This is a genomic window from Streptomyces sp. NPDC027663 (assembly GCF_055566415.1).
In genome coordinates this window covers 165,042-248,159 of the sequence record NZ_JBVHSK010000006.1, presented here as the reverse complement: position 1 = coordinate 248,159, position 83,118 = coordinate 165,042, and the positions used below count along the sequence as shown (strand labels likewise).

The following is an 83,118-nucleotide window of genomic DNA, read 5'->3' as shown; positions in this document are numbered from 1 at the left end:
AAGTCCTCCACCGGGTGCACCACCGTCACCAGCTCGTCCAGCATCAGCCGCCCCTGGCGGTACAGCCCGGCGTACAGGGCGATGTCCCGCTGCGGGGCCTGTGGACAACTCCCCGGACACGGCTGACGACAGCTCAGAAGAGCAGCACCGCCCGGGCCACCCGGCCCGCCTCCACCTCCTCCCGGGCCTTCCCGAAGTCCTCCACCGGGTGCACCACCGTCACCAGCTCGTCCAGCATCAGCCGCCCCTGGCGGTACAGCCCGGCGTACAGGGCGATGTCCCGCTGCGGGCGCGAGGAGCCGTAGCGGCAGCCGAGGATCGACTTGTCCAGGTAGAGGGAGGAGACCAGGAAGGAGGCTTCGGCCGTGGCCGGCGGCACGCCGAGCAGGATCGCCTGGCCGTTCCGGTCGAGCAGGTCGACGGCCTGGCGGATCAGCTCCACCCGGCCGACGCACTCGAAGACGTGGTCGGCGCCCGTCGGCAGCAGGTCCCGGACCCCCTCCGCCGAGGTGAGGAAGTCGGTCGCGCCGAACTGCCTGGCCACCGCCTCTTTGGCCGGGTTGGAGTCCACCGCCACGATCGAGAGGGCGCCCGCGAGCCGCGCGCCCTGCAGGACGTTCAGCCCGATGCCTCCGGTGCCGATGACGACCACGCTGTCCCCGCGGTCCACACGCGCCCGGTTCAGGACCGCGCCGACCCCGGTGAGCACCCCGCACCCGATCAGCGCGGCCGACGTCCACGGGATGTCCCTGGGGATCCGTACCGCCTGCACGGCCTTGACGACCGTACGTTCGGCAAAGGCCGAGTTGGCGGCGAACTGGTGCACCAGGCCCCCCGCGCCCCGCGTGAACGGCTTGCCCGGACGCCCGATGGCCTGCCGGCACATGGTCGGCCGTCCCCGGTCGCACTCCGCGCAGGTGCCGCAGTTGGCGAGGGTGGACAGCGCCACATGGTCACCGGGGCCGACATGGGTGACGCCCGCGCCCACCGCCTCCACCACCCCGGCGCCCTCGTGGCCGAGCACCACCGGCACCGGGAACGGAATGGTGCCGTCCACCACCGACAGGTCGCTGTGGCACAGCCCTGCCGCCGCGATCGCGACGAGCACCTCGCCGGGCCCCGGCTCCCGTACGGCCAGGTCGTCGACGACCTGCACCTGCCTGCCGTCGAACACCACACCACGCATCACACGGCCCCCTTCGGGTCTCCCGGAAGTCCGAGCACGCGCTCGGCGATGATCGTGCGCTGAATCTGGTCCGAGCCGCCGTAGATGGTGTCGGCCCGGGAGAACAGGAACAGGTGCTGGTCCGCGTCGAGCGGGTACGGCGCCGCGGCCGACCAGTCCGCGGGCCCCACGGCCGCCTCGGCCCCCCTGACCCGGACGGCCAGCTCGCCCAGGCGCTGGTGCCAGCCGCCCCACAGCAGCTTGGCCACGCTGGGCGCGCCCGGGTCGCCGGAGCCGCCGAGGGTGCGCAGGGCGTTCCAGCGCATGGCGCGCAGCTCGGCCCACTGCCGCACGAGCGCGGCCCGCAGTACCGGATCCCGCACGGCGCCGGTGGCCACGGCCGTGCGCACCACCGCCGCCAGCTCCTCGGCGAAGCCGATCTGCTGGGCCAGGGTGGACACCCCGCGCTCGAAGCCCAGCAGACTCATCGCCACCCGCCAGCCGTGCCCCTCCCCACCGACGACGTGCTCCACGCGCGCGCGTGCCCCGTCGAGGAAGACCTCGTTGAACTCGCTCGTACCGGTCAGCTGCCGGATGGGCCGCACCTCGATGCGCCCGGGCTGGTCCATGGGCACGAGGAGAAAGCTCAGCCCCTGGTGACGGCGCGCCTCCGGATCGGTCCGGGCCAGCACGAAGCACCAGTCGGCCTCGTGGGCGAGCGAGGTCCAGATCTTCTGCCCGGTGATCCGGTAGTACGCCCCGTCCCGCACCGCCGCCGTCCGCACCCCGGCCAGGTCCGACCCCGCGTCCGGTTCGCTGTACCCCTGGCACCACAGCTCCTCACCGGCCGCGACGGGGGGCAGGAAGCGGGCCTTCTGCTCCTGCGTCCCGTGGGCGAGGAGCGTCGGACCGAGCAGGTTCTCGCCGATGTGTCCCGAGCGGGGCGGCGCGGCCGACCGGGCGTACTCCTCGGCCCAGACGACCTGCCGGGTCAGACCGGCGGTCCGATTCCCGTACCCCGCCTCCCCCCACCCGAGCCCGATCCACCCGGCTTTGCCCAGCGTGCGTTCCCAAGTACGCCGGTCCGCACCAGGGTCGACGTGCGCGGCCAGCCACGCCCGAGCCTCGCTCCGGAACGCCTCGTCCTCTTCGGTGAACCCGAACTCCATGTCAGCCGCCTCTGGTTGATGACCGGGTGCTGGTGCTGGGCGGGGCCGGCCTCGCTCACCCACGCCTGCGGGGCGCCTCCCCAAGCTCTCGGCCGCAGCCGCATCGGCACGGAAGCGCCCGCAAGGGGCGCGGGGAACTGCGCGAGCAACCCACCACACACCCGCAGCCGTATCGGCACGGAAGCGCCCGTAAAGGGGCGCGGGGAACTGCGCGAGCGACCACCACACACCCGCAGCCGCCGGACCACACCGCCCCCCGGCCCAGTGGGCGCTCCGCCCCCGAACTAGCGCGTGTTCGGCCGAGCCCCACTCCGCGCCGCCTCTTCCATCGCCGCCACCCGCGCAAGCATCGGCATCGGATCCACCCCCACCGACCCCGGCAGAAACGCCGCGATCGCTTCCGGCGTCCACCCGCCGGAGGCGTACGCGGCGCGCAGTTCCCTCGGCTGGGCCCACACCGCGATCTTCGGCCCGGCGATCGTGTACACCTGCCCGGTGATGTCGTGCGCAGCGGCACCGTCGGACAGCAGGTACACCACCAGCGCGGCGACGTCCTCCGGCTCCCCGATCTCCGCCAGCTCCATGGGAACGTTGGCGGACATCCTCGTCCGGGCCACCGGTGCGACCGCATTCGCGCTCACCCCGTACTTGTGCAGACCGAGCGCCGCGCTGCGCACCAGCGAGATGATCCCGCCCTTGGCCGCGCTGTAGTTGGCCTGCGAGACGGAGCCCTGGTGATTGCCGCTGGTGAAGCCGATGAGGGTGCCGGCCCGCTGCTTGCGCATGACGGCGGAGGCGGCCCGGAACACGGTGAACGTGCCCTTCAGATGCGTGGCGACGACCGGGTCCCACTCCTCCTCGGTCATGTTGAACAGCATCCGCTCCCGCAGGATCCCGGCCACGCACACGACGCCGTCGATGCGGCCGTACGACGCCACGGCGGCGTCCACGACCCGCTGCCCGCCGGCCATCGTGGAGATGTCGTCGGCGACCGCGACCGCCTCGCCGCCCGCCGCCTCGATCTCCTTGACGACGGCCTCGGCGACCTCGCTCGTGGGTGAGGCACCGTCCACCGACACCCCGTAGTCGTTGACGACGACCTTCGCGCCCTCGGCCGCCGCCGCGAGGGCGACCGCACGCCCGATACCGCGCCCGGCACCCGTGACGGCGACGACCTTGCCTGCCAAGAAGTTCCCCACGCCCGGCCCCTTCCCGCGGTTTCTGACGGTCCGTTAGATTTTATGGCCCGTCGGATGCGCGGGCACAAGCCCCGGGGAGGCACCGGATGACACTGCCGGAGGAGTTCCACGAGATCGCCGAGCGCGTGAACAACTGGGGCCGCTGGGGGGCGGAAGACGAGATCGGCACACTGAACCTGATCACCGACGACGTCGTGCGCGAGGCCGCCGCCGAGGTGCGGACCGGTCGCCGCATCCCGCTCGCCCTGCCCTTGGAACAGGACGGCGTGCAGACCGGGATGATCCCGGGCCGGGTCAATCCGCTGCACGCGATGGTGCAGCTCAACCAGGAACTGTTCGGCCCGGGCACGGTGGCGTGCAGCGACGACGCGGTGACCATGGGGCTGCAGGCGGGCACGCATTGGGACGCGCTCACGCACGTGTCGCACTCGGGGAAGCTCTACAACGGCCGTCCGGCGCACACGGTGACCGCGCACGGCGGCGCCGAGTTCAGCGGCATCGACAAGGCCCGGCACATCGTCTCGCGCGGGGTGCTGCTGGACGTGGCCCGCGCGCGGGGCGTGGACCGGCTGGCGGGGGGCCACGCGGTCACCCCGGACGACCTGGAGGCAGCCGAGGAACTGGGCGGTACGCGCGTGCGTGCCGGAGACGTCGTGCTCGTACGGACCGGGCAGGTGCAGGCGTATCTGACCGGGGACAAGCACGGGTACGGCTATCCCTCGCCGGGCCTCTCGGTGCGCTGTCCGGAGTGGTTCCACGCACGCGACGTGGCCGCCGTGGCGAACGACACGCTCACGTTTGAGATCTTTCCTCCCGAGATCGACGGCCTGTGGCTGCCCGTGCATGCCCTGGACCTGGTGGAGATGGGGATGCTGCAGGGCCAGAACTGGAATCTCGAAGAGTTGTCCACAGCCTGTGGAGAAGCGGGGCGGTATGTGTTCCTGCTGTCGGCCATGCCCGAGCCGTTCGTCGGCGCGACCGGGACTCCCGTGGCGCCGGTGGCCGTCCTCTGAACACCGTCACGGAAGGATGCGGCTGGCGGCGCGCCTCCCCCCACGTCACACGCACGCGCCGCCATCCGATGCGACCCACACTCGACAAGGACCGCCGTCAGCCGGGCCCTCGCCGTCCCCTCGCGGCGAATCGACGCCCACCAGCCTGATCAGGCACCCGGAGGACGTCAACGCCGGTACGGGCATGGATTGCTCCATCCCTGCTCGGGGCGCCCGCGCACGGGTGCACCCCCGGCGCACCGGTGATACGGGGGGCTACACAGCCTCGAAGGCGAGGCCCTCGTACGCGGACTGTCCGCCCCCGTACGCCATCGCTGCGCTCCGGCCGGGCTGTGAACACCGGTCCAGCTCGCACCAGATGCTCTTGCCGGCACCCTCGGGGCTCCAGCCCCAGCGGTCGGCGAGACAGTCCACGAGGGCCAGACCGCGGCCGCCGGTGGCGTCATTGCCTGCGCAGCGGGGCACGGGGGCGCGGGAGCTGGTGTCGGTCACCTCCACCCGCACCGTGGCCGACGCGGCGTCCCCGGTCACCGGACCGGGCAGGCAGAGCCGCAGCACGGCCGGACGGCCGGTATGCACCACGGCGTTGGTCACCAGCTCGGAGACGAGCAGGATCAGCGTCTCGGCCAGCGGCTCGTCGGCCGTTATCCCCGACCCGCAGAGCCGCGAGCGGGCCCACCTCCTGGCCCGTCCCACCTCCGCGGGGTCGGGCCGGATCTCCAGCTGCACTTGAAGCACCTGCACCGCTCACACCATCCGAACCGGCGGACTCATGGCCCCGCGCCCGCCACACACCGCGGCGGCAGCCACGGCGGCGATCACGACGAGGGCCACGATCGAAGCCATTTTCTGCATGGCCAGAACAACGGCCAGAGCAAGGGTCACGGTCTGTGACTCGCTTGCGAGACAGCATGGTTGACGTACAGTCACCCCAACAAGCGCTTCGGGCATATTCCCGCGCGAAGGAGTACGCGTGCGGCATACTGTGCGACGCTCGTGCCGGGGAGTCGAACAGGCAGGGGCAACGCGCCCGACCGCCCTGCGAGCAGCGCTGCGCACCGCACGACCCGGCACCACTCCAGGGGTACCGCCGGCTCGGACCGTCCGCGCAGCCACTCGCATCCCACACAAGGTACCGGAGGGTGCCCCCGACTCCAGGCCGTGACGAGTCACATGAAGGACACAACCCGGTATCGACGCGCTGTGATTCCGGTACGCCACGATCCGCGACATCGTGGGCCATGGCTTCCCGGGTGCCCCAGCCCAGGAAGCGCCCGGCGGTTCAGCCCGCCAACGCGGCGGCGAGCAGTTCCTCACTCTGCGTGCTTCCCCCGGCACGCCGGGCCCGCACCCAGGCCCGTTTCAGGTGCAGATGCACGTCCGCCTCCCAGGTGAACCCCATGCCGCCATGCACCTGGAGGCAGTCGCGGGCCCCCTGCACGGCGGCCTCGTCGGCGAGCAGCCGGGCGGCGGCGATGTCGGCGGGGTCGGCGGTGACGGCGGCGGCATAGACGGCGACGCGTGCGGTCTCGGCCCGCACCAGCAGCTCCGCGCACAGGTGCTGTACGGCCTGGAAGGCGCCGACGGGCCGCCCGAACTGCTCACGGGTCCGGGCGTGTTGCACGGCCAGCTCGCACACCCGGGCCGCGGTGCCCAGCTGTTCGGCGGCGGTGAGGAGCACGGACTGCGGGCCCGGCGCGCCGGCGCGGTCCACCCGGTGCAGCGGGGTCAGCGGGTCCACGGACCGCAGCGGTGCGGCACCGGAGGTGTCCCCGCGTACGACGTCGGCCGCGTCCAGCCACTCCACCAGTTCCCCGTCGACCGCCGCCACGACCGTCTCCCCGCCGGCCGCGCCGGGCACGCTGCCGGCCGCGAGATGCGTGGCCACGAGCGGCCCGGGCAGCAGGGCCCGCCCCGCCTCCTCGAAGGCCAGCACCGCCTCGGGCAGTCCGAGTCCGACCCCGCCGTCCGCCTCCGGCAGCCTCAGGCCGAAGAAGCCCGCCTCCCCGAGGGTCCGCCACAGCTCCCGGTCGAGCCCGCCCGGTGCGGCGACGGCCGCGCGCAGCGCCTCGCGTCCGAAGCACCGCGCCAGCAGCTCCCGTACACCCCGGCGCAACGCCTGCTGATCATCGGTGAGCTGGAAGCGCATGATCACCTCCCGGCGGGGCGCTCGCTGGACGCACCCGTCCTTCCGTGAGCCGAGAACTCACGCTCACCTCCCCTTGGGCAGGCCGAGGATCCGCTCGGCCACGATGTTGCGCTGGATCTGCGAGGTGCCGGCGGCGATGGTGTACGACAGCGAGGACAGCCGGTCGAGCACCCAGGGCCGGTCCAGATCGAGGCTCTCGGGGCCGAGCACCTCGGCCGCCGTGTCGTACAGCTGCTGCCGGACGTGCGAGTACCGGAGCTTGAAGACCGAGCCGCCGGCCCCGGGGACTTGGCCGCTCGCCTCCGCCTCGCTCACGTTCCACTGGGTCAGCCGCCACAGGGCGCGGAACTCCGCGTCGAGCCTGCCCAGCCGGCGGCGCAGCGCCGGATCGTCCCAGCGTCCGTTCTCCTGTGCCGTCCGCGCGAGTTGGCAAAGGACACGGCGGCAGGCGACGACCTCGCCGGCGAAGGCGGTGCCGCGCTCGAAGGAGAGGGTCACCATGGTGACCCGCCAGCCGTCGTTCTCCTCCCCCACCCGGTTGGCGGCCGGCACGCGCACCTCGTCGAGGAACACCTCGGCGAATTCCGCCGACCCGGCGAGCGTGCGCAGCGGCCGTACGGTGATGCCGTCGGCGTCCATGGGCATGGCCAGCCAGGTGATGCCCTTGTGCCGGGGCGCCGCCGGATCGGTGCGGACGAGCAGCTCGCACCAGTCGGCCACTTCGGCGTGGGACGTCCAGATCTTGGACCCGGTCACCACGTAGTCGTCGCCGTCCCGCCGCGCGCGCGTGCGCAGTGCCGCGAGGTCGGAGCCGGCGTCCGGTTCGCTGAAGCCCTGGCACCAGACCTCCTCGCCGCGCAGGATCGGCGGCAGCCAGCGCGCCCGCTGCCCGGGCGTGCCCTCGGCGGCGATGGTCGGGCCGGCGTGCAGCAGCCCCACGAAGCCGGCGCCCACATAGGGCGCGCCCGCCCTCTCTGTCTCCTCCAGGAAGATCAGCCGCAGGGTCGGCGAGGCGTCCCAGTGCACGGCGGCGTACCCGGCGTCGTACAGCATCCGCTGCCAGCCGAGGTCGTAGGCGCGGCGGCCGGGCCAGTCGTCGGGGGAGGGCCTGGCCGGCAGGGTGGGCAGCGCCTTGGCGAGCCACTCCCGCAGCCGGGACCGGAACTCCTCCTCCTCGGGCGTGCAGGAGAGGTCCATCAGTGGTCGAAGTCCAGGTCGAGCATGCGGATGGCGTTGCCCCGCATCAGCTTGTACACGGTCTCGTCGTCGAGGCCCTTCACGTGGTCGAGCGCGACCTCTTTCGTGTGCGGGAAGGTCGAGTCGACGTGCGGGTAGTCGGTCTCGAAGGTGGCGTTGTCGCGGCCGACCGCGTCCAGCGAGGCCACGCCGTGCTTGTCGCGGAAGAAGCAGCAGAAGACCTGCCGGTAGTAGTACGTCGAGGGCGGCTCGGGGATCAGGTCCCGCACCCCGCCCCAGGCGCGGTGCTCCTCCCACACGTCGTCGGCGCGTTCCAGGGCGTACGGGATCCAGCCCATCTGGCCTTCGGAGTAGGCCAGCTTGAGCCGCGGGAACCTGACCAGGACCCCGCTGAAGAGGTAGTCCGTCATCGAGGCCATCGCATTGTTGAAGCTGAGCGAGGCCTGCACGGCGGGCGGTGCGTCCGGGGAGGCGGCGGGCATCTGCGAGCTGCTGCCGATGTGCATGTTGACGACCGTGCCCGTCTCCTGGCAGACGGCGAAGAAGGGGTCCCAGTACCCGCAGTGGATGGACGGCAGTCCGAGGTGGGTGGGGATCTCGGAGAAGGTGACGGCCCGTACCCCCCGTGCGGCGTTGCGCCGGATCTCCGCGACGGCCAGTTCCACGTCCCACAGCGGGATCAGGCACAGCGGGATGAGCCGGCCGGCGCTGTCCCCGCACCACTCCTCCACCATCCAGTCGTTGTAGGCGCGCACACAGGCGAGCGCGACCTCCTTGTCGTGCGCCTCGGCGAAGGTCTGTCCGCAGAAGCGGGGGAAGGTCGGGAAGCACAGGCTGGCCTCGACGTGGTTGAGGTCCATGTCCTCCAGGCGCGCCTTCGGGTCCCAGCAGCCGCGCCGCATCTGCTCGCGGGTGATGCCCTCCAGGGTCATCTCGTCCCGGTCGAAGCCGACGGCGGCGATGTTCCGTTTGTACGGGAACTTCAGGTCCTCGTAGATCCACCAGTCGGTCGGCTGGCCCGCCGGATCCATGGTGATCCGGTACTTCCCGCCGACGTACGCCAGCTCCCCGATCCCGGCGGTCAGTGGCCTCGGCCCGCGGTCCCGGTACTTGGCGGGAAGCCAGGTCTCGAAGAGGTGGGCGGGCTCGATCACGTGGTCGTCGACGCTGATGATGCGGGGCAGTTCGGTCGCCATGGTCCCCTCCGCCGGACGGTACTTATCTGATGGTCCGTCAGTTAGCATGACATCTGACGAGCCGTCAGCCAAGCAGGGGGCAGCCATGAACGAGACCCCGCACACCCTGGGTTCCGCCCGCACACTGTGGGAGCTGGTCGCCCGCCGCGCCGCCCTCACCCCCGACCGTCCCGTCCTGCTGCAGGCCGGCCGCCGGCTGACCTTCGGCGAGCTGCACACGCGCGCCGAACGCGTCGCGGCCGGCCTGTACGGCATGGGGGTGCGCCCCGGCACGGTGGTCGCCTGGCAGCTGCCCACCCGCATCGAGACCGCCCTGCTGTCCTTCGCGCTGGCCCGCCTGGGCGCCGTACAGTCCCCGGTCATCCCCTTCTACCGGGACCGTGAGGTCGGCTTCGCGCTGCGCGAGTCGAAGGCGGAGTTCTTCGCCGTACCGGGCGTCTGGCGCGGCCACGACCACACGGAGATGGCGCACCGCCTGGGCGCCAGGGGCGTGTTCGAGGCGTACGGCACCCTCCCCGACGGCGACCCGTCCGCGCTGCCCCCGCCGCCCGCCGAGGGCACCTCGGTGCGCTGGATCTACTGGACCTCGGGCACCACCTCCGACCCCAAGGGCGTGCTGCACACCGACCGCTCCCTGATCGCGGGCGGCTCCTGCCTGGCCCACGCCCTGCGGCTCACCCCGGACGACGTGGGCTCGATGGCCTTCCCCTACGCCCACATAGCCGGACCCGACTACACGGTGATGCTGCTCCTCTACGGTTTCCCGGCGGTGATGTTCGAGCACTTCGCGCTGCCGGACGCACTGGCGGAGTACCGGCGGCACGGGGTGACGGTGGCCGGCGGCTCGACGGCGTTCTACTCCATGTTCCTGGCCGAGCAGCGCAAGCAGCCGGCCGGGAAGGTGATCCCCTCCCTGCGGCTCCTCGCGGGCGGCGGCGCCCCCAAGCCGCCCGGGCTGTACCACTCGGTGGTCCGCGAGATGGGCGTCCAGCTCACCCACGGCTACGGCATGACCGAGGTCCCGATGATCACCATGGGCGATCCGGAGGACACCCCCGAGAACCTCGCCGCGACCGAGGGGCGGCCCCCCGAGGGCATGGAGATCCGGATCGTCCACGGCGAGATACTGCTGCGCGGCGAGGCCGTCTGCCAGGGCTATCTGGACCCCGCCCAGACGGCGGCGGCCTTCGACCCCGACGGCTTCCTGCGCACGGGCGACCTCGGACACCTGACGGACTCCGGCCATCTGGTCCTCACCGGCCGCCTCAAGGACGTGATCATCCGCAAGGGCGAGAACATCTCCGCCAAGGAGATCGAGGACCTGCTGGCCACGCACCCGGCGGTCGCCGACACCGCGGTCGTCGGCCTGCCGGACGCCGAACGCGGGGAACTGGTCTGCGCGGTGCTCGAACGGCGCCCCGGCACGGCTGAACCGACGCTGCCCGGGATCGTGTCCTTCCTGCGCGAGAAGGGACTGTCCGTGCACAAGCTGCCCGAGCGGCTGGAGGTGGTGGACGCCCTCCCGCGGAACGAGACGCTGCGCAAGGTGCTGAAGTACAAGCTGCGGGAGCGGTTCTCCAGCCCGGCACCCTGAATCTGCAAGACGGCATGGAGCCGGTCGCGGTTGTCCGACTCCGGGACCATTCGGCACGCCCGGTGTCCATCGCTGGTCGCAGAAATCGCGTCTTCTCGGTGGATTCGCCCAACTCGCCCACGCGAAAGGGTGGGTGCGTCCCATACGTACCCACCCAAGGACTCTCCCTTCGTGCGAAGCAGTCGAACAGCCCCTCTGCTGGCGGTCGGTGCCGCCGCCGTCCTGGTTCCCGCGCTCGTCCCGGCCACGGCGTCCGCCGCGCAGGACCCCCTCGGCCAGTACCAGCAGCAGAGGCCGGCATGGCACCGCTGCGACAGATCGGCGCCGGCCTCCTTCCAGTGCGCCACGGTCAAGGTGCCGCTCAACTACAGCCGCCCGGACGGCAAGAAGGTCGACCTCGCGATATCGAGGATCAAGGCGACCAGCAAGACGGAGCGCCGTGGTGTGCTCCTGATCAACCCGGGCGGCCCGGGCGGTGCCGGCGTCGACATGCCGCTGTACCTGAAGGACGAGCTGCCGAAGTCCGTGACGGCCAAGTACGACCTCGTCGGCTTCGACCCGCGGGGCGTCGGCCTCAGCTCCCCCGTCAGCTGCGGTCTGAGCGGCAGCGAGCTGAACTGGGACCGGCCCTACAAGCCCGAGACGTTCGCCAAGGACGTGAAGTGGGCCCGCACCTTCGCCGACAAGTGCAACGCCGAACAGGGTGACAAGCTCCGTCACATCACCACCCGCAACACGGCCCGGGACATGGACGTGATCCGTGCCGTGCTCGGCGAGAAGAAGATCTCCTACCTCGGGTACTCGTACGGCACCTACCTCGGCGCTGTCTACACGCAGATGTTCCCCCAGCGCGCCGACCGCTTCGTGCTGGACAGCGCCGTCGACCCCGCCCGTGTCTGGCGCGGCATGATCCAGGTCTGGGCGGAGGGCACGGAGCCCGCGTTCACCCGGTGGACGCAGTGGACGGCCGAGCGGGACGCCAAGTACCGGCTGGGCAGGACTCCCGAGGCGGTCCGCAAGACCTTCTACGACCTGGTCGCCCGGGCCGACCGCAAGCCCCTCGACGTCGACGGCATGCGGATGACCGGAGACGATATCCGCTCCAACAGCCGGGCCGTCTTCTTCAGCGTCCGCGACGCCGCCGAGTGGGTCGTCCAGCTGAAGAAGGCCGCGGCGGGCAGGCCTTCGGCCGTCGGCCGTGCGCCCAAGACGCCGACGCCGGTTCCGCCGTCGTTCGGCCGTGCCACGCCCGAGGACAACGGCGACGCCGCCTTCTGGACCGTCGTGTGCGCCGACACCCGCAACTGGCCGCGCGACCCCGAGCAGTACCGCAGCGACGCGATCCGGGACAAGGCCAGGTACCCGCTCTACGGTGACTTCGCCTCGAACATCAAGCCGTGCGCCTTCTGGAAGCAGACCGGCGGCGAGTCCGCCACCGTGATCGACAACAAGGTCGGCGCACTGATCCTGCAGAACGAGTGGGACTCCCAGACGCCGCTGACCAGCGGCCAGGGCCTGCGCCGTGTCATGAAGGGCGCGAAGATGGTCACCGTCGCCGGGGGTGTCGGGCACGGCGTCTACGGCACCAAGTCGTGCGCCGACAAGACGGCCACGGCCTACCTGACCACCGGCAAGCTGCCGGCGAAGGACACGTCCTGCCAGGCCCCGGCGGAAGCACGGGAGCGCAGCAGCATCAACCCGCTGCCGATCCCGACGCCCCAGGGGCTCCCGGGCCTGAACAGCCGCTCCTGAACCCCGGTACGAGACGGGTCACGTCCGACGTCCGGTCCGGGCCGGTCACATCCGAACCCCGGTCCGGGCCGGTCACATCCGCATCCCGGTCCGGGGCGGTCACGGACGGACCCCGGTCCGGGGTCCGTCACATCCGGCTCAGGCTCGCCGCCGCGAACAGCACGTCTCTGATGGCCTGGCGGTCGCCGTCCTGGCCCGCCGCCGCGTCCTCGGGGGACACATGCCCCGCTGCCAGCCGGCAGAACTCCACGCCGTCCAGCGCCACATGGGCCACCTCGAGGTCCGCGGAGCCCACGGCCGCCGGTGAGTCCAGCGGGATGAGCCACTCGCCGCCGGCCGCGCCCTCGATCTCCAGCCGCAGGCTGCGGCCGGGGGCGCCGGCCGGGACCAGGTGAGGTGTCCGGCCGCCCGGCGCGGACAGGCCCGCGCGGCGGCGCGCGGCGAGTACCGTCGGGAGCAGCCGGGCCGCGAGGTCGATCATCCGGTTGAGGTGACGCGGTGCCGGCGGGTCGTAGGGGTAGTCCACCGCGTCCGCGATGTCCTCGGCGTGCACCCAGCACTCGAAGGCGCGGTCCAGCATCGCGTCGTGCAGCGGCAGCGCAAAGTCGCCGTACGACACCGACAGCCCGCCCGCGTGGCTGCCCGTGAAGGACACCGTGCGCACCAGGCTGTGGCTCTGCTCCCGCCAGGGCCCCCGCACCGAGCGGGTCGGCGGGAAGTGGGAGGCCCGCCAGAACGCCTCCGTGCGCTCGGCCGGGCCCGCGGTGGCCTGGTCCGCCGCGTCGGCGACCTCGGCATGGGGGTCCTCCAGGCCGAGCGCCGCCGCGATCAGCCCGTCCACCGACAGCAGGTGCGCGATCACCCCGGCGACGGTGGTGCGCCGGCTCGTCGGGGCGTCGGCCTCGAACCACCGCAGCCGGACCGGCGCATGCCACTCCGCGTCCCCGAAGTCCTGCAGCAGCGCGTCCAGCCGCGCGGCCTCGGCGTCGTACGGCGCCGCCCAGTCGGGCACCGGGATGCGCGGCGGCCGGCGGTGCAGACAGCTCTGCAGGACGCGGGTGCGCAGTCCGGGGTCCAGGTCGAGACTCTCCGGCTGGTGCAGCAGACCGACCGCCTCGCGCAGCCGGCGGGCCTCGTCGGCGCAGCTGCCGCAACCGCCCAGGTGCAGTTCCACGGCCGCGGTCTCCGCCGGCGAACAGGCGGCCAGCGCCCAGGCGCCGAGGAGCGACTTCAGGACGTCGTGCGACAGGTCGGGCGGCACGGGTGCGAAGTCTCCCGGAACGACGAGGTCGGGCAGCGGGAGCCCGCTGTCCTCGACAGAGGCGCGGGGGGTGGGGATGCGTGGCGGCGGGGCCGGCTCGGGTGCGCCGCCGCCGTGCGCCGCGGCTCCCGAACCGCCACCGGCGCCCTCGGACCCGCCGGGGCCCGTTCCGTCACGCACCGGCTTTCCTCCGCCCGACTCTCCCGTGCCGTAAGGGCGTTTGGCGTTCCCCCCGTTGCCCCCATTGCGCTCGTCGCCCTCGTCGCCCTCGTCGCCCGCGCGGCCGTCGCGCTCGTCACGTGCCCCGAACCCCTCCGCGCCGCTCACACCGCACCTCCCTGCACCGGAGGTGCCCCGGCGTCGTGGGCGGTGGAGAGCAACTGCAGGCCGAGGCGGAGCCGGCGGCGGGCCTCGTCCTCGGTGACGCCGAGGTCGGCCGCGGTCTGGCGGTAGTCGCGGCGCTGGAAGTAGGCCAGATCCAGGGCGGCTCGCAGCGGGGCGGGCATGGAGTGGACGATGTAGTCGGCGCGGGCGGCGACCGAGGCGCGGCGGACCGTGCTCTCCAGTTCCTCGCGCTGCGGCTGTTCCAGTTCCTCCCGGTCGCGCAGCCGTTGCACGGCGACCCGGTGGGTCACGTCGGCGATCCAGGTGCGCAGCGGGCCCTGCCGGGGGTCGTAGGTCTCGGGGTGTTCCCAGACATGGGCGAAGACCTCGCGGGTGACGGCGTCGGCGGCCTGCTCGTCGCCGAGGACGCGGTGGGCGAGGCTGTGCACGAGGGAGGCGAACCGGTCGTACAACTCACCGAGGGCCGCCGCCTCTCCGCGGGCGAGCCGCTGCTGCATCTTGCGGTCCCAGCGGGGCGGTACGTCCCTCCTGGCCATGCGGTCCCCTCCCCTCGCCTCTCCGGCCCGTCCAGCCTGTCGTTCCTGCCTACTCGAATGTAGTCGGCACGTCTGACGGTGCACGCCCCTTTGTGTCACTGTGCGCCCCCGGAGCACCGCAGGTGATAGTGCCCTCTTCACACAACCTTCACGCAAGACGCGCGCATCTCCGATCGAACACGATCGATAGTGACCGAAACAAGCCCCTTGTCGATCGCCCCCCGTTTGCCACACCACGTTTCAGGGAACGGCCGCTGGGCAGCCGCGCGGAAAGAAACGTACGAGCCGCTTCCGTTTCCGGGCGGTTCCGGGAGATCCGGCGAGCGGAGGGGCATGGCCGTGGCATTCAACGTGACCGGCGTCGAACAGGGCGAGTGGGCCGTGCTCCGGGTGTCCGGGGAACTGGACCTGATGACTTCGCCGGTACTGCGGCAACGGGTCCACGACGTCGTCGCCGAGGGGCACCACAGCCTCGTGGTGGACCTCTCCGACGTCTTCTTCTGCGACTCCAGCGGGGTCGGCGTCCTCGTCGCCGCCCGCCGGCTGATCCGCTCCTGTCAGGGCCGGCTGCGGCTGATACTGCCGGACCGGGGCGCCGACGACGGCTCGCACGTCAACCGTGTCCTCGGCGCGCTCGGCGTGCGCCGCCTCTTCGACGTCCGCCCCGACCTCGAGTCCGCGACCACGGACGAGGCCGGACCGCTGTCGGCCTGAACGGCCGTCACGGCTGCGCGACCCGGCCACACTGTTGTCGCAGCATTCCCCCAGTCTTGGCACAATCGTCGGTTTCCCGCCGCCCGACGGTCGCTCGCGTCGTACGCTCCCTGCCAGGTCGACCCGACACACAGCACAAGACCCTCACGTACGACCCTCACGTAAGGCGGCCCTAACAGACATGGTCAGCACCGAGTACGAACACAGGATCGCCGCCCGGTTCGCCACCTTCGACCAGGACGGCAACGGCTGGATCGACCGCGAGGACTTCAGCGCGGCGGCCAAGGCGCTGCTCACCGAGTTCTCCGTGCCCGCGCGCTCCGACAAGGGGCAGGCGCTGTACGCCGGCGCGGAGGCGTTCTGGCAGGGCATGGCCGGCATCGCCGACCGGGACGGCGACCAGCGCATCACCCGCGACGAGTTCGTCACCGGCGCGGTCAAGCGGCTGCGCGACAACCCGGACGGCTTCGCCGAGATCGCCCGCCCCTTCCTGCACGCGGCCCTCGCGGTGGCCGGCGCGGCCGCCGACGGCCGGGTCGGCGTGGACGAGACCGCGCGCGTGCTGCGGGTCTTCCGCGTGCCGGAGGACGTCGCCCGGCAGGTCGCCGCCGCCCTGGACACCGACGGCGACGGCAGCATCGGCGAGACGGAGATCGTGCCGGCGTTCGCGCGCTACTTCACGGTGCCCGAGTAGACCCCCGGGGCGGATTCACGTATGCCCCGGGCGGGTTCGCGTACGGCCCGGGCGGGTTCGCGTACGTCCCCGGGCGGGTTCGTGTGCGCCCCCGCGCCGGTTTGCGTGCGTCCCGGTCGGCGCCGGGCAGACCTCCGGGTCCGGCTCCTCAGGCGAAGACGACGGTGCGCCGGCCGTTCAGCAGGATGCGCCGCTCGGCATGCCACTTGACCGCCCGGGCCAGCGCCTGGCACTCCACGTCCCGCCCGACGGCCACCAGCTGGTCCGGCGAGACACCGTGCCCGACCCGCTCGACCTCCTGCTCGATGATCGGCCCTTCGTCGAGGTCCGCGGTGACGTAGTGCGCCGTCGCGCCGATCAGCTTCACGCCCCGCGCATGCGCCTGGTGGTACGGCTTCGCGCCCTTGAAGCTCGGCAGGAACGAGTGGTGGATGTTGATGATCCGGCCGCTGAGCTGCTTGCACAGGTCGTCGGAGAGGACCTGCATGTACCGGGCGAGGACGACCAGTTCGACGTTCTCCTCGCGGACGATCCCCAGCAGCTTCGCCTCGGCGTCCGACTTGGTGTCCTTCGTGACCGGAATGTGGTGGAAAGGAATGTTGTAGGAGCCCACCAGCTCCTCGAACTCAGTGTGGTTCGAGACGACGCCCACGATCTCCACCGGCAGCGCTCCGATCCGCGCCCGGAACAGCAGGTCGTTCAGGCAGTGCCCGAACTTGCTGACCATCAGCAGGATGCGCATCTTCTGGTCGGCCCGGTTGAGCTGCCAGTCCATGTGGAAGGAGTCGCCGATCGCGGCGAAGCTCGCCCGCAGCTTCTCCACCGTCACCGGAGCCTCGGCCGAGAAGTGGACGCGCATGAAGAACAGACCCGTGTCGTGGTCGCCGAACTGCTGGCTGTCCTCGATGTTGCAGCCGGTCATGAACAGATAGCTGGACACGGCGTGCACGATGCCCTGCTTGTCCGGGCAGGAGAGCGTGAGGACGTACTGGTCGGCCGGAGCCGCGGCGGCGGACTGCTCATTCATGCACTACAGGGTCCCATACCGACCGGCCTCCAGGGGCGGCCGTCCGCTACGCGGACCGGGTCAGGATCCGCAGCACTTCCAGGCTCTTCGGCGGCGTCTGCGGGTCCTCCCCGTCGCTCACCGACATCCGCACGTGCGCGTCACGCGCCGCCCGCACCGCCTCCGGCCAGCCGGGGTGGTCGAGATACGCGGCGACCGGCGCGTCCGGGCCGACCTGGTGCATGATCCGCAGCACCCGCAGCACGGCGGTGTCGACGAGCGCCGCCTCCTGCGAGTCGCGGAATATGGTGCCGACGTATTTCTCCGCCGACCAGCTGTCCAGCCAGGTGTCCTCCACCAGCCGGTACACGGCGTCGGTGACGTCACCGTAACCGTCCGTGCCGGCCAGCCAGACGTCCCGCTGGAACACCGGGTCGGAGAGCATGTGCAGCGCCGAGCGCACGTTGCTGCGCCACCGCCACCACGGCATGTCGTTCAGGGGCATGCCGCCCATGGTGGAGGAGCGGCGGCCGCGACGGGAAGAGTTCTCCGAACCTTGCACGGTCATCGATCGTACGTTCTTCGTCCCACCAGTCACACCGCCCCCTGTAATTCACCTCGTCGTCACCCCGCGTTGACCAAAGGTCACTCCACGGTTAGCAGTGTGAGGGAATCGTGCGTGTCCATGACCGGCAGGCGACGCACCCGCACCACTTCACTTCGCGCACTCCCCCGCCCCGTCCGAGCCACCGCCCTCGCAGCGGGCGCCATGGCTCTCTGTGCGTCGTTCACCGCCGCATGCGGGGCCATCCCCGGTGCCACGGGGGGCTCCGGGGATGGCCCGGTCAAGGTGATGACCTGGGCCCCCGAGAACACGGACGCGACCAACAAGCCCGGCATGCCGGCGATGGCCCGCGCCTACGCGAAGTGGATCAACTCCCACGGCGGCATCAACGGCCGCGAGCTCGAAGTCCTGACCTGCAACGACCACAACGACAGCGTGGGCGCCGCGAAGTGCGCCCGGCGCGCCGCGACCGAGGACGTGGTCGCGGTGGTCGGCTCCTACAGCCAGTTCGGCGACTCCTATCTCGCCCCGCTGGAAGGCGCCGGAATCCCCTACATAGGCGGCTACGGCGTCACCAACGACGAGTTCACCGGCTCCATGTCCTACCCGGTCAACGGCGGCCAGCCCGCCCTTCTGGCCGGCCTCGGCAAGGCACTCGCCGCCACCTGCGGCAACGTCGCCCTGATCCGCCCCGACAGCATCGCCGGCGACGAGCTGCCCGCGATGCTCGACTCGGGGCTGAAGACGGGCGGCCACGAGGACGCCGGCGACCACCTCGCCGCCGAGGACGCCACCGAGTACGGCGTCCAGGCCGAGCAGGCGCTGCGGTACGCCACCAAGGGCGTCACCAAGAAGGGGTGCGTGGTACCCGCGCTCGGGGACCGCACGGACACCTTCATGGACTCCTTCCGCCGGACCCGCGAGAACTTCCCGTCCGTGCGCACGGCGACCGTGCTCGGCAGCGTCGACCAGACCGTGATCAACGCCACCGGCGGGGCGTCCGGGCCGTACGAGGGGTCGTACATCACCGGCTGGTACCCGCCGTCGGGTGACTCCCGCTGGGACCCGATGAAGAAGGCCATCAACGAGACGGCCTTCGGCGACAACCGCATCGACCCCGCGGACGCCGGCGTGCAGACCACGTGGATCGCCTACACCGTGCTCAAGGCCGTCCTGGAGAAGATCGGCGACGGCGAGGTCAGCTCCGACACGGTGCGGCGCACCCTCAACGACGGCCTGCGGGTCTCCACCGGCGGCCTCACCCCCACCCTGCACTGGCCCTACGAGAGCAAGCTCGCCGGGGTCGGCTTCCCGCGGCTGGTCAACGCCAACGTGACCCTGCAGGTGGTCCAGGGCGGCAAGCTGGTCTCGGCCCGCAGGAGCATCGGCGGCAGCAACGGCATCGCCGACATGACCTCGATCCTGGAGACCGCGGACGTGCCGTGACGGGCCCCCGGTGCCGGGGGCCCGTCACCGGCGTCAGAGCTGGGTGGGCTGGCGCTGGGTCAGCCCGTACTTCGTCGCGATCGTGTTCCACAGCGCCGCCGCCTTCACCTTCTGCGCGCTGGCGGTGCCGCTCTCCCGGTTGCCGGCCTGGGTCTCGTTGGTGGTGCGGGCGTGGCCCTTGCGGCAGACCTTGCGGCCCTTGGCCTGGTCGGCCCAGGCCGCGTAGTGGTTGTCGGCCGCGGCGGACGCCTGCCAGGCCTTGGTCAGTGCGGCCGTCAGATCGGCGTTGCCCGGCAGCTTGTCGACGGACAGCTTGCCGAGCCGGGTGACCAGCTGGCTGCGCTGCCTGGCCGCGTCCCGCAGGTCGGTGGCGGCCTGGTCCAGGTTGTCGCACTGCTTGACGTTGCCCACCGCCTGGATCACCGAGGCCCGGCTGCTGCCGCTGTCCGCGAGCAGCTTGTCCAGGTCGACCGCCTGCTGACGGGCGGGGTCGACGGTGGGCGAAGCGGAGTCCTGGGTGGCCGGGGACGCGGCGGCGACCGTCTTGTCGTCGCTGCCCCGGTCCTTGCCGCCGCCGCTGCTGAGCAGCGCACCGGCGCCCACGCCGATCACCACGAGACCGACGCCGATGGCGGCGACCAGCGGCACCCGCGACCGGCCCCGGCGCCGCCCGCCGTCGTCCTCCTCCGGTTCGTACGAGGACTGCGCCGGGCGGTACGACGACGGACCCGAGTCGGGGTGGGCGTCCGCCTGCCGGACGCGCGGCAGCTGCTGCGTGGAACCCGCCGGGGAGTCGCCGCCCGCCGGGCCGCCGCGGAAGAGATTGTCGAACTCGGCCGGCGGCTGCCGGTCGGCGCCCTGGGCCTGGGCACCGTAGGGCGGGATGTACTGGGTGGCCTCCGCGTCGGAGGGCGCGGGCGCCGGCTGCTGGGGCACGCGGCCGAGGTACCTCGTCTCCTCGCCCGCCGACTGGGGCGGCAGCGTGCCGGACGGTACCGGCGGGAGGTACTGGGTCGCCCCCTCGTCGGCGGGGCCGGCCGGGCCGGCCTGGACCGGCGGGAGGAACTGGGTGGCGCCGTCGGCCGGCGCGGCCTGCACCGGCGGCAGGTACTGGGTGGCGCCCTGGTCCGCGGGTCCGGCGGGGACCGGCGGAACGTACTGGGTCGCACCGTCGGCCGTCGGGGGCAGCGGAGCACCCGCGGCGGCATACCCGTCCGGGACGGCCGGCGGCAGCGGAGCCGCGGGGGCGGACTGCGCCGGGTACTGCTGCGCCGGCTGCTGGTAGGGGTCGGTCGCGCCGTACGCGGGCGGCTGCGGGGCGCCGTAGCCGGGTGCCTGGCCACCGTAGGACGGTGCCGCACCTCCGTACGCGGACGCCTGGCCGCCGTACGACGGCGCCGGGGCGCCCTCCGGGGGCAGCGGGCCCGGGTTCCCCGCGGACGGGGCCTGCTCGTGGCCGGCCCACTGCGGAGCCGGCGACGGCGCCCAGTCCTGGCCCGGCTGGGGGCTCTGCTGCTCCGGACCCCAGGACCCGCCCCAGGCCCGGCCGCCGGCCGGAGCCGTGGCGGCCGGTGTTCCGGACATGCCAGGCAGCAGGGGCTCGCCTCCGTCGGAGGGCAGCACGATGCCCTCGCGCGCGGGCCGCGCCGACGGCTCCTCGCCCTGTCCACTCTGCGTCACCGGGACTCCTACCAATGGGGGACCTTGTGAATCGTCGGCTCACGCTACCGGGTCCCCCGAGCCGGGTGCCACGCAGCTCAGGACGCGATCTCCTTCCCTGTGACAGCGGTAACAAAACCGCCCCACATTGCGCTGTACATGGCACCCGGCGCGCCCCCGGGTGCCGTTTCCCGCCCGTTCACGCCCCCGCAGGGACAGAGTTCACGCAGCCTGCTGAAGATCCAGCCGTGCCCCGAACTCCCTTACCACCGCCTCGTCCCCGAAGGGCTCCAGCCGCTGCTGCAGATCCTCCAGATACTCGGCGCCCCGGTTGGAGCGGAGCGTCTCCAGCAACTCCACCGCTTTCAGGCCCGTGTTGCAGGCCTGCTCGATCTCGCGCTGCTGCACCTGGGCCGTGGCGAGCAGCACATAGCCGATCGCCCGCCGGCGCGCCCGGGACGCGGGGTGTCCCGCCAGCGACAGCTCGGCGTACCGCGCCGCCTGCTCGGGCTGCCCGAGGTCGCGGTGGCAGTGCGCCAACTCGTCGGCCAGATAGGCCTCGTCGAAGTGCGCGATCCACACCGGGTCGTTCCCGGAGGAGCCGTCCGCGCCTTCCATCGCGGTGACCGCCCGCCCTGAGGCCGCCTGCGCCGCGCGTGCGTCGCCGAGCAGCGCGTGCCCGCGCGCCTCGGCCGCGTGGAACATCGCCTCCACGCGCGGGGTCACCTGCCCGCGCGCGCCCTCCTGCGCCGCCCGCGCCAACTGGGCGATCTCGCGCGGGTTCCCGAGCTGCGCGGCGAGGTGGCTCATGGACGCGGCCAGGACGTAGCCGCCGTACCCGCGGTCCCCCGCGGCCTGCGCCAGCCGCAGCGCCTGGATGTAGTACCGCTGCGCCAGGCCGGGCTGGCCGGTGTCCACCGCCATGTACCCGGCAAGTTCGGTCAACCGGGCCACGGCGGCGAACAGTTCACGGCCGACCGCCTCCCGGTACGACCCGGCCAGCAGCCCCGAGACCACACTGTTGAGGTAGTGCACGACGACCGGGCGCACATGCCCGCTGCCGTACTGGTGATCGAGATCCACCAGTGCCTGGGTCATCGACCGTACGGCCGCCACGTCGGACTGGCCCACCCGCGGGCCCGCCTGCCGGGCCACCTGGGCGTCCGGTGCCGAGATCAGCCAGTCCCGGCTGGGCTCGACCAGCGCGGAGGCGGCGACGGAGGAGCCGGACAGGAAGTCACGGCGGCCCACGTCGCTGCGCCACAGCTCGCAGACCTGCTCGATGGCCCCCAGTACCGTCGGCGAGAACTGGAGACCGACCCCCGAGGCGAGGTTCTTGCCGTTGGCCATGCCGATCTCGTCGATCGTGACCGTACGGCCGAGCTTGCGCCCGAGCGCCTCGGCGATGATCGCCGGGGCCCGGCCCCGTGGCTGCTGGCCACGCAGCCAGCGGGCCACGGACGTCTTGTCGTAGCGCAGGTCGAGGCCGTGCTCGGCGCCGCACATGTTGACCCGCCGGGCCAGCCCGGCGTTCGAGCACCCCGCTTCCTGGATGAGTGCCTGCAGCCGTTCGTTCGGCTGCCTCGCCACGAGAGGCCTTGCGGCCATGTGCTACCCCCTGCGAACCCCTGGAGCGTGTAGTTCCGGCCGGGTTGATCCGGACGGAAAGATCACTGCCCAGCTGACATACCGTCAATGCGTGACATGTGCGGTTTGCCGGGGTAAAGGCAGATGCCACCCCCATCCCTGACTACCCAGCCCACGCCCCGCTTCCTCCCGCGCGCCCCCACCTGTGCACCCATGCGCCCCGACTGCGGAATCGATGCTCCTCCCCCGCGCGCGCTACAGCCGTAACTCCAGGTGGGTGGGGGAGTTGAGAGGAGCGTGGAAGAGACGATCGCGGGCGCCCAGGACACTCAGATTGCCGGTCACATTCCGCAGCAGCGCGGGGAATCGCTGCTGGAGACCGCCGTACGCTACGCCGAGGAACGGCACTGGGACGTGTTCCCGGGCACCTGGCTGGAACCGGTCGACGGGATGCAGCGCTGTTCGTGCGGCGACTCTTCCTGCCCTGCGCCGGGTGCGCACCCCACGCGCCCCGACTGGGCGACCCAGGCGACCGGCAGTGCGACCGTCGCGCGCCGGATGTGGCAGAGGCAGCCGACGGCGTCGATCCTGCTGCCGGCCGGACGGACCTTCGATGCGCTGTCCGTCCCGGAGAGCGCCGGGTTCCTGGCCCTGGCCCGGATGGAGCGGATGGAGCTGACGCTCGGGCCGGTGACGCTGACCCCGGACCGGCGGATGCACTTCTTCGTACTGCCGGGGGCGTCGGCGAAGGTGCCGGATCTGGTGCGCAAGCTCGGGTGGTCGCTGTCGTCGCTGGATCTGGTGGCCCTGAGCGAGGGCGCGTACGTGGCTGCACCGCCCACGCGGTTCGGGTCCCGTGGCGCGGTGCAGTGGGCGTGCCGGCCGACACCGGCGAACCGGTGGCTGCCCGACGTCGAAGAGCTGATCTCGCCGCTCGCCTATGCCTGCGGCCGGGACCGGTAGCCGTTCGCCCGCTCGTCCGCCCGGCCCGGTGTGCCGGCGACCGCGGGTGACGTCGTGGCGTGTCGCGCGGTTCCCCGCGCCCCTTCGGACCGGCCGGTGCGGCTGCGGCGTCAGTCGGTGAGCAGCAGGTCCAGGAAGGGTTCGACCGCTGCGCGCCAGGCGTCCGGGTGGTCGTAGTGGGCGAGGTGGCCGGCGTCCGAGACCTCGGCGTAGGCGCCATGGGGCAGGACCCGGACCATCTCCTGGGCCTCGGCCCGGCCCAGTTCACCGTCCAGGCCGCGGACGACGAGCGCGGGGCACCGCACCTGGGCCAGTTCCTCCCAGTGGGCGTCGTACACCCATGCCTCGCGGGAGCTGAGCATGTGCGCCGCCTCGAAGACGGGACGCCAGCCGTCCTCGGCCTCGTGCATCACCTCGGCGTAGAAGGCCCCGCGGGCGGGGTTCGGGCGCTCCACCCAGGGGTCGTCCGCGCCGAACCATTTGCGGACGTCGGCGAGACTGGCGAAGGGGACGGGCCAGGACCGGAACCAGTCGGCCCACTCGCGCTGCGAGGCCGCGCCGAGCGCGGAGGCCCGCATGTCGCAGATGATCAGGCCCCGCACCAGATCGGGGCGCTTGGCGGCGAGCTGCCAGGCGGTCAGCGCGCCCATGGCGTGGCCGATGAGGAGCGCGGGGGCGAGGCCGAGCTGTTCGAGGGCGGCCTCGGCGTCCTCGACGTAGGCCTCGCGGGTGTAAGCGGCCTGGGGGGGCTTGTCGCTGCGGCCGTGGCCGCGCTGGTCGAGTGCCACGGCGCGGTGGCGTCCGGCGAGCCAGCGGGCGGTGGCCGCCCAATGGGAGGCGCGGCCCATCAGGCCGTGCAGTAACAGCACGCCCGGAGCCCCGGACTCCGCTTCCGCACCGGGCCCCGGGTCCGGAGGGCCTGACTCCCGGGGGCCCGGCTCCGCCTCCGGTTTCGGAGGTTCGGCGAACTCCCAGGCGGCCAGACGCACCCCGCCCGCTCCCGTCACGTCGATACGCCGCGCCATCGGCCCTGGCACCCCCAGCTCCGCCTGCCTCGTCGTCCAGTTGTTTCAGGCTATCGAATGCGCATTCGAAAATTCTGTCCCTGCGGACAACACCCCTCATTCGAGTGACACCCCACCAGGCATGATCGCCGCAGCCGAGGGGATCACTTCAGGCGGGAGGCGGACCACTCGGGGAAAAGAGGTCCGAGGGGAATGACCCTGAGAGCTCGGGGCTCCGGGTCAGCACAGGGGAGGACAGGCCCCGGCGCCACACGGCGCCGGGGCCCTCTCCCGTCTCAGCGCTTGGCGACGAACACGTGGGAGGCGACGTCCGCCTCCAGCTCGGCCGCCTCGCCACCGCTGCCCACCAGCACCCCACCGGCCGACGCCGTCACGCTCACCACCGAACCGGGCTGCACTCCCGCCCGCCGCAGCGTGTACATCAGCTGCGCGTCCGTCTGGATCGGCTCGCCGATGCGGCGCACGACGACCGTCTTGCCGTCCCCACCCGTGTCCAGGTCGGCCAGCGAGACCATGCCCTCGTCCAGGAACGGGTCCGCCCCGTCCTTCTCGCCCAGCTCCTCCAGGCCCGGGATCGGGTTGCCGTACGGCGACTCGGTCGGGTGACGCAGCAGCTCCAGCACGCGCCGTTCCACGGCCTCGCTCATCACGTGCTCCCAGCGGCAGGCCTCCGCGTGTACCTGCTCCCACTCCAGCCCGATCACGTCCACGAGGAGACACTCGGCCAGCCGGTGCTTGCGCATCACGCGCGTCGCCAGCCGGCGCCCCTCGTCCGTCAGCTCCAGGTGCCGGTCGCTGGCCACGGACACCAGACCGTCGCGCTCCATCCGCGCCACCGTCTGGCTCACCGTCGGCCCACTCTGGTCCAGCCGCTCCGCGATGCGGGCGCGCATGGGGACGACGCCTTCCTCTTCGAGTTCGAGGATGGTGCGGAGATACATCTCCGTGGTGTCGATCAGTCCGGACATACGTGCCCCTCGATTACCTCTGCCGGCAGCCCGGCGCGTGCGCTGGCCCTGGATTCAATTCTGCCGGATCCCACCGACAAGCGGGGGCCACCGTGGAAACGGACGACGCCGGGCGGGGTACGGAGTCCCCGCCGCAGGGCCCCGGACGGCAGGCGCGCCCACCCGGCGGAGCCGCACACCGGTCCCGTCGAACACTCCTCCGGGGTACCGCCCGGCGGCCGTATTGACACCGCACTGGTCCAGACCGCACGGTGATCCGCGACACAGACGCTGCGAAGGGGCACCGCATGAGCGACGGCACGCCTGCCGACCTGTTCTTCGACGCCGCCATCGGCCTGCTGCAACGGGTCCGGGACGAGGAGGCCGGGGCGATCACCGCGGCCGGCACCCTGCTCGCCGACACCGTCGCCGCCGGCGGCCGGCTGTTCGCCTTCGGCGCCGGGCACTCCTCGCTGGCCGCCCAGGACGTCGTCTACCGCGCCGGCGGCCTGGCCCTGATGAACCTGCTCGCCGTCCCGGGCGTCGTCGGCGTCGACGTCACCCCCGCCACCCTCGGCTCCGCCCTCGAACGCGTCGACGGACTCGCCCGTGCCGTCCTCGACACCTCACCGGCGCGCGCCGGCGACGCCCTGGTGATCATCTCCCTCTCCGGCCGCAACGCCCTGCCCGTGGAGATGGCCCTCAACGCCCGCGCCCTCGGCCTGAGGGTCATCGGCGTGACCTCCGCGGCGTACGCCGAGGAGACGAAGTCCCGGCACGCCTCCGGCACCTTCCTCAAGGACCACTGCGACATCGTCCTCGACTCGAAGATCGCCGTCGGCGACGCCGAACTCACCCTCGACACCATCCCGGCCCCCTTCGCGCCCGCCTCCACGGTCGTCACCGCGGCCCTCATGCAGGCCGTCATGGCGACGACCGCCGCCGCGCTCGCCGACCGCGGCATCGAACCCCCGCTGCTGCGCTCCGGCAACGTCGACGGCGGGCACGAGTGGAACAGCCGCGTGATGACGGAATACGGCGACCGGATCTTCTACCGCCGCTGACCCGCGCACCCCGTCCCACACACCCCGCGTCCCCCGCTCACGCGGGGGCCTGCTCCCCCGGAGTACTGCGCACCGCCTCCGCCAGATCGAGCGCCGCGGCGATCCGTACGGCCACGTCCTCCGCGTACGCCGTGTCCAGCCGCTCGAAGCGGCTGCGCCCGGCCCCGCGCAGAAAGGTCACCACGCCCAGCGTCCGCCCCCGGCTGCGCAGGACCGCGCACAGGGCGTGCACCGCGTCGCCGGGCCACTGCCGCTCCAGTGCCCACTCCCGCGCCCGCTCGGCCGCAACCGAGCCCGCGTCGGCCCGCACCGTCCCGGCCCGCTCCACGCACTGCAGCGCCGGATGCCCCTCCGCGTACCGCACGGGCAGCCCGGCCGCCCCCGTGAGCAGGCTCGGTCCCGGCGCACCGGCGGGCGTGGCGGCGAGCCGTACCAGCCGTACCGAACCCGGTGCGGGGCTCTCCTCGCGCGGGCCGGCCGCCATCCGGTCGATGAGCGCATGGTCGGCGAAGCCGGCGAGGGCGAAGTCCAGATGGACCGTGGCCGCCTCCGCCGGGTCCTCGCACTCGGCCGCGGCCCGCGCCGCGCGGTGCAGCTGATTCGTCCGGAACCGCAGCAGAGCCGCCTCCTGCTCACTCTGCTTCGCCTCGGTCACGTCCTGGAACAGCCACCCCACCCCGAGCGGCACCGGCTCCTCCGCCAGCGGCGACGCCAGCCGCACGAACCCGCTCCGCCAGCAGCGCCGGCCCTCACCCTCCGGCGCACGGACGGTCACCCACATCTCGGCCGGCGCCGGCGGCGCACCCTCGGCCAGGACATGCGTCAGCGCGGCCTCCAGCTCCTCCACGCCGTACGTGAGCAGCTCGCCCAGCGGCCGGCCCAGCACCGACGTACGCCGCACACCCAGGGCGCGCGCCGCGTGCGCGTTCACGACGGCGGGCCGCAGATCGGCGTCCACGAGTACGACACCCCAGGACGCGTCCTCGAACAACGCCTCGCTCAGCGCGATCGACCGTTCCAGATCGATCTGCGCATGCACCTCGCTGAACGCGCAGTACACCCCGGCCGGCTTTCCCTCGGGCCCGCGCACGGCGGCGGACTGGGTCCGCACCAGCACCCGCCCGCCGTCCTTGGTCACCAGCGCGAACTCGTGCACCTGACGCCCCGGCGCGTGCATCGCCGACATCAGCCGGGCCTGCACCTCTTCGGCATCGGCACTGCGCACCGCCCACCCGGCGAACCCGTGCCGCCCGACGGCCTCCGCGGCCGTCCAGCCGAGGATCCGCTCGGCCTCCCGGTTCCAGTGCGTCACGACCCCGTCGGCGTCGAAGGCGCACAGGGCCGCGTCCATGCCGTCCAGCAGCGCCGCGAGCAGGTCGGAGCCACCGGGCTCACCGGGATCGTCCGGCCCCAGTTCGTCAGTGGTCCCACTCCGCCGCGAAGCACTCACCTGGACCCCCTGGAGGCTGCGTCCGCGCACGTAGGCGCTCGGTCCGCTCACTGGCCTTCATCTAACTGGAACGTGACGCAGCCCACATCCTGTTCCCGCAACATCGCAGGAATCAATCCCGGGCACCGCCCGGCGAGAGCCGCAGATCCACCCACTCGTCCCGCTCCCCGTCCAGCACGTACCGCTCGGCCTCCACGAACCCGTGCCGCCGCGCGAACCGCAGCCCGTCCTCGTTCACCGCCAGCACGCAGGTCTCGATCACCTTCGCACCGAGCACACGCGCGTGGGCCAGCCCGTTCTCGTAGATCGCCGTCCCGAACCCGCGCCGCCGGAACTCCGGCAGCACCCGCGCGATGACGGTGGCCACCCCGTCCTCCCCCGCGGGCGGCCGCACCGTGGAACACCCGACCAGTTCGTCCCCGACGTACGCGTTCTCCAGCCGGTTGCGCACGACCCGCTCCCGGACATCGGCCAGGGACATGGCCGCGGGCGGCACGATCACGTTGTGGACGTGCCGCCACTGTCCGAGCATCTCGTCGCCCTCGACGACCGCCATTCGAAGATCAGTCATGCGAGCACGTCTACCAGCTGCGCCGTCCGTGCGTTCACCGTTCGGGCCATTGCATGCGAATCCCTTCCGGGCGGGGGCGTCGCGTGACTCGAGGCCGAACCAGGCCTGGGACACGGCCACGCCGATGCACTGATGGCGCACCCCCTGGCCGAAGGCGCCGATCGGCAGCCCTCAGAGAGTTCTTCCGCCCGCGTTCCCGGAAAAACAGTTGAGCCGGCCCCGGCCACTTCTTAGGGTGGCGCTTACACGGTGAAAGGAGGTGATCCGGCAGATGTATGGAAACCGGACGCGTGAGGTGGCTGCGGGCTAGCGGCCCGTCACCACACCATGTGCGGTGCCGGACCAGCACGCCACGGATGCGTGCAGCCGGCCCAAACCCAAGCAGTCACCCGACCCGCGGGCTGCCGGCACGTCCGGCCGGCTCCTCCCTGAGGAACCCAGCCCGCGGGTCGTCTGCGTGTGCGGCGGCCCTCAGGCCCGCACAGCGCCCGGCTCACGCGCCGGCCGAGGCCTCGGCCTCGCCGGCCGCCCCTAGGCGGGGGGCTGGGCCACGGCCGGGGGGCTCAGGGACTGAGCCGCTCCACCTGCCAGGTGCCGTCCGGCTCGGAGACGTACCGCAGGCGGTCGTGGAGACGGTTGTGGCGGCCCTGCCAGAACTCGATCGTCTCGGGGGCGATGCGGAAGCCGCCCCAGTGCGGGGGGACCGGAACCTGTTCGTCCTCGGGGTAGCGGGCTTCGAGGGCGGCGTAGGCCGTGTCCAGTTCCGTGCGGGAGGCGATCACCGTGGACTGGGCGCTGGCCCAGGCGCCGAGCTGCGAGCCGTGCGGGCGGGAGCGGAAGTAGGCGGCGGTCTCGTCGCGGCCGGTGCGGCGGGCGGTGCCGGTGACGATGACCTGGCGGGCCAGCGGATGCCAGGGGAAGAGCAGCGCCACGTGCGGGTTCTCCGCGAGGTCGCGGGCCTTGCGGGAGTCGTAGTTGGTGAAGAAGACGAAGCCGTCGGTGTCGTAGTGCTTCATCAGGACCGTGCGTGAGCTGGGGCGGCCATGGGCGTCCGCCGTGGAGACGACCATCGCGTTGGCCTCGTAGAGCGTGCCGTGGGCGGCTGCGCGGGCGGCGTCCTCGAACCAGCGGGTGAACTGGTCCATGGGGTGGGTGGCGAGGTCCTCCTCGGCGAGGCCGTCGGCCCGGTACTGCTTGCGCATGGCGGCGGGATCGAAGACGGGATCCAGGAGCGGGTCGCGGTCGGTCACGCGGTCATCTTGCCGTATCGAACGGCTATGGCACTCAGTGTCGAGTGGTCTCCCCAAGTCTGGCACCCCGGGTTATCGTGCTGCTTTCCTTGCGGTTGGGTTGACCACGGGTGACCACCGGCTGATCGGGGCATCACCGGGGTGACCGCCGCCCGCACTTCACGAGGAGCCGCCTGATGTCCGATTTCGTACCCGGGCTCGAAGGAGTCGTCGCGTTCGAGACGGAGATCGCCGAACCGGACAAGGAGGGCGGCGCCCTGCGGTACCGGGGCGTCGACATCGAGGACCTGGTCGGGCACGTCTCCTTCGGGAACGTGTGGGGGCTGCTGGTCGACGGTGCCTTCAACCCCGGTCTGCCGCCCGCCGAGCCGTTCCCGATCCCGGTCCACTCCGGCGACATCCGGGTGGACGTGCAGTCGGCGCTGGCCATGCTGGCCCCGGTGTGGGGGCTGCGGCCGCTGCTTGACATCGACGAGGGGCAGGCGCGCGAGGACCTGGCGCGGGCCGCCGTCATGGCGCTGTCGTACGTCGCCCAGTCCGCGCGCGGGCAGGGGCTTCCGATGGTTCCGCAGCGGGAGATCGACAAGGCGAACTCGGTGGTGGAGCGGTTCATGATCCGGTGGCGGGGTGAGCCGGATCCGAAGCATGTGGCGGCCGTCGACGCCTACTGGACGTCGGCCGCCGAGCACGGCATGAACGCCTCCACCTTCACCGCGCGGGTCATCGCCTCCACCGGGGCGGATGTCGCCGCCGCGCTCTCGGGTGCGGTCGGTGCGATGTCCGGGCCGCTGCACGGCGGCGCTCCGTCCCGCGTGCTCGGCATGATCGAGGAGATCGAGCGGACGGGTGACGCGGAGGCCTACGTGAAGAAGGCCCTGGACCGCGGTGAGCGGCTCATGGGCTTCGGGCACCGGGTGTACCGGGCCGAGGACCCCCGCGCGCGTGTGCTGCGCCGCACGGCCCGGGAACTGGGCGCTCCCCGCTTCGAGATCGCGGAGGCGCTGGAGAAGGCGGCGCTGGAGGAGCTGCACAACCGACGGCCGGACCGGGTGCTCGCCACGAACGTGGAGTTCTGGGCCGCGATCATGCTGGACTTCGCGGAGGTTCCGGCGCACATGTTCACGTCGATGTTCACGTGCGCGAGGACCGCCGGGTGGTCGGCGCACATCCTGGAGCAGAAGCGCACGGGACGGCTGGTGCGGCCCTCGGCTCGGTATGTGGGACCCGGGCCGCGTCGGCCGGAGGACATCTCGGGGTATGTGGACATCTCCCGCTGAGAAGGGCCGCGAAGGGCGCACCTGTCGCTCACTGACAGAGGCGCGTACATCGCTCACTGGCAGCAACGCGTGAGGAGCGCGGGCGACCGCGGGCCAGGTGTAGCTGGCCGCGCAGTTCCCCGCGCCCCTGAAAACAGCCCCTGAAACGCCCCTGAAAGCAGCCCTCCGGGCCGGCTTTTCACGCCGTTGCCAGCAGGTTCCCGTGGTGCCGTTCCGCCACCAGCGGGTGGGCCCTCAGCTTGCCCTTCAGTTCGTTGTAGCCGTACTCGGCGTACAGGGGGTTGGACGGGTCCGTCGTGATGCCTGGGGCCTTGGACGCGTGGGGGAAGGGCAGGGGCTCGACCCTGGCGTCCAGGCGGGGGTTGTAGAAGAACGGCACCGAGAAGCGCTCCGTTGCTCCGGGCGGGCTGACGACTCGGTGGTTGGTGGCGATCAGGTAGCCGTTGGTGGCCACCTCCAGGAGTTCGCCGAGGTTGACGACGAACGCGCCGTCCAGGGGCGGCACGTCGTGGAAGCGGCCGTCCTCGCGCTGGACCTGCAGGCCGCCGACCGTGTCCTGCAGGAGCAGGGTCAGGAAGCCGTAGTCCTTGTGGGCGCCGACGCCCTGGTCGGTGCCGTCGCCCGCGCTGCCGGGGTAGCGGACGAGCTTGAGGTGCGGGTGGGCACGGTCGCCGAAGACCGGGTCGTAGAAGTCGGCGGGGGCTCCGATCGCGGTCAGGAGTTCGTGCAGGAGCCGGTCGGCGACCGCGCTGAGCCTGTCGATCCAGGTGAGGGCGGCGGTGCGGAGTCCGGGGAGGGCGGCGGGCCACTGGTTGGGCCCCTGGAGCCACCAGTACGGGGGTTCGCCGGGGCCCGGGACGCGGGCGGGGCGTTCGGCGCCTATGTCGAGCTGGTCGCGCCAGTCGCGGGCGCCCGCGGTGCGTTCGTCGCCGGTGCGGGTGTAGCCGCGGAAGTGCGGGGAGCCCACGTTGTCGAGGGCGAGCCGGTCGGCCTCGGGGAGGGCGAAGAAGGCGCGCATGGCGGTGAGCAGTGCGTCGGTGTCGGCCTGGGGCACGCCGTGCCCGATGAGCTGGAAGAAGCCGACGTCGTGGGCGGCGCTGTGCAGCTGGGCGTGGAGGAGGGCGCGGGCCTGGGGGCCGCGGTCGGCGGCCGACAGGTCGATGACGGGGAGCTGGTCGTACGACGTCACTGTGTGCGTGGTCATGGTGCGTCCGCGGGGTGTACGGGGCACGGGTGCGGCCGCCGAGGGGTGTGGCGGCCCCCGGGTGCCGGAAAAGGGAAAGGCGAAAGAGAGAAAGAGGGGGCTGGTCAGGCGGCGACGTGCTGACAACAGCCCATGCTCGTGACGCGCACGTAGTCCACGTGGCGGCGGCGAACGAGCATCGGAAGCATGCGGCAAGGGTACTGCCAGATCCCGGATACGGATGTGGCCTGCTTCACTGCCTCGGCACTCGTCCCGGGTACGCAGCGTGCGACGGGCGCCCGGGGAAAGGCCCGGGGTGCGGGAGCGGGTGTCCGGTCCGGCGTGGTGAAGGGGGCGTCCGGGACCTGGGTGCGGAAGAGGGCGTCCGGGTCCGGGGTGTTGGAGGGGTCGCCGGACTCGGGCCGGTCATGTGCCCCCCGGCCGGAGCCGTCACGGGCGGCACCCCCGACGGTTCAGTGCATGACCTGGTCCAGGAGGTCCGCCCACTGGGCGACGACCCGGGCGCGGCGGGCGGTGTCGTCGGTGAGGAGGTTGGCGAGGCCGAGACCGCGGGCCATGTCCAGGAAGCCCTGGACGGTCTCGCGGACGCCGGGGCGGGTCTCGTCGGCGCCGAGGAGGTCGACGGCGATGCGGTGGGTCTCGCGGCCGACGCGGGCCTCCAGTTCGGTCACGCGGGAGCGCAACTGGTCCTCGTTGGAGGCGGCCACCCACAGGTGCAGGGCGGCGCGGAAGAGGGGGCCGGTGTAGAGGTCGACGAGGGCGGCGACGACGGCGCGGCGGTCGGCGGGACCGGCCGGGAAGAGCGCGCGCAGTGCGGTGGAGCGCTCTTCGGCGACGTACTCGACCGCGGCCGTGAACAGGTCCTCGCGGGTCGGGAAATGGTGCTGGGCGGCACCGCGCGAGACGCCCGCGCGTTCGGCGACGGCGGCGACCGTGGAGCCCGCCCAGCCGTGTTCGGCGAGGCAGGCCACGGCGGCTTCCAGGAGCCGCTGCCGGGTGGCCCGGCTGCGGTCCTGCTTGGGCACGCGGTCGCGTTCCACCGAGGCAGACGTCGTGGACGTCGTGTTCACACCACCCATGCCGCATCCCGTCTTTCCAGGAAGGCCGTCATCCCCTCCCTGGCCTGGTCGGTGGAGAACAGCCGTGCCGAGAGCGCGGTCAGGGCGGCCGCGTCCCGGTCGAACGTCTCCAGCACCCTAGCCGTGAGCAGCTGTTTCGTCGCGGCCAGGGCCTGCGGGGCGGAACGGCGCAGGCCGTCCAGGACGGGGGCCAGGGCTTCGTCGACGTCGTCCGCCGTCACGGTCAGCAGGCCCATGCGGACGGCCTCGGCGGGGTCGAAGCGTTCGCCGGTGAGGTAGTAGCGGGCGAGGGCGCGGGGGTCGGTGCGCGGGAGCAGCGGCAGGGAGATCACCGCGGGGGCGACTCCGATGCGGACCTCGGTGAAGGCGAAGGTGGCCGTGGCGGAGGCGGCGGCGAGGTCGCAGGCGGCGAGCAGGCCGAGGCCGCCGGCGCGGACGTGGCCGGTGACCCGGGCGACGACCGGCCGGGGCAGCTCGACGAGCTGCCGGAGCAGGGCCACCAGGGCGTCGGGGTCGGGCGGGTCGCGCAGGTCGGCGCCGGCGCAGAACGTCGTACCGGTGTGGGTGAGGACGACGGCCCGTACGTCCGGGTCCTTGCCGCAGTCGGCGAGGGCGTCGGCGAGTTCCGCGACGAGTGCCGCGGACAGGGCGTTGCGGGTCTTGGTGGAGTCGAGGCTGAGGGTTTCGACGGCACGCGCGCGCGTGCGTCCTACGAGTTCCGTCATGCGTGCTCCCTGAGCTGTCGGCGCAGGATCTTGCCGGAGGTGGCGCGGGGGACGGCGTCGATGAAGGTGATCTTGCGGACGCGCTTGTAGGGGGCGACGCGTTCGGCGACGTACAGCATGATCTCGTTCTCGCTCAGGGCGCCGGCAGTGGGCTGGCGGACGACGAAGGCGTGCGGGATCTCGTTGCCGTCCTCGTTGTAGGTGCCGATGACGGCGGCGTCGGCGATGCCGGGGTGGGTGAGCAGGAGGGCCTCGAGGTCGGCGGGGGCCACCTGGAAGCCCTTGTACTTGATCAGTTCCTTCACCCGGTCCACCACGAACAGCCAGCCGTCGCCGTCGACGTGGCCGATGTCCCCGGTGTGCAGCCAGCCGTCGGTGTCGATCATGGCGGCGGTCGCGTCGGGGCGGCCGAGGTAGCCCTTCATCACCTGCGGGCCGCGGATCAGGATCTCGCCGGTCTCGCCGGTGCCGAGGTCCTTGGCGGGGTCGTCCAGGGAGACGATCCGCATCTCGGTGCCGGCGATGAGCCTGCCGACCGTGCCGGCGGGGGCCTCGTGGAGGCGGTCGAGGGGGACGACGTGGGTGCCGGGGGACAGTTCCGTCATGCCGTAGGCCTGGCCGAGCGGTGGCAGGCCGAGGCGTTCGGAGCAGGCGCGGGCGAGCTGGGCGTCCAGGGGGGCGGCGGCGCTGATGACGTACTGCAGGCAGGACAGGTCGTAGCGGGTGACCACCGGGTGTTTGGCGAGGGCGAGAACGATCGGCGGGGCGACGTACAGGCCGGTGATGCGGTGGTTCTCGATCGCGGCGAGGAAGGTCTCGAGGTCGAAGCGCGGGAGGACGACGACGGTGGCGCCCCTTCTCAGGGGCGCGTTCATCAGGGCGGTGAGGCCGTAGATGTGGAAGAACGGCAGGACGGCGAGGATGCGGTCGCCGGGGCCCGTCGGGACGGGCTCGTGCAGCTGGGCGAGGTTGGTGGCGATCTGCCGGTGGGTGAGCATGACGCCCTTGGGGGTACCGGTGGTGCCGGAGGAGTACGGCAGTGCGGCGATGTCCTCGGCCGGGTCGATGCGGGGCTGCGGCTCGGGGGCGGTGGTGGCGAGCAGGTCGATCAGCGAGCGGTGCCCGGGTGCGCTGTCGCACACGAAGATCTCCCGTACGCCGCCGGCGAGTTCGGCGGCCCGGCGGGCGGTCTGAAGCAGGGGGGAGACGGTGACGATCCAGCGGGCCGCGCTGTCGCCGAGCTGGCCCGCGAACTCCTCGGCGGTGGCGAGCGGGTGCACGGTGGTGACGGCGGCACCGGCGCGCGTGGCCGCGTAGAAGGCGGTCGGGAAGGTGATCGTGTTGGGGCTGTGCAGGGCGAGGACGTCGCCCTTGCGGACGCCGGCCTCGGCGAAGGCGGCGGCGAGGCGCCGGTGGAACCGGTCCACCTGCTCGTACGTGAGGGTGGTGCCGTCCGTGCCGTCGATGAGGGCCGGCTGGTCGCCGAAGGCGGCGGCCCCGCCGAGGACGGCCTCGTGGATGGGGAGTTCTACGGCCGGGACGTCTGCGTACTCGCTGCGGAACACGGTTCCTCCAACACGGGCGCCTAGTACGACTTGGGCAGACCCAGGGTCTGGTGGGAGACGTAGTTGAGAATCATCTCCCGGCTCACCGGTGCAATACGAGCCACGCGTGCCGCCGTTATCAACGAGGCGAGCCCGAACTCCCGGGTGAGCCCGTTGCCGCCGAGGGTGTGCACGGCCTGGTCGACGGCCTTCACACAGGCTTCCCCGGCCGCGTACTTGGCCATGTTGGCGGCCTCGCCAGCGCCGATGTCGTCGCCGGAGTCGTAGAGGTGGGCGGCCTTCTGCATCATCAGCCGGGCGAGTTCGAGGTCGATGTACGCCTGGGCGAGGGGGTGCGCGATGGCCTGGTGGGCGCCGATGGGGGACTTCCAGACGGTGCGGTCGCGGGCGTATTCGACGGCCTTGGCGAGCGCGTAGCGGCCCATGCCGATGGCGAACGCGGCGGTCATGATCCGTTCCGGGTTCAGTCCGGCGAACAGCTGGAGCAGGCCCGCGTCCTCCTCGCCGACCAGCGCGTCGGCGGGCAGCCGCACATCGTCCAGGACCAGCTCGAACTGCTTCTCGGCCGCATTGAGTTCCATGTCGATGGGGTGCTTCCCGAAGCCCTCGGCGTCCGTCGGGACGATGAACAGGCAGGGCTTGAGGCTGCCGGTGCGGGCGTCCTCCGTGCGGCCGACGATCAGGACGGCGTCGGCCATGTCGACACCGGAGATGAACACCTTGCGGCCGGTGAGGAGCCAGTCGGTGCCGTCCCGGCGGGCCGTGGTGGTGATGCGGTGGGAGTTGGAGCCGGCGTCGGGTTCGGTGATGCCGAAGGCCATGAGCCGGGTGCCGTCCGCCAGTGCGGGGAGCCACAGCTGCTTCTGGGCTTCCGTTCCGAAGCGGGAGATGACCGTGCCGCAGATGGCGGGCGAGACCACGAGCATGAGGAGCGGGGAGCCTGCGGCGCCCAGTTCTTCGAGGACGATGGAGAGTTCGGTGATGCCGCCGCCTCCGCCGCCGTACGCCTCCGGCAGGCTGACGCCGAGGTAGCCGAGTCTGCCCGCCTCGGACCAGAGTTCGGTGAGGGGTTTGCCTTCGGCGACGGTGCGGACGAGGTAGTCGCGGCCGTAACGCTTGCCGAGGGCGGCCACTGCGGACCGCAGGGCCTTGTGCTCTTCGGATTCGATGTGGGTGGTCATGCGAGTCCTCCGGGTGCGGCTCGAATGTGGTTGCTCGCGCTCACGCGGCGGTGGCCGCATGTCGATACCCTCCCGCGCCCCTAGGGCCGGCTGCTCTCGACCACCGCCAAGAGCGCGCCCACCTCCACCTGCTGTCCAGGGGCCACCGGGAGGGCCGTCAGTGTTCCTGCGGCCGGCGCCGAGATCTGGTGCTGCATCTTCATCGCCTCCAGCCAGAGCAGGGGCTGGCCCGCCTGGACGGCCGCCCCCTCGGAAAGGCCTTCGGCGACGCGTACGACCGTGCCGGGCATCGGGGCCACCAAGGAGCCCGGGGCGAGCTGGACGGCCGGGTCGGGGAAGCGGGGCAGGGCGGTGAGGCGGGTGGCGTTGACGTGGAGCTGGTCGCCGTAGCGTGCGACCCCGAACTTGCGCTGGACCCCGTCCACTTCGAGTACGACGAGGCATGCGTCGGCGTGCACGACCCGGACCCCGTCGGCCGTGAGGCCCTGCCGCGTGTGCCGGTACCGGACCTCGTGTTCCTCGCCCGCCATCTCGTACCGCTTCACCTGTGGCTGTGAGGACACGTTGCGCCAGCCGCCGAAGCGGGAGCGGCCGTGGGCGTCGGCGAGGGCGGCGGCCAGGGGGGCGAGGGGGTCGGGGGCGGACTCGGTGAGGCCGGCGAGGTGGCGGTCGTAGAAACCGGTGTCCATGCGGCCGCTTCGGAACTCCTCGTGCCGCAGGGTGCGTACGAGCAGGTCCCGGTTGGTGACCGGTCCGTGGAGTTCGGTCCGCTCCAGCGCCCCCGCGAGCCTGCGCAGCGCCTCCGCGCGGGTGGGGGCGTGGGCGATGACCTTGGCGAGCATCGGGTCGTAGTGGACGCCGATCTCGTCGCCGTCGGTGTAGCCGGTGTCGAGGCGGACGCCGGGCGGTACGGCAAGGCGGTGCAGGGTGCCGGTCTGGGGGGCCCAGTCACGGGCGGGGTCCTCGGCGTAGAGGCGGGCCTCGACCGCGTGGCCGTGCGCGCGCCGCGGCTCGTTCTCCAGCGGGAGCCCCTCGGCGATGCGGAGCTGCTGTGCGACCAGGTCGAGGCCGAACACCGCCTCGGTGACGGGGTGTTCCACCTGGAGGCGGGTGTTCATCTCCAGGAAGTGGGCGCGGCCGTCGGCGACCAGGAACTCGACCGTGCCGGCGCCCTCGTAGGAGACGGCGCGGGCGGCGCGTACCGCCAGCGCGTGCAGCTCCTCGGTGAGCGCGGCCGGCAGGCCGGGCGCCGGGGCCTCCTCGATGACCTTCTGGTGGCGGCGCTGCAGCGAACAGTCGCGGGTGCCGAGCGGAAGGACGGTGCCGTGGGTGTCGGCGAGGATCTGTACCTCGACGTGGCGGCCGTGCTCGAGGTACGGCTCCACGAAGACCTCGCCGTCGCCGAAGGCACCGGCCGCCTCGGCGCGCGCGGCCTCCAGGGCGGTCTGCAACTCGTCCAGGCGGCGCACGATCCGCATGCCGCGTCCGCCGCCGCCGGCGGCGGCCTTCACCAGGACCGGCAGGTCGGCCTCGGTGACCTCGGTCAAGGGCGCCAGCCCCATCAGCCGCTTGGCGCGGGTCTTGGACGCCATGGCCTCGATGGCCTCCGGCGGCGGGCCGATCCAGAGCAGGCCGGCGTCGCGGACGGCGCGTGCGAAGCCGGCGTTCTCGGAGAGGAAGCCGTAGCCGGGGTGCACGGCGTCCGCGCCGGCCGCCAGGGCCGCTTTCACGACCAGGTCGCCGCGCAGGTAGGTCTCGGCGGGCGCCGCGCCCGGCAGCCGCACGGCCGTGTCGGCCAGGCGCGCGTGGAGCGCGTGCGCGTCGGCGTCCGAGTGCACGGCGACGGTCCGGATGCCCAGCTCGGCGCAGGTGCGGAAGATCCGGCAGGCGATCTCGCCCCGGTTGGCGACGAGGACAGAAGTGATCACTGGGTCCCTCACATCCGGAAGACGCCGAAGCCGCCGCGCGCGCCCTCGTAGGGCGCGGTGTGCAGGGCGGACAGGCACAGGCCGAGGACGGTACGTGTGTCGCGCGGGTCGATGACGCCGTCGTCGTACAGCCGCCCGGACAGGAACATGGGCAGCGACTCGGACTCGATCTGCTGCTCCACCATGGCGCGCAGGGCGGCGTCCGCGTCATCGTCGTACGGCTGCCCTTTCGCCGCCGCGGACTGCCGGGCGACGATGGACAGCACGCCGGCGAGCTGCTGCGGGCCCATGACGGCGGACTTGGCGCTGGGCCAGGCGAACAGGAAGCGGGGGTCGTAGGCCCTGCCGCACATGCCGTAGTGGCCGGCTCCGTACGACGCGCCCATGAGGACCGACAGGTGCGGGACACGGCTGTTGCTGACCGCGTTGATCATCATCGCGCCGTGCTTGATGATGCCGCCCTGCTCGTACTCCTTGCCGACCATGTAGCCGGTGGTGTTGTGCAGGAAGAGCAGCGGGATGTCGCGCTGGTTGGCGAGCTGGATGAACTGGGCGGCCTTCTGGGACTCGGAGCTGAACAGGACGCCCTGGGCATTGGCCAGGATGCCGACGGGGTAGCCGTGAAGGGCGGCCCAGCCGGTGACCAGGCTCGTGCCGTACAGCGGCTTGAACTCGTCGAAGTCGGAGGCGTCCACGATCCGGGCGATGACCTCGCGCGGGTCGAAGGGGATCTTCAGGTCACCGGGGACGATGCCCAGCAGCTCCTCCGGGTCGTACTTGGGCGGCTCGGCCGGGCCGGGGTCCGGGTACGCCTTGCGGTGGCCCAGCCGGGCCACGACGCGGCGGGCCTGGCGCAGGGCGTCCGGCTCGTCCAGGGCGAAGTAGTCGGCGAGGCCGGACACACGCGCGTGCATCTCGGCGCCGCCGAGGGACTCGTCGTCGCTCTCCTCGCCGGTCGCCATCTTCACCAGCGGCGGTCCGCCGAGGAACACCTTCGCCCGCTCCTTGACCATGATCACGTGGTCGGACATGCCGGGGATGTAGGCCCCTCCGGCGGTGGAGTTGCCGAAGACGACGGCGATGGTGGGGATGCCGGCGGCGGAGAGCCTCGTCAGGTCGCGGAAGATGGCGCCGCCCGGGATGAAGATCTCCTTCTGGGAGGGCAGGTCGGCGCCGCCGGACTCGACCAGGCTGATGCAGGGCAGCCGGTTGGCGAGGGCGATGTCGTTGGCGCGGAGTGCCTTCTTCAGGCTCCAGGGGTTGCTGGCGCCGCCGCGCACGGTCGGATCGTTGGCGGTGATCAGGCACTCCACGCCCTCGACCACTCCGATGCCGGTGACCAGGGAGGCGCCGACCGGGTAGTCGCTGCCCCAGGCGGCCAGCGGGGACAGTTCCAGGAACGGGGTGTCGGGGTCGAGGAGCAGTTCGATGCGCTCGCGGGCGAGCAGCTTGCCGCGCCCCCGGTGCCGTTGCACGTACTTCTCGCCGCCGCCGGCGAGCGCCTTGGCGTGCTCGGCGTCCAGGTCGGCGAGTTTGCCGAGCATGGCCTCGCGGTGGGCCCGGTAGTCGGGGCCGCTGGGGTCGAGAGCAGTCTGCAGAACCGTCACAGCAGGGTCTCCGGGATGTCCAGGTGGCGGGAGCGCAGCCATTCGCCGAGGGCCTTGGCCTGCGGGTCGAAGCGGGCTTGCGCGGCGACGCCGGCGCCGAGGATGCCCTCGACGACGAAGTTGACGGCGCGCAGGTTGGGGAGGAGGTGCCGGGTGACGGGCAGGTCCCGGCTCTCGGGGATCAGCTCGCGGAACCGATCGGCGGTCAGCGTGTGCGCGAGCCACCGCCAGGCCTCGTCGTTCCGCGCCCACACCCCCACGTTGGCGTTCCCGCCCTTGTCCCCGCTGCGCGCCCCGGCGACGAGGCCGAGGGGCGCCCGCCGGGCCGGGCCGGGCGGGAGGGGCTCCGGAAGCGGCGGGGACGCCACGGCGTTCAGAGACAGCGTCTCCTGGGGCGGCGGCACGGAGACACGGCGTCCGTCATAGAGGACGGCCACATGGCCGACGGCACCATGGGGCACGTACACATCCTCGAAGACCCCGTACGGGGCGCCCTTTCCGGGTGGGGACGACAGATGGAAGCCCGGGTAGCTGGCCAGAGCGAGTTCCACGGCGGCCCCGCTCAGCGCCCGCCCCACGACCTGCTGGTCCGGGTCCCGTACGACGAGCCGCAGCAGCGCGCTGGCCGTCTCCTCGGTGCCGGCGTCGGCCCGGTCGGTACGCACCAGCTCCCACCGGACCTCCTGCGGCGCCGACTTGGCGAATGCATCGGCGAACTGCTCGCGCACCAGGTCCGCCTTGGCCTCGATGTCGAGTCCGGTCAGGACGAAGACGACCTCGTTGCGGAACCCTCCGAGCCGGTTGAGCCCCACCTTCAGCGTCGGCGGCGGCGCCTCCCCGCGCACCCCCTCGATCCGCACCCGGTCCGGCCCGTCCTGGCTCAGCCGTACGGTGTCCAGCCGGGCGGTGACGTCGGGTCCGGCGTACCGGGCGCCGCCGGTCTCGTAGAGCAGCTGGGCCGTGACCGTGCCGACGTCCACGAAGCCGCCGGTTCCGGGGTGCTTGGTGACGACACTGCTGCCGTCGGCGTGGATCTCGGCGAGCGGGAAGCCGGGCCGCCGTACGTCCCCCTCCCCGAAGAACGCGTAGTTCCCGCCGGTCGCCTGCGTCCCGCACTCCAGCACGTGTCCGGCGACGACGGCACCGGCGAGCCGGTCGTGCTCTTCCGGCCGCCAGCCGAAATGGGCGGCGGCGGGGCCGGTGACGAGCGCCGCGTCGGTCACCCGGCCGGTGATCACCACGTCCGCACCGGCCCGCAGGCACTCGGCGATGCCGAAGCCGCCGAGGTAGGCGTGGGCGGCGAGGGCGCCGGGGTGTTCCCCGGTCAGGTCGTCACCCTCGACGTGCGCGACCCGTACGGGGATGCCGAGCCGGCCGGCCAGCGCCCGCACCGCGTCGGCGAGTCCGGCCGGGTGGAGGCCGCCGGCGTTGGTGACGATCCGGACCCCACGCTCGTGGGCGAGGCCGAGGCAGTCCTCCAGCTGTCGCAGGAAGGTGCGGGCGTAGCCGGCCGCCGGGTCCTTCAGCCGGTCGCGGCCCAGGATGAGCATGGTGAGTTCGGCGAGATAGTCACCGGTGAGGACGTCGACCTCGCCGCCGGTGAGCATCTCGCGCAGGGCGCTCGCGCGGTCGCCGTAGAAGCCGGAGAAGTTGCCGATGCGCAGGGGGTTCACCGGGTGTCCTCCTTCGGCGGGCGGCCCGTGCCGGGCGGCCCCGCGAAGGCCTGGGCGATGTCCAGCCAGCGGTCGGCGTCCGGGCCCACGGCCGTCAGGGCGAGGTCGCCGCGGTGGGCACGCTGGGTGACCAGGAGGCAGAAGTCGAGGGCGGGACCGGTGACGCGCTGGACGGCGCCCTCGTCTCCGTACACCCACGATTCGCCCGAGGGCGCTGTCAGTTCCACCCGGAACTCGTCGGCCGGTGGGGTGAGTCCGTGCACCCCGAAGGCGAAGTCACGGGTCCGCACCCCGAGCCGGGCCACATGCCGCAGCCGGTCGCTGGGTGGGCGCACCACACCCAGGGCGTCGGCGACGTCCAGCGCATGGGCCCAGGTCTCCATGAGCCGGGCGGTGGCCATGGAGGCGGCGGACATGGGCGGGCCGTACCAGGGGAAACGGGCGCCGGGCGGTGCGGCGCGCAGGGCCTCACCGAGGGCGGCACGCCCGGCGCGCCAGTCCGCCAGCAGCTCGGCGGGCGGGCGTCCGGCGCCCTCGTCCGCGCCCTCGTCCACGAACGAGCCGGGGGCGGCGAGCGCCTTCTCGACCAGCGCCTGGAAGGCACCGGTGTCGGTGACGGCCAGCAGCGCCGAGCGGTCGGTCCAGGCGAGGTGGGCGATCTGGTGGGCGACGGTCCAGCCGGGCGCGGGGGTGGGAAGAGCCCACTGCTCCGGGCTCAACTCGGCCACGAGCTGGTCGAGTTCGTCGCTCTCGGCGCGCAGGTCTTCGATGACGGGCGTCGGGTCGGCCATGGGTGGGAGCATGGCAGCGGGCTCAGAAACAATCAAGCGTGCTTGCATTAATTTGGCCGAGGGATGCGTTCGGTTCCCTGCAGCGCGGGGTCGGACCGAGCCGGGGGTGTGACTCGGTGGGCTACGGCGTGCTGTCGGGCCGGGGCGGGGCGGGTGGGCTCGGTCGCTGTGGTGTGCTGACGAACGGGGGCGGGGCGGATGCGGCTCGGCTCGCTCCGGTGTGCTGTCGGGCCGGGGCGGGTGGACTGGGTTCGCTGTGGTGTCTTGTCGGGGCGCCACCAGGTGGACCCGATCGGTTCGCTCCGGCGTGTGGGCGCGCCGAGCCGGAGGCGGGCCGGCTCGCTCGCCGGGCTGTGGTCAGACCGCTTTCACCGGCGGATACACCGGCTCCCACCGGGCCGCCCGCACCGCCGCCTCCACGTCGTCCAGGCCCGCCCGTGCGACGCCCTCGTCCACCGCCGCCTGAGCCACGGCCACGGCGACCGACTCGGAGGTGCCGCGCAGCTCGCGGATCGGCGGCAGGACCGGCGCATCGGCGCGGGCCACCTCCGAGTCACCGGTCCGGCGGGCCACCGCGTCGGCCGCGGCGCGGAGCATGCGGTCGGTGATGCGGGAGGCGCGGGCGACGATCGCGCCGAGACCGAGCCCCGGGAAGACCAGCGCGTTGTTGGCCTGCCCGATCTCGTACGTCGTACCGCCCCGCTCCACCGGTGCGAACGGACTGCCCGTGGCCACCAGGGCCTTGCCGTCGGTCCACTCCAGCAGGTCGGCGGGGGTGGCCTCGGCCAGATCGGTCGGGTTGGACATCGGCAGGATGATCGGGTGCTCGGTGTGCTCGGCCATGGCGCGCACGATCCCCTCGGCGAAGGCGCCGCCCTGCCCGGAGGTGCCGATGAGGATGGTCGGACGCGCCCGGCGGACCACCTCGTCCAGCGGAATCCCGGGCAGGTTCTCGTCCCGGCGCCAGCCGTCGGCCTCGTCGGCAGGGCGGGCGTACGGCTCCTGGAAGTCGCGCAGTCGACCGCCCTGGTCGGTGGTGAGCAGGCCGTACCGGTCCACACACCAGAACCGGGCCGTGGCCTCGTCCGGGGACAGCCCCTCCGCGATCAGCGCGTCGCGCAACTGGTCGGCGACGCCGATACCGGCCGTACCCGCGCCGAAGACGACGATCCTGTGCTCCGGCAGCGGCACCCCGGTGGCACGGACACCGGACAGGACGGCGGCGAGGTTGACGGCGCCGGTGCCCTGGATGTCGTCGTTGAAGGTGCAGAGTTCGTGGCGGTACCGGTCGAGGATGCGGCGGGCATTGGCGGTGCCGAAGTCCTCCCAGTGCAGCAGGGCGTTCGGGAAGAGCCTGGTCGCGGTGGTGACGTAGGCGTCGATGAACGCGTCGTACGTGTCGCGGTCCGGACGCGGGTGGCGGTTGCCGAGATAGAGGGGGTAGTCGAGGAGTTCCTGGCGGTTGGTCCCGACGTCCAGCATGACGGGCAGGGTGCGGCGCGGGTCGATGCCGGCGGCGGCCGTGTACACGGCGAGCTTGCCGACCGCGATGTCGATGCCGCCCACACCCCAGTCGCCGATGCCGAGGATGCCCTCGCCGTCGGTGGCCACGATCAGGTCGACGTCGGCGGCACCGAGGCCGCTCGCACGGAGGGAGCGTTCGATGTCGTCGGGGGCGTCCACGGAGAGGTAGACCCCGCGCGGGCGGCGGAACTCGGTGCTGTAGCGGCGGATCGCCGTGCCGACGGTGGGGGTGTAGACGATGGGCAGCATCTCTTCGAGGTGGTCGCCCACGAGCCGGTAGAACAACACCTCGTTTCGGTCGTGCAGCGCGGTCAGATAGACGCTCTTCGCCAGGTCGCCCGACTGCTGCCGGAACTGACCGTAGGCACGCTCGGCCTGCTCGTCCTGGCTGAGTACGCGGGGCGGGATCAGGCCGACCAGGTCCAGGGCGCGGCGCTCGGCCGCGGTGAAGGCGGTACCGCGGTTGATCCGAGGGTCGGCGAGAACGGCACGGCCGCGGACGGCGATCTTCAGCGGGCGGGGGCTGGGGTCGCTGTTGCCGGTCACGGTTTCATGCTTCCACAGACACCACTCCGGTGCGCATGCGAGTGGCTACTTTCCGTGATGGCAGCCGGTCGGTGCCGAGCGAGGCGGTGCTGCGAGGTCCGGGGAGTCGGGGAAGGGGTGGACGCCGGCCGTGACCGGCGCCGGGCTCACTGCCCCTCGGCCGGAAGCGGCGGCATCTTGTTGCGGCCCACCTGGGTCCGTACCGCGCCGATGCTGGCACCGATGACCAGGGCGATGGCCGCGGCCTCCGCGGCGGAGAGGGTCTGGCCGAGGACGAAGAAGCCGGCCGTCGCCGCGATGGCCGGCTCCAGGCTCATGAGGATGGCGAAGGTGGGGGCGGGAAGCCTGCGCAGGGCCAGGAGTTCGAGGGTGTAGGGCAGGACCGAGGAGAGCAGAGCCACCGCCGAGCCGAGGGCGACGGTGGTGGGGTTCAGCAGGCGGGTGCCCGCTTCGGCGATGCCGATGGGGAGGAAGAGCAGGGCAGCGACCGCCATGGCCAGTGCCAGGCCGTCCGCCTGGGGGAAGCGGCGGCCCGTGCGGGCACTGAAGACGATATAGGCCGCCCACATGGCGCCCGCACCCAGCGCGAAGGCGACACCTGTGGGGTCCAGATCGCTGAAGCCTCCGCCCCCGAGCAGGAAGACACCCGCGAGGGCCAGGCCGGCCCAGAGTGCGTTGATGGCGCGTCGGGAGGTGAGGACGGACAGGGCCAGCGGGCCGAGGACCTCCAGGGTGACCGCGGGGCCCAGCGGGATGCGGGCGACCGCTTCGTAGAACAGGCCGTTCATCGCACCCATGGTGATACCGAAGACGATCACCGTGCCCCAGTCGGCGCGTGAGTGGCCGCGCAGCCGGGGGCGGCAGACCAGCAGGAGAACGAGTGCCGCCGCGAGGAGCCGCAGGGTCACCACGCCCGCCGCGCCCGCCCTCGGCATCAGCGTCACGGCCAGCGCTCCGCCGAACTGCACCGAGATGCCGCCGGCCAGGACCAGTCCGACGGGGCCGAGCGAGCCGGAGCGGCGCTGCCCTCCGACGGGGGTGACCGGGGTCTGCCGGGTGGTGCTGGATGTGGCGGTCACGGGCGGTCCTGGTGCTGGTCGGGTTCGTTCATCGCGATGTACTGCCAAGTCCAGGGTAATGGACTTCGACAGGTGCGTACACCCCGGAAGGAACTGTCCCGGATGCTGGGATCAGCCGCCCGGCCGAGCCTTCTCGTCCCGCAACGGCGGACGGCCGGCCAGGCACCCGGGCACGCTTCCCGCCTTCCCGCCGGCCCCGGCGGCGGGCTGCGCCCACCCCGCCGCCGCGGCGTACCCCCCTGTCCGGGCCCGTAGGCGTACACCGGCGCCGTCGCGCCCGGCGCCGTGGGCTCAGCGCCGGGACATGTAGACGTCGAGCGCCTTGTGCAGCAGCCGGTTCAGCGGAAAGTCCCACTCCCCCACGTACTCCACGGCCTCGCCGCCCGCGCCCACCTTGAAGCGGAGCAGGCCGAGCAGATGGTTGGACTCCTCCAGGGTGTCGGTGATGCCCCGGAAGTCGTAGACGTGGGCGCCGAGTTCATGGGCGTCGCACATCATCCGCCACTGCATGGCGTTGTTGGGCTGCACCTCGCGCCTACGGCTGGTGGAGGCGCCGTAGGAGTACCAGACGTGGCTGCCGACGATCAGCATCGTGGCCGCGGCGAGGACCTCCCCGTCGTGGTGGGCGAGGTACAGCCTCATCCGGTCGGGGTGTTCGGCCGTGAGCGCGGTCCACATGCGCTGGAAGTACGTGAGCGGGCGCGGGATGAACCGGTCGCGTTCGGCGGTCTCGGTGTAGAGGCCGTAGAAGACCGGAAGGTCTTCCAGCCCTCCCCGGACGACCTTCACGCCCGCCTTCTCGGCCTTCTTGATGTTGCGCCGCCACTGCTGGTTGAGCCCGCGGTGGATGTCCTCGATCGGGCGCCCGGCGAAGGGGACCTGGCAGACGTAGCGGGGCTGCCCGGCGGCGAAACCTTCCTCCCCGCCGGGCTCGGTCTGCTGCCACCCCATGCGGCGCAGCCGGTCGGCGAGGTCGAGGCCCGCCGCCTCGTACGACGTCCCCGGCACGTCCCGCAGCCGGTGCGCCTCCGGGTCGGCGATCGCGGCTTTGACCGCCTCCGGGCTCCACCGCCGGGTCACCACGGGCGGCCCCATCTTCACCGAGAAGGCACCCCGGCGCTTGAGGTGGGCGAGCAGCGGATCCAGCCAGCGCTCCAGACCGGGCGCATGCCAGTCGATGACCGGCCCCTCGGGCAGATACGCCAGATACCGCTTCACCTTGGGCAACGGCCGCAGCAGCACCAGCCCCGCCCCCACGAGCCGCCCGTCCCCCTCGAACCACCCCAGGCTCTCCGCCTGCCAGTCGGGTTTCACGTCCCCCCACGACGGCACCTGCATATGACTGACCGACGGCCGCCCGGCCACGAAGGCGAGGTGCTCGGCACGGGTGATGGTGCGAAGGGTGAGGGACATGTGCGGGACTCCTTCAGGGGCGTCGGTGCCACGACGAGGCCGGGTTCCGTGAAGATCGCGAGGGTCGTCCCACCCTACGTAGCCTCCCTGCCGTCCCCTGGCCCCCAGGCCGCCAGCACCTCCGTGTCACTCGTCCGTGCGTGCAGGAAGTAGTCGGCCCAGTCGGCGATCTCCGGGTAGGCGCACTCGCGGATCAGGCGGGTGACCGCCGCGGGGATGTCGTACTGCGTGACGCGCAGGTCGGTGCCGGGGCCGAGGAGGCACCAGTGCGCGCCCGGACGGCCGTAGGGCATGCCGACACTGCCCGGGTTGACCACCAGACGGCCGTGGGCCAGGCGGACGTAGGGCATGTGGGTGTGACCGCAGACGACCGTGCGGACCCCGGGCGCCAGGCCGGTGAGGACCTCCGCCCAGCGGGCCGGGCGGGAGTCGACCAGGACCAGTTCCTCGTCGTCGCGCGGGGTGGCGTGACAGAACAGCACCTCGCCGAGACCGCGGACGCGCAGGGTGAGGGTCCGGGGAAGAGCGGCCAGGAAGGCGACCTGGTCCGCGCGCAGCGCCTGTGCGGCGAACGGGCCGATGGGGTCGGGGATTCCGGCGCGCTCTCCCCGCCGGTACTCCACCAGTTCCCGGTCGGCGTTCCCCGCCAGCCACAGCACCCGGTCGCCCTGCGCCCGCAGCAGGTCCAGCACCTCGGCCGGCTGCGGGCCCGCCGTGATGTCCCCGGTGAGGACGATCCGGTCGGCCGCGGCCACCTCGGGCTCCGCCAGGACCGCCTCCAGGGCGGGCAGGACGCCGTGGATGTCGGAGAGCACGGCCACCCGCCGGTACTCCTCGGTCATCCGGCGCCCCCCGCGGGTGCGTCCAGCGCCTCGGCCAGGACCTCCGCCAGATGGCGGCCCCGGACCCCGGCCAGCTGCTCCAGCTGGGTGCGGCAGGAGTAGCCGTCCGCCAGGACCACGGCGTCCCGCGGTCTTTCACGGACCGCCGGCAGCAGCTGGTCCTCGGCGCAGGCCTTCGACACCTCGAAGTGGCCTTTCTCGAAGCCGAAGTTGCCGGCGAGACCGCAGCAGCCCCCGCTCAGCTCGCCGGTGAGGCCCGCGGCGGTGCGCAGCCGGCGGTCGGGGGTGTCGCCGAGCACCGCGTGCTGGTGGCAGTGGGTCTGCCCGGCCACCGGGCGGTCGACGGCGGGCGGGGTCCAGTCGGGGGCGTGCCGCTCCAGGGCCTCGGCGAAGGTGAGGACCGCGGCGGACAGCCGGGCGGCACGCGGGTCGTCGTGCAGGAGTTCCGGGAGGTCGGAGCGCAGGGCCGCGGCGCAGCTCGGCTCCAGGACGACCACCGGGACCCCGGCCCGCAGCACCGGCTCCATCAGGTCCAGCGTGCGGCGCAGTACCGCGCGGGCCCGGTCGAGCTGGCCGGTGGAGATGTAGGTCAGGCCGCAGCAGACCCGCGCCCGGCGGGCCGTGAGCAGGGCGGTCGCCGCCCCGGTCCGGCCGTCGCCGATCGCTCCGCGGCCCGGCAGCAGCGTGGGCGGGAGGGCCACCCGCAGTCCGGCGGCCTCCAGCACCCGGACGGCAGCCCGGCCGACGGACGGGGAGAGGTGCTCGGTGAAGGTGTCCGGCCACAGGACGACCAGGTCCCCCGGGTCCCCGGCCCCCTGGACGGGCTTGCGCCGACGCCACCACCCCGTGAACGTCCACGCCGCCAGCCGGGGGATCTCCCGCTCCGGCGCGATCCCGCCCAGCCGTTTGCCGATGCGCGCCAACGGCCCTACCGCCGCGAGCGCGTTCAGCAGCAAAGCCGTGCGCGTGCGGGCGGCCCAGCGCAGCCACTCCGGGAGCCGGCCCATGCTGTGATGGGCGGCGGGACGGCGGCGGCCGGCGTAGTGGTGGTGCAGGAACTCCGCCTTGTAGGTGGCCATGTCGACGCCGACCGGGCAGTCCGAGCGGCAGCCCTTGCACGACAGGCACAGGTCGAGGGCGTCCTTGACCTCCGTGGACCGCCAGCCGTCGGTGACCACCTCGCCCGCGAGCATCTCGTGCAGCAGGCGGGCCCGGCCGCGGGTGGAGTGCTCCTCCTCACCGGTGGCCCGGAAGGAGGGGCACATCACGGCGGGGCCCGCCGCCGTGGTCGTACGGCACTTGGCGACGCCGACGCAGCGGCTGACGGCCGCGGCGAAGTCGCCGCCGTCAGCCGGGTAGCCGAAGGTGACGTCGACCGGGCGGGACGGCAGGACGGAGAAGCGGAGGTTGGCGTCGAGCGGGGCCGGGCGGACCAGCATGCCGGGGTTGAGCAGGTCGTCCGGGTCCCAGACGGCCTTGGCGCGCTCGAAGAGCCGGACCGTCTCCTCGCCGTACATGCGCGGCAGCAGTTCCGCGCGGGCCTGTCCGTCCCCGTGCTCCCCGGACAGCGAGCCGCCGTGGGCCACCACCAGGTCGGCCAGCTCCTCGGAGAAGCGGCGGAAGCGGCCGATGCCGGGCCCGGTGCGCAGGTCGAAGTCGATGCGGACGTGGATGCAGCCGTCGCCGAAGTGGCCGTACGGAATGCCGCGCAGCCCGTGGGCGGACAGCAGGCCGCGGAAGTCGCGCAGGTAGGCGCCGAGCCGGGCGGGCGGCACCGCGCAGTCCTCCCAGCCGGGCCAGGCCTCCGTGCCGTCCGGCATCCGGGTGGCCGTGCCGGCCGCGTCCTCGCGGATGCGCCACAGGGTCCGCTGGGCCGCCGGGTCGGTGACGACGAGCGCGCCGAGCACGTCGGCCGCGCGGACGATCTCCTCGGCCCGTGCCCGTGCCTCCGGCGCCGAGTCCCCGCCGGTCTCCACGAACAGCCAGGCGCCCCCCTTGGGCAGCCCGGCCCCGGCCGGCACCAGGTCGGCGGCCATGCCCTCCACCGTCAGCGGCCGGTACGGCAGCAGGCCCGCGGCGGCTTCGGCGGCAGCGCTCTCGTCGGCGTAGGCCAGCACTGCCAGCGCCCGCGCGCGGGGGGCCTCGACGAGCTGGACCACGGCCTCGGTGAGGATCCCGAGGGTGCCCTCGGAGCCGCAGAAGGAGCGGGCGACGTCCGCGCCCTTCTCGGGCAGCAGCGCGTCCAGCGCATAACCCGAGATGCGGCGGGGCAGCTCCGGGAAACCCGTGCGCAGCCGGGCCAGTTCGCTCTCCGCCAGCTCCCGCAGCCCGTCCGGGGCGCCCGCCCAGTTGCGCCCGAGCCGCAGCCGCTGCCCGCGCGCGGTGACGACGGACAGCTCACGCACGCTGTCCGCGGTCGTGCCCCAGGCGACCGAGTGGGAGCCGCAGGAGTTGTTGCCGATCATGCCGCCGAGCGTGCAGCGGCCGTGCGTGGAGGGGTCGGGGCCGAAGCGCAGGCCGTGCGGGGCGGCGGCCTCCTGGAGGCGGTCGAGTATCAGCCCCGGCTGGACGACGGCCGTGCGGCTGCCCGGGTCCAGTTCCAGCAGGCCGGACATGTGCCGGGTGAAGTCCAGCACCACGCCCGTGCCGGTCGCCTGCCCGGCGATGGACGTGCCGCCGCCGCGCGCGACCACCGGCACCCCGCGCGCCCGGCACACCTGAAGCGCCGCGGCCACGTCGTCGGCGTCCCTGGGGGCCACGACCCCCAGAGGGACGCGCCGGTAGTTGGACGCGTCCATGGTCACGAGGGCCCGGGAGGTGGTGTCGAAGCCCACCTCGCCCCGGACGGCGCCGCGCAGTTCGCCCGCAAGATCTGTCATGGGTCCAGCATGCATCCGATCACGGACAGTCACCGAGAGTTTTCCACAGTGCCGTGCATATCGTCGTACGACATCACAAGTCTGCGTCCCGGTGATCTCGTCTCATCGAACGGACACGTCTACGTCCCTTTTTCCCGCACCGGCTAACCTCCTTCCGTGGCCGACATCCAGATTCCCGCTGACATCAAGCCCGCCGACGGACGCTTCGGTGCGGGTCCCTCCAAGGTGCGGACCGAGGCGCTGGACGCCCTCGCCGCCACCGGCACGTCCCTGCTGGGCACCTCCCACCGCCAGGCGCCCGTCAAGAACCTGGTGGGCAAGGTCCGCGAGGGCATCTCGGAGCTGTTCTCCCTGCCCGAGGGGTACGAGGTCGTCCTCGGCAACGGCGGCTCCACCGCCTTCTGGGACATCGCCACGCACGGCCTGATCGAGAACAAGTCGCAGCACCTGAACTTCGGCGAGTTCTCCTCCAAGTTCGCCAAGGCCGCCAAGCTCGCCCCCTGGCTGGCCGAGCCGACCGTCATCGCCTCCGACCCGGGCACCCACCCGGAGCCGCAGGCCGAGGCCGGCGTCGACGTCTACGCCTTCACCCACAACGAGACCTCCACCGGTGTCGCCATGCCGATCAGGCGCGTGGCCGGTGCCGACGAGGGCGCGCTCGTCCTGGTGGACGCCACCTCGGGCGCGGGCGGCCTCCCGGTCGACATCGCCGAGACCGACGTCTACTACTTCGCCCCGCAGAAGTCCTTCGCCTCCGACGGCGGCCTGTGGATCGGCGTCTTCTCGCCGGCCGCGATCGAGCGCGCCGAGCGGGTCCACGCCTCCGGCCGCCACGTCCCGGAGTTCTTCAGCCTGCCGACGGCGATCGACAACTCCCGCAAGAACCAGACGTACAACACCCCGGCCCTCGCCACCCTCTTCCTCCTCAACGAGCAGCTGGAGTGGCTCAACGGCCAGGGCGGCCTCGCCTGGTCCACGGCCCGCACGAAGGACTCCTCGACGCGCCTGTACAGCTGGGCCGAGGAGGCCAAGTACGCCACCCCGTTCGTCACCGACCCGGCCAAGCGCTCGCAGGTCATCGGCACGATCGACTTCTCCGAGGACATCGACGCGGCCGCCGTCGCCAAGGTGCTGCGTGCCAACGGCATCGTGGACACCGAGCCGTACCGCAAGCTCGGCCGCAACCAGCTGCGCATCGCGATGTTCCCGGCGATCGACCCGGCGGACGTCGAGGCGCTGACGAAGTGCGTCGACCACGTGATCGAGAAGCTGTAACCGAAGCCGCGCACAAGGGCGCCCGGTGCTCCACCGGGCGCCCTTCGCCGTTTCCGGCGCCGGCCGGCCACTGCTCAGCCGCGCCGGCGCAGCATCCGCAGGCCGAGCAGGGCCACCGCGCCGACCGCGACGACGGCGGCGCCGATCCCGAGACTCCCGCTGCCGCCCGCCGCACTGCCGCCGGAGCCGGAACTCTCCTTGCCGGACGGGGACTTGTCCGATGCCCCCTCGGGCGCGTCCTGCGCCTGCACCGGGCTGTCCGCGCCCTCGCTGCCGTACATCAGCCTGGTGCCGTCGGCGGAGTACGACAGGGACTCGCCCTGGCCCTGCAAGGGCACGTCGAGGCGCCCCTTGCGTTCGATCCTGCCGCCGTTCCAGTCGTAGTAGAGGCCGCCGAAGTAGCCGCGGACGGCGAGCTGACGGCCGTTCGGCGAGAACGCGGCGTCGGTCGCCCACAGGTCCACGGCGGCGACGGGCCTGAAGACGTTGGCGCCGGACGTGGAGAGCGTGGCCGGGCCCTCGTACAGGTGCCCGCCGTCCTCCTTCTTGTCGACGATGTAGACGCGCCCGGTCTTCGGATGCACCAGCAGGGACTCGGCGTCGCGCGGCCCGTTTTGGTACTTCACGACGTACTGCGTGGCCGTGACCGTCTGGTCCGTCAGCCGCTTCGGCTCGGGCAGCTTGTAGATCCACACGTACGGCCACTTGCCGCCGAAGTTGTCGCCGATGTCGCCGACGTAGATCTCGTTGTGCGGCCCGATGGAGACGGCCTCCACGTCACGCGGGGAGCCGATGCCGCGTAGGGTGACGCGGGCGACGGTCTTCCCGGTCGCGCTGTCCACGGCGTAGAGGTACGGCCCGTCGTCGCTGTCGTTGTGCGTCCAGTAGATGCCGGGGTGCAGCCGGGAGGCGGCGAGCCCGCTGGACTCGGTTATCCGCGGGTCCTTGATGGTGAACCCATGGTCGCCGGTTCCGCGGGCGGCCGAGCCGGCGGCGGAGGCGGGCAGCGCACAGGAGCCGGCGAGCAGCACCCCGGCGAGGACGGCGAACGATCGACGCATGCCCCAAGCCTGCCATTCCCGCCGGTGGTTCAGGGGACCCGGCCGCCCGCGTTCACCGGACGTGGTCCGCCTCACAGACACCATGGACCCCATGGGCCCCAGCAATCGTCCATGATGAGCGGATGCTCAGGTTCATGCCCGTGGGCGACTCCATGACGATCGGGAGCGCGGGCGAACACACATGGCGTTACCGGCTGTGGCAGCGGCTGCGCGCGACGTACGACGGCCCCTTCACCCTGGTCGGCCCGCGCGAGACGCTGTACGACAAGCAGACCGACGCCGCGACGTCCCTGGCCTACGCCGATCCCGACTTCCCCCGCGGCCACCTGGCGGGCTGGGGCGAGGGCTGGCAGCACATGGCTCCGCTGATCGGGGAGGCGGTACGCGAGCACCGGCCCGGCATCCTGCTCGTCTCCCTCGGCCTGATCGACCTCGGCTTCTACACGAACGCCGAGCAGACGGCCGAGAACGTACGGGCCTTCATCGCCGCGGCCCGTGCCGCCGACCCGGGCATCCGCATGGTGCTGCTGCCGGTGATCCCGAACATCCGGGCCGAGGTGGACGCGCCCTTCGCCGAGCAGGTGGACCGCTTCAACGTCCTGCTCGCCAAGGCGGTCGCCGACCTGGACGAGCCCCGCTCACCGATCCTGCTGGCCTCGCCGCCGCAGGGGTACGGCATCCACGCCGACACGTACGACGGCACGCATCCCAACGCCGAGGGCGAGCGGCGGATCGCGGAGGCGTTCGCGGGGGCGATGCGGGAGGCGTGGGGGGTCGGACGGGTGTACGCGGCCGGAACGGGGTGACCTGACCGGCGCCGGGGCCGAGACCCCGTCCTCACGACCGACGACCTCCCCGGCGACCGGCCCGCCCCCTCACCTGGACAGCAGGGTCTCCCGCTCCACCCGCGACAGCTTCTCGGGGTTGCGCACCGCGTAGAGGCCGGTGACCAGGCCGTCGTCGATGCGCATCGCCATCACCGTGTCGACCTCGCCGTCGATCCGCAGGATCAGCGCCGGCCGGCCGTTGACCTGAGCCGGCCGGAGGGACACCGCCGCGGCGATGCGGCCCAGCACGCGGGCCACCCGCTCGGCCCCCACGACCGGTGCCGGCGCGGCCTGTACCACCCCGCCGCCATCAGCCAGCAGCACGACGTCCGGCGCCAGCAGGTCGAGCAGGCGTTGCAGGTCTCCCGTCTCGACCGCCCCGCGGAACGCCTCCAGCACGTCCCGGGCCTCGGCCGCGGAAACGGACCCGCGAGGCCGGCGCGCGGCGACATGGGACCGCGCCCGGTGGGCGATCTGCCGGACCGCGGCCCGGCTCTTGCCGACGGCCCCGGCGATCTCCTCGTACTCCAGGCCGAACACCTCCCGCAGCACGAACACCGCGCGCTCGGCCGGCGTGAGCGTCTCCAGCACCAGCAGCATCGCCATCGACACGCTGTCCGCCAGCTCCACGTCCTCGGCGACGTCCGGCACGGTCAGCAGCGGCTCGGGCAGCCACGGGCCGACGTAGGACTCCCTGCGCCGGCGCAACGTCCGCAGCCGGGTCAGGGCCTCGCGGGTGGTCATGCGGATCAGGTACGCCCGCGGCTCCCGTACGGTGCCGTGATCGACGCCCGCCCACCGCAGCCAGGTCTCCTGCAGGACGTCCTCCGCGTCGGCGGCCGAGCCGAGCATCTCGTAGGCGACCGTGAAGAGCAGGTTCCGGTGGGCGACGAACGCCTCGGTGCCGGGGTCCGTGCGGCCCTCCGGAGCGTGCGGCCGCGCACCCTCCGCCGTCCGCCCACCGCGCTCGCTCATGGCTGTCTCCCGTCTGGTCCGGTCCCGGTCGTCACGCACACGCACAGGACGCCGCCGCTCGCCGCCGTGTGACATCCGTGGCGGGTGGCACAGGTCACACCGCGACCCGTGTCACAAGGCTCGGCCGGCCGGCATCCGGTGGACGTCACGACGCCGCGCCGGCGATCCGCGCGGCATGGAACCCCACACATGAGGACGACGTCATGGAACCCCGTTTCAACCTGATGACCGACGAGTTGGGTGTCCGGCTCGGCAAGCGGTTCGGCAACGTCAGTCTGGCGATCATGCAGTCGGCACTGTCCAGGACCACGCAGGAACTGGTGATGCTGCGCGCCAGCCAGATCAACGGCTGCGCGTTCTGCACCGACCTGCACACCAAGGACGCCACCGCGGCCGGGGAGACCGCGCTCCGGCTCAACCTCGTGGCCGTCTGGCGCGAGTCCACCGTGTTCACCGACGCCGAGCGGGCCGCGCTGGCACTCGCCGAGGAGGGAACCCGGCTCGCCGACGCCCACCAGGGCGTGTCCGACGAGACCTGGGCCGCGGTGCGCAAGCACTACGACGACGAGCAGACCACCGCTCTGGTCTACGTGATCGCCATGATCAACGCGGCCAACCGGCTCGGCGTGATCGTCCGCAACCAGGGTGGGACCTACGAGCCCGGCATGTTCGGCGAGCTGCCGGACTGACCCACCGGCACCGGGCGCCGGGCCCGGACCGCACGCATCCGGTCCGGGCGCCGGGCCGGACCGTACCCATCCGGTCCGGGCGCGGCGCGCAACCCCTTGAGCCCTCGCCCAGGCGCGCCCAAGAACCCTTGCCTTGAGCGCACTCGAAGCCGTTGGCTAGAGGACCATGAAGTACACGCAGCTCGGACGCACGGGACTCAAGGTCAGCCGGCTCGTTCTCGGCACGATGAACTTCGGACCGCAGACCGACGAGGCCGACAGCCACACGATCATGGACGCGGCGCTGGACGCGGGCATCAACTTCTTCGACACCGCCAACGTGTACGGCTGGGGGGAGAACAAGGGCCGGACCGAGTCGATCATCGGAAACTGGTTCGCCAAGGGCGGCGGGCGGCGCGACAGGACCGTCATCGCCACCAAGGTGTACGGCAACATGGCCACCGACGGCGAGGACGCCTGGCCCAACCACGACAAGCTCTCCGCGCTGAACATCCGGCGCGCGGTGGACGCCAGCCTGAAGCGGCTGCAGACGGACCACATCGACCTCTACCAGTTCCACCACATCGACCGGAACACTCCGTTCGAGGAGATCTGGCAGGCGATCGACGTCCTCGTCCAGCAGGGCAAGATCCTCTACGCCGGCTCCAGCAACTTCCCCGGCTACAAGATCGCCCAGGCCAACGAGAGCGCCGCCCGCCGCGGCGGCACCATCGGCCTGGTCAGCGAGCAGTGCCTGTACAACCTCGCCGAGCGCCGCGCCGAGATGGAGGTCATCCCGGCCGCGCAGGACTACGGCCTCGGTGTCATCCCGTGGTCGCCACTGCACGGCGGTCTGCTGGGCGGGATCATCAAGAAGGAGGTCCAGGGCGGCCGCCGCGCCTCCGGCCGGGCCGCCGCCACCCTGAACGACCCGACGGCACGCGCGCAGATCCAGGCGTACGAGGACCTGCTCGACAAGCACGGCCTGGAGCCCGGTGAGACGGCCCTGGCCTGGCTGCTGACCCGCCCCGGCGTGACCGGTCCGATCGTCGGCCCGCGCACCGCCGGACAGCTGGAGTCGGCGCTCAGGGCCGTGGAACTGGAACTGAGCGAGGAACTGCTGGGCACCCTGGACGAGATCTTCCCGGGTCCGGGTCCGTCCCCGGAGGCGTTCGCCTGGTGACGGGCTGAGGGGCTGTGCACCGTGAGGGGGCGGGACCGTTCTCGCCATGCGGCTCCGCCGCGCGGGCGCGAGCGGCCACGGACGGCCCGCAGCCGCCGGACCGGCCGCGGTCCCGCCCCTTCAGGCGCACAGCCGGCCGCTACCTGACGGCCGACGCCAAGGCAACCACCGCAAACATGAGAACGAGCACACCGGCCATGATCCGGTTCCGAGTCTTCGGGTCCACGCCTTCGAGACTAACCGCCCCCGCCCAGCGCCCAGCGCTCGACCACCTCGTACCGCGGCTGCGCACCCGGCGCCCCGGACGTCGGCAGGTGGCTGCGCACCAGCACCAGGTCGGCCACGGTCCAGGTGCTGCTCGTGAATTCCCTGAGTTCTGAGACGTACGGCCGTACGTCGACCGCGTCCCGGCTGCGGGCCACCGTGAGATGCGCCTTGTACCGCCGGTGCTCCCCCATCGGCACCCCGGCCTTCCGGGCCGCCGCCTCCGCCCGGTCGGCCAGCAGGCGCAGCGCCTCCCCGTCGCCCCGGGCGCCCGTCCACAGGGCGCGGCCCCGGCCGAACTGGCCGCCGCCCGCGAGGGCGAGGGAGAAGGAAGCCGTACGGTGGGCCGCGCGGGCCAGGCGGTCCGTCAGGGCGGGTACGAGGTCGTCGGCGACCTCGCCGTAGAAGGCGAGGGTGAAGTGCCAGCCGGGGCGGCCGGTCCAGCGCAGCCGGTCGGCGCCCGGCAGCTCCTTCAACCGAGCCACTTCGGCGGCGAGTTGGCCCGCGACGTCCTCCGGGGGCAGTACGGCGGCGAAGAGTCTCATGCACTCACCTTCCCAGACGCAAAAAGCCGTCGCCCTCCCCGGCAGGCGTGGGCAGGATGCCCCCACTCCGGGCCTCGGAGCCGGAGCCGCACTGCTCGCGTACGCGGCCGAGGTGACCCGGCGGGCCGGGATCTCCCTGCTGCGCGTGGACTGCTACGCCGGCGACGACGGCAAACTGGTCGCCTACTACGAGCGCAACGGCTTCGTCCGCACCGAGCCGTACACCCACGGCGAGGACGAGTGGCCGGGGCAGGTGCTGGCCCGGAGGGTGCTGTAGCCCTCCGGGCCCGCTCAGGCTGCCGTTGCCAGCCGCTCCCGGTCGCGCGGGACGAAACGGACCTGCGGGTGGCCGTGGTACCAGCCCACCGACAGCCGCAGGCCGCCGATACGGGCCAGGACCAGGCCGACGGTACCGGCCGCGAGGGCCGAGACCACACCGCCGGCCGCGAAGCCGGCCCGGGCACCGTAGGTGTCGGTGAGCCAGCCGACGACCGGCGCACCCAGCGGCGTACCGCCCATGAACACCATCATGAACAGGGCCATCACCCGGCCGCGCATGGCCGGGTCGGTCGCCATCTGGACGGTGGTGTTCGCGGTGACGTTCACCGTCAGACCGAAGATGCCGATCGGCACCATGAGCAGCGCGAACAGCCAGTACGACGGGGCCAGCGCGGCCACGGTCTCCAGCGCGCCGAAGGCCAGCGCGGCGGCGATCAGGACGCGCAGCCGGGCCGTACCGCGGCGGGCGGCCAGCAGGGCGCCGCCGAGGGAGCCGACGGCCATCAGGGTGTTGAAGAGGCTGTAGGCGCCGGCGCCGGCATGGAAGACGTCGTCCGCGTAGGCCGACAGCCACACCGGGAAGTTGAAGCCGAAGGTGCCGATGAAGCCGACCAGCACGATCGGCCAGATCAACTCCGGCCGCTTCGCCACATAGCTCAGACCCTCGCGCAGCTGGCCCTTGCCCCGGGGGGCGCGCTCGACCACGTGCAGCTCGCGGGCGCGCATCAGCAGCAGGCCGGCGATCGGCGCGGCGAAGGACAGGCCGTTGGCGAGGAACGCCCAGCCGGTGCCCACTCCGGTGATCATCAGGCCCGCGACGGCGGGGCCGACCAGCCGGGCGGACTGGAAGTTCGCCGAGTTCAGGCTGACCGCGTTCTGCAGCTGGTCCGGGCCGACCATCTCCGAGACGAAGGACTGCCGGGCCGGGTTGTCGACCACGGTGGCGAGACCGACCGCGAAGGCGGCGACGTACACATGCCAGACATGGACGTGACCGGAGAGGGTCAGCGCGGCGAGCGCGAGACCGGTGACGGCCATCGAGGACTGGGTGACCAGCAGGGCCGGCCGTTTGGGCAGGCGGTCCACGAGGACACCGCCGTACAGGCCGAACAGCAGCATCGGCAGGAACTGCAGGGCCGTCGTGATGCCGACGGCCGCGGAGGAGCCGGTGAGGGCGAGGACCAGCCAGTCCTGGGCTATGCGCTGCATCCAGGTGCCGGTGTTGGAGACGACCTGGCCGAGGAAGAAGAGGCGGTAGTTCCTGATCCTCAGCGAGCTGAACATCGAGGACTTGCGGGAAACGGCGGTGGTAGAGGTGGTCGGTGCGGGGGCGGAAGGTGTTCCGGATCCCGTACTCAAGCGGGTTCGCCTCCTCGGTCGGGTGCTTACAGGTGTGCGAGCTTCTCCAGCACGGGGGCGGCGGCACGCAGGGTGGCCCACTCGTCCTCGTCGAGGCCCTCGACCAGGCCGGCCAGGAACGCGTTGCGCTTGCGGCGGCTCTCCTCGAGCATCGCCTCGGCCTGCTCGGTCTGGGTGACGACCTTCTGGCGCCGGTCCTCGGGGTGCGGCTCCAGCCGGACCAGGCCCTTGCCCTCGAGCAGTGCCACGATGCGGGTCATCGACGGCGGCTGCACGTGCTCCTTGCGGGCCAGCTCGCCGGGGGTGGCACTGCCGCAGCGGGCGAGGGTGCCGAGCACCGACATCTCGGTGGGGCTCAGCGACTCGTCGACCCGCTGGTGCTTGAGCCGACGGGACAGTCGCATCACGGAGGAGCGGAGAGCGTTCACGGCGGCAGCGTCGTCGCCATGGGAAAGATCCGGCATGTTCTTTAGGGTAACTCATTACCCTGACTAAGGACCACCGGACGCGCCCGCGATGCCCGTGACACCCGCCACTGAAACCACCTGATCACCCATACGAGTGAGCGACTTCCTGAAAGTGACGCACCGGGTGGCCTGATGTGGCGACCCTCGTACCCATGGGGACCAGTGTGCTCAGCCTGCGGATAGACGGGGAGCTGCTCGAAAGGCTCCGGCACCACGCGGCGAAAAGAGGAATGAGCGTCCAGGACTATGTCGTCCGGACGCTCATCCGCGATGACTTCGACGAGCGGTTCCAGACCGCCGTCGAGGAGACGGAGAAGTTCTACGGGGTCACATGACGGCTCACGTCAGACCCAGGGCCGGCATCAGGTAGTAGAAGGCGAAGACGGCCGAGACGATGTACATCGGCACCGGGACCTCCCGGCCCCGGCCGGCGGCCAGGCGCAGCACCGTGAAGGTGATGAAGCCCATGCCGATGCCGTTCGTGATCGAGTAGGTGAACGGCATCATCAGCATCGTCACGAACGCCGGGATGGCGATGGTGTAGTCCGCCCAGTCGATCTCCTTGACGGAGTTCGACAGGATCAGGAAGCCGACCGCGACGAGTGCGGGGGTGGCCGCCTGGGACGGGACCATCGTGGCGATCGGGGTGAGGAACAGCGCGAGGGCGAAGAGGCCACCCGTCACGACGTTCGCGAAACCCGTCCGGGCACCCTCGCCGACACCGGCCGTGGACTCCACGAAGGCCGTGGTGGCCGAGGAGGAGCTGGCACCGCCCGCGGCGACCGCGAGGCCGTCGACGAACAGGACCTTGTTGATGCCCGGCATGTAGCCCTGGGCGTCGGTCAGCTTGGCCTCGTCGCTGATGCCCATGATCGTGCCCATCGCGTCGAAGAAGCACGACAGCAGCACGGTGAAGACGAAGAGGATGCCGGTCAGGACACCGACCTTGGAGAAGCCGCCGAACAGGCTGACGTGGCCGACCAGGCCGAAGTCGGGGGTGGCGACCGGGTTGCCGGGCCACTTCGGGACGGTCAGGCCCCAGGAAGGGATCGTGGCGACCGAGTTGATGATCAGCGCGAGGACGGTCATGCCGACGATCGAGATCAGGATCGCGCCCGGCACCTTGCGGACGATGAGGGCGAAGGTGAGCAGCGCGCCCAGGACGAAGACCAGCACCGGCCAGCCGTTGAGGTGACCGCCGACGCCGAGCTGGAGCGGGACGGTGGTCTGGGCGACGTCCGGGATGCGGGTGACGAAACCGGAGTCCACCAGGCCGATCAGCATGATGAACAGACCGATGCCGATGGAGATCGCCTTGCGCAGGCCGAACGGCACCGCGTTCATCACGCGCTCGCGCAGACCGGTGGCGACCAGCAGCATCACCACGACACCGGCCAGTACGACCATGCCCATGGCGTCCGGCCAGGACATGCGCGGGGCGAGCTGGAGCGCGACGACCGAGTTCACGCCGAGGCCGGCGGCGAGGGCGATCGGCACATTGCCGATGACACCCATCAGCAGCGTGCTGAACGCCGCCGTCAGCGCGGTCGCCGTCACCAGCTGGCCGCTGTCCAGGTGGTGTCCGTACATGTCCTTCGCGCTGCTGAGGATGATCGGATTCAGCACGATGATGTACGCCATCGCAAAGAAGGTGGCGAAACCGCCGCGGATCTCACGCGCGAGCGAGCTGCCCCGCTCGGAGATCCTGAAGAAGCGGTCGAGAGCGCCGTAGCCGGGCATACCACCCGGCTTCTCGGGGGTGGGGGCCTTGGCGGGAGCCGAGGTGGACATGCGGGACCTCATCACCGACGGGGTTCCCCCGAGCCCTGTTGGAGTTTCCTACGAAAAGAAGCGGTCAAAGACAAACGGTTTCAGTATGAAGGTATGAGGGGGAGATCGCTATCTCCGCGCGTAGACCTGATCGGCTCATCCGGGTCGGCGCGGCGGCCCATAAGCTGTCCCCATGGCCAAGTGGACCCCCAAGCACGAGGCGCCCGAGCCCCTGGAGGGCCCCGTGGTCGCCACCATCACCGGCGGCACGATCGTGTGGTTCGTGCTGTTCCTCGTCCAGCTCCCCTTCTACGGCTGGTTCGAGGAGCACGAGCACCTGTGGTGGCTGTGGACCTGCCTGGCGGGCGGCGGCCTCGGCCTGATCGGCATCTGGTACGTGCGCAAGCGGGACGCGGCGATCAAGCGGGACGCCGCGCTGCGCTCGGCCCCGGCCGAGTAGCTCCGCCGGCCGGACCGGTCCCCCGGGGCCGGCCCCCGGACCCGGCCTCGCCCACCAGCCACCCGGCTCGGTGGCCGAAACGCGCCCCGGCTCCCGACGCCCGCTTTCCTGCCGAGCGAGTCGGTGGGCGGGTGGGCAAATCCGCACGTACCGTCGAATGCATGAGCCATATAGACGCGGGCGCGGAACTCGACCCTGTGCACCCCGTGGCCCTGCCGTCGACCAGGGCGGCCGGACTGAGCCCCGTCGAAGTGGCGGACCGCGTCGCACGCGGCCAGGTCAACGACGTACCGGTGCGCAGCAGCCGCTCGCTCGGCGAGATCGTCCGCGCCAACGTCTTCACCCGGTTCAACGCGATCATCGGCGTCCTCTGGCTGGTCACGCTGTTCGTGGCGCCGATCCAGGACGCCCTCTTCGGCTTCGTGATCCTCGCCAACACCGGTATCGGCATCGTCCAGGAGTGGCGCGCGAAGCAGACCCTGGACTCGCTCGCGGTGGTCGGGGAGGCCCGGCCGACGGTACGCCGGGACGGGGTGGCGACCGAGGTGGCCACCCATGAGATCGTCCTGGACGACCTCATCGAGATCGGGCCCGGCGACAAGATCGTGGTGGACGGGGTGTGCGCGGAGGCGGACGGTCTGGAGATCGACGAGTCGCTGCTCACCGGCGAGGCCGACCCGGTCGTCAAACGCCCCGGCGACCCGGTCATGTCGGGCAGCTTCGTGGTCGCCGGCAGCGGCGCCTTCGCCGCGACGAGGGTCGGCCGCGAGGCCTACGCCGCCCAGCTCGCCGAGGAGGCGTCCCGCTTCACACTCGTCCACTCCGAGCTGCGCAGCGGCATCTCCACGATCCTCAAGTACGTCACCTGGATGATGGTCCCGGCGGCCGTCGGACTCGTCATCACCCAGCTCGTCGTCAAGGACAACGCCTTCAAGGACGCCGTCGCCCGCACGGTCGCCGGGATCGTGCCGATGGTTCCCGAAGGACTGGTGCTGCTCACCTCCGTCGCCTTCGCCATCGGCGTCATCCGGCTGGGCCGCAAGCAGTGCCTGGTGCAGGAGTTGCCGGCCATCGAGGGGCTGGCCCGGGTCGACACGGTCTGCCTGGACAAGACCGGCACGCTCACCGAGGGCGGCATGGACGTCACCGAGCTGCGCCCGCTGGACGGCGCCGATGAGACGTACGTACGCAAGGTGCTCGGCGCGCTCGGCGAGTCCGACCCGCGCCCCAACGCCTCCCTCCAGGCGATCATCGACGCCTACCCCGACAGCGTGGACTGGCGGTGCGTCGAGTCGCTGCCGTTCTCCTCGGCCCGCAAGTACAGCGGGGCCGCGTTCAGCGAGGGTGACGGCGAGACCAGCACCTGGCTGCTGGGCGCCCCGGACGTCCTGCTCACCGACGGGGACCCGGCCCTCACCGAGACCGAGCGTCTCAACGAGCAGGGGCTGCGGGTCCTGCTGCTGGCCCGGGCGAGCCGGGACCTGGACGACTCCGAGCCGGCCCGGGGCGCCCGCCCCACCGCCCTCGTCGTCCTGGAGCAGCGGCTGCGGGCGGAGGCGGCCGACACCCTGCGCTACTTCGCCGAGCAGGACGTCCGCGCCAAGGTGATCTCCGGTGACAACGCGGTGTCGGTCGGCGCGGTCGCCACCAAGCTGGGTCTGGAGAGCACGGCGGTGGACGCGCGGAAGATGCCCGACGACCGGCCGGGGATGGCACAGGCGCTCGACTCGGCCACCGTCTTCGGGCGGGTCACCCCGCAGCAGAAACGGGACATGGTCGGCGCGCTGCAGTCGCACGGGCACACGGTCGCGATGACCGGGGACGGCGTGAACGACGTGCTCGCGCTGAAGGACGCCGACATCGGGGTGGCCATGGGCTCGGGCTCCGAGGCGACGCGCGCGGTGGCGCAGATCGTCCTGCTGAACAACAGCTTCGCGAGCCTGCCGTCGGTGGTCGGCGAGGGCCGCCGGGTGATCGGCAACATCACGCGGGTGGCGACGCTGTTCCTGGTGAAGACGGTCTACTCGGTACTGCTGGCGCTGCTGGTGGTGTGCTGGCAGGTGGAGTACCCGTTCCTGCCGCGGCACCTGACCCTGCTCTCCAGCCTCACCATCGGCGTCCCGGCCTTCTTCCTGGCCCTGGCACCCAACAAGGAACGGGCGAGACCCCACTTCGTGCGCCGGGTGATGCGGTATGCGGTCCCGGGCGGGGTAGTGGCCGGTACGGCGACCTTCGTGACGTACCTGCTGGCCCGGCACCACTACTCCGGCCCTGGCGCCCTGAACGCGGAGACCAGCGCCGCCACCCTCACGCTGTTCCTGATCTCGATGTGGGTGCTGACGATCATCGCCCGTCCCTACACCTGGTGGCGGGTGGCCCTGGTGGCCACGATGGGGGCGGCCTTCCTGCTGGTGCTCGCCGTTCCCGCCCTGCAGGCCTTCTTCGCGCTGAAGCTGGTCGGCATGACCTTGCCGTGGACGGCGGTCGGTGTCGCGGTGGTGGCGGCGGCCGTCCTGGAACAGCTCTGGAGATGGGTCGGCCGCCGCTTCCCGGAATGAGACCGGTCAGGTGTTACTGCGTCCCCGTCACTGCACGTCGACGAAGTCGCCCGCGGCGCTGACCGCCGGGGTGGTCGTGGTGCCCGCGAAGGAGAAGCGGTAGTAGCCGTCGGCCGTGGCCGTGGTCGTCGTCCGCAGGTTGCCCGTGGAGTCCGTCCTGACGGTCTTCAGCGTGGTGTAGGTGCTGGAGCCCTTCTTGCGGAACTGGAGCTTCACGGACTGGCCGGTGTAGCCGTGGTACTTGTGGTCCTCCCAGTTGGCGCGGGAGAGCTTGCCCGTGACGGTGAGGGTCTTGCCCTTCCTCACCGGCTCCGGGGCGGCGTTGACCGTCAGCGTGGAGTTGCGCTGGACCAGGGTGCTGCCCAGACCGAACTGGACGGCGCTCTTGTCGTTCTCGAAGTCCATGGCGAGGCCCGCGCCGTGCCAGGTTCCGGCCTGGGAGTTGCGCAGCTTCACCTCGGCGTCGGTCTCGCGCGGGTTGATGTCGACCGGGCCCTTGCAGGTGGCCGTGGTCGCCGAGACGTCGACGCAGGTGGCCGGGTTCTCGCCGCCCTGGACGTTCTCCGGCTTGTCGGCGGAACCGCGGTAGATCAGCGGGCCGGTGAGGACGCTGCCGTCGGTGACGTCGATGTCGGCGGCGTGGGTCAGCTTATAGGTGACCCACGTGGTGACCTTGCTGGTCGTACCGACCTTGATCGCCTTGGTGATCTTGAAGTCGGAGAACGACACGTCCAGGTCGCCGATCGGCGCGGCGGTGGCCGTGAAGGCCGCCTTGCCGGACGTGTGCTGTGCGACGACCTCGGCGACCTCGGTGCGGTACGAGGAGTCGCCGTCGGCGGCCTGCGCGGCCGGGACGGCGAAGGCGGAGAGGGCCAGGGCCCCGGAGACGGCGGCCACGGTGGCACGTGTACGCATGAGTGTTCCCCCCTGTGTGGGACGGACAGATGGGTGGTGCGGTGACGCGGTGTGGCCCGGGGCCGTTACTTCACGTCGACGTAGTCACCGCCGGCGCTGACCGCCGGGGTGGTGGACGTGCCCGCGAAGGAGTAGCGGTAGTAACCGTCGGCCGAGGCCTTGACCGTGGTCTTCAGGTTGCCCTTGGAGTCCGACGTGACGGTCTTCAGCGTGGTGTAGGTGCTGGAGCCGCTCTTGCGGAACTGGAGCTTGACCGACTGCGCGGAGTAACCGGAGTACTTGGCCGCGTCCCAGTTGGCCCGGGTCAGCGCACCCGTGACGGTGAGGGTCGCGCCCTTCTTGACCGGCTCCGGCGAGGCGTTGACCGTCAGCTTGGACAGCCGCTGCGCCTGGAAGGTCTTGGCGTTCTCCTTCTTGACGAAGTCGTTGTCGTTGCCCTGGGCGATCGCCCAGACCTTCCAGCTGCCGGCCACCGAGTTGATGAGGTTCTTCCGCGCCGTCAGGGTGTAGGTCGCCTTGCAGGTCGAGGTGGTGGCGTCGACCTTGGTGCAGGCGGAGCGGCCGTCGCTGGTGTTGGCGACGGCACCGCTGTCGGCGTGGTCGATGTCCGCGCCGTGGTACAGGATCCCCTGGGCCCACTCGACGCCCGAGTCGTCCGTGACGGTGAAGGACACGGTGATGGTCTTGGTCCCGGTCGCGCTCACGACGACGGGCTTGCCGCCGTTCACCACGACGTTCGAGATCTTCGTGTCACCACGGCTGTCGTCCGCCGCCTGGGCGGCCGGGACGGCCAGAACGGACAGCGCCAGGGCGCCGATGACGGCAGTACCTGCGGCTCGCATACGCATGAGTGTGTCACTCCGTGATCATGAAGACTGTTGCCGCATGATCAGATCCACGAGACCCCGCACTGGTTGTATGTAACTTTCATCGATCCTCGGCCTTGTGTCCGGGATCACGTTCAGTCGAACCAGCGATCCCTGGCCAGCTCCTCCGTCCGCGACGGGTCCTCCAGCAGGGCGGCCACCTCGAACCGCCGCGGCCACTGCCCCGCGGCCCAGGCGAGACCGGCCGCGACCCCTTCCAGAGTGGCCGCGTGCAGCACACCGTCGTCGGTCAGCCGCCAGTCGATCCCGACGCCGTCCACGACCAGTTCCTCGTGCTCGACGTACGTCTGCGGGGTGCGCGGACCGAGCAGCACCCGCACCGGGTCCGGTACGTCGTGCTCGGTCCCCTCGGAGTGCACCTCGCCGGTGACGGACTCGCTCAGCCGCCGCACCTGGAACAGCTCGGCCAGCTCGGCGGCCCGGCCCGGGCGGACCGGCAGGAGCGGTACACCGGAGGTGAAAGGGAGCAGATCGGGCGAGTCCACGACCACCGCGTCGGCCGCGTCCACGACCTCCACCCGCCCGTCGACCACGGCCCGCAGCTCGTCCGGCAGGGTCACCTGCTCGGGGTCCAGCTCGGCCAGGGCGCCGTACAGGCCGTGCAGCTGGGCCGGGGTGACCGGCCGTGCGGGGTCGGCGAGCCGGTCCAGCAGCTCGGACGCGCCGCCGGGCTCGTCCAGCAGCGAGCCGACGGAGGTGCGCACCCCGAGCGCCCGCAGCACCTGCTCGTCCTCGAAACCGGTGGCGTCGGCCTCGTCGTACAGGCCACGCAGCAACGGGTCACCGCCGGCCGCGAGCAGACCCGCGGGGCGGCGGCCGTCGAGCACCGGGTGCCCGCGCAGCCACCAGGCGGTGTACGGCCGGACGACCTCGTGGGTGCCGTCGGGCAGCAGGATCCGCACCGGCTGGGTGAGGGCGTCGCGCAGCGGCGGCCGGGCGAGCAGGGCGAGGGCCTGCGGCCAGTGCTCGTCGTCCACCAGGTCCAGGTCGCGTACGGCGACCAGTTCCGTGGCGACCGGCGGCACCGGGCTGTCCGGGAAGCGGTCGAGGATGTCCTCGCACCACACGTCCACCGCGTCCAGCAGACCCGCGTCGTCCGGCTCGGCGAAGTCGCCCTCCCGGGGCTCCAGTTCGTCCGGGTCGAGGACGACGTCGGTGGCGCGGACGAGGGCGAAGTCCGCCAGCACTCCGCAGGCGGCCAGCGGCTGCTCACCCCACTTCTGGGCCAACTCGGCGTCCACCGCAGCCAGTTCGTCTTCACGGATCACCTGGGCGAAGGGGCTGCCGGGGAGCACCAGCTCACCCGCCGGGGCGAGTTCCCCGTCCTCGTCGGGCAGCGCGAGCACGCCCAGCCACGGCTCGTCACCCGGCTCCAGTCCGGCATCGCGCACCAGGGCGAGGACGGTGTCGGCCAGTTCCTCGGCGTCCGGGGCGTCCTCCTCCCAGTCGATCCCGCCCTCGTCGTCCAGAGAGGCGGCCACGGCGGCCCGTACCTGCGGGGTGGTCAGCACCGCGCGCGGGCTCGCGGGCAGCGCGCCCAGCTTCTCCAGCAGCGGGTGTGCGGCATCGCCGTGGGCGACCTTCAGCCCGAGCCGGCCGAGGATCTCCGGGTCGACGGGGGTGGCGTCCGGGGCGGGCAGGAGCACCTGGCGGGGCCCGATGGTCGTACGGCCGTCCGCCAGGGGTACCGGCAGCCCGGACAGCCGGTCCGGATCGACCCCGGCGAGGCTGTCGTAGAGCCGCCACCACCACTCGGGGTCCTTCTCCAGCCCGGCGAGGCGGTCGACGGCGTCGGCGAGCGGCAGCCGGGCGACCCCGAGGGTGCGCAGCTCCACGCGCCGCTCAAGACCGGCCGGGAGCAGGGTCGGCAGCACCTCCGCGAGCACCCGCACGGTGTCGGCCCCGGCCCCCTCCACGACCTCGGCGTCCCGCGGGCGCAGGGCTTCGGGCAGCTCGTCGTCGCCGCCCTTCGCCTCCACTGCCGGGGGCAGGAAGGCGGTCCGCGGCAGCCGCTCCAGCACGGCCTGGCGCAGCGCCCCGTCCAGTTCGCCCCTGCCGAGCGGCCCGGGCACGAGGTCGATGATCCCGTCCGTGACCGGCCGCCACTCGGCGAGCAGCTCGGCGTAGGCCTCGGCCGCGCGCTGCACCAGGAAGTCGGTCAGGGGGCCCCGGGCCGCGTGCCGGCGGGTGGTGTCCAGCGGGAAGGAGGCGATGAGCAGCGCCGGCACGCCGAGGGGTTCGTCGCTCGGGGTCGGGGCGTGGACGACCGCGCTGGTACGGGGGCGTACCGGGGCGCCGTAGGCGTCGACGGGCACGGCCCAGGTCACCGACCAGTGCGGACGCAGCCGTTCCTCGACCGGCCGGTCGGCGAGCAGGTCGGGCGTGAGCGGCCCGTGGGCGGACGCGGTACGCCAGTTGGTGATGCCGTCGCGGGAGTCCTCCACGACCGTGAAGGGCCCGTCGGTACGCCGGCTGAGGGTGCGCGGATCCTGGCCGTCGATCTCCACGACGACCTCCGCCAGCCCCGGCAGGGCGAGGAGCAGGGCGTCGTCGACGCCGGCGAGCAGCCGCTCGGCGAGATCGGCGGCGGCAGCGTCCCGCAGCGGCAGGATGACGGCGGTGTCGTACGGCTCCGGAGCGGTGCCCTCGGCGGCGAAGGGCAGCCGGAGCAGGGGCACGTGTCCGTCCCGGCGCCGAACCTCGTCCCCGAGCCCGGGGCTGTGGCGGGCGGTCCCGGCAGCCAGTTCCCGGGCCTCGGCGAGGGACCAGCGGACCCCGCCGTGGCGGCCCACGATCGCGGGTTCGTCGGTCACCGCGAGCACGGCGGCGAACCCGACTCCGAACCGGCCGACGGCGCCGTGCGTGGTCTCGGTGTCCCGCTTCGCGGAGGCGCGCAGCGTGGAGAGCGACTCGACGCCGGCCGCGTCCAGCGGTGCGCCGGTGTTCGCGGCGACGAGCACGCCGTCGCGGAGGGTGAGGCGCAAACGTCCGGGTGTCTTCGCCCGTGCGGCGGCGTCGGCGGCGTTCTGGGCCAGCTCGACCACCAGCCGGTCCCGGTACCCGCCGAGGACGAGGTCCTCCTCGGCATTGGCGTCCTCCCGGAACCGGGCGGGGCTGGTCGCCCAGGCGTCGAGGACACCGCGGCGCAGACGGGCCGTCCCGAAGGGGTCGGCACCCTCGGCCGCCGGCCGCACGAACTTGCTCACGTTCACTCCACTCCTCCGCGTGAGGACGAAGGTACAGCGCGGGCGGCCCGGGCAGCGCAGGGGCGTGAGGGCTGTGAAGCCGGAAGGCAACCAACGCGGACGGCGGGGTAGGCGGAAAGCACCCCGTCCGTTCGCACGAAAGTGGTGCTCGTCCCATGGCCCAGACACGAGACGTCGTCGAACTCATCCTCCAGGATCACCGGCGCATGGAGGAACTGTTCCGCCTGATGCGCAGCGTGGAGGCCGACCGGGCCGCCGCGCTGGAGGAGTTCGCCGACCTGCTGATCGCCCATGCGCTGGCCGAGGAGGCCAAGGTCTATCCGGCCCTGAAGCGGTACAAGAACATCGACGACGAAGAGGTCGAACACGGCGAACACGAGCACGACGAGGGCAACCAGGCCCTTCTGGATCTGCTCGAGGTCGAAGAGGTCGGCTCCGAGGACTGGGACGAGAAGCTCGAGGAGCTGGTGAAGGCCGTCACGCACCATGCCGACGAGGAGGAACGCACCATCCTCAACGGCGCGCGCGAGAACGTGGCGATGGAGCGGCGCGAGGAGCTGGGCGTGGCGTTCCTCCAGGAACGTGAGCGGCAGCTGAAGGCCGGCTGCGGCTCGGTGGACAACGTGCGCGGCATCGTCGGCTCCTGAATCGTCGGCTCCTGACCGGAGGCCCGGCCCGGGACATCCGGCGCGGGACGCCCGCCGTCCCGCGCCGGCGTCAGGGCCGCCCCTGCCCCGCGCCAGATCCGCCTCACTCGGCGTCACGACCCCGGCCCGGCGTCAGGACCTCTCCGCACCGCGTCAGGGCCTCCCCGCACCGCGTCAGGGCCCCGGCCCGGGGTCCGGTCGCACGGTGCGGCCCAGACCGGCGCGTGCCGCCTCCAACTGCGCGGCGAACGCGATGCCCAGGAACAGGGCCACACCCGTCAGGTTGGCCCACAGCAGCAGGGCCACGAACGCCGTGAGGGGCCCGTACACGGCACCGAAGGAGCCGCTGTGGGAGACGTAGAGCGCCAGCAGCCACGTCGAGGTGACCCACAGCACCAGGTGGACGGCGGAGCCGAACGCCAGCCAGGTGTAGCCGGGCTGGTCCCGCCGCGGAGACCAGCGGAAGACGACGGCGGAGGCGACCCAGGCGAGGGCCGTTCCCACGGGCACCTCCAGGGCGCCCCACCACGACGGGGGCCCGGGCCGGCCCAGCGCCTCGGTCGTCGCGGCGGTCACGGCCTGGCCGGCGACCAGGACGACGAAGCCCAGCACCATGGGCACGCCGGCGGCGAAGGCGAGCAACACGGCCCTGCCGTACTTCCGGGGGAAGGGCCGGTCCCGTTCGATGCCGTAGATGCGGTTGGCGCCCCGTTCGACCTGCCCCATGGCCGAGGCCAGGTTGAGGACCGAGAACACCAGCCCCAGGCAGAGCGCGACCGTGCTCCACGGGCCGGAGCCGGCGGTGCGGCGGGTGCCGCGCAGTGCGTCCCGGACCACGTCCGCGCTGGCGCCCGGCACGATCCGCCCCAGTGTCAGCTCGACGACCCGCCCCACGCTGTCGGTGTGCGCGACCGCGGCGAGGCCGACGAGGGCGATGGTGAAGGGCACCATGCCCAGCACGATCTGGAAGCCGAGAGCGCGGGCGTTGGTGAAGCCGTCGGCGTAGCGGAACCGGGAGAAGGCGTCGAGCAGCAGTCGCGTGCCCCCGTAGCGCCGCAGGGCGGTGAACGCCTCGTCACCGGAGAGCTCGTCCCCGATCATGTCCCGTGTCTGCGGAACATGGACCACCGTCCCCATGGTCTGCGTCTCCCCTCACCTGCCGCACCGGCGTCCGGCGGTCCGGAGCCGGCCACGGGCCGGCGTCCGTCCCGGGACCCCACCGCTGTCTTTCTCCGCATGCCCGCGCCGGACGGAGGCAGACGCGGTACATGACCGGCGGGCGCCCGCCGCCCCGCCGACGGGTACGGTCTCCACGGCCGTTCCTTTCCGTACGCCGCGAGACAGGAAGGCGATCACGTGGTCGAACTGCTCCTGGGACCGCTGCTCAGGTACACCGACGGCTCGTGCGCGACCGTGTGGGCCGAGACGAGCGGGCCCTGCACGGCGCAGGTGCGCTGCTCGGACGGGGCGAGCGGCACGGCTTCCACCTTCCAGGTGGCCGGGCACCACTACGCGCTCGTCACGGTGACCGGGCTCGAACCGGGCACCTCACCCTCCTACGAGGTGTTCCTGGACGACACCCCGGTGTGGCCCCTGCCCGACTCCCCGTTCCCGCCGAGCGTCATCCGCTCGCCCGGCACCGGCGACACCGTCCGCGTCACCTTCGGATCGTGCCGCTGGGCCGCGCCCCCGGCCGACGACAAGGACCCGGTCGGCCCCGACGCCCTCGACACCCTCGCCATCCGGCTGGCGGCCGATCCCGAAGCCGAGCGCCCCGACGTCCTGCTGCTCCTCGGCGACCAGGTCTACGCCGACGAGACCTCCGAGGAGACCCGGCGCTGGCTGGCCGCCCGCCGCGACCTCGACCGCGCACCGGGCGCCCAGGTCACCGACTACGAGGAGTACTGCCACCTGTACCACGAGTCCTGGCTCGACCCCGAGATCCGCTGGCTGCTGTCGACCGTGCCCAGCTTCATGATCTTCGACGACCACGACATCGTGGACGACTGGAACACCTCCGCCGCCTGGCTCGCCGACATGCGCACCACCGACTGGTGGCAGGAACGGCTGCTGAGCGGCCTGATGTCCTACTGGGTCCACCAGCACCTGGGCAACCTCTCCCCCGCCGAACTGGCCGACGACCCGACCTGGGCCGCCGTGAGCGCCGCGCCGGACGGCACGGACGTGCTGCGCGCCCTCGCCGAGCGGGCCGACGCCGACTCCGCCTCGGTGCGCTTCAGCTACCGGCGCGACTTCGGCCGGGTGCGGGTGGTGATGGTGGACTCCCGGGCCGCGCGAGTCCTGGCCGAGGACCGCCGCGCCATGCTCGACCCCGGCGAGGCCGCCTGGCTGCGCGAACAGGTCCTGGCCGACGAGGGAGCCTACGACCACCTCCTGATCGGCACCTCCCTGCCGTGGCTGCTGCCGCACCTGGTGCACGACGCCGAGGCATGGGACGCGGCCCTGTGCGCCGGAGAACGGGGCGAGCGCTGGGCCCGTTTCGGCGAGTGGCTGCGCCGCGGAGCCGACCTGGAGCACTGGTCGGCCTTTCCCCGCTCCTTCGCCGGCCTCGCCGCTCTCATCGCCGAGGCCGGGACCGCACGGGACGCCCCGGCGACCGTGTGCGTCCTGTCGGGCGACGTCCACCACGGCTACCTCGCCCAGGCGTCCTGGCGGTCCGGCGGCCCTTGCGTCCCCGTCTTCCAGCTCACCTGCTCACCCGTGCACAACTCGGTGCCCCTGACGATGAGGATCGGCTTCCGCTTCGGCTGGAGCGCACCGGCCCGGCTGCTCGGCCGGCTCCTCGCCCGGCACGGCCGGTGCGCCCGCCCACCGGTGCGCTGGCGGAAGAAGGGCGGCCCGTGGTTCGGCAACCAGCTCATGACCCTGACCCTGCGCGGCCGTTCGGCCCGCCTGCGCCTGGAACGCACCGGCGAGGACGAGACCCTGCACACCGTCCACGAGGCCGCGCTGACCCCCGGGTAGTCCACGCCGGACGGCGTGCGAAGCGCCGCCCGCGAAGAGAGCGCCTGCGCCCGGCTGGTGCCGTCCCGGAGCCCGACGATGCCGGCGCGGCGCAGCGCCTGCCGGCTGGTGCCGTCTGCCAGCCCGACGATGCCGGCGCGGCGCGGCGCCTGCGCCCGGCTGGTGCCGTCTCCCAGCCCGGCGATGCCGACGCGGCACCCGGCCCGTCACCCCGCGGGACGGGGTGGGCCGGGGTGCGCGCGGAAGGTCAGGAGTGGCCGAGTTCCGCGGTCTCGTCGTCGCCCGTCTCCGGGACCGAGCCGGAGTCGCGGGCCGGGCGGAGCGGGAAGGGGTCGACCCGGGTCTCGTCGATGACCGGCGCGGCCGGCTGCGGGGGCTTCGGCATGACCGCCGCCTCCGAGTGGCCGCCGCAGCCGTAGGCGAAGGAGACCACCCGGCCGTCGGCGGGCGAGAACTCGTTGGCGCAGACGCCGAAGGCCTGGCCGAGGGAGCCGCCGATGGGGTTGAGGAAGCCACAGCTCATGCAGGTGGCCGGGGCCGCCTGGGCCATGGCGGTCTTGGGGCCGAAGGACTCCTCCCAGCGGTCCGCGGCGACGTGCAGGCCGTAACGGGACAGGACGCGTGCCCGGCGCATGCCGAGTTCCTCGGCGACCGCGGCGATCGAGCCACGGGACGGGGTCGTCGGCTGGGTGGCGGGGGCGCCCGGGGTGACGTCGGCGTCCTCGGCCTCCGCCAGCTCCCGCACCGGCTCGGACACCACCGAGTTCGGCGGGGGCTCCTCGTCGGCCGTGTAGCCGGGCTCCAGGCGCAGGTCGTCCTGGTCGGTGGGGAGCAGGTCGCCGGGGCCGAGATCGCCGGGGCGCAGCCGCTCGCTCCACGGGACCCACTCCGGGGCGAGCAGGGCGTCGGGGCCGGGGAGCAGGACCACCTCGTCGAGCGTGACGATCTTGGCGCGGGAGGCCCGGGCCACCGTCACCGCCCAGCGCCAGCCCCGGTAGCCCAGTTCCTTGCACTCGAAGAAGTGCGTGACAACACGGTCGCCCTCCGACACCAGGCCGGCGTGCTCGCCGACCACGCCGGGCGCGGCGGCCTCCTCTGCGGCGGCTCGGGCGAGGTCGAGGGCCTCGGCGCACAGACGGTCGGGGGTGCGGCTTCGCGTTGTCGCTGCGCTCACAGGTATCGCTTCTCTCCTACGCCGTCTCGTCGAGTGCGGCTGCCTCCGGCGGTTTCGCGAACGGAGCGGACCTGGGGACCGCATCGACGTCTGCATCCGCGCGCCTGGGCGCACCTCTGCCATCCATTCTGCGTTATGGCTGAGACAGGCACGCTACACCGGACGGGATTCGTCGTTTTTCCCACCCGCCCACCTGGCCCCGCCGACCGGAAGGCGACGGCCCGGTTCCAGGAAGTAGTACGCCGCCATACGCGCCGTATCCGCACTATCCACCCCCTTCTCGGGGCACTATGAACGTCGTGGCAGCCGCGGACAAGGCAAGTGGTCGGGGCGGCGGTTCGGGCCGGGTGGGTGGTGCCGTCCGCGCGGTCGGCCGTGCCCTGCAGTCTCCCGTCACCGGCACGGCGCGGGGCATCCGCAGAGTCACGCATGCGCACGGGGCGGGCGAGTCGGGTCTCGGCAAATTGATCGAGCTGCACGCCGTGAACGGCGCCGGGGACGTCATGATCACCGTGGCGCTCGCCTCCACCGTGTTCTTCTCCGTGCCCACCGACGAGGCGCGGGGCCGCGTCGCGCTCTATCTCGCCATCACCATGGCGCCGTTCACGGTCCTCGCGCCCGTCATCGGCCCGCTGCTGGACCGCCTGCCGCACGGGCGGCGCGCGGCGATGGCCGGGGCGATGCTCGCGCGGGCGCTGCTCGCGCTGGTCATCTCGGGGGCGGTGGCGAGCGGCGGCCTGGAGCTGTACCCGGCCGCGCTGGGCGTGCTGGTGGCGTCCAAGGCGTACGGCGTGGTCCGCAGCGCGGTCGTGCCGCGGCTGCTGCCGCCCCGGTTCTCGCTCGTGAAGGCCAACTCCCGGGTGACCCTTGCCGGACTGCTGGCCACCGGTGCCGCCGCGCCGATCGGGGCGGGGCTGCATGCCGTCGGCGATCCGTGGCCGCTGTACGGCGCCTTCGTCATCTTCGTCGCCGGTACGTTCCTGTCGTTCTCGCTGCCGCCCACGGTGGACTCGGCCGGGGACGAGGACGTGGCGCTGCTCGCGGCCGACGAGGAGCATCTGCGCGGGCCGCGCCGGAAAGCGACCAAGCGGCCGGGGCTGCGGACCGTGGGGCCCGCCGTCACCCACGCGCTCGGCGCCAACGCCGCCCTGCGCTGCCTGTCCGGCTTCCTGATCTTCTTCCTCGCCTTCCTGCTGCGCGAGCACCCGCTGACCGGGGAGAGCGCGGCGGTGTCGCTGGGGATAGTGGGAGTCGCGGCGGGTGTGGGAAACGCCCTCGGCACGGCCGTGGGGGCCTGGCTCAGATCACGTGCGCCGGAGGTCATCATCGTCACCGTCGTCGCGGTGGTCCTCGGTGCCGCGATCGTCGCCGCCGTGTTCTTCGGGGCGCTGCTGGTGGCCTGCCTCGCCGCGGTCGCCGGGTTCGGGCAGGCGCTGGCGAAGCTGGCGCTGGACGCGCTGATCCAGCGGGACGTGCCGGAGCTGGTGCGCACCTCGGCGTTCGCCCGCTCGGAGACGCTGCTGCAGATGGCGTGGGTCCTCGGCGGCGCGGTCGGCATCGTGATGCCGCTCAACGGCACGGTCGGGCTGATGGTCGGCGCCGCGTTCGTGACCGTCGGCTGGCTGTCCACGCTGAAGGGGCTGCTGGCCTCGGCCCGGCACGGCGGGCGGACGCGGGCCCGGGTGGCGTAATGGTCCGGCCACCGTGTCGCCCGCCCCGGGCGCACCTGGCGTAACGAACCGGGCACGCCGACCCCACGTGGGCGGACGGCTCCGGGCGCCCGATAGCCTTCGGCCATGACCACGCTGCCCCGCGGCGAAGCCGCTGATGTACCACGCGTTGTGCGACGCCGCCGCGCCGTCGCCGTCGCCGGCGCCGTTTCCGCCGGACTGCTCGTCCTGTCGGCCTGTGACAAGCCGACGCCCGTCGCGACGCTCACCGTCGGCCAGGACTCGGTCAACTCCGAGGCTCTCTGCTACAACGACGGCAAGGCGCTGGACGCCAAGTCGCTGGACGAGTGCCTCAAGAAGGCCGAAGACGCCAAGTCGATCAAGGTCGGCCAGGACCAGACCGTCCGCATCGGCGTGGACCCGGAGATCGCGAAGCAGGGCTGGGTCGTGCTGGTCAACGGCCGCCCGGCCAGCGATCTCAGCGAGGAGACGTACCGCACGATCCCGAGCAGCGTGTTCTTCAACGTCCAGTACGGCACGCAGGGCGAGACCAACACCCTCGCGATCCAGAGCGGCGAGAAGTCCAAGAAGGGCCTGTGGACCTTCAAGCTGAAGAAGGCCTGACCACGACTTCGGTACCCGTACTCGTGGCCACCGCGGTTCCCGTCGAGCGGGACGCGGTGGCCCGGGCACTGCCCGGAGCGGCCGAGGACGTACGGCTGCCGGGCGCGGCCCTGTGCCGTACGGCCGCGGGCTGGGACCTGCTCGCCGCCGGCGTCGGCCCGGCGCTCGCCGCCGCCTCCACCGCCGGCGCACTCACCGCGGCCGCGCTGGCCGGCCGCCCCTACGGCCTGGTCGTCTCGGCCGGGATCGGCGGCGGCTTCCAGCCCGGGGCGCCCGTCGGCTCGCTCGTCGTCGCCGACGAGATCACCGTCGCCGATCTGGGCGCCGAGACCGCCGACGGCTTCCTTCCGATCACCGAACTCGGTTTCGGGACCGTCACCCACCGCCCGCCGATTTCACTCGTACGAGTCGCGTCCGCGGCCACCGGCGCCCGTACCGGCACGGTCCTGACCGTCTCCACGGTCACCGGCACCGCCGCCCGCGCCGCCGCCCTGCGCGCCCGGCACCCCGGCGCGCTCGCCGAGGGCATGGAGGGGTTCGGGGTGGCGGAGGCGGCCGCCGCGCACGGGGTGCCCGTGCTGGAGATCCGCGCGGTCTCCAACCCGGTCGGACCGCGCGACCGTGCCGCCTGGCGCATCGGCGACGCCCTGGCCGCGCTCACCGAGTGCTTCGGGAAGCTCGGGCCCGCACTGAAGAGTTGGAACGCACATGAGCACTGAGCCGCTGCAGATCGCGTACTCCCCCTGCCCGAACGACACCTTCGTCTTCGACGCCCTCGCCCACGGCCGCGTCCCCGGCGCCCCCGCGCTGGACGTGACCTTCGCCGACATCGACATCACCAACGGCATGGCCGAGCGCGGTGAGTTCGACGTCCTGAAGGTGTCGTACGCCGTCCTGCCGTACGTCCTCGACGAGTACGCGCTGCTGCCGTGCGGCGGCGCGCTGGGCCGGGGCTGCGGGCCGCTGGTGCTCACGCGGGAACCGGAAAGCGGGGGCACGTCCCTGCCCGGGGGAAGCGGAGAACCCGGAGGGCTGACGGGCCGTAGGGTCGCGGTACCGAGCGAGAGGTCGACGGCCTACCTGCTGTTCCGTCTCTGGGCCGCGGAAACGCTGCCCGGCGGGGTCGGCGAGATCGTGGTCATGCCGTTCCACGAGATCATGCCGGCCGTGCGGGACGGCAAGGTGGACGCGGGGCTGGTCATCCACGAGGCCCGGTTCACCTACCGCGACTACGGGCTGCACAAGCTCGCCGACATGGGCGAGCACTGGGAGCGGACCACCGGGCTGCCGATCCCGCTGGGCGCGATCATCGCCAAGCGCGCGCTGGGCGCCGGGACGCTGGGCCTGCTCGCCGACTCCGTCCGGGCCTCCGTGCGAGCCGCCTGGGACGACCCGGAGGCCTCCCGGCCCTACGTCATGGCACACGCCCAGGAGATGGACCCGGCCGTCGCCGACCAGCACATCGGCTTGTACGTCAACGAGTTCACCGCCGGCCTCGGCGAGGACGGCTACGCGGCGGTCCGGGGACTGCTCACACGTGCGGCGGCCGAGGGGCTCGTCCCGCCCCTCGGCCCGGATGCGCTCGCGTTTCCCTGACGGGTGCCGCGGGTCCTAGACGTCCAGCTGGTCGGCGACCGCGCGGAGCAGACCGGCGATCTTCTTCCCGGAAGCCTTGTCCGGATAACGGCCCTTCTCCAGCATCGGCGTGATGTTCTCCAGCAGGGTCGTCAGATCCTGCACGATCGAGGCCAGCTCGTCCGGCTTCTTGCGCTGCGCGGCGGCGACCGACGGCGTCGGGTCCAGCACGATCACCGACAGCGCCTGGTCGCCGCGCTGACCGGCGACGACACCGAACTCCACGCGCTGTCCCGGCTTGAGCACATCGACTCCGGCGGGGAGAACCGAGGAATGGACGAAGACGTCACCGCCGTCGTCGCGGGAGAGGAAGCCGAAGCCCTTCTCGCTGTTGAACCACTTGACCTTGCCGGTAGGCACGTCTGTCCTCGTCCTCGTACTCGTCGGGAAAACTACTTCGGAAACGGCTCTTGATAGCACTGGAGCGGGTCGACCACGACCCGCCGTAACCAAGCGCTCCCAAGGCTAATGCTCTTCGGGCGGGTGACAAGACGTCCCCCGGTTGTTCTCTCGCGCAGGGAACTACCCTGGTCCGGTGCGTGACAAAACCCAAACGAATTCCGCCGCGCCCGGTGACCGACTGATCCGCGCCGGTGCCGTCGTCTTCTTCCTCGGGGCCGTGGCCACCCTCGTCACGGTGGCTCCGCTGCTTCTCGGCGCGAAGCCTTTTCCGGCTTACATGTTCGGTCTGAGCATGCTCATGGGCGTCGGATTCCTCGTCGCCGGCGCCGGTGTGCTGCGGTCGGCCGCCGCCGGCCGGCGTCAGGCGCGGGGCGCCGGCCGGTAACCGGCGAGCCAGGCCGGGAAGGCGGACAGGTCCTCCAGGACGACGTCCGCCCCGGCCGCGTGCAGTTCGCCGGCCGGGCAGGGACCGGTCGCGACGGCGACCGAGAACGCACCTGCGGTACGCGCCCCGCGCACGTCCCCGACATGGTCGCCGACGTACACGCCCGCGCCGTACTCGCGCAGCGCCAGCGCCTTCTGCTCGGCCCACAGGTCACCGACGACCACATCCGGCTCGATGCCCAGGTGGGCCAGGTGCAGCATGGCGTTCGGCTCGTACTTCGCCGTCACCACCATCGTCCGCCCGCCGGCCGCCCGCACCGCGTCCATCGCCTCCCGGGCGCCGGCCATGGCGGGCGTCGCGGCGATGGCTATGGACGGGTACATCTCCCGGTACAGATCGGCCATCGCCGGCACCTGCTCCGCCGGGAACCAGTGCACCAGTTCCTCGGCGAGCGGCGGCCCGAGCCGGGTCACCGCCAGATCGGCGTCGATGAACGCCCCCGTCCGCTCCGACAGGGCGAGGTAACAGGCACGGATGCCCGGCCGGGAGTCGATGAGGGTCATGTCGAGGTCGAATCCGACGGTCAGGGTGTGAGCCATGGGGGACATTCTGCCGGGCACCGCCGACGATGAGGCCGCACGGGTTCGGCCCACGGGGGTGACCGCCGGCTCCCGGGCGCGAACACATGCCGCCCACCCGCGCAGTTCCCCACGCCCCTCGAACACGCTGCAGTGCCCTACCTCAGAGACGCGGCCAACTACGACCTAGCCCAGGGGCGCGAGGCACTACGACCTACCCCAGGTGCGCGAGGAACTGCGCGACCAAGCACGACACACCCGCACCCGAAAACCCACCAAGGCCGGTCCCACCCCAGGGGCGCGGGGAACTGCGCGACCAGGCACCACACACCCGCACCCGAAACCCACCACAAGCCCCCGCCAGACGTCCCGCACCCCACAAAACACCCAAGGCCGGTCCCACCCCAGGGGCGCGGGGAACTGCGCGACCAAGCACGACGCACCCGCAGCCGGACACGCGCCGCCCCTCCCCCGGCGTCAGCTCTTCTTCTGTGAGCGCCAGACCAGGTACAGGGCGGACGCCACGGCCGCCCCCCGCACCACCCACGGCCAGGTGCCGGCGACCGCGTCACTCATGTGCCCCTGGACGATCGGCTCGCCCCAGCGGCCCTCGTTGCGGCCCCACAGCCACACCAGTCCGCCTGCGACCGCGGCACCCGGCAGCACCATCACCGCCCACTTGGTCTCCGCGGGCGTCAGCCGGCGGGAGCCGTAGGCGATCACCCAGCCCAGGAGCAGGGCGAACCAGTTGCCGAGCACGGCGCCGGCGACCAGCGCGGCGGCGGCCAGCAGCAGGAGGGGGTTGGACCAGCCGGACAGCAGTCCACGGGCCGCCCCGTCGGGCTGTGCCGCCGTTTTCCGGGCCGGCAGCAGACCCAGCAGCCGGCGGGGCGGTGCCGCTGTGGGCGCCGGTGCGGTCTCGGCGGCGCCGGCAGCGGGGCCGGTCTTCCGGGCGGCAGCCTCCGCGGCAGCCTCCCCTGCGGCCTCCTGCGGCGGGCGTCTGAGCAGTTCCGGGATCTCCACGCCGCCGACGAAGCCCGGCACCGGGTCGATGTCCGCCGAGGGGCCGCCCGTGCTCACCCGCCACCAGTCGGGCGGTACGGCGCTGTCCCCGAGTTCGTGCGCGGCGGCGAGGTGCGGCGGGGACGGGATGTCCCGCGGGGCGGCCGGCTGGGGCTCGGCGGCGCGCGGGCGCGGCACGACCCGGCGCAGCCCCTTCGGCCGCTCCTCCTGCGCCGGCTCCGGCGACCGCTCCCGGACGGAGGGCTGCGCCGGTACGGCGGCTGCGGGCGGCTGCGGGACACCGGCGGTACCGCCCGCCGCCTCGACCACCTCGTCCGGGCTGCCCAGGCGGTCCAGGATGCGGCGGACGGCGGCCGGTGAGTCCACCGTCGCCTGCGACCGGGACCGGTCGATCTCGTTGCGCAGCTCCGACACGAGCCGCATCCGTGTGGCCGACGGCAGCTGCCGCCGCTGAGCGATGTCACCGACGCGGCTCAGATACTCGTAGACGACCTGGTCGCTCTCAATACCCACGAAGTCCCCTCCGGGGCGGGTGCGTTGCGTTACCCCGTGGTGACGAAGGTAGCGCAGGCCGGCCCCGACCGGCCCGCCCGGCGTTCTCGGGACGCGGTCCTTCGGCTGAACCGCCGGAGGTAACCCGCTACCGTTGGCCGGATGAGCCCCGAGGCCCACTCAGCCCCTCGGTCCCTCGCGGAGGCGCTCCGCGCGCGGGACGACGCCTCCCTGGCCGCGCTGCTGCGCAGCCGCCCGGACCTCATCACCCCCGTCCCGACCGATCTCACCCAGCTCGCCACCCGCGCCGGCACCCGTGCCTCGGTGCTGCGCGCCCTGGAGCGGCTGGACCGGTTCGCGCTGCAGACCGCGGAGGCCCTGGCCGTGGCCCCGGACCCGGCCTCGTACGACATGCTGCTCGGGCTGATGGCCGGGGACGCCGGGGACGAGACGGTGGCCGGGGCGCTGCCGCGTGCCGTCGCCACCCTGCGCGAGCAGGCGCTGGTGTGGGGCGCCGACGACCGGCTGCGACTGGTGCGCACCGCCCGCGAGCTGCTCGCCCCGTCGGCGCAGCATCCCTCCCCGACCGGGCTCGGGCCCTCCGTGCAGGAGGCCACCTCGGGCATGTCACCGGGACGGATCCAGGAGATCGTGACGGCGGCCGGTCTGCCGTCGACCCACGACTCGGTGTCCGCCGCGGCCGCGCTGACCGCACTGTTCACCCACCGCAAGAAGATGGCGAAGCTGCTCGCCGGAGCCCCGGAGGGCGCCCGCGAGGTGCTCTCCCGGCTGGTGTGGGGGCCGCCGTACGGGCAGGTGACCCCGGATCCCGCGGCACATCTGCGCTGGCTCCTCGACCGCGGTCTGCTGCTGCCGACCGCACCCGGCACGGTCGTGCTGCCCCGCGAGGTGGCCCTGCATCTGCGTGAGGGCCGCGCCCACCGCAGCCCCGAGCCGCTGCCGCCCGCGGTGGCGCCGGCCGCGGCCCACGGCCCGCAGGTGGTGGACGCGACCGCGGCCGGGCAGGCGTACACCGCCCTGGCCACCGTCGAGGAGCTGCTGAAGGACTGGGACGAGGGCGGGCCGACCGTGCTGCGGGCGGGCGGGCTCAGCGTCCGCGACCTGAAACGGACCGCCGTGGCGCTGGACGTGTCCGAGCCGGAGGCCGCCTTCTGGGCCGAGCTGGCCTACGCGGCCGGTCTGATCGCCTCCGACGGCGAGGCCGACGAGCGGTACGCCGCCACCCCCGCCTACGACGAATGGCAGGACCTGCCCCCGGCCGAGCGCTGGGCCTGGCTGGCCCAGGCCTGGCTGGCGGCCACCCGCACACCGGGGCTCGTCGGCGGCCGGGACGCCAAGGACCGCACGCTGTCGACGCTCGGGCCGGGCCTGGACCGGTCCGCCGCGCCCGAGGTGCGGCACCGGGTGCTGTCCCTGCTGGCCGGACTGCCGCAGGGCGCGGCCCCGGACGCCGAGTCGGTGCTGGCCCGGCTGCGCTGGGAGCGACCGCTGCGCGGTGCGAAGCCGGACGGCGAGGACGATCTGCGTTCCCGGCTCGCCCGCTGGACCCTGTCCGAGGCGGAGCTGCTGGGCGTGACAGGGCGGGGTGCCCTGTCGGCCCACGGGCGTGCCCTCTTCGGGGCACCGGCCGCCGCAGCCACCAGGTCCGGCGCCCCCGCCGCCGGCTCCGCAGCCGGCTCCGGCTCCGGCTCCGGCTCCGCCGAGACCGTCGGGCCCGGGGACAAGCTCCCGGTGCACCACCACCGGCCGGCCGACCGGCCCGCGCCGCTGCCGGCCGCCGATCAGGCCGTCGCGACCGCCGCCGCGGCCCGGCTGCTCGCCCCGCTGCTGCCCGAGCCCCTGGACCACGTGCTGCTCCAGGCCGACCTGACGGCCGTCGCGCCCGGCCCGCTGCGGCGTCCGCTCGCCGACATGCTGGGTGTGCTCGCGGACGTGGAGTCCAAGGGCGGCGCG

71 protein-coding genes and 1 pseudogene (1 of these 72 cut by a window edge) are annotated in these 83,118 nt (G+C 72.5%); 25 read left to right on the top strand and 47 right to left on the bottom strand.

All coding sequences use genetic code 11. The features are described 5' to 3' along the window. Positions 1–133 precede the first annotated feature (133 nt). From ACZ4SF_RS18940 to ACZ4SF_RS18930, 3 genes are all read right to left on the bottom strand, one after another. The gene (locus ACZ4SF_RS18940) at positions 134–1,186 is read right to left on the bottom strand and encodes a Zn-dependent alcohol dehydrogenase (RefSeq protein WP_468385438.1); all 1,053 of its coding nucleotides are present in this window, start codon (positions 1,184–1,186) and stop codon (positions 134–136) included. After that, the gene (locus tag ACZ4SF_RS18935) at positions 1,186–2,334 is read right to left on the bottom strand and encodes an acyl-CoA dehydrogenase family protein (protein WP_468385436.1); all 1,149 of its coding nucleotides are present in this window, start codon (positions 2,332–2,334) and stop codon (positions 1,186–1,188) included. Before ACZ4SF_RS18935 ends, ACZ4SF_RS18940 begins: the two co-directional genes overlap by 1 nt. A 284-nt stretch (positions 2,335–2,618) precedes the next feature. After that, positions 2,619–3,533 (bottom strand): SDR family NAD(P)-dependent oxidoreductase, encoded by a 915-nt coding sequence (locus ACZ4SF_RS18930; RefSeq protein WP_468385433.1) that lies wholly within the window; start codon positions 3,531–3,533, stop codon positions 2,619–2,621. A gap of 86 nt (positions 3,534–3,619) precedes the next feature. On the opposite strand from ACZ4SF_RS18930, the gene ACZ4SF_RS18925 reads away from it, so the two are divergent. Beyond that, positions 3,620–4,546: a cyclase family protein gene (locus ACZ4SF_RS18925; RefSeq protein ID WP_468385430.1), complete on the top strand. Its 927-nt coding sequence runs from the start codon at positions 3,620–3,622 to the stop codon at positions 4,544–4,546. A 255-nt stretch (positions 4,547–4,801) separates the two neighbouring features. Here ACZ4SF_RS18925 and ACZ4SF_RS18920 read toward each other — a convergent pair whose 3' ends face one another. The 5 genes from ACZ4SF_RS18920 to ACZ4SF_RS18900 form a co-directional block, all read right to left on the bottom strand. Continuing rightward, positions 4,802–5,275, bottom strand: a complete 474-nt coding sequence (locus ACZ4SF_RS18920; RefSeq protein WP_468385975.1) for an ATP-binding protein — start codon at positions 5,273–5,275, stop codon at positions 4,802–4,804. Between the two features lie 18 nt (positions 5,276–5,293). Continuing rightward, positions 5,294–5,431, bottom strand: a complete 138-nt coding sequence (locus tag ACZ4SF_RS18915; protein ID WP_468385427.1) for a hypothetical protein — start codon at positions 5,429–5,431, stop codon at positions 5,294–5,296. Positions 5,432–5,828: 397 nt separating this feature from the next. Then, positions 5,829–6,695, bottom strand: a complete 867-nt coding sequence (locus ACZ4SF_RS18910; RefSeq protein WP_468385424.1) for an acyl-CoA dehydrogenase family protein — start codon at positions 6,693–6,695, stop codon at positions 5,829–5,831. A gap of 63 nt (positions 6,696–6,758) precedes the next feature. After that, positions 6,759–7,892 carry an acyl-CoA dehydrogenase gene (locus tag ACZ4SF_RS18905; RefSeq protein WP_468385421.1) on the bottom strand — a complete coding sequence of 378 codons (1,134 nt, stop codon included), beginning with the start codon at positions 7,890–7,892 and terminating at the stop codon, positions 6,759–6,761. Beyond that, on the bottom strand, positions 7,892–9,088 hold the full coding sequence (locus tag ACZ4SF_RS18900; protein WP_468385418.1) for an amidohydrolase family protein: 1,197 nt from the start codon (positions 9,086–9,088) through the stop codon (positions 7,892–7,894). The genes ACZ4SF_RS18905 and ACZ4SF_RS18900 overlap by 1 nt, the downstream gene beginning before the upstream one ends. A gap of 85 nt (positions 9,089–9,173) precedes the next feature. Here ACZ4SF_RS18900 and ACZ4SF_RS18895 point away from each other — a divergent pair, with 85 nt between their 5' ends. Continuing rightward, positions 9,174–10,682: a class I adenylate-forming enzyme family protein gene (locus ACZ4SF_RS18895; RefSeq protein ID WP_468385415.1), complete on the top strand. Its 1,509-nt coding sequence runs from the start codon at positions 9,174–9,176 to the stop codon at positions 10,680–10,682. Between the two features lie 171 nt (positions 10,683–10,853). Continuing rightward, positions 10,854–12,434: an alpha/beta hydrolase gene (locus ACZ4SF_RS18890; protein WP_468385412.1), complete on the top strand. Its 1,581-nt coding sequence runs from the start codon at positions 10,854–10,856 to the stop codon at positions 12,432–12,434. Positions 12,435–12,561: 127 nt separating this feature from the next. On the opposite strand, the gene ACZ4SF_RS18885 is transcribed toward ACZ4SF_RS18890, so the two are convergent. After that, on the bottom strand, positions 12,562–14,022 hold the full coding sequence (locus tag ACZ4SF_RS18885; RefSeq protein WP_468385409.1) for a maleylpyruvate isomerase N-terminal domain-containing protein: 1,461 nt from the start codon (positions 14,020–14,022) through the stop codon (positions 12,562–12,564). Next, entirely contained in the window at positions 14,019–14,576 is a 558-nt protein-coding gene (locus tag ACZ4SF_RS18880) for a sigma-70 family RNA polymerase sigma factor (protein ID WP_468385406.1), read from the bottom strand. The genes ACZ4SF_RS18885 and ACZ4SF_RS18880 overlap by 4 nt, the downstream gene beginning before the upstream one ends. Before the next feature lie 333 nt (positions 14,577–14,909). Here ACZ4SF_RS18880 and ACZ4SF_RS18875 point away from each other — a divergent pair, with 333 nt between their 5' ends. Then, positions 14,910–15,290: an STAS domain-containing protein gene (locus tag ACZ4SF_RS18875; RefSeq protein ID WP_468385403.1), complete on the top strand. Its 381-nt coding sequence runs from the start codon at positions 14,910–14,912 to the stop codon at positions 15,288–15,290. Between the two features lie 181 nt (positions 15,291–15,471). Beyond that, a complete protein-coding gene (locus ACZ4SF_RS18870; RefSeq protein ID WP_468385401.1) occupies positions 15,472–15,984 on the top strand; it encodes an EF-hand domain-containing protein in 513 nt (170 codons plus the stop codon). Between the two features lie 148 nt (positions 15,985–16,132). On the opposite strand, the gene purU is transcribed toward ACZ4SF_RS18870, so the two are convergent. Next, on the bottom strand, positions 16,133–17,011 hold the full coding sequence (gene purU, locus ACZ4SF_RS18865) for a formyltetrahydrofolate deformylase (protein ID WP_468385398.1): 879 nt from the start codon (positions 17,009–17,011) through the stop codon (positions 16,133–16,135). Positions 17,012–17,057: 46 nt separating this feature from the next. Next, complete coding sequence (locus ACZ4SF_RS18860; protein WP_468385395.1) at positions 17,058–17,558, bottom strand: SCO4402 family protein; 501 nt, start codon at positions 17,556–17,558, stop codon at positions 17,058–17,060. A 117-nt stretch (positions 17,559–17,675) separates the two neighbouring features. Here ACZ4SF_RS18860 and ACZ4SF_RS18855 point away from each other — a divergent pair, with 117 nt between their 5' ends. Then, positions 17,676–19,001 (top strand): ABC transporter substrate-binding protein, encoded by a 1,326-nt coding sequence (locus ACZ4SF_RS18855; protein ID WP_468385394.1) that lies wholly within the window; start codon positions 17,676–17,678, stop codon positions 18,999–19,001. Between the two features lie 33 nt (positions 19,002–19,034). Here the strand turns inward: ACZ4SF_RS18855 and ACZ4SF_RS18850 are convergent, their stop codons facing one another. Both ACZ4SF_RS18850 and ACZ4SF_RS18845 read right to left on the bottom strand, forming a co-directional pair. Then, entirely contained in the window at positions 19,035–20,681 is a 1,647-nt protein-coding gene (locus ACZ4SF_RS18850; RefSeq protein ID WP_468385391.1) for a hypothetical protein, read from the bottom strand. Between the two features lie 201 nt (positions 20,682–20,882). Further along, complete coding sequence (locus ACZ4SF_RS18845; protein ID WP_468385388.1) at positions 20,883–22,268, bottom strand: transcriptional regulator; 1,386 nt, start codon at positions 22,266–22,268, stop codon at positions 20,883–20,885. A gap of 276 nt (positions 22,269–22,544) precedes the next feature. On the opposite strand from ACZ4SF_RS18845, the gene ACZ4SF_RS18840 reads away from it, so the two are divergent. After that, on the top strand, positions 22,545–23,210 hold the full coding sequence (locus ACZ4SF_RS18840) for a bifunctional DNA primase/polymerase (protein ID WP_468385385.1): 666 nt from the start codon (positions 22,545–22,547) through the stop codon (positions 23,208–23,210). Between the two features lie 110 nt (positions 23,211–23,320). Here the strand turns inward: ACZ4SF_RS18840 and ACZ4SF_RS18835 are convergent, their stop codons facing one another. Continuing rightward, positions 23,321–24,235 carry an alpha/beta fold hydrolase gene (locus tag ACZ4SF_RS18835; RefSeq protein WP_468385382.1) on the bottom strand — a complete coding sequence of 305 codons (915 nt, stop codon included), beginning with the start codon at positions 24,233–24,235 and terminating at the stop codon, positions 23,321–23,323. A 275-nt stretch (positions 24,236–24,510) separates the two neighbouring features. Next, complete coding sequence (locus tag ACZ4SF_RS18830) at positions 24,511–25,203, bottom strand: metal-dependent transcriptional regulator (protein ID WP_468385379.1); 693 nt, start codon at positions 25,201–25,203, stop codon at positions 24,511–24,513. Positions 25,204–25,490: 287 nt separating this feature from the next. On the opposite strand from ACZ4SF_RS18830, the gene ACZ4SF_RS18825 reads away from it, so the two are divergent. Then, positions 25,491–26,246, top strand: coding sequence for an SIS domain-containing protein (locus tag ACZ4SF_RS18825; protein WP_468385376.1), 756 nt, complete (start codon positions 25,491–25,493; stop codon positions 26,244–26,246). A gap of 37 nt (positions 26,247–26,283) precedes the next feature. On the opposite strand, the gene ACZ4SF_RS18820 is transcribed toward ACZ4SF_RS18825, so the two are convergent. The 3 genes from ACZ4SF_RS18820 to pdxH form a co-directional block, all read right to left on the bottom strand. Next, positions 26,284–27,696, bottom strand: a complete 1,413-nt coding sequence (locus tag ACZ4SF_RS18820; RefSeq protein ID WP_468385374.1) for a PAS domain-containing protein — start codon at positions 27,694–27,696, stop codon at positions 26,284–26,286. Positions 27,697–27,808: 112 nt separating this feature from the next. Next, positions 27,809–28,267, bottom strand: a complete 459-nt coding sequence (locus tag ACZ4SF_RS18815; protein WP_468385371.1) for a GNAT family N-acetyltransferase — start codon at positions 28,265–28,267, stop codon at positions 27,809–27,811. A gap of 563 nt (positions 28,268–28,830) precedes the next feature. Then, positions 28,831–29,517, bottom strand: coding sequence for a pyridoxamine 5'-phosphate oxidase (gene pdxH, locus ACZ4SF_RS18810; protein WP_468385368.1), 687 nt, complete (start codon positions 29,515–29,517; stop codon positions 28,831–28,833). A gap of 176 nt (positions 29,518–29,693) precedes the next feature. Here pdxH and ACZ4SF_RS18805 point away from each other — a divergent pair, with 176 nt between their 5' ends. Then, on the top strand, positions 29,694–30,794 hold the full coding sequence (locus tag ACZ4SF_RS18805) for a citrate synthase 2 (protein ID WP_468385366.1): 1,101 nt from the start codon (positions 29,694–29,696) through the stop codon (positions 30,792–30,794). 178 nt (positions 30,795–30,972) lie between these two features. Here ACZ4SF_RS18805 and ACZ4SF_RS18800 read toward each other — a convergent pair whose 3' ends face one another. The 14 genes from ACZ4SF_RS18800 to ACZ4SF_RS18735 all read right to left on the bottom strand — a co-directional run bounded on the left by ACZ4SF_RS18800 (position 30,973) and on the right by ACZ4SF_RS18735 (position 50,830). After that, entirely contained in the window at positions 30,973–31,998 is a 1,026-nt protein-coding gene (locus ACZ4SF_RS18800) for an isopenicillin N synthase family dioxygenase (RefSeq protein ID WP_468385364.1), read from the bottom strand. Between the two features lie 452 nt (positions 31,999–32,450). Further along, positions 32,451–33,077: a TetR/AcrR family transcriptional regulator gene (locus tag ACZ4SF_RS18795; protein WP_468385361.1), complete on the bottom strand. Its 627-nt coding sequence runs from the start codon at positions 33,075–33,077 to the stop codon at positions 32,451–32,453. Next, a complete protein-coding gene (locus tag ACZ4SF_RS18790) occupies positions 33,065–33,802 on the bottom strand; it encodes an enoyl-CoA hydratase family protein (RefSeq protein WP_468385358.1) in 738 nt (245 codons plus the stop codon). The genes ACZ4SF_RS18795 and ACZ4SF_RS18790 overlap by 13 nt, the downstream gene beginning before the upstream one ends. Then, entirely contained in the window at positions 33,799–35,367 is a 1,569-nt protein-coding gene (locus ACZ4SF_RS18785) for a 4-coumarate--CoA ligase family protein (RefSeq protein ID WP_468385356.1), read from the bottom strand. The genes ACZ4SF_RS18790 and ACZ4SF_RS18785 overlap by 4 nt, the downstream gene beginning before the upstream one ends. Before the next feature lie 20 nt (positions 35,368–35,387). Then, complete coding sequence (locus ACZ4SF_RS18780) at positions 35,388–36,548, bottom strand: acyl-CoA dehydrogenase family protein (protein WP_468385351.1); 1,161 nt, start codon at positions 36,546–36,548, stop codon at positions 35,388–35,390. 80 nt (positions 36,549–36,628) lie between these two features. Then, positions 36,629–38,476 (bottom strand): acetyl/propionyl/methylcrotonyl-CoA carboxylase subunit alpha, encoded by a 1,848-nt coding sequence (locus ACZ4SF_RS18775; RefSeq protein WP_468385348.1) that lies wholly within the window; start codon positions 38,474–38,476, stop codon positions 36,629–36,631. An 8-nt stretch (positions 38,477–38,484) separates the two neighbouring features. Then, positions 38,485–40,083: an acyl-CoA carboxylase subunit beta gene (locus ACZ4SF_RS18770; protein WP_468385346.1), complete on the bottom strand. Its 1,599-nt coding sequence runs from the start codon at positions 40,081–40,083 to the stop codon at positions 38,485–38,487. After that, positions 40,080–41,756, bottom strand: a complete 1,677-nt coding sequence (locus ACZ4SF_RS18765) for an acyclic terpene utilization AtuA family protein (protein WP_468385343.1) — start codon at positions 41,754–41,756, stop codon at positions 40,080–40,082. The genes ACZ4SF_RS18770 and ACZ4SF_RS18765 overlap by 4 nt, the downstream gene beginning before the upstream one ends. Further along, complete coding sequence (locus tag ACZ4SF_RS18760) at positions 41,753–42,547, bottom strand: TIGR03084 family metal-binding protein (protein ID WP_468385340.1); 795 nt, start codon at positions 42,545–42,547, stop codon at positions 41,753–41,755. The genes ACZ4SF_RS18765 and ACZ4SF_RS18760 overlap by 4 nt, the downstream gene beginning before the upstream one ends. Before the next feature lie 357 nt (positions 42,548–42,904). Further along, positions 42,905–44,617 (bottom strand): NAD-dependent malic enzyme, encoded by a 1,713-nt coding sequence (locus ACZ4SF_RS18755; protein ID WP_468385337.1) that lies wholly within the window; start codon positions 44,615–44,617, stop codon positions 42,905–42,907. 146 nt (positions 44,618–44,763) lie between these two features. Then, on the bottom strand, positions 44,764–45,696 hold the full coding sequence (locus ACZ4SF_RS18750; RefSeq protein ID WP_468385336.1) for an EamA family transporter: 933 nt from the start codon (positions 45,694–45,696) through the stop codon (positions 44,764–44,766). 291 nt (positions 45,697–45,987) lie between these two features. Further along, complete coding sequence (locus ACZ4SF_RS18745; protein ID WP_468385333.1) at positions 45,988–47,109, bottom strand: lipid II:glycine glycyltransferase FemX; 1,122 nt, start codon at positions 47,107–47,109, stop codon at positions 45,988–45,990. 74 nt (positions 47,110–47,183) lie between these two features. Next, complete coding sequence (locus tag ACZ4SF_RS18740; protein ID WP_468385330.1) at positions 47,184–47,951, bottom strand: metallophosphoesterase family protein; 768 nt, start codon at positions 47,949–47,951, stop codon at positions 47,184–47,186. Continuing rightward, positions 47,948–50,830: an FAD-binding and (Fe-S)-binding domain-containing protein gene (locus tag ACZ4SF_RS18735; protein ID WP_468385328.1), complete on the bottom strand. Its 2,883-nt coding sequence runs from the start codon at positions 50,828–50,830 to the stop codon at positions 47,948–47,950. The genes ACZ4SF_RS18740 and ACZ4SF_RS18735 overlap by 4 nt, the downstream gene beginning before the upstream one ends. Positions 50,831–50,986: 156 nt before the next feature. Between ACZ4SF_RS18735 and serC the strand changes: the two genes are divergently transcribed. After that, a complete protein-coding gene (gene serC, locus ACZ4SF_RS18730; protein WP_468385325.1) occupies positions 50,987–52,105 on the top strand; it encodes a phosphoserine transaminase in 1,119 nt (372 codons plus the stop codon). Between the two features lie 74 nt (positions 52,106–52,179). On the opposite strand, the gene ACZ4SF_RS18725 is transcribed toward serC, so the two are convergent. Continuing rightward, positions 52,180–53,166: a TolB-like translocation protein gene (locus ACZ4SF_RS18725; RefSeq protein WP_468385322.1), complete on the bottom strand. Its 987-nt coding sequence runs from the start codon at positions 53,164–53,166 to the stop codon at positions 52,180–52,182. Positions 53,167–53,288: 122 nt separating this feature from the next. Here ACZ4SF_RS18725 and ACZ4SF_RS18720 point away from each other — a divergent pair, with 122 nt between their 5' ends. Next, positions 53,289–53,972, top strand: coding sequence for a GDSL-type esterase/lipase family protein (locus tag ACZ4SF_RS18720; protein WP_468385320.1), 684 nt, complete (start codon positions 53,289–53,291; stop codon positions 53,970–53,972). Between the two features lie 69 nt (positions 53,973–54,041). On the opposite strand, the gene ACZ4SF_RS18715 is transcribed toward ACZ4SF_RS18720, so the two are convergent. Beyond that, a complete protein-coding gene (locus ACZ4SF_RS18715; protein WP_468385317.1) occupies positions 54,042–54,968 on the bottom strand; it encodes an RNA polymerase sigma-70 factor in 927 nt (308 codons plus the stop codon). A gap of 203 nt (positions 54,969–55,171) precedes the next feature. Between ACZ4SF_RS18715 and ACZ4SF_RS18710 the strand changes: the two genes are divergently transcribed. Both ACZ4SF_RS18710 and ACZ4SF_RS18705 read left to right on the top strand, forming a co-directional pair. Further along, entirely contained in the window at positions 55,172–55,657 is a 486-nt protein-coding gene (locus ACZ4SF_RS18710) for a carboxymuconolactone decarboxylase family protein (RefSeq protein ID WP_468385313.1), read from the top strand. A gap of 166 nt (positions 55,658–55,823) precedes the next feature. Then, positions 55,824–56,819 carry an aldo/keto reductase gene (locus tag ACZ4SF_RS18705; protein WP_468385312.1) on the top strand — a complete coding sequence of 332 codons (996 nt, stop codon included), beginning with the start codon at positions 55,824–55,826 and terminating at the stop codon, positions 56,817–56,819. A gap of 236 nt (positions 56,820–57,055) precedes the next feature. Here ACZ4SF_RS18705 and thpR read toward each other — a convergent pair whose 3' ends face one another. Further along, positions 57,056–57,628 (bottom strand): RNA 2',3'-cyclic phosphodiesterase, encoded by a 573-nt coding sequence (gene thpR, locus ACZ4SF_RS18700; protein WP_468385309.1) that lies wholly within the window; start codon positions 57,626–57,628, stop codon positions 57,056–57,058. Between the two features lie 70 nt (positions 57,629–57,698). Here thpR and ACZ4SF_RS18695 point away from each other — a divergent pair. Then, positions 57,699–57,905: pseudogene (locus ACZ4SF_RS18695) on the top strand (GNAT family N-acetyltransferase); the annotation flags it as partial. Positions 57,906–57,919: 14 nt separating this feature from the next. On the opposite strand, the gene ACZ4SF_RS18690 reads toward ACZ4SF_RS18695, so the two are convergent. Both ACZ4SF_RS18690 and ACZ4SF_RS18685 read right to left on the bottom strand, forming a co-directional pair. Continuing rightward, on the bottom strand, positions 57,920–59,266 hold the full coding sequence (locus ACZ4SF_RS18690; protein WP_468385306.1) for an MFS transporter: 1,347 nt from the start codon (positions 59,264–59,266) through the stop codon (positions 57,920–57,922). A 26-nt stretch (positions 59,267–59,292) separates the two neighbouring features. Then, entirely contained in the window at positions 59,293–59,730 is a 438-nt protein-coding gene (locus ACZ4SF_RS18685) for a MarR family winged helix-turn-helix transcriptional regulator (protein WP_468385304.1), read from the bottom strand. 155 nt (positions 59,731–59,885) lie between these two features. On the opposite strand from ACZ4SF_RS18685, the gene ACZ4SF_RS18680 reads away from it, so the two are divergent. Next, positions 59,886–60,068: a ribbon-helix-helix protein, CopG family gene (locus ACZ4SF_RS18680; RefSeq protein WP_015659639.1), complete on the top strand. Its 183-nt coding sequence runs from the start codon at positions 59,886–59,888 to the stop codon at positions 60,066–60,068. A gap of 4 nt (positions 60,069–60,072) precedes the next feature. Here the strand turns inward: ACZ4SF_RS18680 and ACZ4SF_RS18675 are convergent, their stop codons facing one another. Further along, entirely contained in the window at positions 60,073–61,524 is a 1,452-nt protein-coding gene (locus tag ACZ4SF_RS18675) for an NCS2 family permease (RefSeq protein ID WP_468385302.1), read from the bottom strand. Positions 61,525–61,696: 172 nt separating this feature from the next. Between ACZ4SF_RS18675 and ACZ4SF_RS18670 the strand changes: the two genes are divergently transcribed. Both ACZ4SF_RS18670 and ACZ4SF_RS18665 read left to right on the top strand, forming a co-directional pair. Next, a complete protein-coding gene (locus tag ACZ4SF_RS18670; protein WP_468385300.1) occupies positions 61,697–61,963 on the top strand; it encodes a DUF2530 domain-containing protein in 267 nt (88 codons plus the stop codon). A 161-nt stretch (positions 61,964–62,124) separates the two neighbouring features. Further along, positions 62,125–64,521, top strand: a complete 2,397-nt coding sequence (locus tag ACZ4SF_RS18665) for an HAD-IC family P-type ATPase (RefSeq protein ID WP_468385298.1) — start codon at positions 62,125–62,127, stop codon at positions 64,519–64,521. Positions 64,522–64,548: 27 nt separating this feature from the next. Here the strand turns inward: ACZ4SF_RS18665 and ACZ4SF_RS18660 are convergent, their stop codons facing one another. The 3 genes from ACZ4SF_RS18660 to ACZ4SF_RS18650 all read right to left on the bottom strand — a co-directional run bounded on the left by ACZ4SF_RS18660 (position 64,549) and on the right by ACZ4SF_RS18650 (position 69,529). Then, positions 64,549–65,436: a hypothetical protein gene (locus ACZ4SF_RS18660; RefSeq protein WP_468385295.1), complete on the bottom strand. Its 888-nt coding sequence runs from the start codon at positions 65,434–65,436 to the stop codon at positions 64,549–64,551. A 65-nt stretch (positions 65,437–65,501) separates the two neighbouring features. Then, entirely contained in the window at positions 65,502–66,284 is a 783-nt protein-coding gene (locus ACZ4SF_RS18655; RefSeq protein WP_468385293.1) for a calcium-binding protein, read from the bottom strand. A 113-nt stretch (positions 66,285–66,397) separates the two neighbouring features. After that, entirely contained in the window at positions 66,398–69,529 is a 3,132-nt protein-coding gene (locus ACZ4SF_RS18650) for a sacsin N-terminal ATP-binding-like domain-containing protein (protein ID WP_468385290.1), read from the bottom strand. A gap of 155 nt (positions 69,530–69,684) precedes the next feature. Between ACZ4SF_RS18650 and ACZ4SF_RS18645 the strand changes: the two genes are divergently transcribed. Continuing rightward, a complete protein-coding gene (locus tag ACZ4SF_RS18645) occupies positions 69,685–70,176 on the top strand; it encodes a hemerythrin domain-containing protein (RefSeq protein ID WP_468385288.1) in 492 nt (163 codons plus the stop codon). Positions 70,177–70,350: 174 nt separating this feature from the next. On the opposite strand, the gene ACZ4SF_RS18640 is transcribed toward ACZ4SF_RS18645, so the two are convergent. After that, the gene (locus ACZ4SF_RS18640; RefSeq protein WP_468385285.1) at positions 70,351–71,313 is read right to left on the bottom strand and encodes a YihY/virulence factor BrkB family protein; all 963 of its coding nucleotides are present in this window, start codon (positions 71,311–71,313) and stop codon (positions 70,351–70,353) included. Between the two features lie 219 nt (positions 71,314–71,532). On the opposite strand from ACZ4SF_RS18640, the gene ACZ4SF_RS18635 reads away from it, so the two are divergent. Beyond that, entirely contained in the window at positions 71,533–73,161 is a 1,629-nt protein-coding gene (locus ACZ4SF_RS18635) for an alkaline phosphatase D family protein (protein ID WP_468385282.1), read from the top strand. 247 nt (positions 73,162–73,408) lie between these two features. Here the strand turns inward: ACZ4SF_RS18635 and ACZ4SF_RS18630 are convergent, their stop codons facing one another. After that, positions 73,409–74,335 carry a DUF3027 domain-containing protein gene (locus ACZ4SF_RS18630; protein ID WP_468385279.1) on the bottom strand — a complete coding sequence of 309 codons (927 nt, stop codon included), beginning with the start codon at positions 74,333–74,335 and terminating at the stop codon, positions 73,409–73,411. Between the two features lie 290 nt (positions 74,336–74,625). On the opposite strand from ACZ4SF_RS18630, the gene ACZ4SF_RS18625 reads away from it, so the two are divergent. The 4 genes from ACZ4SF_RS18625 (at position 74,626) to ACZ4SF_RS18610 (ending at position 78,225) form a co-directional block, all read left to right on the top strand. Continuing rightward, positions 74,626–76,026, top strand: coding sequence for an MFS transporter (locus ACZ4SF_RS18625; protein WP_468385277.1), 1,401 nt, complete (start codon positions 74,626–74,628; stop codon positions 76,024–76,026). 105 nt (positions 76,027–76,131) lie between these two features. After that, a complete protein-coding gene (locus tag ACZ4SF_RS18620; protein ID WP_468385274.1) occupies positions 76,132–76,629 on the top strand; it encodes a DUF2771 domain-containing protein in 498 nt (165 codons plus the stop codon). 23 nt (positions 76,630–76,652) lie between these two features. After that, positions 76,653–77,348, top strand: coding sequence for a futalosine hydrolase (locus ACZ4SF_RS18615; RefSeq protein ID WP_468385972.1), 696 nt, complete (start codon positions 76,653–76,655; stop codon positions 77,346–77,348). Then, on the top strand, positions 77,338–78,225 hold the full coding sequence (locus tag ACZ4SF_RS18610; protein ID WP_468385271.1) for a 1,4-dihydroxy-6-naphthoate synthase: 888 nt from the start codon (positions 77,338–77,340) through the stop codon (positions 78,223–78,225). The genes ACZ4SF_RS18615 and ACZ4SF_RS18610 overlap by 11 nt, the downstream gene beginning before the upstream one ends. Before the next feature lie 15 nt (positions 78,226–78,240). Here the strand turns inward: ACZ4SF_RS18610 and ACZ4SF_RS18605 are convergent, their stop codons facing one another. After that, positions 78,241–78,624: a cold-shock protein gene (locus ACZ4SF_RS18605; RefSeq protein WP_468385268.1), complete on the bottom strand. Its 384-nt coding sequence runs from the start codon at positions 78,622–78,624 to the stop codon at positions 78,241–78,243. A 175-nt stretch (positions 78,625–78,799) separates the two neighbouring features. Here ACZ4SF_RS18605 and ACZ4SF_RS18600 point away from each other — a divergent pair, with 175 nt between their 5' ends. Next, positions 78,800–79,051, top strand: coding sequence for a hypothetical protein (locus ACZ4SF_RS18600; protein WP_468385265.1), 252 nt, complete (start codon positions 78,800–78,802; stop codon positions 79,049–79,051). On the opposite strand, the gene ACZ4SF_RS18595 is transcribed toward ACZ4SF_RS18600, so the two are convergent. After that, positions 79,027–79,659, bottom strand: coding sequence for an HAD family hydrolase (locus tag ACZ4SF_RS18595; RefSeq protein ID WP_468385263.1), 633 nt, complete (start codon positions 79,657–79,659; stop codon positions 79,027–79,029). The two genes, ACZ4SF_RS18600 and ACZ4SF_RS18595, sit on opposite strands and share 25 nt — an antisense overlap. Positions 79,660–80,106: 447 nt before the next feature. Further along, complete coding sequence (locus ACZ4SF_RS18590) at positions 80,107–81,165, bottom strand: hypothetical protein (protein ID WP_468385260.1); 1,059 nt, start codon at positions 81,163–81,165, stop codon at positions 80,107–80,109. Positions 81,166–81,306: 141 nt separating this feature from the next. Between ACZ4SF_RS18590 and ACZ4SF_RS18585 the strand changes: the two genes are divergently transcribed. Next, positions 81,307–83,118, top strand: partial view of a helicase-associated domain-containing protein gene (locus tag ACZ4SF_RS18585; RefSeq protein WP_468385258.1) — the 5' portion only. The gene runs 774 nt beyond the window's last position; only the first 1,812 of its 2,586 coding nucleotides appear in the window; its start codon is at positions 81,307–81,309; its stop codon lies off the right edge, out of view.

Bases quoted from the DNA above. Each gene is read 5' to 3' on its own strand.
- ACZ4SF_RS18800 (WP_468385364.1), bottom strand. From the start codon at position 31,998: ATGACCACGCACACAGTGACGTCGTACGACCAGCTCCCCGTCATCGAC.
- ACZ4SF_RS18660 (WP_468385295.1), bottom strand. From the start codon at position 65,436: ATGCGTACACGTGCCACCGTGGCCGCCGTCTCCGGGGCCCTGGCCCTC.
- ACZ4SF_RS18595 (WP_468385263.1), bottom strand. From the start codon at position 79,659: ATGTCCCCCATGGCTCACACCCTGACCGTCGGATTCGACCTCGACATG.
- ACZ4SF_RS18715 (WP_468385317.1), bottom strand. From the start codon at position 54,968: ATGAGCGAGCGCGGTGGGCGGACGGCGGAGGGTGCGCGGCCGCACGCT.
- ACZ4SF_RS18640 (WP_468385285.1), bottom strand. From the start codon at position 71,313: ATGGGGACGGTGGTCCATGTTCCGCAGACACGGGACATGATCGGGGAC.
- ACZ4SF_RS18685 (WP_468385304.1), bottom strand. From the start codon at position 59,730: ATGCCGGATCTTTCCCATGGCGACGACGCTGCCGCCGTGAACGCTCTC.
- ACZ4SF_RS18725 (WP_468385322.1), bottom strand. From the start codon at position 53,166: ATGCGTCGATCGTTCGCCGTCCTCGCCGGGGTGCTGCTCGCCGGCTCC.
- ACZ4SF_RS18610 (WP_468385271.1), top strand. From the start codon at position 77,338: ATGAGCACTGAGCCGCTGCAGATCGCGTACTCCCCCTGCCCGAACGAC.
- ACZ4SF_RS18670 (WP_468385300.1), top strand. From the start codon at position 61,697: ATGGCCAAGTGGACCCCCAAGCACGAGGCGCCCGAGCCCCTGGAGGGC.
- ACZ4SF_RS18940 (WP_468385438.1), bottom strand. From the start codon at position 1,186: ATGCGTGGTGTGGTGTTCGACGGCAGGCAGGTGCAGGTCGTCGACGAC.
- ACZ4SF_RS18740 (WP_468385330.1), bottom strand. From the start codon at position 47,951: ATGACCGAGGAGTACCGGCGGGTGGCCGTGCTCTCCGACATCCACGGC.
- ACZ4SF_RS18835 (WP_468385382.1), bottom strand. From the start codon at position 24,235: ATGGCGCGGCGTATCGACGTGACGGGAGCGGGCGGGGTGCGTCTGGCC.
- ACZ4SF_RS18830 (WP_468385379.1), bottom strand. From the start codon at position 25,203: ATGTCCGGACTGATCGACACCACGGAGATGTATCTCCGCACCATCCTC.
- ACZ4SF_RS18925 (WP_468385430.1), top strand. From the start codon at position 3,620: ATGACACTGCCGGAGGAGTTCCACGAGATCGCCGAGCGCGTGAACAAC.
- ACZ4SF_RS18780 (WP_468385351.1), bottom strand. From the start codon at position 36,548: ATGACCACCCACATCGAATCCGAAGAGCACAAGGCCCTGCGGTCCGCA.
- ACZ4SF_RS18860 (WP_468385395.1), bottom strand. From the start codon at position 17,558: ATGACCGTGCAAGGTTCGGAGAACTCTTCCCGTCGCGGCCGCCGCTCC.
- ACZ4SF_RS18745 (WP_468385333.1), bottom strand. From the start codon at position 47,109: ATGTCCCTCACCCTTCGCACCATCACCCGTGCCGAGCACCTCGCCTTC.
- ACZ4SF_RS18710 (WP_468385313.1), top strand. From the start codon at position 55,172: ATGGAACCCCGTTTCAACCTGATGACCGACGAGTTGGGTGTCCGGCTC.
- ACZ4SF_RS18655 (WP_468385293.1), bottom strand. From the start codon at position 66,284: ATGCGTATGCGAGCCGCAGGTACTGCCGTCATCGGCGCCCTGGCGCTG.
- ACZ4SF_RS18875 (WP_468385403.1), top strand. From the start codon at position 14,910: ATGGCCGTGGCATTCAACGTGACCGGCGTCGAACAGGGCGAGTGGGCC.
- ACZ4SF_RS18625 (WP_468385277.1), top strand. From the start codon at position 74,626: ATGAACGTCGTGGCAGCCGCGGACAAGGCAAGTGGTCGGGGCGGCGGT.
- ACZ4SF_RS18675 (WP_468385302.1), bottom strand. From the start codon at position 61,524: ATGTCCACCTCGGCTCCCGCCAAGGCCCCCACCCCCGAGAAGCCGGGT.
- ACZ4SF_RS18900 (WP_468385418.1), bottom strand. From the start codon at position 9,088: ATGGCGACCGAACTGCCCCGCATCATCAGCGTCGACGACCACGTGATC.
- ACZ4SF_RS18705 (WP_468385312.1), top strand. From the start codon at position 55,824: ATGAAGTACACGCAGCTCGGACGCACGGGACTCAAGGTCAGCCGGCTC.
- ACZ4SF_RS18720 (WP_468385320.1), top strand. From the start codon at position 53,289: ATGCTCAGGTTCATGCCCGTGGGCGACTCCATGACGATCGGGAGCGCG.
- ACZ4SF_RS18910 (WP_468385424.1), bottom strand. From the start codon at position 6,695: ATGCGCTTCCAGCTCACCGATGATCAGCAGGCGTTGCGCCGGGGTGTA.
- thpR (WP_468385309.1), bottom strand. From the start codon at position 57,628: ATGAGACTCTTCGCCGCCGTACTGCCCCCGGAGGACGTCGCGGGCCAA.
- ACZ4SF_RS18665 (WP_468385298.1), top strand. From the start codon at position 62,125: ATGAGCCATATAGACGCGGGCGCGGAACTCGACCCTGTGCACCCCGTG.
- ACZ4SF_RS18815 (WP_468385371.1), bottom strand. From the start codon at position 28,267: ATGACTGATCTTCGAATGGCGGTCGTCGAGGGCGACGAGATGCTCGGA.
- ACZ4SF_RS18735 (WP_468385328.1), bottom strand. From the start codon at position 50,830: ATGACAGATCTTGCGGGCGAACTGCGCGGCGCCGTCCGGGGCGAGGTG.
- ACZ4SF_RS18895 (WP_468385415.1), top strand. From the start codon at position 9,174: ATGAACGAGACCCCGCACACCCTGGGTTCCGCCCGCACACTGTGGGAG.
- ACZ4SF_RS18935 (WP_468385436.1), bottom strand. From the start codon at position 2,334: ATGGAGTTCGGGTTCACCGAAGAGGACGAGGCGTTCCGGAGCGAGGCT.
- ACZ4SF_RS18825 (WP_468385376.1), top strand. From the start codon at position 25,491: ATGAGCGACGGCACGCCTGCCGACCTGTTCTTCGACGCCGCCATCGGC.
- ACZ4SF_RS18620 (WP_468385274.1), top strand. From the start codon at position 76,132: ATGACCACGCTGCCCCGCGGCGAAGCCGCTGATGTACCACGCGTTGTG.
- ACZ4SF_RS18855 (WP_468385394.1), top strand. From the start codon at position 17,676: ATGACCGGCAGGCGACGCACCCGCACCACTTCACTTCGCGCACTCCCC.
- purU (WP_468385398.1), bottom strand. From the start codon at position 17,011: ATGAATGAGCAGTCCGCCGCCGCGGCTCCGGCCGACCAGTACGTCCTC.
- ACZ4SF_RS18680 (WP_015659639.1), top strand. From the start codon at position 59,886: ATGGGGACCAGTGTGCTCAGCCTGCGGATAGACGGGGAGCTGCTCGAA.
- ACZ4SF_RS18805 (WP_468385366.1), top strand. From the start codon at position 29,694: ATGTCCGATTTCGTACCCGGGCTCGAAGGAGTCGTCGCGTTCGAGACG.
- ACZ4SF_RS18795 (WP_468385361.1), bottom strand. From the start codon at position 33,077: ATGGGTGGTGTGAACACGACGTCCACGACGTCTGCCTCGGTGGAACGC.
- ACZ4SF_RS18905 (WP_468385421.1), bottom strand. From the start codon at position 7,892: ATGGACCTCTCCTGCACGCCCGAGGAGGAGGAGTTCCGGTCCCGGCTG.
- ACZ4SF_RS18645 (WP_468385288.1), top strand. From the start codon at position 69,685: ATGGCCCAGACACGAGACGTCGTCGAACTCATCCTCCAGGATCACCGG.
- ACZ4SF_RS18760 (WP_468385340.1), bottom strand. From the start codon at position 42,547: ATGGCCGACCCGACGCCCGTCATCGAAGACCTGCGCGCCGAGAGCGAC.
- ACZ4SF_RS18880 (WP_468385406.1), bottom strand. From the start codon at position 14,576: ATGGCCAGGAGGGACGTACCGCCCCGCTGGGACCGCAAGATGCAGCAG.
- ACZ4SF_RS18870 (WP_468385401.1), top strand. From the start codon at position 15,472: ATGGTCAGCACCGAGTACGAACACAGGATCGCCGCCCGGTTCGCCACC.
- ACZ4SF_RS18790 (WP_468385358.1), bottom strand. From the start codon at position 33,802: ATGACGGAACTCGTAGGACGCACGCGCGCGCGTGCCGTCGAAACCCTC.
- ACZ4SF_RS18845 (WP_468385388.1), bottom strand. From the start codon at position 22,268: ATGGCCGCAAGGCCTCTCGTGGCGAGGCAGCCGAACGAACGGCTGCAG.